A 115,343-nucleotide genomic window follows, 5' to 3' on the forward strand; every position below is an offset into this window, starting at 1 on the left:
AACGTCATGTTGGCGATATAACGCGATCAGTTGCTGTAAGCCTTCTTGTCGATTTTCTGGAAAAGCCGATTGCTCACCAACTAAGCGCCAACGATTTAACTCATCCGCTTCTGCCATCAACGCTTCATTAACGCGATCACGGCAAAAACTAAGCTGAATCGCAGCTGATGATAAAGCCCAATTCGCGGTAGGTAATTGCAGTTGATCAATCGATAGCACATATTGTTCAGCTTCATCGCCGGTTGGCTGAGGCTCACAAGCCATCAACAGCATGATTGCGCTGATGAGAGTCGTTTTATGTAAGGCTTTACGCCATTTGACAGAGGTCATAACAGAATTCCACAGCAACCGAAAAATGGTTCTGCAGTATAAAGGCTAAACGAGGAAGAAAAAAGGAGATAGAACATCCGTGTTCAACGGGATAACGTCATTCCATGAGTGCCATCCCAAATCCATGCAGGCATCTTATCTAATAAAAAAACTCATTTCAATTACAATTTGGTAACAAAAGCATAAGTTTTTCATTTTAAAAACGATTTAATTTAAAAAAATGTTAGTTTTCTTCTGATTCTTGCTCTGGACTTACCAACGCAACAATCTGCCACCCTGCCTTTGGCTCAAAGGTTTGATCACTCGAAAACAAATGACAATGGCCACGTTCATCCAGTGCATACAATGGTAACGCTCGATTACCATAGCGATCCTGATAATCATCATAGTGAAACGACTCGGTTAACGCAGTGGTTTTCACTTGAGCGCCTTGAAAAGTCAGGCTAGCTAACTTCGAGAACGTAACTCCTTTACCGAATAGTTTCAGACGCTTACGGTATACTTCAGGTAACTGATTACGCGCCGGTGCATCATGTTCAGTGCTGTGCAATGCAAAAATCTTCTCGGCATCAAACCAGTCCATAAAATGCATGGCCACGACAGGATTAAGCTGACGATACGGCGATAAAATCAGCACGTTACCAATACCGGTTAAATCCATATTATTCTCGGCATGCTCAGACGTCGGATTACCGAAGTAAACCGGCAGATTTTCCATCCGCGCTTGCTTAATGTGTTCCCAGTTAGTATCCGCCAACATGACAGGGAATTTATTCTCCTTCAGCGATTTAGCAATTAAGCGAGCGGTTGGATTAGCACCAAATATCAAGAATCCACGTGCGGGCGGCTCACGTAACTTTAATGCATGAGCCAACGGCTTAGCGGTCAAGCTCTGCAAAATAACGGTACTTAAAATCACTAAGAATACGAGCGGCACCAGCATTTCTGCTTGTTCCCAACCCGCTTGTTGCATTTTTAAAGCAAACAAAGCTGAGACAGCTGCCGCGACAATACCGCGTGGCGCTATCCAACTCAGCAAGACTTTTTCTTTGAATTCAGTTTGGGTACCAATCGACGACAGCCACACACTCAGTGGGCGTACGGCAAAGATAATAATCGCTAGGAGTATGACCGCTGGTAAACCAAGAGAATTAAAGGCATCCGGTTGCAGTCTTGCGGCCAGAATTATAAAGAGGCCTGAAATGAGCAGAACCGATAAGGTTTCTTTGAACTCAAGAATTTCATCTAAATCAAGGCCACGCATGTTGGCCATCACCATCCCCATGACTGTCACGGTAAGTAGGCCAGACTCATGTTGCATGGCATTGGACACGGCAAACACGCCGAGCACCACAGCCAGTGTCGCAACATTGCGCAAGTAATGTGGGAAGATATTTCGCGTTAGCGCCCAACCTAATAATTTACCGCCCGCAAAGCCGAGCGCGAAGCCAACGCCGATGGTCGTTGCAAAGGCTTGTAATGCCTGCGTCCAGCCAGCCCCTTGGCTAGCAATAATAAATTCATAAACCAATACTGCGAGCAACGCACCGATAGGATCAATAATAATCCCTTCCCAGCGCAGGATATTGCCAAGACGCGCTAAAGGGCGCACCGAGCGCAGCATTGGCATAATCACCGTCGGCCCAGTAACGACTACCAAAGCACCGAATAAAGCGGCCAATTCCCAGCCAAAACCAATCAGGTAGTAGGATGCGATAGCGATACTCACCCAGGTCACTAACATACCGATGCTGACCAGGTTTGTTACCATTCGACCATGGCCACGAATTTCATCAAACTTCAACGTCAGCGAGCCCTCAAACAGGATGATGGCTACCGACAACGATACCAGTGGAAATAAAATATCACCAAACACGGCGTCAGGATCTAACACACCGAATACCGGCCCAATCACAATACCTACAATAAGTAAGGGCAGAATGGCTGGCACTTTCATGCGCCAAGCACCCCACTGGCACAGAATTGAGAGCACACCAATCAATGCAAGTGCAGACATATTCGACATAAATAATCCTTAAATAATTTTTTCCAATCAGTTGTTGATAACAATTCTCATTTGCGTCAAACTATTTGTAGGTACCAAATGCGAATCAATATCGTTCGTTATCTTTTTTCGATATACTTCACCCATCAATACGAGGTATTAAGCTATGAGTTCAACTATGTTGCGCAAAATCTTCACAATGACAGCAGTTGCTGCGAGTTTAACAGCAACCGTAGCACAAGCAGCTACAGTTAACCTGTATTCAGCGCGAAAAGAAGCGCTCATTAAACCAGTATTAGAAAAGTTTACCGCAGAAACCGGTATTGAAGTACGCCTTTTAACCGGTGGTGGCGATGCATTGCTCGCTCGCTTACAGAACGAAGGCCAGAATACGCCGGCTGATTTATTTCTCACTGTAGATGCCGGCAATTTACACCGTGCGGCCGAAGCCGGTGTATTTCAACCGTTAACATCAGCTAAAGCGCTTGAGTCAGTGCCTGCACACTTACACGGAACAGATAATTTATGGGTTGGTCTGAGCTTGCGCGCTCGCCCAATCTTTTATGCCGCAGACCGTGTCGATCCAAGTCAGTTAAGCGGCTATGAAGATTTAGCCAAGCCTGAATGGAACAATAAAGTATGTATTCGCTCATCTGACAATATCTACAACCAATCGCTTACAGCTGCCTTGATTGAGCACTGGGGCGAAGAAAAAACTGAAGCCTGGGCCGAAGGGCTGGTTAATAATCTCGCGAAGCCTCCTGTTGGTGGCGATCGTGATCAGTTAAAAGCAGCTGCGGCCGGTGTCTGCGATCTTGCAGTCGCGAACACGTATTATTTTGGTTTGATGCAAACTGGTGATGATGCGGAGCAACGTGAAGCGGCAAGCAAGTTGAAGATTTTCTGGCCAAATCAAGATAGCTTCGGCACACACGTGAATGTGTCAGGTATCGGTTTAACCAAACATGCGAAAAACAAGGCTGAAGCTCAGCAACTCATTGAGTTCTTATTATCAGCTGAATCACAAGCTTGGTATGCTGCCACAAACAATGAATATCCAGCCGTGGAAGGTGTTGAGTGGAGCGAAACCTTGCAAGCTTGGGGCGAATTTAAAGCCGATGATTTATCGATGACTTTCTTGGGCGAAAATAACGCTGAAGCAGTCAAATTAATGAATCGTGCTGGCTGGCGTTAATGCGCTCTAGTTTGTGGCGCCAACTTTCATTAGTCGTAACGGCCGTCGTTATTGGCGTGCCGTTGCTTGTTATTTGTTGGTCGGTGCTACAACTTGCTTGGAGTGACGACACCTCAACGCTGAGCCATCTATGGGCGACAGTCGTTCCCGAATACATTCGTCATTCACTGCTTTTATTAATCGGCGTCGCTGTTGGCGTCATTGTGTTAGGCGTGAGCACCGCGTGGCTAACCACCGCATGCCGCTTTCCCGGGCAAAGAGTTCTGAGTTGGGCATTGTTACTTCCACTGGCAATGCCTGCTTACATCACTGCCTACACTTATACCGGCATGCTTGATTTCGCCGGCCCGGTACAATCATCATTGCGCGAATGGTTCGATTGGAGTTACGGCGATTATTGGTTTCCTGAGATTCGTAGTCTCGGTGGCGCCATCATTGTGTTAAGCCTAGTTCTGTTCCCTTATGTCTATCTAATTACGCGCGCCACCTTTATTCAACAGTCTGCGACAACCATCGAAGCCGGGCGTAGTTTGGGGCTCAATCCTTGGCAGTGCTTTGTACGTCTCGCATTACCTTTGGCACGGCCTGCCATCGTAACCGGCGCTACGTTGGCATTAATGGAAACCTTGGCGGACTATGGGACTGTCGCCTACTTTGGCGTGACCACGTTTACAACCGGAATCTTCCGCACATGGTATGGCCTTGGTGACCTGCAAGGAGCTCTACAATTAGCCGGGATGCTGCTTATTGCAGTCATTTTACTTATTTTTATCGAACGTTGGTCGCGTCGCCAAGCGCGCTACGATCAACGCAATAATCGCCCTGCACCACCATTTGAGTTACGCGGTTGGAAAGCAATCGCCGCCAGCATTGCCTGTTGGTTACCATTAGTATTTGGCTTTATTTTGCCCGCACTACAACTCACCAGTTGGTCAATTGAACGTGCCGAAGTTTGGCAAGATCCTGACTTTTGGCAACTGACATTTAATAGCTTCGGTCTAGCTGTTCTGGCGGCTATGTTAGTTGTGACAATGGCCTTATGGTTAGCCTATGGCCGGCGCCAAATCCCCACTAAAATAGTACGAACAAGTGTTGCTTTTGCCGGTTTGGGCTACGCCATCCCCGGCCTCGTCATAGCGGTTGGTCTCATGGTGTTTTTGACCTCGATCGATCATCTGATCATTGCGGCAAGCCAAGCATGGTTTGACGTGAATCCAGGATTGCTATTATCGGGTACCATCTTCGCCCTGCTATTTGCCTACAGTGTCCGTTTTCTTAGCGTTTCACTCCAAACTATTCAAGCAGGGCTCGGCGAGATTCGCCCAAGTATGGATGAGGCCGCGCGTATTCAAGGCTATAAACCACTACAAGTATTGCGTAAAATCCATTTGCCGTTGTTACGTCCCAGCGTACTGACCGCACTCATTTTAGTGGGCGTCGATGTATTAAAAGAACTACCGGCAACACTGGTACTGCGTCCGTTCGATTTCAATACGTTAGCAGTACGAGCATACGAAATGGCCGGTGATGAACGCTTGCCAGATGCCGGACCGCCGGCATTGATGATGGTTTTGGTTGGTCTAATCCCTGTTATTTTATTGTCTCGCGCTATGTTAAAGTCACAACAGTCGGCGTTAAAGGAGCAAGAATTTGTCCCGGTTACAGCTTGATAAAATTCAGATTAGCTTCGGCACATCACATATTGTTCGAAGCGTCACGTTTGAATTAAAACAAGGCGAGATTGGTTGTTTACTCGGCCCAAGTGGCTGTGGCAAAACAACCTTGTTACGCGCGATAGCAGGTTTTCAAACCTTACAATCTGGGACTATTCACATTGACGACACCTCTGTGTCCGATGCTAAATACACGCTCGCTCCTGAACAACGTGGCGTTGGGATGGTCTTTCAAGACTTCGCGCTATTTCCGCATTTGAATGTCGCTGACAATATTAGCTTCGGTATGCAAAAAGCTAGTTCAGCAGAGCGCCGCGCGCGTGTTGACGAATTGCTCGATCGCATCGGCCTACCTGGTTACCAAAAGCGTTTTCCGCATGAATTATCAGGCGGGCAGCAGCAACGTATTGCCTTGGCTCGAGCGCTCGCACCAAAACCTCGGTTGTTATTGTTGGATGAACCGTTTTCTAGCTTAGATGCGGAGCTTCGAGAGCGTCTTGCCGTTGAAGTACGTGAACTGCTGAAAAAAGAAGGCATCACTGCACTGTTGGTCACCCACGATCAACAAGAAGCGTTTGCAATGGCGGACAAAGCCGGCGTGATGTATCAAGGCGAATTATTGCAATGGGATACGCCCTATCAGCTTTATCACCAACCGAAACATCAATTAGTTGCCGATTTCATCGGCCATGGTGTGTTGTTGCAAGGTACGGTAAACACAGAGGGTTCACTCGCCTCGCCATTGGGTATGTTGGAACACCCAAGTTTGCTCCAAGTGCCGGCCGGCACACCAGTGAGTTTTTTGGTTCGCCCAGATGACTTGGTGCCTGACCCAACGTCTCGGTTACGCGGGACTATTAAAGCTCGTGGTTTTCGTGGCGCGCATAACTTGTACACCATCGAACTTGCTAGTGGCATCGAAATTCTGACCTTGAGCCCGTCCCACGAAGAGTTCAACGTTGGGGCGAATATTGGTTTGCGGCCTGAATTTGATCACTTAGTTGTGTTTGCGGCTGACCATTGCGAATTGCCAGGCTTTCATGACCAGGCACCAACAGTGCAGCCGCTACCTTCGGTGTTACCAAAAACGCAATCGGCGTAACAGCAAGAATTCGACTACAGCAATAATGAATAGCGCAGCGCTAAATATCCAAAAAGCGTTGCCATGGTCCACGCCTGGCATACCGCCAATATTAATGCCGAATAACCCGGTCAAAAAACTAATCGGCAAAAACACGCCTGCAACCATCGACAACCAGTAAGTATTACGATTCATTTTTTCAGCTAAGTCTTGCTGCAAATGTTCACGTAACATCCATACTTGTTCCAACAACATTTCCATGTTTTCTAGCTCGCGATGGGTATTATCGCGTTCGTTCAAAAGCCATTGTGTCCAATCAGCATCAAACCACTTCGTGCTGTCAGCAGCGAGTTTATCAAGCGCCGTCAACTGAGGGCGCACAAATCGAGTAAGCCGTAACAGGCGGCGGTGTAATTGTGTCAAAGCAGACTGACGTTCACTGGTAGTGCCTTTGGTATCATCCTCAAGCGCTTCCATTTCAGCTTCAATATTGTCTTGCAACTGTTCAATTTTGTTGGTCATTTCATCAACCAAATGCAAAATAAAATCAGGCAAGGTTTGCGGCCCTTGTTCACGTTCTAACGTTTGCTGAATAAGTTGGACAGCTCGTACCGGACGTCGACGGAAGCTATACAAATTACCTTTGAAATAGAGAATTCGTAAACTGACCATATCTTCAGGCTGATCATTTTCGGCTAAATTGACACCACGTAGTATCAACAAGAAGCCATCATTTAAGCGATCAAATCGTGGTCGCGTATCTTCTTCAAGCACCGCATCTATAATCGGTTCTGGAATACCCGCATCGATTAACCATGACGCTAGCCCAGGTATATTGCGCTGGAAATGAAACCAACTTTGTTGCCGGTTATGAAAGTTATCATGAATGGGTTGAGCTGGATGTTGACTAAAGTCCCAGCTATCAATCATAAATTCTGGTCGTGCTAACTGCTTGTCCGCCATAACGAAATCCTCTTCTTTTAGCTACATTCAGTCTAGACTGTTCAAGCCTGCATTCACAAGCACTACTAATTCACGTTAAAATATTGACCAACTAAAAAAACACCAAGGAATTCTATGTTACTCGCTATTGCTGCCATTATTGTTGGTTTAGCTTTATTAGTATGGAGCGCCGACCGCTTTGTCGATGGTGCTGCTGCAACAGCAAATCATTTAGGTATGCCAGCCCTACTCATTGGTATGGTGATTATCGGCTTTGGTACATCAGCACCAGAAATGGTGGTTTCTGCGTTGGCGTCAATGCAAGGCAATCCCGGTTTAGCATTAGGTAATGCCTATGGTTCCAACATCACGAATATTGCACTTATTCTGGGTATTACAGCGCTTTTAGCGCCAATTGCTGTGGCCAGTCAGGTATTAAAACGTGAAGCACCGATGCTGATTGCCATCACATTGCTAGCCGCATGGCCACTCATTGATGGCGTCATCACCACTCTTGAAGCCTGGGTGTTACTTGCAATTTTCGCCAGCTATCTGGGCTGGAGTATTTATCAAGGTATGACCGGTAGCACAGATACCTTAAGTGACGACTTTGATAATGAAATTAAAGAAGCCACGATGCCAATTGGACGCGCCGTCACTTGGTTAATCATTGGATTGATCTTATTAATTATCAGTTCGCGTATTTTAGTCTGGGGCGCTGTAGATATTGCCACCGCACTAGGAGTTAGCGATTTAGTTATCGGTTTAACCGTGGTTGCTGTTGGTACCTCGTTACCAGAGTTAGCATCAGCCATTGCTGCGGTACGCAAAAACGAACACGACCTCGCGTTAGGTAACGTGATTGGCTCAAACATGTTCAATACCTTAGCCGTAGTGGGGATTGCCGGCGCCATCACGCCTATTTCACTCGAACCACTGGTTTTGAGTCGTGATTGGTTAATGATGACAGTGTTAACGTTCATGTTATTGATTTTCGCGTTTCGCCCGAACAGCCGTCCGAACCGAATCAATCGCGTACATGGTGGTATTTTTGTGGCCTGCTATGTTGGTTACACCATTTACGTATTACAAACAGGATTTATCGCATGAATTTGATCTCACAATATACGGCACAACGCCTTGGTTTCGCCGGACTTGTTCCGTTTATTGTGCTAACGCTCATGGCATTGCTCGACTTCAACGGCGAGCTCGCCATCAGCCTATTTATTCTATACAGCGCCATTATCTTCAGTTTCCTCGGTGGCATTCACTGGGGACTCTGTATGGTTGATGCTGACAGCGATCACCGCCGCAGCCTGCAATGGAGCATGGTGCCTTCTGTTACCGGTTTCGCCGTACTAATCGCAACACAGCTACCAATATGCCGCGACTCAACCCTCGCATTTCTTGCCGTCTTGGCCCTACTTCATCTATTTTGGTTAAACTACGAGCGCCGCAAGCTGAACACACATTCGTGGTATTTGGAGTTGCGCGGTCGATTAACGTTCACGGTGGTGGCACTGCACGTCATCCTCCTGATCATCAGCCTCTGAAAAGCGAAAGCGATATTAGATATTGGATATTAGCGCCGATGTATCGGGTATTTATCTTTTCCTAATATCTAATATCCAATAGCAAATATCTTGCCCTTGGTTTTTATTGCGAATCGTTCTTGTTTGCGTTATCATTAGCTTCGTAACAGTACGGAGCCAACTATGTACGTATGTCTATGCAAAGGTGTCACTGATAAAACCATTCGTCGCGCAGTCGACGATGGCTTAAACAGTATGCGTGAACTGCGCCAGCAGTATGGCGTAGGCACTCAGTGTGGCTGTTGTACGCAGTGCGCGAAAGAAGTTGTTAAAGACGCTGTTGCTGATCGTAACGCGCGATTAAAATCAGAAACTTTATTGCCAGTCGAGGTGTGCTACGCTTAAGCTGTTAAAAAAATAACAGCTAGGAGTTGTAGTCATGAAAGGCGACAGTAAGGTTTTACAAGAACTTAATCGCATACTCACCCGCAAGCTTACCGCAATAAACCAATACTTTTTACATGCCCGCATGTACAAAAATTGGGGCTTTGGTGAGCTCAATAGTAAAATCTACAAAGCTTCCATTTACGAAATGAAACACGCTGATGACATTATCGAGCGCATTTTGTTTTTAGGTGGCCTCCCTAACCTTCAAGATCTTGGCAAACTATTCATCGGTGAAGATCCGCATGAAATGCTCCAACTCGACCATAAAGTACAAATGGACGACGTGCTTGCCATTCGCGCTGCTATTGCAGTTTGCGAATCGGCACAAGACTACGTCAGCCGTGACGAGCTGACGGAAATTCTGGAGCAACAAGAAGAACATCTCGATTGGTTAGAAACACAACTCGATTTGGTCGATAAAATTAGTTTGGCGAAATATCTGCAAACCAAGTTGGATAGCGAATAAGGAGTTGTCATGAATCTTGATCACCAAGCTATTGTTGAGCAACTGAATAAATTGCTGGCGTACGAGTTGACTTCGATTGATCAGTACACTGCACACTCGCGCATATATGAAGATATGGGGTTGGACAAACTTTACGAGCGTATCAATCACGAAGTAGATGACGAACGCGGTCATGCTGATTTACTTATACGCCGTATTCTGTTTTTAGGCGGCCAACCCAATATGAACGGGCGCGAGCCGCACACCATTGCCAACGAGGTACCAACCATGCTGGCGAATGATTTAGAGCTTGAGTACGCTAATGCGCGCACTTTACGCAGTGTAATCAAATTCTGCGAGCAAGCGGGTGATTTTGTCACGCGAGATATGCTCATTAGTATTTTAAAAGATACGGAAGAAGACCATGCGTATTGGTTACGTCAGCAACTCGAACTCATTGAGAAACTGGGTTTAGAGCTGTATTTGCAAGCGCAAATGGGATAACAGCGCATGGAGCAAATTCTTGCTGAAGTGCAACACCTTTTTGGTTGGTTGCAAACCGAGCTGTTTAAGGTAGGCGAAACGTCGATAACTTACGGCTCTATCTTCCGCGTGGTGATGATACTAATCGTCACCTACATTTTTTCACGTATACTCCAAAACGGACTACGACGCATTGCCAGTTATCGGAAATCAATGGCGCAATCGTCGGTTTATGCCCTCACCCGTATCACCCATTATGTGGTGATGGTGGTGGGTGCGCTCATTGCCGTGGCATCCATAGGCATTGATCTGACGAAGTTTGCGATTTTCGCCAGCGCATTAGGTGTCGGTGTTGGTTTCGGTTTACAAAATCTAATCAGCAACTTCACAGCTGGGATTATGTTGCTGTTTGAGAAAACACTCAAAGTTGGTGATTTTGTAGAACTCGAATCAGGCGTAACTGGTGAAGTAAAAGAAATTAATATTCGTAGCACCATCATCACCACCAACGACAACATCGATATTATTGTTCCAAACTCCGAGTTTGTTGCTGGTCGAGTCACCAACTGGACCATGCGCGACACCATTCGACGCATTAAAATTGGATTTGGTGTGGCCTATGGCACCGACAAAGAATTGGTGCGTAAAGCGGTATTAGAGGCTGCTGAGCGTGTGCCGCATACACTAGATGATGGGAGCCATCGCCCACCACAGGTTTGGTTAACGGAATTTGGCGATAGCTCACTCAATTTCGAATTGGTGGTATGGCTAAAACCGGAAGCGGTAAATCGGCCAAGTGCCGTTAAAGCGGCGTTTATGTGGGAAATCCATACCTCGCTCGAAGAATATGACATTGAAATTCCATTCCCACAGCGCGATTTGCATATTCGTAGTTGGAATGACGATGCCAAAGTGCACACCGAAGCTGTCAGCAAACCAAAAGCCAAGAAACAGAACTCACCAGCGAAATCAAAACCGCGACCAGAAAACGATGCGGCCGATGAGCTCTAAGTTATTGCTTAGTTTAAATGAGCGCTTAATTCGCTAAGCGCTCACGAATTTCATCTATGCAGGTTGGGTCATCGATAGTCGATGGCACCACAACTTGTTCGCCGTCGGCTAATTGACGCAATACCCGACGCAGAATTTTCCCCGAACGCGTTTTCGGTAAGCGTGGCACAATCAAGATTCGCTTCAAACACGCCACCGCACCAATTTCATCACGCACCAGTTGCACTAGACGAGCACTGAGCTCTTCATCGCTCGTGGTATCGCCATCTTTGGTGATCACCAAGCCAACTGGCACCTGACCTTTTAAAGAATCCTGTACACCAATCACGGCGCATTCAGCCACCGCCTTGTCTTTAGCCAGAATCTCTTCCATTTCGCCCGTTGATAAGCGATGACCGGCCACATTTATCACGTCGTCGGTTCGGCCCATAATAAATACATAGCCATCGTCGTCTTTATAGCCACCGTCGCCCGTTGAATAAAATCCCTCAAACTCACTTAAATAACCACCGACAAAGCGCTCTTCGTCATTCCAGATTGTCGTCAAACACCCTGGTGGTAACGGCAACTTGATGGCAACTGCACCTTGCTCATTGGGGGCCAGCTCTTGGCCTTTATAATCAACAATACGAACATCGTAACCTGGCAATGGGAGCGTCGCTGAACCTGGTTTGATTGGATGCTCGGCGATACCTACAGGATTGGCACAGATCGGCCACCCAGACTCTGTTTGCCACCAATGATCATAGACTGGCTTACCGGTAATTTCTGTGGTCCACTCATAAGTCGGCGGATCGAGTCGTTCGCCCGCCATGTAAATCCGTTCCAGCGCAGTTAAATCATATTGTTCAAGCAATTTCCCCTCTGGATCCTCTTTTTTAACCGCTCTAAATGCGGTGGGCGCACTGAATAATACCGTGACTTTATAATCCGCACAGACCCGCCAGAACGCGCCAGCATCTGGAGTTCTGACTGGTTTTCCTTCATATAAAATCGTCGTCGCGCCCGCCAGTAATGGGCCGTAAACAATATAAGAGTGCCCAACCACCCAGCCGACGTCAGAAGCGGTAAACATCACCTCGCCCGGCTTGATATCGTAAACCGTTTGCATGGAGTAATTCAGCGCTACCGCATAGCCGCCAGTGTCACGCACAACGCCCTTCGGTTTGCCGGTAGTCCCAGAAGTATAGAGAACATATAACGGATGTGTACTCGGCACCACGGTACATTCAGCTGGCGTTACCTTTGCCACTTCAGCTTGCCAATCAAGGTCACCCGGCTGGTTAAGCTCTGCTTGACACTGCTCACGTTGATAAACAATCACATTGCTAGGCTTATGGCTAGCTTCAGCAATCGCTTTATCCACCATCGGTTTATATGGAATGACGCGATTGACCTCAACACCACATGAGGCTGTCACCACAACTTTAGGTTGCGCATCATCAATTCGAACCGCTAATTCATGCGGCGCAAAGCCACCAAATACTACCGAATGAATCGCCCCCAATCGTGCACATGCCAACATCGCGATGGCCGCCTGCGGGATCATCGGCATATAGATAACCACACGGTCACCTTTTTTAACGTGGTGCTTTTTCAACAATCCAGCAAACAATGCTACCTCATCGCGTAACTCGCGATAGGTAAACTGTTGTTTGGTTTCCGTTACCGGCGAATCATAGATGAGTGCCACTTGATCGCCACGGCCATTATCAACGTGGTAATCAAGCGCCATAAACGAAATATTTAGCTCACCATCAGCAAACCAATCGGCGGTGCCGTTACTTTTTAACTGGCATGCTGTGCTGGGCTCTTTGAACCAATGCAACTGTCCAGCCTGCTTCAACCAAAACGCCTCAGTGCGTTGGAGTGATGATTCGTATTCGCGCGGGTAACTCATGGTGAAAATCCTTATCTACTGCCACTGCTGTCTAATGTAGCGTGTTACCAGCTTTTTCCCATACGACTTAGGTCTGAAGAGCCGTTATTCGTTATTCGTACGCTGCGCTGTTCGTCCGCTACGCTATTCGGGAAAAAACTCACGAACAGTGCGAAGCACGCACGAACAGTGAGCGAAGCGAACGTACGAACAACGAATATCGCTTTTGTTTTTCAACGCTGTTGATTTAAACCAGGGTTTTCCCTATCATACCGCCACTTCAGGAGAGGTGTCCGAGTGGTTGAAGGAGCACGCCTGGAAAGTGTGTATACGCTAACCCGTATCGAGGGTTCGAATCCCTCTCTCTCCGCCAGATACAAGAGAACCGCCGCAAGGCGGTTTTTTTGTGTCTGGCGGAGAGTGCCGACTTGATGAGAACGCTTAGGGTTCGACCAAACGGCAGGATTGCCGTTTGGCACAGCCGCAAGGCTGCCCGCAGGGCGAGGGCCATGGATGGCCCGAGTGAATCCCTCTCTCTCCGCCAGATACAAGAGAACCGCCGCAAGGCGGTTTTTTTGTGGTCGTTCGGTAATAGGCAGGTTATCTGCGGTTACAAGCATTGCTCATTTGATGCTCAATTCATATAGTGAAATGATACCTCAAGCCAAACCGGAGTATCATTTTATGAAGTATCTGATTCAAAAATCGAAGTTTGCCGCTGCGAGTTGTTTGCTTGCGTTCGGTTGCGGTGCAGCAAGCATGAATGCCATCGCTGCTGACCGCATTACCGGCAAGCACTTTGCTACCCGTTCCGAGGCAATGGCGCCTCATGCCATGGCAGCTACAAGTCAACCCCTCGCAACCCAAGTTGCACTGGACATTATGCAAGCCGGCGGTAATGCCATTGACGCAGCAATTGCTGCGAACGCCCTGCTCGGCCTAGTGGAGCCTACCGGTAACGGGATTGGTGGTGACCTCTTTGCGATTGTTTGGGATGCTGAGGGTAAGCGTTTGCATGGCTTAAACGCGTCGGGTCGTTCACCAAAGTCTCTCACCTTGGACTATTTTTTAGAGAACGGCTATGAATCCATTCCAGCCCGCGGCGTGTTACCGTTGTCAGTGCCGGGCGCGGTCGACGGTTGGTTTGAGTTACATGAAAAGTTTGGCAAGTTGCCAATGGCGCAGGTACTCGCACCGGCCATTGAATACGCAGAAAACGGTTTCCCAGTCACTGAAGTGATCGCGTATTACTTTGAGCGAAATGCGGATGTCCTTAAAAATCAACCAGGGTTCGCCGAAGTTTTCATGAAAGACGGTGTACCGCCGCAAAAAGGTAAACTGTTCAAAAACCCTGACCTCGCAAACACCTATAAACTCATTGCAAAAGAAGGTCGTGATGCTTTCTACAAAGGTAAAATTGCCAAAACCATTGATGCTTTTGTGAAAAAGCACGGTGGCTTTTTAAGTTACGACGATCTGGCAAGTCACACCTCAACTTGGGTCAACCCAGTTTCAACGAATTATCGTGGTTATGACTTGTGGGAACTCCCACCCAATACGCAAGGTATTGCCGCACAGCAAATTCTTAATATTCTGGAAAACTATGATATCGCCAGCATGGGATTTGATAGCCCAGAGTACGTGCACTTGTTTGTTGAAGCGAAAAAACTAGCATTTGAAGATCGTGCTAAGTACTACTCCGATCCTGATTTTAATGAAGTGCCTGTAGAAGGTTTACTCGACAAAGATTACGCCAAGCAGCGCGCGAAGTTAATCGATATGAATCGTGCAGGTCAATCGTTTGAGCCGGGCAATCCGCCAACCGAAGGCGATACCATTTACCTAACTACCGCAGATGTCGATGGCAATATGGTTTCACTCATTCAAAGTAACTACCGTGGTATGGGATCAGGGATTACCCCAACTGGACTCGGATTCGTGATTCAGAACCGCGGCGAGTTATTTGCTCTGGATAAAAATCATCGTAATGTTTTTGAACCCGGCAAACGTCCTTTCCATACCATCATTCCAGCATTCGTGACCAAAGATGGCAAGCCACTGATGAGTTATGGCGTCATGGGTGGTGCTACTCAGCCACAAATGCACGCACAAATTCTCATCAATATGATTGATTTTGGCATGAACCTGCAAGAAGCTGGTGATGCGCCACGCATTCTGCACACAGGCTCCAGCCAGCCTACGGGAGAAGTCATGACCGATGGTGGCGTGGTTAGTTTAGAGAACGGCTTCTCTGACCACACACGTCGCGAACTCATTAAAATGGGGCATACCTTGCAAGAAGCTGTTGGCCCCTACGGAGGCTATCAAGCCATTTGGCGTAATCATGAAGAAGGCGTATATTACGGAGCATCTGAAAGCCGCAAAGACGGTCATGCGGCAGGCTATTAAGAAAAGGAATTAATTCATGGAACTCGTCCTCACGGCGTTACTCGCCAGCACCATTACCGGTGGTTTAACAGCTGTGGGGGCATTACCAATCCTAATTGGGAAAAAGCCCTCCGAAGAATTTAACGACACGTTACTCGGTTTTGCAGCCGGTGTGATGCTTGCTGCATCTTTTTTCTCGCTGATTATTCCCTCCATTGATATTTCCACACAAATTTATGGCCAAGGTCCCTGGCCTGCGGCGATAGCCGTTGTCGGTATCTTGCTGGGCGCACTGACCATTGCGTTATTTGACCGCTTGGTGCCGCATGAGCATTTTATTAGCGGAGTTGAAGGCCGCAGTAACGCCAAAATTGCTGGCGTTTGGCTATTTATCTTCGCTATCGCCATTCATAACTTCCCTGAAGGTCTCGCCGTGGGCGTTGCGTATGGTAGCGGACAACAGGAAAACGCTTTTTCACTTGCGCTAGGTATTGGGTTGCAGAACCTACCGGAAGGGCTGGCTGTTGCCGTTGGTTTAGTAGCCGTAGGCTACAACCGTTTGAAAGCATTTTTGGTTGCCGCTTTAACTGGACTGATTGAGCCGCTTGGTGGTTTATTCGGCGGCGTATTTGTAAATATTTCGGAGCTATTATTACCCTGGGGACTCGTATTTGCCGCCGGTGCCATGCTATTTGTCATTAGTCATGAGATCATCCCCGAAACGCATCGTCACGGGCATCATAGCCGCGCAACAGCAGGTTTGATGGTTGGCTTAGTCGTGATGCTATTTCTGGATGTTTGGTTAGGAGCTGTTTAAACATGCCAAAAGTACTTTTGTTAGGTTACGGTGATATTGCGCAGCGCACCGCGCCATTGCTCATCAATGCCGGCTGGACGGTTGTTGGCGCGTGTCGTAATCCTTCGACCAAGCCTGTGATTGAAGACGTTCAGTTGGTTAGCGCAGACGCGAATAGCGAACACGACCTACGGCAGCTACTTGAACATGAGTTTGACGCGATTGTAATCACGCTCACGCCGTCAAATTACAGTCGCGACGGCTATCACCAAGGCTATGTGGTGCCATGTCGTCACTTACAGCATTTGTTGCATCAACTAAGTATACAACCACGTGTTTTGTATGTTTCGAGTACTGGTGTATATGGTCAGCGCAATGGTGAATTGGTAGACGAAGCAAGCCCAACCGAGCCGGATTCCGATAGCGGTGAAATGCTCCTACAAGCTGAGCGTGTGATACTCGGGAGCCCTGCTGACGTTTCAGTATTACGTTGCTCGGGTATCTATGGTCCGGGCCGCGAGCGAATGCAACAGCAATTACGTGATGGTACAGCAGTGATTACACCCGCTTGGACAAATCGCATTCATAGTGACGATGTCGCAGGTTTTATTGCCTATTTGCTCACGCATCCAGGGCATCGTGAAGAGATATATATCGTTAGCGACAACGAGCCATTGTTGCAAGAAGAAGCCTATGCTCGTATTGCCCACAAGATCGGCGTGTCAATCGAACAGCTCAAGCGCACGGATAAAGTAGGTCCTCGCGGCAGCAAGCGTCTCAGTAACTCTAGAATGCGGGCCACCGGCTACCACCTGCTTCACCCACACCTTTAAAACGTTATTCGTGATTCGTACGTTCGCTACGCTCTCTGGTCGTCCGTGCTTTGCACTGTTCGAAGAGCGAAGCGGACGAACAGCGGGCGCACGAATAGCGAAGCGTACGAGTAACGCTTTTAGCCTTTAAACTCAAGCATGCGATTCAACGGCTTTAACGCCCGCTCAGCAAGTGCTTCATCCACATGAATTTCGTGCTTGGCGCCGCCATTTTCGAGAGCTTCAGCGATAGCCACAAGGCCATTCATTGCCATCCAAGGGCAATGAGCGCAGCTACGACAAGTGGCGCCGTTACCGGCTGTAGGGGCTTCAATAAAGTGCTTATTCGGCGACAACTGCTGCATTTTATAGAAAATGCCGCGGTCAGTTGCCACAATAAACGTATCATTCGGTAACTCTTGACTGGCTTTAATCAATTGCGACGTTGAACCAACTGCATCAGCCATCTCGACAACCGATTGTGGCGACTCAGGATGCACTAAAATGGCCGCATCTGGATAGACCCGTTTCAAGTCTTCCAGCGCTTTAGTTTTAAATTCGTCGTGAACAATACAAGCACCCTGCCACATAATCATGTCAGCGCCAGTCTGCTTCTCAATATAGGCGCCAAGATGCTTATCTGGGCCCCATAATATCTTCTCGCCGTTAGCATCCAGGTGATCAACAACTTCTAATGCGATACTCGAAGTAACCACCCAGTCTGCACGTGCCTTAACAGCGGCGGATGTATTGGCATACACCACCACCGTGCGATCCGGGTGCTCATCACAGAACTTCGAGAACTCGTCAATTGGGCAGCCTAAATCCAACGAACACGTTGCTTCGAGTGTTGGCATCAATACACGTTTGTTTGGCGTTAAAATTTTGGCGGTTTCGCCCATAAACTTAACCCCAGCCACAATCAGCGTGTCTGCTTCATGTTTCGCACCGAACCGCGCCATTTCGAGCGAGTCTGCAACGCAGCCACCGGTTTCTTCAGCCAGCGCTTGGATTTCAGGATCAGTATAATAATGCGCAACCAGCACAGCATTTTTCTCACGTAATAATTGCTTAATACGTGCGGTGTACTCTGCCTTTTCAGCGCTTGTTAACGTTTTCGGTTTTGGCGGGAAAGGATAATCTAAACTATCAATTACCCGTGCTTGAATTTCTGCCGTAATGCTCATGGTACCACTTCAATGCATTAAAAAAGTTTAATGATTATAAATCAAATTGGGGCACGAAGGGAAAAAATAAAGTGGTGGGTTGTGCAGGATTCGAACCTGCGACCAATTGATTAAAAGTCAACTGCTCTACCAACTGAGCTAACAACCCACTTTAAAACTTTGAAGGGTTGAAGTGATTGGTGGGTTGTGCAGGATTCGAACCTGCGACCAATTGATTAAAAGTCAACTGCTCTACCAACTGAGCTAACAACCCATCACTTCTGTGTTACACACTTATCTGTGGCAACGGCGGCATAGTTTACTTAAAAAGCCGCTCGTTGCAACTGTAAATTGAAGGAATCGGGTGCGTTTGCTCAATTTGCGAACATTTCCCCGAATTTTCTACAGGAATTTTACAAATTATCGAGGCGTTTGCGCGCTAATCCAGCTTCTGTGGAATTCGCATATTCGCTAATTACCTGATTATATAATTCACGTGCTTTGGTCGTATTGTTTTGCTGCTGAGCAATAATACCCAACTTCAAAATACAATCACCACGTTTGTTACTATCAGGAAAGTCTGTTACGACTGTCGAGAAATGGCCTTTGGCCTGATCATATTTGCTTTCCGCAAATAATAACTGACCTAACCAGTAATGGGCATTTGGCACGTAAGTCGAATTCGGATAACTTTGAATAAATGATTCAAATGCAGGCACTGCAGCATCGTAGCGCTTATCACGAAGAACCAATTGAATGGCTTGTTCATACGCTTCGTTTTCCGAAAGATTTGCAGAATAAGTGGCAGAGCTCGCAGTATCAACGGCCGTTGTATTAACTGGCGTTGACTGCGCCTGCGCCTGCGCTGCCGGCTGTGCGGCTAAACGTCGGTCGATCTCTTGATAGATTTCACGTTGACGTTGCAGAATTTGTTCGATTTGGTAAGCGTGTTCTTCGGTTTTACCACGAAGATCGGCAACCTCATCTTGTAATTGAGACATTTGATCTAATAGTGCCATTTGCGCAGCATTACGCGCATCCATAACACGTTCAAGTTGATTCAGGCGTTCTTCTAACGACCCACTGCCTAACTTAGAAACCGGTGCCTGCGCGTGCAGGACACCGGGAATCAGAAAGGCCAATACTAAGATTACTTTTTGCATTGGCTCAACCAGAGTTACTTAGTAAACGAGTACACCGCGGCGGTTTTTCGCGTAGGCGTCTGGGTTTGAAGCATTAATTAAAGGCTTCTCTTCACCGTAAGAAACAGTGGTTACTTGGCTTGAGCTAACACCCAAGTTTTGCAGGTATTGTGCAACGGCTTTCGCACGACGCTCACCCAACGCGATGTTGTACTCAGGTGTACCACGCTCGTCACAGTGACCTTCGATAGTTACTGTCACATTTGGGTTTTGAACTAAGAAATCTGCGTGTGCTGCAAGTACTTGCGCATACTCAGATGAAATGCGTGAATCGTCGAATGCGAAGAAAATCATGTTTTCTTGACGCAATTGAGCGACTTTCTCAGCGCGAATTTCTTCAGGAGTTTTCTCACGCTCTACAGCACCAACATCAACACCTGATTGATCTTGTGTTTGCTCAACTTGCTGGTTCGTTTGCTGGTCAACAGCTTCTTCAGCACCTTGGTTAGAGCTACATGCTGCAAGAGTCAGCATAGGTACTGCAATGAACAGACTTTTTAAGGCTTTGTTTGCGTTCATGTCCGCGTTCCTTTCTTTCATGTAAGTGATTGAACTTGCTTTAATACATTCGTACTAACGTAAAAACGGTGACCACGACGGTGATTTTACTTCACCTTCTCGCGCGGGTAAACGCGCTTTAAATCGTCCATCGACCGATACCAGCGCCAGTACTTGCTGGTTATTATGGGTGGTGCTGTAAATCACCATACTACCATTCGGTGCCAAACTTGGCGACTCATCCAAAGCAGTTTGCGTTAATACCTGCATCGTGCCATTCGGATAATCCTGACGGGCAATATGATAGTTACCTTGTGTACGGTTAACCATAATCACTTGCTTACCGTCTGGCGAATACGTTCCGCCCAAGTTTTGCTCGCCTTCAAATGTTAATCGGCGAACCTGGCCTGAACTTAAATTTACGCTATAAAGTTGTGGTCTGCCACCCCTTTCTGACGTAAAAATCAGCGAGTTACCGTCCGGCGACCACGCTGGTTCAGTATCTATCGCATGATGGTTTGTGACGCGGCGAACACGCTTCGTCGCAATATCCATCACATACAACTCTGGATTACCATCTTTCGATAACACCATCGCTAGGCTCTTACCATCTGGCGAGAACACTGGGCTACTATTAATGCCTGGGAACTGTGTCATCCGCTCTCGACTACGAGTATAGATGTCCTGAATAAAAATCTCAGGTTTTTTGTTCTCAAAGCTGACGTAAGCCAACTTGTTGCCATCCGGCGACCATGATGGTGACATCAACGGCTCGGGGCTACGTAACAATACTCGCTCGTTATAACCGTCGTAATCAGCAACCACTAGCTCATATGGCTTATCTAATTGATGATTAACTGTAACATACGCTATACGCGTCATAAACGCACCGCGCTGACCGGTTAAGGTTTCGTAAAAGATATCTGAGATACGATGTGAATACTGACGGAACTGATCACCAGAAATAACGCTCGAGCGTGCATCTAAAATATGATCTTCTGAAGTTACCAATTGCCCATTACGCAAGACTTGTGTGCCGCTAGTAATTTGGCCACGTAAAATATCAACAATTTCAAAAGAAACGGTATAACGATCTAGCGAATGCGGCGCAATGGTTCCCACTAAAATCGCTTCAACGCCTAAACTTGCCCACTCAGTGTAGTCAATTTCTCCTGAGGTTGACGGTTGCTGTGGCATGCCGTTTACCGGAATTGGATTAAACTTGCCGCTGCGCATTAAGTCAGCCGCGACAACTTCAGTAAGACCTTGTGGCTTTGGTCCATTGCCTAACCACTTAAACGGCACCACCGCAATTGGGCGTGCCGAGTCAATACCGCCGGTAATGACAATTTCAAGTGAGGCTTTGGCCGGCTGGCTGGAAAACAGCAGGCTAGCCGCGGTTACAACACAAATGAGCAGTTTTTTCATCATAAGCTTCTTCATTTAATCCGCGATAAATGGGAATGTAATATTTTTCATCTGTTCGTACACTTCAGGGTCTTGCGACACTGGCAGTGTACCAATTTTCAATATGGCACGACGAGCTGACTCACAAACCGCACGGTCGCCTTCTCCCTCGCTAACAGAGGTAACAAAGCCGCTACGTGCCAATGTAATATCCAAGCGACATTCTTTGCCGCGCATGGAATCATCGACAATCCAATTACGCTGAACGACGTTGGCAATAAGTCCGCGATAGCGCTCTAGTTCAGTTTGTACTTGCTGGCGTCGCGCTGCCGCTCGTGCCTGCGCTTCACGCGCTAACTCTTCTTGCAACTGTCTCTCACGCTCAGCACGCTCACGCGCCTCTTGCTCACGACGTTTACGTTCTTCTTCAGCTTTACGAGCCTCTTCCTCTTTTCGCTTGCGCTCAGCTTCGGCTTTCGCCGCAGCGGCTTCTTCACGTTTGCGACGCTCAGCTGCCGCGGCGGCTGCTTTTTCGGCTTCTTCACGTTCCTTCTTCGCCGCAGCCTTCTCTTGTTCTAAACGACGACGCTCGGCTTCTTGTTGCTTTTGCAACTCACGCAAGCGTTGCTGCTCTGCTGCACGCGCTTTACGCGCTTCTTCAGCACGACGTTCCAACTCTGCTTGACGGCGTTGCTCAGCCAGCTCCGTTTGACGCTCGCGTTCGCGAATCTCGTTCACCCGCTTCTCAACAGCTGCCTGATCAACCGTCACCGCTTGCACAATTTCTTGGTTATCCGGCTGCGGCGCATTTGGCGACGAAAGCTCGACTTGTAGCGGCTTGTCAAACGGCATCTGAAAGTGCATGCCAAAAATCATCAACCCAACGACAGCGACATGCACCAACAATGACAGCACCAAAGGCACTGTCCAATCACTGGGCCATGACCAACTCTTCTTTGCCACTACTCACCACCTGCCGAGTTATCTGTCATCAAACCAACCTGAGGCACACCCGCCTTCTGCAATAGCACCATGAGCTGTACGACTTGATTATACTGCACCGAGCCATCGCCTTTAACCACTACTGGACGTCCAGGGCTCACCTGCAACTCGGCTTGCACTGCAACCGCTAAATCGACAACATCAATCGCCGCATTAGGATCGTTGCTCGTGCTTAAATAATAATTACCATCTTTATCTACCGAGGCAACAATCGGCGGCTTGCTCTCAGGGTCCAATGGTTCCGCAGACGCCTTCGGCAAATCAACCTTCACCCCTTGCGTAATCAGCGGAGCTGTAACCATAAAGATAATGAGCAGTACCAACATGACATCAATGTAGGGTACCACGTTGATTTCCGACACCTGTTTGCGGCGTCGACGTGTCACCGTCATCATGCCGCCGCACCTGCTTTCGCTTGCGAACCTTGGCGCTGTAAAATCGCCATCAATTCGTCCATAAAGTTCACGTACTGATTATCAACCTTTTCAACACGATAACTAAATCGGTTATACGCAATAACGGCCGGGATTGCTGCGAATAGACCCATTGCTGTCGCAATCAAAGCCTCAGCAATACCTGGCGCCACCATGGCTAAGGTAGCTTGCTGAACTGCACCTAAGCCAATAAACGCATTCATAATACCCCATACCGTACCAAACAAACCGACATAAGGGCTAATCGAACCAATCGTTGCTAAAAACGACAAATTGCTTTCCAAACTGTCGAGCTCGCGGGAGTGCACAACTCGCATAGCACGATACGATGCATCGAGCATCTGCTGCTGGCTAAGCGATTCATTTTTGCGAAGTCGCGCAAACTCTTTAAAGCCAGCATGAAAAATCTTTTCCATACCAGAGGCGTTTTGGGCACGCGCAGATACTTCTTGAAACAACCGTGCTAAGTCAACACCCGACCAAAACCGATCTTCAAAACTTAATGCCTGTTGTGTCGCAGTTTTAATGACTTTGGCACGCTGGAATATCATCATCCAGCCGACCACAGAGAACGCCAACAGCAACAACATAACGAGCTGGACAACAATACTTGCTTCTAAAATCAGCGCAGTTATCGACAATTCAGTTTGCACGTTTTAACACCTCAAAAATTTCCGCTGGCATTGGTACCGCTCGCACGGCTTCACCAGGCTCTCCTAAATTCACACAAGCCGCTTTAATTTGCGCCTGACACAACAGCGTTCCGTCAGTTCGCAGGACTTGTTGCGCAAAAATTACTGACGCCTTTCCGAGGCGTTCGACCACAACAGTGACAGTCAGTTCATCATTAAATCGCGCTGGCAACAGCAAATCCAGTTGCACCTGACGCACGACAAAACCAATACGATGTTGCAGCCAAGTATCTTGCTCAATCCCCAACGAGCGTAACCATTCTGTTCGGGCACGCTCAAGGAATTTGAGATAGTTCGCATAATAAACGATACCGCCAGCATCTGTATCTTCGTAATAGACCCGAATCGGCCATTCAAATGTTAAGTTGCTCAATTTTACACCAGACATTTTTTTATCTTAACGATCTGACCAATTTTTACAAAACCCTTAAGATTCGAGCCTTATTTTGGTCTGACCAATTTTAGTTAGCGCATTTTTTAACCAGCTATTTTTGCTTCGCATTAGTAAATTTTATGTGAAACACAATTTTTCTCGTTTGAATGCTGGTCAGTCCTCCGTATAATGCGCTTCAGATATCAGATACGAAGAGACCGGTTGTCACTTCTTCCTGTTATTGTTCCCTGGATTTAACTTCCTTGTTGTTCTGTATTTTGCCCGCTCCCTGAGCGGGCTTTTTTTTACCTAAAATTCGTACGCTTCTCTATTCGTTTTTCGTGCGCTTCGCTGTTCGTGCGCTTCGCTATTCGAAAAGTGCGAAGCACGGACGAACAGAGAGCGAAGCGAACGTACGAATAACGAACAACGCTTTTAGTCCTTACCTAAGCCGAAGTGGGCGTAGGCGTGTGGTGTTGCAATGCGTCCCCGCGGCGTTCGCTGCAAAAAGCCCTGCTGAATCAAATACGGCTCCAACACATCCTCAATCGTATCTTTCTCTTCGCCAATGGCGGCGGCCAAGTTATCTAACCCGACTGGTCCACCCATAAACTTTTCAATAATGGCGAGCAGTAATTTACGATCCATGTAATCGAAACCAGCTTCGTCAACATCAACCATAGCAAGTGCCGCTGCGGCCGTTGGCTGATCAATATGACCGCTATTCTTCACTTCGGCGAAATCTCGTACTCGGCGCAATAAGCGATTCGCAATTCGCGGCGTACCGCGTGAGCGACGAGCGATTTCTAGAGCGCCCTCGGCTTCTAAATCTAAGTTCAGGAATTTAGCAGAGCGGCGAATAATCGTGGTGAGTTCTTCCACGTTATAAAACTCAAGGCGCTGCACAATCCCAAACCGATCGCGAAGCGGTGACGTCAAAGCCCCTGCCCTTGTTGTCGCTCCCACCAGTGTAAATGGCGGTAAATCTAGCTTGATCGAACGGGCAGCAGGACCTTCACCAATCATAATATCCAACTGATAATCTTCCATCGCTGGATACAAAATCTCTTCGACCACCGGACTCAAACGGTGAATCTCATCAATGAACAGCACATCATGCTCTTCTAAATTAGTTAACAATGCCGCAAGATCACCCGCTTTTTCCAGCACTGGCCCTGAAGTTTGCCGGATATTTACGTTTAATTCATTGGCGACAATATTCGCTAAAGTGGTTTTTCCAAGACCCGGCGGACCGAATATTAAGACATGATCAAGCGCCTCAGATCGCTGCTTTGCAGCCTGAATGAAAATTTCCATTTGCTCAACCACATGCTTCTGCCCGGTATAGTCGGCAAGTTGCTTCGGCCGAATAGCACGATCAATAACCTCGTCTTCGCTATTCGCCTGCGGCTGATTAATTCGATCTGGCTCAATCATTGTTCACACCTCGTAGCCCGGCGTTCTACGCCGGGTAGCGCAACGCGCTGTTATTGTCCGCCGCTACACAATGTAACGCCGGGTAGCGCAACGCGCTGTTATTGCCGGCCGTTACACAATGTAACGCCGGGTAGCGCAACGCGCTGTTATTGCCGGCCGTTACACAATGTAACGACACCGCGGAAGCCCATATATTCACGGCGCTACGCGCCACCCGGCGTGAAACGCCGGGCTACATGTTTTTCAAAGCGAAGCGGATGAGGGCTTCACTTGGAGCTTCGGGTTCTGCTTTGAGTGCCGCGGCAACTGCTTTTTCCGCCTGCGCCGGTTTATAGCCAAGAGCCAGCAATGCACTCAATGCATCATCACGTGGCGAATTCGCACTTACCGTTGGATTCATATCGCCAAAATCAATCGGCGCTGCATCAGTGGCTGGTGTTGCCGAACCCCAGTTTTTCAAGCGATCACGCATTTCAACCACCAAGCGCTCAGCGGTTTTACGACCGACGCCTGGAAGCTTCACTAGGGTTGAAACATCATCGTGTGTTACCGCATGCACAAATTGATGTGCGGTCATGCCGGACATGATGGTTAGCGCTAACTTCGGCCCGACGCCCTGCGCTTTAATGAGCTGGCGAAACAACGTGCGCTCGGCAAAAGTATTAAAACCGTACAGCAACTGCGCGTCTTCACGCACGACAAAATGCGTTATGACCTTCACTTGCTCACCAATATCTGGGAGTTCATACAAACATGTCATCGGCATTTGAACTTCGTAACCAACGCCGTGTACATCAATAAGAATTTCAGGTGGCTGCTTAGCGATTAACGTTCCTGTCAATTGACCAATCACGCGCGTCCCCTTGTTGTTTTTAGTATAAGTTGTGTTCGTGTATGAGCATGGCACAAAGCAACGGCTAACGCATCAGCGGCATCGGCTTGCGGTTTATGTTGCAATTTCAACATGGCCATGACCATGTGTTGCACTTGTGTTTTATCAGCTGCCCCAGTGCCAACCACCGCTTGCTTTACCAATCGCGCAGCATATTCTGCGACAGGTAAACCGGCACAGGCCGCCGCCACAATCGCCGCGCCACGAGCCTGACCTAACTTTAGCGCAGAATCTGGGTTGCGTGCCATAAACACTTGTTCAATTGCAAATTCGGTGGGTTGAAACTGTGCGATAAGCTCAGCGATGCCATCATGAATAACTTTGAGCTTATCGGCAAGAGTCGGTTCGGCTTCGCCTTTCAGGCTACGCATCACATTGATGCAACCGCTACCAAGGTAAGTAATTTGATTGCCTGATTGGCGAATCACACCATAGCCAGTAAGGCGTGAACCTGGGTCAATTCCCAGAATAATGGCCATGATTCGCTCCTATCAGTAAAGGTCTTAGTCGTTGTCCTTCGCTACAACAGCAACGTTCAATTCTGCTAGAGCTTCTGGATTTGCGAGCCCCGGTGCATCCGTTAATACACAGGCCGCAGTTGTGGTTTTCGGGAACGCAATCACTTCACGAATCGAGCTCGCGCCGACCATCAACATGACCAAACGATCCAGACCAAAAGCTAAACCAGCATGCGGCGGCGTGCCGTACTTCAACGCTTCGAGTAAGAAGCCAAACTTCTCTTGTGCTTCTTCTTTGCCAATGCCCAAAATTTCAAACGCTGCTTGCTGCATTTCGTTGTTGTGAATACGTACTGAACCACCACCCACTTCAACGCCGTTAAGGACCATATCGTACGCGTTCGACAATGCCCCTTCAGGGTTCGCCTTCAATTCATCTGGCGTCACGCCAACCGGTGCTGTAAACGGGTGATGAATCGCGTGTAAACGGCCCTCGTGTTCTTCGAACATTGGGAAGTCAACAACCCATAACGGGCGCCATTCGTCACTTACTAACTCGAAGTCATTACCCACTTTTAAGCGCAATGCACCCAAAGCTTCTGCAACCACTGTCGCTTTATCGGCGCCAAAGAAAATAATATCGCCATTGGCCGCTTCAGTGCGTGCCAAAATACCTTCTAACGCATCATCTGGAATAAACTTAAGAACTGGTGACTGAATACCTTCACGACCAGCACTCAAATCATTTACTTTCATCCACGCTAAGCCTTTCGCACCATAGATGCCAACAAAATTGGTGTACTCATCAATGTTCTTACGAGAAATCGCTTCCGCTTTGCCTGGCACTTTCAGCGCAGCAACACGGCCTTTCGGGTCGTTTGCTGGGCCAGCGAAGACTTTAAACTCAACATCTTTGAGCAAATCAGCGACATCAACTAATTCAAGCGGATTACGCAGGTCAGGTTTATCGCTACCGAAGCGACGCATCGCTTCATGCCACGTCATACGCGGGAAATCACCCAAGTCTACGTCGAGCATCTCAGCAAAAAGCTTACGCACCATCTGCTCCGTAACCGCCATCACTTGGTCAGAAGTCATGAACGACGTTTCAATATCAATTTGAGTAAATTCAGGCTGACGATCAGCACGCAAATCTTCGTCACGGAAGCATTTGACGATTTGATAGTAACGGTCAAAGCCAGACATCATCAGCAATTGCTTGAACAGCTGTGGTGACTGTGGCAATGCGAAGAACTTGCCTTTGTGCGTTCGGCTTGGTACCAAATAATCACGCGCACCTTCAGGCGTTGCTCGGGTAAGCATTGGTGTTTCAATATCTAAAAAACCGCTGTCATCTAGAAAACGGCGCACTGCGCTGGTCACTTTGGCGCGGAATTGCAGGTTATGGTTCATGTTTGGACGACGCAGATCCAAATACCGGAAGCGCAAACGTTGCTCTTCACTCACCTGCTGGTTGAAATCGATTGGTAGCGGTTCAGCGCGGCTGATAATTTCCAGCTCTGTCGCCATCACTTCGACGGCACCGGTCGCCATGGTTTTATTCACTTGGCTTTCAGGACGCGCACGTACAGTACCCACTAGACGAATACAAAACTCTTGACGTAACTTGTTCGCAGTCTCAAATAGCGCCTGTTGGTCAGGGTCAAATACAACCTGCACCAGACCAGTGCGGTCGCGCATATCAATAAAAATTAAACCGCCCAAATCGCGGCGTTTATTCACCCAACCACATAAAGTTACGGATTGGTTTACAAGACTCGTTTCAAGCTGTCCACAGTAATGGCTACGCATGGGATCATCCCTACCACAAATTAAGAATTTACAAAGCTGCACATTATAACGGACTTACACTGAATGTCAGTAACTGTCGGCGCAATTTAGTAATGATACAGCTTCTAGTGCTACTGTTTATAGCCACGTTACGTTAAAATACATGTACTGTCTGTCAGACAAAGATTATTAAGACGTATGACGAAAAAAGATTCGATATTCGCCGAACCGTTGCCGCAAGTAAGCGACTTTGTGTTTGATCAAACCGTGGTGGAAGTATTTCCCGACATGATCAATCGCTCAGTGCCAGGTTACCAAAGTATTTTGCAAGGTATCGGCCAGCTCACTAAACGCTTCGCGCAGGCTGATTCAAACCTCTATGACTTAGGCTGCTCATTAGGCGCGGCAACTTTAGCGATGCGCCAGAATTGCCAGCACCTCAATAATATTCGAGTGATCGGTATCGATAACTCAGAGGCCATGGTTGAGCGCTGCAAGCTTCACTTGCAAGGCTATCGTAGCGACGTACCTGTGAGTGTGCGCTGCGAAGACATCCAGCAGTCTGACATTCAAAACGCTTCGGTGGTGACGATGAACTTCACCTTGCAATTCGTTCCACCTGAGCAGCGCTATGACTTACTGAAAAAAATATACGACGGTTTAAAGCCCGGCGGCGTGTTGCTACTGAGCGAAAAATTCCGCAGTGCCGATGAGCAAATGAATGAACTGCTAGTAGATATCCACCACGAATTTAAACGTGCAAACGGCTATAGTGAACTCGAAATCGCCCAGAAACGTGCGGCAATTGAAAACGTCATGCGCATCGACACGCTTGAGACACATCACGAACGTCTGCGCGAAATTGGCTTTCAGCACACGCAAGTGTGGTTCCAATGCTACAATTTCGCCGCCTTGCTCGCCGTCAAGTAACTGGAGAACTAATGAATTTATTCGCCCAAGACCTTATCGCTGTTGCCCACTCACCATTGCAACACTGGCTGACAACCTTGCCTGCGCAACTGGAAAACTGGCAAAAGGAACAACAGCACGGCGAATTACCGAAATGGCTCCGATGCGTTGCGCAGTTACCTCACATCGAGCCACAACATGTGTCTCTCGCGGATACGGTAACCATCAACAATGACAGTGTTAGCGACGGTGAGCAAAATCGTATTCGTGGCCTGATGATGCAGCTCACGCCATGGCGTAAAGGCCCTTTTGACCTGCATGGCGTGCACATTGATACCGAATGGCGCTCTGACTTCAAATGGCAACGCGTATTACCGCACCTTAGCAACAACGGCGACCTCAGCGGCCGCCAAGTGCTTGATATCGGGTGTGGTAGTGGTTATCACCTATGGCGCATGCTAGAAGCCGGTGCTGACCAAGTATGGGGCATCGACCCGGGCCAATTATTTATGGCACAGTTCATGGCAATTCGACACTTCATGCCAGCCGAGCTTGCCGCTCGTGCACATTGGTTCCCGCTTGGGGTCGAAGATTTACCTGAATTGCGCGCCTTTGACACCGTGTTCAGCATGGGCGTTTTGTATCACCGCCGCTCCCCAATTGACTTCCTGACACAGCTTCGCGCCCAATTAAAACCAGGCGGCGAGCTCGTGCTGGAAACATTAGTTGTAGAAGGTGACGAACACACCGTACTAGTGCCAGGCGAAACCTACGCCAAAATGCGTAATGTTTGGTTTATTCCAAGTACCAAAGCGCTATTACATTGGATGAGCCGCGTCGGCTTCAAGAACGCCCGTGTCGTTGACGAATCTGTCACCACGCTTGAAGAGCAGCGCGCCACCGAATGGATGCAAGGTCAATCACTCGCTGACTTCCTCGATCCAAATGATCGCAGCCGCACCATCGAAGGCTTCCCAGCCCCTCGCCGCGCCGTGATCATCGCCAACCCGTAGCCCGGCGTTCTACGCCGGGTGATGCGCAGCATCGTTATAGCCACGCTTATCCCCCAAGTCGGGGTTGGGGCTAGAGCCAGAACCAGAGCTAGAGCTAGAGCTAGAGCTAGAGCCAGAGCTAGAGCTAGGGTGCCCTAATTTATTTTCAGTGTTCAGTTGCAGCAATAAAGTTACAAAAAGAGGGGGCTAATTTGTAACTTTATTGCTGCAACTGAACGACTTTATTTTGAGGCGATATACATACGTCAGATAGATCATTTTTGATACTGAAATTCACCGATATGGAGCCATAATCGCGTCGAATCTTCGTTGACGCTCGTCCCGAGCGCGTTTCTCCGGAGGTTCTGCCAGTAAACTATCAATAAGTACGATAAAGTGCTCGGCGAGTTCAAGCTCTACAAGTGAGGCTATTAGTATATCGCTTCGAACATTCCCACCACTCTCCATGCGCGAGATAGAAGCGCGGCTACATATTATCCGATCGGATAGAGCTTCTTGACTCATGTGATATTTGCGTTCAATCCGCAATAATTTGGCAAGTTTTCGAGTGAGTTCATTTTGCGATTCATCGCGATCATGTCCCAATTTGCTTTCCATGGCTGGTTCTCCGTTTCAAAAGTAACAGAGAGTTTAGCTGATTAATTAAGCCTTGAAGCGCGTTGGCGACGGTAAAGCAACAGCCAGCCTGCAACGAAGCCAATAGTGCTACCAAGTGCAATATCCACGACACGAGCTTGCACAAGCTCTTCAAGAGCCAAGTTGCCTAACGCAGATTCAGCTAAGAGTAATGTCATTGGCGTGATAAACACGACGGTTAATCCGTAATGTCGGACAATCAACGTCTCAATAATAAACATCAATACAAACACCGCCAAGGCAACCTGTAGCGGTGACATGTTCCAACTCCACAGCCAATAGGCCAGAGCCATTCCAATAATAGTGCCACTAATGCGATGAATTTTGCGATGACGCATGTCTCGCACGGTGGCGCCTTGCATGATCGCAGCACACGAAATAGGCACCCAGTATGGATTAACCAATCCAATGCCATTGGCTAAGGCAAGACTACCGCCGACAATCATTCCAATCAAAACTGACTCAGTGATAATTTCACGACGAAACACGGGTGCAACAGGCTCTATCGGCTTGGCGTGGTGTGTTACCGGTATCGCTAAGCTATATAGCACCACTAGCACGACAGCAAAAATCGCACCCACCGTTAGCCAACCAATACGCACAGGAAGTAACGCAATATCAAACGGCAGGGTTGCCGCCAAAGCAGCAATCATGATGAAAAAGAAACGGCCCGGTGGCGGGATCTGCCAATAGCGCACCAGTCCATTTGCTAGCATTGTGATCAATGCCACAGCGAAAGCGCCAACATAAGGGTTAAAGCTGAGGCTGTCGACAAAGGAAAAGCTAACAATAAAGCCAAACAGCGCCACAATCACCGTAATTAATCGGCGCATTAGCGGTGCATGTGGCATATAAATGATGACGAGCCCACCAATACTTGCGAGTACCGCCTGACTCATGGTGTCAGTCAGCGCCCCCAAGAACATCGGTAGTGATGCAGCCAATGCCGCGACTAAGGGTAAATGCCACGGCCGAGGATGTTTGTGAATGGTGAGTAGCGCTTTCAAGTCGTTGCCTATACGGCGCCAGCGTGATGGGCTACTCATATTTCGTCTAGCTCAGTTGGCGAAGCCAGTCTTTGAAGTCCGCTCCAAAGGCTGGATGACGCGCCGCATGTTCAACGAAGGCTTGAGCGTAACCGAGCTTATTCCCACAATCATGGCTTTTACCTTTCATGTAGTAAGCATTCACAGGTTGTTGTTCAAGCAACATCGCCATGGCATCGGTCAACTGAATCTCATTGCCAGCGCCCGGTGGTGTTTTCTCTAATAGCGTCCACAACGCAGCTGGGAACACATAACGACCAACAACAGCTAAATCTGACGGTGCTTCAGCTATCGGTGGCTTTTCAACCAAGCGTTTAATTGAAGCCTGCTCGCCCGGCGCTAATTGAACGCCATCAATATCCGCAACACCATATTGGTTAACCAGCTCAGCCGGTACTTTTTCAACCATCACTTGAGCGGCACCTGATGCATTAAAGTTGGCGACCATTTCGGCTAAATTGTCGCGGTTTAAATCGCAGCTAACAGCGTCAACTAGAACATCAGGCAATACCACCGCAAACGGTTGGTCTTCAATCAATGGACGTGCACAAAGCACAGCGTGGCCAAGACCTTTAGCAACATCTTGGCGCACCGCCATCACAGTTACCTCAGGCGGGCAAATTGCCCGCACCTCGGCTAAAAGTTGATCTTTTGCCCGTTTCTCCAGCATATCCTCTAACTCATAATTCGAGTCAAAGTGGTTTTCAATCGCGCTTTTGCTCGAATGGGTTACCAAAATAATATCGGTTAACCCAGCCGCCGCGCACTCGTCGACAATATACTGAATCAACGGCCGGTCAACCAACGGCAGCATTTCCTTTGGAATTGCTTTGGTTGCTGGCAGCATCCGCGTCCCCAGACCTGCCACCGGAATCACAACTTTTTTTACCATGCTTAACAAATCCTATTGTTTAAAGTTTTATTGCTTTTCAGCTTTAGTGCCTAAGCCTTCATGCTCGGCAACCGCATCCAATTCTTGGTCAACACCTTCAGCAACAGTTGCAGGAGCTGCGCGCTCGGCACCATGCATCCAGTTCACCAACATACCTGAGATGAGCCAAAGAATAACCGCAAATACCAACAAACCAACAGCTACACCACCAAATACTACTAGCAGTCCTGAATATTGCGCTTCGAGACCAATGGCGTTAGCAAGATTAATTGAAAACTCGTATTTGTCGGCTTCTTCACTAAACGCTCCAACCATACCAGCAAGATAGCTGGCGATAGCTGGCATTAAGAACCAAATACCCATCACGAGTGAAGCTAAACGCAGCGGTGCTAACTTAGTCATCAATGACAAGCCAACTGGTGAAATGCACAGCTCACCCAAAGTATGGAACATGTAGGCTAAAACCAACCACATCATGTTTGCTTTGCCAGTGACTTGAATTTCGAACAAGCCGAGAATCAAGAACACGAAACCGATTGAGGTCAGAACTAAACCAACAAATACTTTAATTGGCGCATCTGGGCTCTTGTCTTTTTTATGCAACCACATCCACAAAAATGAGAAGACTGGTGCGAATAACAAAATGAACAATGGGTTTAACGACTGGAAATAACCGGCTGGCACTTCCGTATCACCAATCATTCGGTCGGTGAAACGATCAGCGTAGATGTTCATCAAACCGCCGGCTTGCTCAAACGCTAACCAGAACACGGTAACAAACACAAACAAGAACAAGATTACGCGTAGACGATCATGCTCAACTTTAGACAACGGCTTCTTCACACCACCAGCCGCATCACGATCACGTTTTGCACCAGGAATTTTACCAATATCGCCTAAGAAACGTTGGAAAAATAAACCTTGGGTAATCACCGCAAGCGTCATACCAACACCCGCTGCGAAGTAACCCCAGCGCCAGCCGTAATCAGCGCTCTCACCCAAAGTTGAAGTAACCAACGGAGCGATGAACGCACCGAGGTTAATACCCATATAGAAAATTGAGAATGCACTATCACGACGTGCATCGCCCTGTTGATATAAATCACCAACAATCGTTGAAATGTTTGGCTTAAACAAACCGTTACCGGCAATCAAGATACCCAAACCAACATAGAACAGTTCAATACTGTGCGGCGTGGCAGCAAACAATGTGAATTGCGCTACGGCCATCAAAATACCGCCTAACAAAATTGAGCGCCGCTGACCTAAGTAGTTATCTGCTAACCAACCACCAATCAATGGCGTGAAATAAACAAGGCCGGTATATATACCGTAAAGCGACAACGCATCGGCGTCGCTCATACCGAATCCTGGGTTTGCAGCTTCGGTTGCTGCAACCAAAGTAAGTACTAACAATGCGCGCATGCCGTAGTAAGAGAAACGCTCCCACATTTCGGCAGTAAAAAGCACATACAGGCCCTTCGGGTGACCCCAAAGTTCAGACTTCGCAGGCGCCTGGCTCATAAAATATTCCTCAGTAAATGTAATTATAGTTATTCAAGTTATAACAGTGACGGGCTTTTATAACGCAGAAGCCTTGCATGGTGCAAGGCTTCGAGGCTTAAAACTGGTCGTAAAAATCGTCGTCCAGCTCTTCTTCTTGAGGTGGGGCTGGCGGATTTCCATCATAAACTTTGTCCTGCCAACGCTGAAAATAAGACTCTTTCACGAATGAGTATGGATCCAGTGATTCTTCCAACATCGGTTCAAGATCCATCAATTGAATACGTGCTTCTAGACCTTTGATCATCCATCTTGCCACGCTTGCTGGACCATTAATATTATCCAGCGGGAAGTACATACCATCAACTACATCACCACCGCGATCAACCACCACGGTTGGACCTAATCCGGGTAGCATCAAATATGGGCCATCGGCAACACCGTACGACGCTAACACTTCACCAAAGCCTTCCTCGCGACGCTCAATACCCATTTCAGTAGCCACATCAAAGATTCCCAAAACCCCAACGGTACTGTTGATCGCAAAGCGCCAAAAACTCACACCCGCATCAACCGCTTTGCCTTGTAAAGCGTTGTTTACAAGCGAAGATACCTCATCGAGGTTCTCGACCGCGTTTGACAGGCCTTTACGAACCGGTTTCGGCACATGGCTATAGGCTTTCGCTGCAGGACGAATCACTGCATCATCAAGCTCTTCATTGAAATCCCACACATCACGGTTGACCTGCTCGAATGGGTCTCTTTCGTCAGCCCAAGGATCATCCTGCGGGGCACTAGCGCAACCGCTTGCCAGAAGGACAACTGCAGCAATTGCAATAAACTTATTCATAAAAACTCCGTTTAAAAAACCAAAAACGATATTAGCCGTTAGATATTAGATATTGGAGCTGATGTTCTGAGCATTTTCTAATATCTAATATCCAAGAGCTAATATCGCACTTGCTCTTATTTAATCTCTAACCGGACTGTGGTGGTGGCTGGCTCAATAATTACCGGCGTCGCATCCAAATCACCCTCAGCCGCATCGATTTGCTCATCAGCTGATATACGTGCCATCACCTGCCATTGGTTCAGTTGACTCATCCGATAATCTGGGAGCATCGCATTGGCATCTGACAAAGTAACCGTCACCGGAAACTCAGTTACTGGCTGACGAACGACCGCTGCCGGCATACCTGGCCCTTCGGCTGCACGCACATACACAAACAGTGTTGCTCCCTCTGGAATCAGCGCTTTAGATGCCTCGGTTACGTCAACGGTAACGGTTAGCTCTAATTCTGTTGCTTGTAACCGTTGCTTCGCATCGGCGACAGCAGTCGCAACCGGTTCATAACGCTCGTCAGCTTCCGGAATCTGCTGTAATAACAATTCCCAAGCGGTAATTGCTTGCTGCCAATCACCACGCTGGAACGCAACAAAGCCCAACAACGACAAGCCTTCTTGATTACTCGGCTCTTGCTCAAGTACCCGACGTAGCAAGGAAGCAGCCTCTGGCATCATGCTGTCATCACCGGTTTGCAATAACAATTGCGTGTAACTAAGCAAAGTGCCAATGCGATTCGGCTCAATCTGGAGTGACTTCTTGTAAGCTTCTATCGCTTGTTCAAGCTGCCCTAGCGCAGTCATTGAACGAGCATAGACTAGCCATGCTACGGCATCGTTTGGTTCGCGCGCCAAGCGTTGACGCAAACCCAACGCGAACGTTTCAAGTTCTTCGCGTGTCGTTTGTGCGTTGTCGTTGGTTAAAACCTTCTTACCTAATTCAGGTAACGCCTGCACGGCTTCATCCGCTTGGCGTTGCAATGACCAACTACCAAACAAACTGTAAAGAACAATCGTTAACACCACCAACAATACCGCCGGCAACCAAATATTGCGGCCAACTTGCTGATCATGCAACTGCTCTAACTCAGAATTTTCAGTAACAAAACGTTTATCTAACTCTGCATTAGCGCGCTCAAATGCATTATCGGTCAGCAAACCGTCTTCGCGTTCTTGCACCAACTCTAATTTACGCTGTTCGTACAACTCGCGGTTCACGTCCAAGCGCGTGCGTTGTTGATCACGTTGCCGGCGCCCAGTTAACAGTAAAAACAAGCCTCCAGCCAAAGCAACGGCTAAAATCAACGCAATATGTACAATCATGATGATTTATCCTGTTTTGAATCGCTTGACTCTGAGTCACGCAGCGTATCCAGCTGCGCCTGTTCTTGCTCACTCAACTCAACCTCGGCATTATTGCGCGAACGTACCCGCATCAAAATCACACCAGCGCCAACCAATATGACAACAACTGGGCCTAACCATAACACGACTGTGCTTAACTTGACCGGTGGCCGGTAATAGGCAAAATCGCCGTAGCGCGCAACCATGTAATCCACTACTTCTTGTTTACTAGCGCCTTGCTGAATCATCATGTAGGTGCGGTCGCGCAAGTCTTTCGCAAGTGGCGCATCAGAGTCACCAATCGTTTGATTCTGGCATTTCGGGCAGCGCAACTCATCAATCAGTTCACGAAATAGTGCTTCTTTTTTCGGGTCGTCAAATTTGTAGGTTTCAAGATTGGCTGCATAAGCAATGCTCCACGAGCTCACCGCTACACCAATCGCAACCAGCAACATGGTGATTAAGCTTCGTATCATGGTGTCGCTCCTGCGCTCTCATAAGCCTGCATCAATTCGTTGTACTGTGGCCCTAACACGTTATTCCAAACGCGGTCATTAACGTCGCCAACATGGCGATAAACCACCTCGCCTTGCGCATTGATCAAAAATGTCTCCGGCGCGCCATACACGCCAAAATCAAGCGCCACCATGCCGCGTTCATCAAACAAATTAATTTGATACGGGTCACCCAAGGTGTTCAACCAATTCACCGCTTTCGCGCGTGAATCATCTTTATAATTTAAGCCAACAATGTAGACGCCTTGCGCAGCCAATTGATTTAAATATTCATGCTCGGCGCGACAAGTTGGACACCACGTTGCCCATACGTTGAGTAGCATCGGGCGTCCTTGCAACACTTCTTCAGTATGCACGTTGGTGGTGTCGTAAATGTCCGGCAATTCAAACTGCGGAACAGGTTTGCCGACCAACGCTGAACTGAGCTCAGTTGGGTCGGAAAACAAGCCACGTAATAAGAAGATGGTTAGCCATAAAAATGCCAATAGCGGCAGGGCTAAGATCACCCAACGTAATTTGCTACGCTGTGCCATATTCACCTCGCTGTTTGCGCTGCGAACGATACCGTTTATCGCTCATTGCTAAGGCACCACCAAGCGCCATCACCAATGCACCAAGCCATATCCAGCGCACAAATGGTTTAATATAAATGCGCACTGCCCAAGCATCTGGATTCTCATCGTCTTGCAATGGTTCCCCAAGAGCAACATACACATCGCGCAAGAATCCTGAATCTAAACCAACTTCAGTCATACTCATGCGCTGCACAGTATAAAAGCGCTTTTCGGACACTAAATCAGCAATTTTGCGCTCGTCTTTGAAAACACTAAATTCCGCATGGTCAGTGATATAGTTCGGACCTTGCTGCTCACTTAATAAATCAAACTGAATGCGATAGTGCTCAACTTGCACTGATTCACCCGGAGCTAATCGTACATCGCGCTCAACTTCGTATTGACTCACCGCAGCAATACCCACCAAAGTTATCGCAAAACCTAAATGGCCAAGCACCATGCCCCAATGACTACGCCCTAACTTCGTCAAACTTGCTAGCCCTTGACCGCGCTGCTGAATGCGTTGTTTCAACTCAGCAACTAACGTCAGCACAATCCACAACGCCATGACTAAGCCTAAAACCGTCATCGCCAATATTTGATCAGCAAACACATAAGGCAGCGCAAAACCAAGTAATACCGCCAGCGCCAAGGCAAGGAATAAGTCAGTTGCTAGCGGTTTCATGTCTTGTCGACGCCAGCGTAATAGCGGCCCAAGCCCCATCAGTAGAACAAACGGTACAATTAACCACGTGAACATTTGATTAAAGAACGGCACACCAATTGAAATCGAACCTAACCCAAGTTCTTTATGCACCAGCGGTAACAGTGTACCGAGCAACACCACCAAAGTGGCGGCCATTAGCAAGATATTGTTACCGAGCAACATCACTTCTCGAGAAATCGCTTCGTATTTGGTTTGGCTGTTGACCGCGCCCGCACGCAGCGCGAACAACAGTAACGAGCCACCAATAACCACGGCAAGCAAGCCTAAAATAAACAAGCCGCGAGCAGGGTCGGTCGCGAATGCATGCACTGAGACAATGACGCCAGAGCGCACCAAGAAAGTACCGAGTAAGCTTAAGCTAAATGCCGAAATCGCCAACAATACCGTCCATGACTTAAACGCCCCACGTTTTTCGGTCACAGCCAGTGAGTGAATTAACGCGGTGCCAACCAGCCAAGGCATAAAACTTGCGTTTTCAACTGGATCCCAGAACCACCAGCCACCCCAGCCGAGTTCGTAATAAGCCCACCAACTACCAAGTGCAATACCAAGAGTTAGGAAGCACCAAGCGGCCGTTGCCCAAGGACGCGACCAACGCGCCCACGATGCATCCAACTTACCACTCATGAGTGCCGCAATGGCGAACGCAAAGGCCACAGAGAAACCAACATAACCCATGTACAATAGCGGCGGATGAACGATCATGCCGGGGTCTTGCAACAATGGATTCAAATCGCGACCATCGACTGGAATTAACGGCAATGCCCGATCGAATGGATTCGACACACTCAGCATAAATAGATAGAAACCAATACTGATAAGGCCAAGAACCGCTAATACACGAGCCATCATCGTTAACGGCATCCGTCGCGAGAACATTGCCACAGCGGCAATCCAGCCTGCTTGCATCAGCATCCACAACAAGAATGAACCTTCGTGCGAACCCCATACGGCTGTAATTCGGTAAATCAGTGGAAGTGCCGTGTTCGAGTTGTGCGCAACGTAAGCAATACTGAAGTCGTTGACGATAAAACCGTAGGTTAATGCCGCATACGCCAGTGCAGTGAAGAAAAATTGTCCGTAAGCAAATGGTCGTGCCAGCAACATCGCGCCGCTATGGCCGCGCCAAGCACCCCATAATGGATAAATCGCAAGTAATACGGAGAACGCCAGCGCTAGTGCTAACGTTAATTGTCCAAATTCAGCAATCATTGGTTATTTCCAGAGCTGTCTTGTGGTTCAGAATCGTCTGTTTTTGAGCCGGTGTAATCTGGCTGATTCGGATTGACGTGTTTAATGCCCTTCATCGCTTCAGCCAACTCAGGTGGCATATATTCTTCGTCATGTTTTGCCAATACTTCGGTTGCTTTCAGTACTGTCGGCTCAACTAACACACCTTGCGCGACAATACCCTGCCCCTCGCGGAACAAATCGGGCAGAATTCCAGTATAGAGCACCGTGACTTCCGGCCCGGTATCGGTTACTTTAAAACTCACTTCAAGAGTTTTCGGATCGCGTTTGACTGAGCCTTCAACAACCATGCCGCCAACACGAATCCGTTGACCAACTTCTGGACGTACTTTCGCAGCACCCTTACCGTCAATCATTTCTGATGGCGTGTAAAACAAATCGATGTTCTGCGTGAGCGCATACAGAATCAAACTGATTGCGGCTGCGACACCAACCACTAGAGATAAAACCCAAGCGAGGCGCTTTTTACGACGTGGAATCATTGGTCACCATACTCCTATGACGCTCTTGCTGTTTGCGACGCGCGATACGTTGCTGTTGCTGCTGCTTTTTCACAGCTAACTGCGCTAGTTTTTTGCGCGTCAACAACCCGTGCACCACTAATATAGCGATAGCTAAAATTGATACTCCAAAGGCCAGCCAAACATAAAACCCATAGCCGCCCATCCAAATCACTTCTTGCCAACTATCAAACGCCATCGTTGGCCTCCACACCTAGCTTCGCCATCGCCCACGGACGATGTAGTTCTTGTTTTAGTATTTCGTTGCGTAGCCGCTGGGTAATCAATGCTGCTGTTAAAAACAGGAAACCGGCGATACTAATCAGCAATGGAATTAGCATTTCTGGCGGCATCGATGGCTTTTCGAATTTAGTAATCGTGGCGCCTTGATGAAGCGAATTCCACCAATACACCGAAAAATGAATAATCGGCACGTTAATAACACCAACTAATGCCAATATTGCCGCGGCTTTGGCTCCGGTGCGTGCATCGTTAAAGGCGTAGTAAAGCGCCAGCACACCAATATATAGGAACAACAAGATAAGCTGCGAAGTTAAACGCGCATCCCACTCCCACCAAGTACCCCACATGGGCTTACCCCATACGGCTCCGGTAAACAACGCAACAAAGGTCAGCGTTGCCCCCACCGGTGCTATGGCCGCGATCGCCCATTCTGCAGTACGAATTTGCCAGACTAATGCAATTAATGCGGCAATCGCCATGCCGGTATAAGCGCCCATCGAAAACATCGCGCTGGGTACATGAATGAAAATAATGCGGTAGCTATCACCTTGTTGATAATCCGGTGGCGCATAAAACAAGCCCCATACTAAGCCAACGCTAACAAACGCCAACGCTAATCCGGTTAACCACGGTTGCCATAAACCAAGTAATCGGTATGTTGCCTCGCCTTTTGCGTACGGATGTAACCATTTCCACATGTTAATTTACGCTCACTCGAATTGCTGCTGCGACTGCTAGAGGCGCCAAGGTTAAGGTTAAAAGCATCAGTCCCGCTAATAGTAACACTTGCCCATAAGCAGAGGTACCCACCAGCGTACTCTCAACTGCCGCCGCTGCAAATATCAACAAAGGGATAAAAAGCGGCAACAATAATAAACTCAGCAAGGCGCCACCGCGCCCTAAACTCACCGTCAGCGCCGCGCCAACGGCTGTCATTGCGCTCAACATTGGAGTACCCACTAAGAGGGTCAACATTAACGTTCCCCAGGCGGCAAACGGCAGTTTTAATAATAACGCACAAACCGGCGCGAGGATCACTAGCGGTAAGCCACTAAGAAGCCAGTGCACAACGACTTTGCCAAATGCTAATAGCGGTAATGGCGCCGGTGATAGCACCATCTGCTCGAGGTTGCCATCCAGGAAATCATCGCGAAATAGACGCTCAGAACCAAGTAATGACGATAACAACGCGGCTACCCATATCACTCCAGTTGCAATGCGACCCAAAATATCTGGGCCTGGCCCCACCGCGAGTGGGAATAGTGTCACCACAATCACCACAAATAACAGCGGATTGATAACGTCGCTTCGTCGTCGCAAAGCAACCGCTAGGTCGCGCCGCATAATCGTCGTCATTAACTGCCAAGAACTCGCTTTATTCATAAACGAGTTCCTCGTCGTTATGTTCGATACGAATTTTTTGTAATCGTTCACCAGACCAAGAGAGCGGTTGGTGCGAGGTTAAAATAATTGAACCACTTTGTTCAAGGTGGCGTTGAAAGCGTTGATGCAATAACTCAATGCCGTAGGTGTCGAGAGCCGTAAATGGCTCATCTAAAATCCACAACTTTGCTTGGCTATACCATAGTCGTGCTAAGGCAATACGCCGTTGTTGGCCGGCTGAGAGCTGTTGTGCGGGAATATCTTCGAGGCCTAATAAGCCAACGGTTTCCAGCAACTGCCATGCATCAACATGCGCGGCACCATCAAGTTGCGATTGAAAATGGAGGTTTTCGAGTGCGGTCAGTTCGGCTTTTACCGCCGGCTTATGCCCAATGAACAAGGTTTGGCGTTGCCAAAGTTCAGGGTCATCCTGTTGCGGTTGCCCGAATAGCCAAACTTCGCCCTCAAGCGGCTGCAGCAGACCTGCAATGATGCGTAGTAGAGTGGATTTACCCGCGCCGTTTGGCCCTTCAACATGGAGTATTTCACCGCCGCCGAGTTGTAGCGAGAGTGCAGAGAATAACGTGCGTCCTGCACGTACCGACGTGAGTTGTTTGGCTTCGATAACAACAGACATTGGAGTTGAGGCAACCTATCGGGTCAACAAAAGTGACCCGATAGTACCACAGGTTTACAAGGCCATATAAGCCTTACTCATCAATTTTCGTCCATTCGAATGTTATGCACTTCGTTGGTACTCAAATTCGAGATAGTCACACTCGATGGTGTGAAGGTAAAACCTGATTTACTAAAGTTAATCACCGTTGAAGTTCCCGCTGGGATGCCATTACATGCATATGAACCCGTATCAGCATTACCTTGTTTAGAATAAGTACAGGTCACATCCACACCAGCGACATTGACATTACGATAGTGGGTGTTTTTACAAGCATCGCCATTATATTGTAGGCAGTAAATTTCGCCGGTCACTGAGTAGAGTGGCGTAGTACCGTCCGACGCCGTTACCGTCACATTAACGCTACTGCTTAGCTCGCCATCCTCAAGCGGGTGAATCGGTTGGCTACCTAGAACACTGGCATTACCCAATGCCGCGTTCATCGTTACCGTCGCAATGCCGCCGTCAAGCGCGCTGATACGACCGCGGCTGTACGTTCCGTAGTAATTCTGTTCGGGGTCAACAATGGTTTGAATAGGTTCATTGGTGACGTCAGCAACCGCTGTATTGGTGGTTTCCCAAAGGCCCAACAAAGTTAAGTTAACTTCATAAAATGGTACTTTGGCAATCCAATCCGGTTCATTGTTTAAGATCGACTGACGCACTTCTGCAAGGTGCGCATCGGTCATGTCATCTAAATAAATCCCACGACCAATTAGCTGATACGAGCCAGGCGCTACCGAGATATCGCGCCCAGATGGCGCTGTTGGTAACGCTGAGTCCATGACTAACGCTCTCACCACATCGCGCACGTATTGCGTATATGCTTGTGCTCCAACTTCATTGATTAAATAACCGGCCGAAGTTGCCGTCACCGCATGGAATTGCCAATCTGGATACATTGCATACCAACCATCGATGCGGCGCATGCGACAGGATTCTTCATAGACGTTGTTAGAACCTTGGTTAGCTTCTTGTAAGTTACCACTGGCATCACGATAAAAATGACGATGATTCCCGTTCGTTTTGCGGTTGGTGTCGTATTTAAATACGACCTGTTCATTCACCATCGTGTTGTTATCATGATGGTCACGACAACACTGTGTGCACAGATCGGGTTGGTCAGTAACTGCCGGGTTAACAATACCGGTCATTTTACGCGTTGGCTGACCACCATTCGGATCCAGCACTAAGCGTCCATCTTTAAGCGTTAAACGGTGCGGCGTCTGCGCCTCTGACTCAATGCCAGTAAACATGCACGAACAGTTAATCGTGATAAAGTCTTCCACGCGCTGCGTTTGGGTTGCTTCGTCGTAGGTTACCGTATCAAAGCGAACCGTCAGCCGTTCGCCACGTTGCATAACCGTCGGCGTCGGACGCGTAGTTTCTTTCACTTGATACTTCGTAGCCGTGCCATCTTCGGTTAGTTTCACCGCGATAACCTCCGGTGCCGCGCCCGGGTTATAGGTCACACTCGGCTCGTTACGTGGCGGTGGCGTTGTAACTGCTAGACCACCATCACGCATCGCAATACGCCCAATCCATCCCTCTAAACTTAAGGTTTGGTTTTCACCGCCGCGCATTTGCCAGGCCACATCAATTGTCACCGATTTTGCATCAGGAGTTGGCGGCAACGGGTCAGGTAGGTCGGGGTCACCGGTTGTACGCCATAAGCCATTAAAGTATTGCGGTGCGACCGTCCAACTGACCGCGTAGGTTTTGTCATCTAGAGAGACACTATCGGTACCCGCATCAATATCCGCATAGATTTCGAACCTTAATTCTTCGAGACGTTGTTGTGCGATTTTAAGCGCTGTCGCATGTTCCGCAGCTCGTACCGAACTTTGCATGAAAGTTCGCTGTAGGCTCACCAAGCCCGTTACGCCAATCGCGATAATGACCAATGCAACAAGCACTTCAACAAAAGTGAAGCCGCGTTGATACATTAGTTTAGCTGAATTAGAAATCACGCCAGCTTCCTCCTACACGCAATACTCGTTTAAAGGCATCATTACTGATTAAATTCGTCAGCACTTCTTCGTGATAGCGCACTACCAGGGTTCCGTTCGACAGCGTCGGGTCGAAGTTCGCCATCACCGCACCGTTAATCGTCGCGCCACCGTTAAGTTTTAATTCATGGGTTGCCAAATTGCCCGGTGTTCGAAATGAAAACACTAGGCCATTGACTTCGGTGTTACCGTTAATCGCCAAACTACCGTCTTGAATAACCAAGGCGACGGGATTCTCAAGCGAGCCAATATTTACCGACGGCGCACAGTCGCCAACTACCCAAATCAAACCCGTTGAGGCAGGTCCAATGGAATCACAGCCATTCACAATTTGGTTGGCTGAATCTCGTAATTCTTGCCATTGTGCTTCCGGCACACCAAACAGATATTCAAGTAGGTCATCAGGAAAGTTCGGGTCGTTATCCAAAATATCGACACCATGATCGCCACGTTCACTAAACGGCTGCGAGGAGCAGTTACCTTCAGTAAATTCTTGCTGGCCGCAGGTGCTACCACTGCCGTTGATGTCGACATCACCCTCGGTCCAAATCGATAATGGCACACCATCACCGCCACCATTCGGATTTGCTACCACTTTAAAGTTACCAGAAACGTTCATACTACCTTTGATGGCAACTGGCGTGTCGGGCGCCGAACGAAGCATCGGAAGTACCGCCACTTGCTGGCGTAAAGTGCGAGTTGCACGAGTATCGGCTGAAGTAGCCGTCAACACTACATCAACGATATCAACGTCACCACGAATAGTGTCATTGAAACGTGTGCTAGAAAGCGTCGCGGTGTATTGCGCACCACCTATCACGCCCGCAATAGTACGATCTAAATTTGACTTCTCTGCGTTCACTTCCATGACAATCTGCTCAATGGCAGCATCGGCTACCATCATGGCTTCTTGCATACTGGCATGGTTCCGAGTGATACGTTGTTCCTGTACTTTAAAACGCGCGGTATACAACGTAACCAGAATGATTACAGAGAGTAATAGTACGGTGATTGTAATTGTGGCAAAGCCCGATTGTTTAAAACGCATTGCGCAGCACCACCTCTGTTGCAAGTTCTCGTGATACTTCGGCGTCGCTTGGCAGTGAAACAACCATCAACACCTCTACAACCTGTTCGTTCACATCGTCCAGCATGCGCTCGGTTAAAATAAACTCCAGCACATCAACTTGAATTAAATCAGGGCTGGTTAATCCTTCCCAGCCGTCTTGATCGCAAGTAGCTCCGCCTTGTCGGCGCTGTACCTGACCGTTGCGCAAGCGATAACCAAACTGCTCCACCGCGCCATCATGTACAGCATCATTATCAGCATCGTATTCAAACAGCAAACAGCTCGCGCCAACTTCACTAGGATGTTGCGATACGGTAATTGAGTTATTAAATGCAGTGACAGCATTATCTGGGTCAACCACTAATAAATGCGCATCACCGCGATAGCCGGTGCGACGCAGATCTCCCAACAGAAGGTCCATCACCGCAGTCGATTCTTCCTGGAGCTGACTTAACTGTAAACTTCGAGAGTTTGTGCCTAACGTAGCTGAAAAAACCGACGTTAGCGCTGCCATTAAGATCAAACCAAGCGTAATCGTGATCATCAATTCGACGAGTGACAAGCCGCGTTGCTTTAACATGCTGGATAACTCCCTACACCGCCCACTTGGCAATATCTTAAGCGTCCGAGAGTACTGACAATCACGCGCACTTCACGCTCCACAGCGCTACTGCTGTCGCGTAACTGGTAACTCACGGTACCGGCATTGCCTTCGGCTAGGCCACGCAGCGCATCAAAGCGCGTATACTCGCCACTGGAGAACGTAGCTGATGCCATCGTCACACCCGAATATTCAGAACCATTAATCTGTCGCAATACACCGTCGATAGAGCAATCTTCTGTTAAGCAATCACAATCATTATTGTCGGCAACGGCGGCGCACCATTCTCCATTTTCATCATCCCAAACTACGAACCGATTCTCGCCGCTACTCAAAGCATCGGAGCGTGCATACTGCAGCAAGCCATAGGTATCTTGTGCCGCCCCTTGCAAACGCATCGTCCGCGCCATTTCAATGGTCGCAGGCACGCCCCAACCCAGCACAATGCTGAGAATTAACAACGTGATAATAAGTTCGAGTAAAGTAAATCCTTGACGCATTGCGTTTGGTCCAAAATTATCGTACTAATGAACAGATGCACTTAGCATAGTATAAACAGGTGGAATAAATGCAAGTTGAAAAAAAGTTAAGCGGCATGACCTTAATCGAATTAATGATTGTCGTTGCTATCATCGGTATCATCGCAGCCATCGCTTATCCAAACTTTACTGACTACGTTAAACAGAGCCGCAGAGCAGACGCCATGGGCGAATTACTGAAATTACAGATGGCGCAAGAAGAGTATAGATTACGCAATACCAGCTACGCCACTATTGCTGATCTTGGCTTTACATCGTCAAGCGAATTTTACACTTTTAGTACATCTGACATTGCCGCTGAAACATATACGTTAACGGCGACAGCGAAAGGAGCACAGGTTTCAGATACGGAGTGTGCGACGATGAGCATTAATCAAAACGATCAAAAAACCCCCGCCGCCTGTTGGCAGTAGCCACGTTATTCCCGAATCGAACGCACATTGACGGTAGCCCGGCGTTTCACGCCGGGACGTGGCTACGCCACGGTTATTCCCGAATTGAACGCACATTGACGGTAGCCCGGCGTTTCACGCCGGGACGTGGCTACGCCACGGTTATTCCCGAATTGAACGCACATTGAAAAAAGTGCTACATTAACAGCGCGATGCGCTACCCGGCGTGAAACGCCGGGCTACAGTTCAACCACACGGAGTTCTGGTGGGATGGAGAAAGTGATATTTTCCTCGCGGCCGCTGCGTTCTTGCACCGTTTGGCCGCCCCATGCTTGCAGTTTTTTCACCACATCGCGAACCAAGACTTCCGGTGCCGATGCGCCAGCTGTGACACCAACGTTCTCTTTACCTTCAAGCCAAGCCTGATCAATGCAGGTAGCATCATCTATCAAATAGGCCGGCGTGCCCATTTTCTCAGCAAGTTCACGTAAGCGGTTTGAGTTCGAGCTGTTACGCGCTCCCACAACGAGCAATACGTCAACCTCGCCCGCTAAGTCACGCACAGCATCCTGACGATTTTGCGTGGCGTAGCAAATATCATCTTTGCGCGGACCTTGTACTTCCGGAAATTTCTCGCGTAACGCATCAATCACATCAGCTGTATCATCAACCGACAAAGTGGTTTGGCTCATGTAATGCAATTGCATCGGATCTTTAACTTCCAGCTTGGCCACATCATCAACCGATTCCACCAAATAGATGCCGCCTTTTGGATTATTGTACTGACCCATAGTGCCTTCCACTTCAGGGTGTCCAGCATGACCAATCAATACGCATTCATGTCCTTTGCGGCTAGCACGCGTCACTTCCATATGAACTTTCGTTACCAACGGACAAGTCGCATCAAATACGCGCAAACCACGGTCTTTCGCCTCTTGGCGCACCGCCTGCGATACTCCGTGAGCGGAAAATATCACAATACTATCGTCTGGCACTTCATGCAGTTCATCAACAAATACGGCGCCGCGCGCCCGTAGCGAATCCACCACGTATTTGTTGTGCACCACTTCGTGACGCACATAAATAGGCGGCTCAAAAATCTCTAATGCGCGTTCAACAATCGTAATCGCTCGGTCAACACCGGCACAAAAACCACGCGGATTAGCCAAAACAATGTTCATAAAAACTCCAATAGCGTTGTTCGTCATTCGTGCGCTTCGCTGTTCGTGCGCACTTCGTGCTGTTCGGAAATCGAATAGTGAGACAAAGTCGAACGGACGAACAGCGAAGCGTACGAAATACGAATAACGATTTTTTCTAAGGGTTTACCTCAATGATTTCAACCGCGAAACGCACACGCTGTCCCGCCAACGGATGATTGAAATCAATCGTCACAAACTGATCATTAATGGCTCGGACAATGCCCGGCAACTCCGTACCATCAGGTTGCGGAAACGTGAAAATCTGACCAACTTCGGGGCGATCTGCGCCGAATTTGGTGGTATCTACTTGATAATAGTTATCTTTGTTCGGCATACCGAACGCATCTTCTGGCGCTAGCTCAAACTCACGCTCGTCGCCGGCTTTTAAGCCGACTAAACAAGACTCGAAGTTCTCGGTTAACGAGCCGTCGCCCATTCGAAACTTTGCTGGTTTGCCCGACATTTTCGTACTGTCGGCAACCGAGTCGTCGGTTAACTTAATAGTAAAATGCAAAATCACTTCGCGACCGTGTTCGATCGGGAGACGACTGATCATGACTGTGGCTCCTGGCGTTGTTCGAAGAACGCCTCTAACAACATGAGAATGGCACCGATAGTAATCGCCATATCGGCAACGTTAAACGCTGGCCAATGCCATTCATTCACATACACATCAATAAAATCGATAACGTAGCCATACATAATGCGGTCAATAACATTACCAATAGCGCCGGCTAATATCAGCGCAAAGGCAAGGTTTTGGCGCCACATATTGGCCGGATTGCGGCGTAACCAAATCAGTAACACCACGCTTACCGCAATAGCTAAGAATGTGAATAACCAGCGTTGCCAGCCACCTTGATCGCTCAAGAAGCTAAAGGCGGCGCCCATGTTACGCACGTAGGTCAAATTTAAATAGGGCATCACCTCAATGCTTTCGTATAAATCGAAAACACGAATCACCCATTGCTTGGTAAATTGATCCAAAACAATAAGTAATAAGGTTAGCCACAAAAAGCGCAGGCCACTGGCGCGCTTTTGTAAATCAGTTGGCTTATTAAGCAAAATGGCGCTCCTCTCCAGCTCCATCAACGTTTGTCACACAACGTTGGCATAGCGTCGGATGGTTTGCGATAGTGCCAACCTCCGCACGATGATGCCAACAGCGCTCACATTTCTCGTAAGCAGATTTAGTTACTTTTACCCACACGCCATCTAGCTCAGTTGCGACCGCACCTTCAGGCGCATTATCAACAGTAACAACACTGACAGCTGATGTGATAAAGGCAAATCGTAATTCATCTTTCAAACTGCTTAATTGCGCAGCAATATCGGCAACAGCATATACCGTCACTTCGGCTTGCAGGCTACCACCAATCACATCATCACGGCGCGCTTGCTCTAGGGTACGGTTTACTTCATCGCGCACTTCAAGCACTGTCTGCCATAACGCGTTATCGGCTGGACTAACTTTAATCTGTGCCGCTTCACGATACCAACTTTCGGTAAACACATAACGTGCGCGCGCTTCACCATTGGCCAGTTGCTTCGGCAACGCATCCCAAATTTCTTGGGCGGTAAAGCTACAAATTGGTGCCAACCAACGCACCAACATTTCCGCAATATGGTACAACGCAGTCTGACATGAGCGACGCGCCACGCTGTCGCGCTTCGCGGTGTACTGACGGTCTTTAATCACGTCTAAGTAGAAGCTACCTAACTCAATAGAGCAGAAGTGCATGATTTTTTGCACCACGCCGTGGAATTGGTAATCGTCTAAAGCAGTCAGGATTTCTTCTTGCAAGCTCACCGCACGCGCGACAATCCACTTATCGATAGCGACCATATCATCAGCGGCTACGGCGTGTTTGCTCGGCTCAAATTCGTTAATGTTGGCCAATAAAAAGCGTGAGGTATTACGGATACGACGATAGCTATCTGCTGAACGTTTCAAAATTTCGTCAGAAACGGTCATCTCACCGGAGTAATCTGTTGCCGCTACCCACAAACGTAAGATATCGCCACCTAACTTATTCATGACCTCAAGCGGTGCAATCACGTTGCCGATGGATTTCGACATTTTGCGGCCTTGTCCGTCAACGGTAAAACCGTGTGTTAGTACTTGCTTGTATGGCGCTTGTTGATACATTGCCACCCCAGTCAATAACGACGACTGGAACCAACCACGGTGCTGGTCAGAACCTTCAAGATACAAATCCGCTGGCCACTGTAAACCCGGTGTTTTATTCAATACAGCTTCGTGCGTGACACCTGAATCGAACCAAACGTCTAAGGTGTCGGTCACTTTGCGATATTCTGCCGCTTCATCACCTAATAGCTCTTCCGCTTCTAAATCGAACCAAGCTTGGATGCCATCTTTTTCAACGCGTTTAGCGACTTCTTCCATCAGTTCCAGCGTACGTGGGTGTAATTCGTCATTGTCACGGCGCACAAACACGGCAATCGGATTACCCCAAGTACGTTGACGCGAAATACACCAGTCTGGACGACCATCCACCATACTTTCAATACGGCTTTGACCCCATTCCGGAACCCAGCGCACTTGCTTAATTTGCTCTAGTGCTTTGGCGCGCAAACCTTGTTTGTCCATGCTAATAAACCACTGTGGCGTAGCGCGGAAGATAATTGGCGTTTTATGGCGCCAGCAATGTGGGTACGAGTGATTATAAGCTTCGTGGTGAATCAACCGCCCAGCTTCTTGCAGCGCATCGACAATATTCGGATTCGCTTTCATTACGTGCTGACCAGCGAACATTGGCGTGTCATCTTTATACACACCGTTATCGCCTACTGGGTTATACACTTCAATGCCGTAACGTTGTCCAACAATAAAGTCGTCGACACCATGGCCTGGCGCTGTGTGCACACAGCCTGTACCCGAGTCGGTGGTCACGTGCTCTCCGAGAATGAGTGGCACCTGCACCTCAGCAAACAACGGATGGTTTACCTTCACGTTTTCCAGCGCTTGACCTTTGGCGAAGCCAAGTTTGTGGTAGGCATCGATGCCCCAGCGCTCCATGGCTGACTTCACCAGATCATCAGCCAATACCAAACGCATTGCCGGACGTTCATCGGTCGCTTCAACTTGAACCAACGTATAATCAAGACTCGGATGTAATGAAATCGCGCGGTTTGCTGGAATAGTCCATGGCGTCGTGGTCCAAATCACGACCATCACCTCACCTTCGCCCGAGTGACCTTCAGGGTGATCAAATTTACCGACTAACTCGCTTTCATTCACCGGAGTAAAACCAACATCAATTGCCGGTGAACGCTTATCTTGATACTCAACTTCTGCTTCAGCTAATGCCGAGCCGCAATCGGTACACCAATGCACCGGCTTAAAGCCTTGCTGCATATGACCGTTAGCGATGATTTTGGCAAGTGCGCGAATACTGTCAGCTTCTTGCTGTGGGTTCATGGTGAGATATGGATTATCCCAATCCCCAAACACGCCCAAACGTTTAAAATCTTCACGCTGACCGTCGACCTGAGTCAGTGCATATTCGCGACACTTTTGACGAAACTCAGCGACACTGAGTTTTTTACCTGGCTTGCCATGTTTCTTCTCAACTTGCAGCTCAATTGGCAAGCCATGACAATCCCAACCAGGCACATACGGCGCATCGTAATCGCTCAGCGTTTTCGCTTTCACGATCATGTCTTTCAAAATTTTGTTCACCGCATGACCAATGTGAATATCACCGTTCGCATACGGAGGGCCGTCATGCAAAATAAACACCGGCTTACCCGCCTTCGCTTGGCGAATCAGGCCGTACACGTCATCCGCGTACCACTGTTGCAACATCTGCGGCTCGCGCTGCGCCAAATTACCGCGCATCGGAAACTCAGTTTCCGGCAGATTCAGTGTGTGTTTGTAGTCGGTCATCTTTGATTCCTTTTTCGAGGGCCTCGTGTGCCCCATGGCTCATTTCAATTTTCAAATTATAAAAAGCGTTATTCGTTATTCGTTATTCGTGCGTTCACTGCGTTCACTGTTCGTGCGTGCTTCGCACTGTTCGGGGCTGTACTATCGAACAGCGTAGCGCACGAACAGCGCAGCGGACGAAACACGAACAGCAGCGCGTTAGCGTTGCGGACGAAGGTCGCGCGCGGCGCGAGCGTCAGCGGCGATTTGTTGCTGTAGCTGCGCGAAATCGGCGAATTTTTGTTCAGCGCGAATAAAGTGCGTTGGCACCACGCGCAATTGCTGCCCATACAAATCGCCCGCAAAATCGAACAAATGCACCTCGAGCTGCACTCGCTCACCATTTAATGTTGGCCGTCTACCAATATTAGCAACGCCTGCATGCATTTTGCCATCATTGGTTTGCACCTGCACAGCAAAAACCCCTTGTAAGGGTGAACGCAAGCGCTTTAACTGAATATTTGCGGTTGGAAAGCCGATAGTACGACCCTTTTTCTCACCATGCACAACGCGCCCTCCGAAAGCATAAGGTCGCCCTAACATGGCTGCCGCCTGAGTAAAATCACCATCACTTAAACACTGGCGTATTGCGGTGCTACTAACCCGTTGCTGTTGTTGGCGATAACTTTGCGTGTCCACCACTTCAAAGCCAAGCTCAGCGCCCGCGCGTTGCAACATCGCGAAATCGCCTTCGCGACCATGACCGAAGCGGAAATCATCGCCAACCACCAAGAATTGTACGCCGAGCATATCAACCAACACACGTTCAATAAATTCGCGCGCCGGCAGATTAGAAAACTTGCGATTAAATTCAATCACAATATGGCGGTCAATACCCTGCTGACGCAGTGCCATGTGCTTTTCACGAAAATTAGTTAATCGGGCCGGTGCTTTATCCGGTTGAAACAGCTCTTGCGGCTGCGGCTCAAACGTCATCACCGTCGCCGGAACGCCGCGCGCGAGCGCCTGCGCTTTTACCTGCGCCAACACTGCCTGATGGCCCAAATGGACACCATCAAAGTTGCCGATAGTAAGTACACACCCACGGTGCTGAGGTCGAATATTATGAATTCCGCGAATTAACTGCATCAGTGCGTAGCAAGCCTGTCGTTATTTCAGGTGATTAACAAAGCGGCGATTATAACAGGCTCGCCAAACGCTAACCAGACACTAAGGGCTCATTAATACCAGATTCAATAGTTGATCGCGAAGGCTTTGCCGAGTTCGAATGAACAATAAAGCAGTCACCTGATCATTGAAGCGATAAATCACACGGCATTGAGACTTCGCATCAATATATTCGTAGTAATCATCATAACCCAGTATCATTGCTTCATCACATCGCGCGCAGCTCAAAGGGAATGGCTTTACTTTGCTTTCAAAGCGTTTCATGATCTCGGCTAGCCACTCCGACGACGCACGTGAACCAACCTTTTTACGAAGATAATTAAATTCAGCATCGAGTTGAGAGATAAAAGAGTCAGCGTAATTAACTATTTTGGTCATCGAGCGCACCTTTTTCTTCCAGTCCTTTGAATAACTCGTCGCTCGATACAACACGACCAGCCCGAACATCCTTTTCAGCCAGTGCAATCATTTTTAACATCGCCATCTGTTCTTGCATGGCTTCGTATTGGGCAGGATCTTGCACCACATACAAGGGTTCACCGTTCTGGGTCACCAAAACCGGTTCATTCACATCCATGGTCGCAATTTCTTTTTTAAACCCTGACACAGTAGTCACGCGCGGGCGTTTGACGGTATACATGGGAGTTTCTCCTTGTTGGTGGTTACAGGAATAAGAGTAGACGAGATTGGTGAAGAAGTCCAAATAAAGACCAAATAAAGACCTGTTAAAAGCAAAAGCGATATTAGCTATTAGATATTGGATATTGGATATTAGAAGGGCGAGGGGCTACTGGTGGAGTAGCCACTCTAGTGCTTGTTGGATAACTTGTGGTTGTTGCAGCGGCACCATGTGATCACTTTCGCTTAGGGGAATATACTGGCCGTTCGATACTGAAGCTTGTTCGGCACTCCAAGCACTGCCTTCCTGCTGCCATTTTTGCAACGCAGCCAATAGCTCAGCATCATCAGCCGCAGCAGTAATGTCTTTTTGCTCAAAGTCACTGTCAATCACACTAACCGGTATCGCGGTAATCATGGGCAACCTCGCATAACTGTCTAAATCAGAAATGTATGCGGCAATTTCGCGAGCTCTGGCTTGCTGATGCGAAATCAGCAAACGTTGCTGCATGACTTGCTCAAGGTAACGCCAATCGACAGCTGTGCCATATTCATTAGCCCATTGCTTAATCTGTTGATATTCCACATCGAGCTTGTCTTTCGTTCGCTCTGTCCAATTGCCAGCAGCCAAATGCGGTAATAGCGCCGCTAAATTATCTCGATACCAATCAGCTGGATAGCCCTGATACAAGCTTAATGAATGCGCTAATGGAATATCTGGGTCAATATACAACATGGCTTCAATATCAAATTGTTCACCATGCAGCTCATAGAACCAACGCGCGCTAATACTCGCGCTGGCAAAGGCCACCACGGCCAATTGAGGCTCTTTTAGTTGCTGCATCACTTGTGCTAAATCGTCGGCAAAGCGACGGTAGGACAAATCATCACTACTGCTACTAAACGCATTACCAAGGCGATCAACACTGTATACCCGATACTGCTTTGCCAATAGTGGTTGCAGAGCAGCAAACCAAGCGCTATCACTGTGGAAATTGTAATTAGGCCCAGCTAGCAGAACAACTGCTGGACCGCGATTGTTTAGCCCCATGGCGCGTACATGAAATTGCCCTTCGCCGCTAGTGACAAGGCACGAATACTTCGGCAGGTCCGGTTGTTCTGCCGTCGAACACACGTCAGAAATTTGCTTGCTCGCATTCATTGCCACCGCATCGCTATGACGACTTGGCCCCTGACAACCCGCCAGCGTATGCGTCAACGTAAATACCAAGACGATGTTTATGACCAGCCTCATGTCAGTTCCCTCTCACACTTATTTTTCTAATATCCAATATCTAATTGCTAATATCGCTTTTGCTCTTTACAACGCGAAGAAGGATAAGCGAGAGCAAATACGTCCCTGCCCCTGCACCAATCAACATCGCCAATTGCCACGCTCTATCTACAAATTCAGCCGCTAGCCACCAAGAACGTGACGGCACCAGATACAGCACCACCATAACCATGACAGCCACCGCAACAGCAACTTTCGTGAGATAAGTTAAAGTTCCGGGGTACCGTTTCAGCACACCGTCCCGCCAAAGGTTATAACCTAATAGACCGGCATTCACAGCAGCAGATAAAGAAGTTGCAATCGCAAGGCCAACATAGCCGTATGGAATCGCAAAAACGATATTAAACACCATGTTTGAAACCATGGCGATGATGCCGTATTTCACCGGTCGCTTGGTATCTTGGCGTGAGTAGAAACCTGTCGCCAACACTTTCACCAACATAAAACTCAATAAGCCGGAGCCATACGCAAACAAACTATAGGAAGCCAGGCGCGCATCTTCAGGCGTAAACTCGCCCCGCATGAACAACACCATCAGCATCGGTTCCGCGAGCACAATCAAACCGCACATCGCTGGCAAACCCAGCAACACAACCGTACGAATGCCCCAATCAAGAGTGCGACTGAACTCCTCGGCTGACTTGTCGACATGACGTGAGCTTAAAGCCGGCAGAATAACCGTCGCTATCGCAATTCCAAATAATCCAAGCGGAAACTCTAATAATCGGTCGGAGTAATATAACCAACTAATCGAACCACTCATTAGAAACGACGCAATAAACGTATCGAGCAGTAAGTTAATCTGACTCACCGACACCCCAAATAGTGCCGGAATCATCAACGTGCGGATTTTGGTTACCCCAGGATCACGCCATCCCCATCGAGGTCTTACCAACAACCCAGCACGCTTTAAAAACGGAATTTGGAAGATAAACTGAACTGCGCCGCCCGCAAACACGCCCCATGCCAGCGCATATTCAGGCTGTTCAAGCTGCGGCCCAAGCCAAATTGCAAACACAATAATGGCGATATTCAAAAACACCGGCGTAAATGCGGCTACTGCAAACTTACCAATCGTATTTAAAATCGCACCGGCCAGAGCCGTAAACGTAATAAACCACAAGTAAGGAAACGTGATACGCAGCAGATCTGCCGCCAATACAAACTTATGCCCCTGCGGACCATCATGATACCAGTCCAAAAACCAACCGGTACCGAACATCGCCGCAACCACTGGTGACGCAATCACCCCCACCAAAGTCACAATAGTGACTAACGTACCCAATGTTCCCGCAACACGAGCAATCAACAAACGCTGCTCATCCAGCGTCTTACCCTGCTTATACTCCGTCAGTACCGGCACAAAAGCCTGAGCAAACGCCCCTTCCGCAAATAACCGACGCAAAAAATTCGGAATCTTATTCGCAAAAAAGAACACATCAGCCGCCGCCCCAGCCCCCATCAAATTAGCGATCACGACGTCGCGCACAAGCCCGAGCACACGCGAGATGAGGGTCATGAAGCTGACAATGATGCCGGATTTAGCAAGTGACTTTGACAAGAGAACCCCGTTGTTCGTTATTCGTGCGCTTCGCTGTTCGTCCGCTTCGCTATTCGAAGCTTCAGGGAATGAATCAACGCATTTAATAATTGGTATGTGCGTGATAATAATTCATTTTCGTCAGATCTAATATAGCCCAGTCGCACAGCAATTCGTAACTGTGTCTTAAGTTCTGCAAGTGAACCTCGAGCAATATAAAGAAATCTTAAGAAGTCTTTACTGCTTCCCCTGTGCGCTCCCTCTTCAATATTACTTGGAATACTTACTGCGCACCTTTGCATTTGACTTTTTAATCCAAACTTTTCGTAATCAGGAAACTGGCGCGTTAGTTCATAAATCTCGCAACACAGGTCTATAGCTATCATCGTTACAATCAAATCTCTAGCCATCCTCAACACTCCTTGTTTGACGTTTTCACGAACAGTGTAACGGACGAACAGCGAAGCGCACGAATAACGAATAACGCTTTTCACACTTGACTTTAACGGTAAGAAGTGGCATATTCCCCGCCCTACAAAACCATTGCACATAGATAACGAATTTTAGGAGTTCACCTTGGCTAACATTAAGTCTGCTAAAAAGCGTGCGGTTCAAGCGGAAAAAAACCGTCGCCACAACGCGAGCCGTCGCTCAATGATGCGTACCTTGATGAAGAAAGTAACTGCTGCAATTGAAGCAGGCGATAAAGCGACTGCACAGCAGGCATTTACTAGCCTTCAACCGGTACTTGACCGTTACGCGACTAAAGGTCTTATCGGTAAAAACAAAGCGTCTCGTCATAAGAGTCGTTTGAACGCGAAAATCAACGCGCTGTAAGAAGCCGTTTATTGCATTACCGGTTAAAGACGAATAAAAGATTAAAAAGACCAGCTACGGCTGGTTTTTTTATGTCTATGATATCGCTATGTCCTCGTAGCTCAGCTGGATAGAGCAGCCCCCTCCTAAGGGGCAGGTCGCAGGTTCGACTCCTGCCGAGGACGCCAATACGCATTTAATCGCAGAACTTGATCCATTCGTCGCTCAGTGGTACAAAAACTACACAACAATAATAATAAACAGTGTAGTAACTATGACCGATGTCCAAAAATTGTTCCAAGAAGCTGTCATCTCTTTTCGCACAGAGAATTACAGCGAAGCAGAGCATCAATGCCGGCACCTGCTTCGCTACAACGCCAAACACCCCGATGTGTTGCATATTCTTGCTTTATGTCTACAACATCAGCATCAACCGAAAGCCGCTGCCGAAAATCTAAAACAAGCTCTCAAACATAATCCGCATCATTGCCCGTCACGCAAAAGTTTGATCGCACTTTATCTCCAGCATGATCAGTACGAGTTAGCACAGCAAGAAATCGACGCGCTCCTTCAAGACCAACCGCAACATTTTGAGCCGTACTATCTTCAGGCGTTACTTTTTCGTAAGTTAGGATTAGCAAACGAGGCGATGGAAGCTATTTTGCGAGCCAAACAGAATCTGCAGCAGCCCTCTCCTGTCGTCGACTACCTTAAAGCTTGTATTTACTACGACCTTGAAAACTATGAAAAAACAGAACAAATTTTGCAGAATCTCGTTCGTCAGTTACCTGAATATATCGATGCGCATGTCGCACTGAATAAACTATATTGGGAATACGGGCCGCACGAAAAATTTCTGGAGTCCTTTCAGCAGGCGCTCGAGCGATTACCACAGTCTCGTTCATTATTATTCAGTTTCGCAACGCATCAATTAATGGCTGGCAAACTCGAAGAAACGTTAGAGCTTTGTCGTAATGTGGTGGATAAACACCCCAAATGGGTTGAGTTTCATCATTTGTTGGGTGTCGCGTATGCGCGCAATCATCACCCTGATAAAGCATTGGAAGCGTATTTAGTTGCGGTTAAATTGAATCCTAAAAACATCCGCCATCAACTCGATTTAGCGATAAATTTGATGCGTCGCGGAGAGTATAAGACAGCACTTGAGCATGTACAGGCTGTCGCTAAGGAACATCCATATAATCAAGAAATGCTTGCATATAAAGCACTGTGCCTACAAGCACTCGGCGAATCGGACAGTTCTCATTCTCTGAATAACTATCAGCAGTTTGTGAAAATCATCGAGCTGCAACCGCCTGCAGGTTACGAAAGTATCGATGAATTTATGCAGGAACTGGCAGATATTTTAACGGGCATGCACCACAATACTCAGCACCCATTAGACCAAAGCGTCCGCCATGGAACACAGACCATGGGGAATTTATTTGCGAATAAGGCGCCGATCATTAACCAGCTGAAGCTGATGATTGAACAAGCGGCAGGTGACTATATTCGAGGTCTACCCGATGATCCACACCACCCTTTTTTACAGCGCAAGAGTGAACGTATCCGATTTACAGGCGCATGGTCCGTATGCTTGAAAGAGCAGGGTTTCCATACCAACCATGTACATCCGGAAGGCTGGCTATCCTGTTGTACCTACATTCAATTACCGAAACAAATTACTCAAGATGACGCAACGCAGGCGGGGTGGATTCGATTTGGTGATCCCGGCTATGAACTACCTGGACTCACGCCTGTAATCGATGCGAAATGTCCCCAAGTAGGATATTGCGTATTCTTCCCAAGTTACTTCTTTCATGGCACAGTGCCGTTCAGCGGACAGGGAGCCCGCATCACGGCACCATGCGATATATCACCGCAGTGGTAAGTAAGAGGTTACTTACCACTTAAGGCTTCACGCAGTGTGTTTAGATGCTGTTCAACATGCTGCACTTTACCTACCGAAGATTGGTACACTGGCTGACGAACCTGCGCACTACTCGCCGTGGTTGACGCTGTATCTTGCGTATGGAATTCCAATACAGAATCTTGCCAATCCAAACCACAGTATTTAATCAGTGCTTTTGCCTGCTTCTGGGTTTCAGTGACTAAATCTTCATAGTTGACCGTTAAGATGTCCTTTTTGAAGAGTTTATGCCATAGCGCCATGACTTCTTGATACTTCGCATAATAATGTCCGAGTTCACGTTGATCGTAAGAAAAACTATAAACTTGGTAGAACATCGTTTTAAAAATTGCATAGCAAGCATCTAACGGATCTCGCTGCAAGTTAATAAACTTGGCTTGCGGGAGCGCTTTTTTAATAAACCCGATATACAAGTAATTAAACGGTAGTTTATCGACGACATACTGTGCATTGCCTGTGACATCTTTCAGTTGCGACAAATAACGTTGACCAAGCGCCTCAAAATCAACCTGCTTCAGAGCCTCGTCTCGTGATAATTTACCGCCAGATGCTAACTCGATTTCATTAATCGCTGATGCGATTAACCACGGAAAATCTTGAAATTCACCAGCGCTCACGACATCGCTATGAGCCGCAAGCATACGCTCGACTAGCGTTGTGCCTGTTCGTGGCATTCCCACAATAAAAATAGGCGTGACTTTTGATTTTGACGGCTTCGCCGAGTAATCAAAATCTTTTGCGACGTTGATTAAAGAATCAATTGCCGCCAACTCCGTTTCTTCGTTGTACTGAACTGTCGCTCGTTTCAATTCGTTCGCTTTCTGTAACGCTTCGAACGACTTATCATAAAATCCTAAATCTTCGAGTTCCTTCGCGAGCGCAAACCAAATTGGCGCATCAGCTGATTCTGATTTCTCCAAACGCGTTTCTAATTCGGCTACATGATTATTATCGGGAGTTTGTTTACGCAGCTGTGAGCGTAAATGGTAGGCATTTGGCAATTTGCCTTCAGTCGCTTTAATGATCCAATCAAAGTTCTTCTCGGCCTGTGCCATTTTATTGAGAAAAAATTGTTGGCTCGCTTGTTCATACCGCACTTCAACATTCTCGGGATGCTCTTTGGCCAGTCCATCAAGAATTTTTAATGCTAACTTCGGTTGCTCGAGTTGTTGATAAATACGTGCAATATGATGTAAAAATTGGGGGCCTGCTTGAACAGATTTCACCGCGCTCTTCGCAAGTTTTAATGCTTCACTACGCCGACGTAGTTGAACGAGAACTCTTAATTTATCCGCAATTAACACCGCGTGATCGGGTATTTCTTCCAGCGCTTTATTCAAATATTCAAGTGCACTTTCAGCATCTTGCACGTACATGGCTAACTGATGAGCGCGGTGGAGTACCGGCACATCTGCCCCCTCTGTTGCACTGCGAATGAGCTGACTTGCCTGTTTAAATTGTTGCTTTGCGGCGAACGCTTGTACTTGCTGAGTGATCTGCTGAAGCGGATCTTGAACTGTCTTGGACTGCATCTCAGTCACCTGTTCCAAAATACTGTTTTGCAATAAAAAGCGGCGACCAAGGTCGCCGCTTCACTTACTTGTTGTTTACCACATCTAATTGAAATTAGAAGCGGAAAGTAACACTTGCGTGGATGTAACGACCTAAGGTGTCGTAGAAACCAGCGATAGTGTTCGCGTTAGACGCTAAAGTACCGCCAACCAATGGTGGCTCTTTATCCAACACGTTGTTGATACCAACCAACAATGAAGTATTTTCGTTTACTTCGAAAGTACTTACTAAGTCGATGTAGCTCTGTGATGCGATACCACGGCCCAACAACAATTGGTCAGTAGTTCCGTCATAGTCAACACCACCGAAGTAACGCCATTTAACTTGAGCGGTCCAGATATCGTCTGGAGTATAAGTTACCGCTAAAGAGTGACGCCAATCTGGCTGAGGGAAACAGTTTGTGCTGATAGTACCCGCACAATCTACGCCTGCAGCATCAGTGTACTTCTCGAGGTAGTATGAACCGTTCATACGTGCAGTGATAGTACCGCCAAGAACGTCTTCAACGGTGTAGTTAACGTTCATATCAACACCACGATACTTCTCAGTACCAACGTTGATGTTAGTCGCTACTACATAGCCGTCTTCACCACGCCACAAGCTGCCGCCAGCACCACGGGTTACGTTGTCACAGTAAACTGCATCACCAGTTTCAGCACACAAACGAAGGGTGTTTTCAGCACCTAAAGTACCGATAACGTCTTCGATGTCGATTGACCAGTAGTCAACGGTGAAGTTCAAGTTATCCATTGGGTTACCAACAACACCTACGGTGTAAGTGTCAGCAACTTCTGGTTGAAGGTTAACGTTACCACCAAAGATACCGTTGTACTGAGAAGCTGTACTTTCACCAACTTGACCGTACTGGTCAGCAGTTACGCCAGTGTTAGCACACTGTGCAGCTGTATACTCAGGAGTATCGCCAGCACATGGGTCTTCACCGCTCCACAAGCCTAGTGAGCTTGGTGCGAACAATTCAGCAACGTTTGGTGCACGAACTGCGCGGTTATAACTTGCACGAACTTTCCAATCAGCAGTTACGTTGTAATCCAGCGCTGCTTTGTAAGTTGTTTCGTTACCTGAAGTGCTGTAGTCAGAGAAACGTACGCCTAAATCTAAGGTCATGCTGTCGATGCCGTCACGGCCTTCAGCAATTGGTACGCTCAACTCACCGAACAATTCTTTAACGTTGTAGCCACCCATGATGCTGTCAGTTGGACCACCTTGACCAGCCAACGCACCTTCTTGATAGATGGTGTCAGCGATACGTTCGAAGTCAACTTCACGGCTTTCGAAACCAACTACTGCAGCCATTGGCAAGTCAGATGATGGTAAGCTTGCATCGAATTCACCGGTTACGAAACCGTTCAAGATGCGCTGTGAAGTGATACCGTTCATGATTGCAACACCGCCTAAGCCATCAGCAGCTGCAGCAGTCACACCACCTGGAGTGAACACGTTGTAAGGAATACAACCGTCGCCACAAGCGTCATAACCATTTGCACCAAGTGCTTGGCCGATGTAATCAACATAGAAGTCGTTGATGTATGCAGTGCTTGAAGAAGTTGAACCATACTGGAATGACACGTCATATGACCAGTTTGAGTTCAAGTAACCTTCTGCACCGAATACCATACGGTATGCACTGTGCTCAAGAGCGTTCTGACGAGGACCACCTTCAACGTTACGCTTACCAATGTAAGCACCTACAGTGTCAACGTTACCAAATGCGTCTTGCAATTGAGCGCGCTGCGCATCGCTGAAGATTGTGTTGTCGAGATCAAATTCGAAATACTGGAAGAAGATACCTGATTCGGCGATCTGAGCAACAGTGCGGTCATGCATGTAGCTCACTTCCATGTATGGACGGAATGAATCATTCACGTCATAGTTTACGAACGCACCCATTGTGTAACGAGTGTCTGGACGCATGAAGTGGTTGATTGGCGCGTAGTTATATACGTCGCTACCTAACTTGTCACGGAAAGCACCGCTTGGGTCAAGCGCCCAGTAGACTTCCTGAGACAGGTCGTATTCACCGTCAACTATTGGTGCGAAGTAGGTGTTTGGTAATGGAGCAGTTGAAGAACCACCACAAGCTGTACCAGCACCGTTCAATGCACATGATGAATAGTCACGAGATTCTTGACGAAGCTCGTTGATTTGACGCCATGTTGCGTATGCAGTTGCGTGACCTTTACCGTCAGCGAACGTGCTACCCATAGTTACGTCGATATTGTACGACTTACCGTCGATGCCGCTACCGCCAGTAGGATAACCGAAACCACGTGCATCCATCAGACCTTGCATGTAGTCGTTACCGTTGCTGTGCTGATAACCAGAAGCACCAACGTTGATTTCAAGACCTTCGAAATCGTCTTTCATCACGAAGTTAACAACACCGGCTACCGCATCGGCACCGTAAGTTGCAGAACCACCACCAGTCAAGATTTCAACACGCTCAACAAGCGCTGCTGGAACTTGGTTAACGTCAGGTGCTTGTGAATAGATACCACCTGATTGCAGACGGCGACCATTCATCAATACCAACGTACGGTTCGTACCTACACCACGAAGGTCAAGTGTTGCAACACCAGACGCACCGTTAGCGATGTATGAAGTTTGCGCAGCTTCTACCTGTGGCAAGCTGTTCATCAAGTCTTCGATACGAGTAAAACCAGAGTTTTTGATTTCTTCAGAAGAAGTGATTTGTACTGGGCTAGCTGATTCATAGTCAGTACGTTTGATACGTGAACCTGTTACGGTAATACGTTCTTGAGCTTCTTCAGCTGCGTCGTCACCAGACTGATCCTGCGCTGCCGCAGTGCCTGTTAACGCAATTGAAGCGCCACCGAACATAAGTGCTAAGCGGATAGACTTAGCGAGTTTATTATTAGTATACATACTGTGTTCTCCCTGGATCACTTTATACGTGATTTACTAGGTTTAAAGTCGGCACGTGAACGCCCTCGTGCGTCGACGATCAAGGCCTTCAAAGCGAAAACCTTGACCGCTCAGTACTCGATACTAATCAAAAAATTCTATATCGGCAACCTACTTAACGTACAAAAATACTGAAATATGATTTTTTTTTGCACATTTAGGGAACTATTTTTGGTCAATTGGTTATGCCATTTTATTCGCCTATGTACTTATCAAAAAATTCCAGCATCTGTTCCCAACGCTCAATATTATTCTCGGGTTTATAAAAACCGTGGCCTTCGCCATCCTTCATCATCCACTCATACGGATGATTTTGTGCTTTTAATTTGTCGCGTAAACGGAACGCATGTTCTTTTGGCACACGCACATCTCGGCCGCCTTGAATAATAAACACCGGCGCCTTGAGTTTATCGGTATTGTGCACTGGCGATTGGGCTTTGCGCTCTTCAGGCGTTGACGGCAATACTTGGTCTAAGTAGTTACGACCCGCTTGGGCTTCTGAGATATCGCCCTGCTCGTACATTAAATCTAAGTCGTACACACCAACGAAACCGACTGTGCACTTATAGAGGTCCGGTTCCCTAATCGCACTTTGTAACGCGGCATAACCACCGTACGAGGCGCCATACACGCAGACACGATCGGCATCAGCCACTTTCTCTTTAATTAAGTGCTGAACACCATCAGTCATGTCGTTGATCATGGTGGTGCCCCAGTTTTTGTGGCCCAGTTCAAGAAACTCACGACCATAGCCACCTGAACCGCGGAAGTTTGGTTGCAATACGGCATAACCGTGCTCCGCAAATACTTTGGCATCACCATCGATACGCGTAATGGTGTCGCGAATGCCATGTGGACCGCCGTGCGGAATCAGAATTAATGGTAAGTCTTTTGCTTCTTTACCTGGTGGTAATGTCAACAAAGCACGGATGGTTAAGCCATCGCGAGTTTTATAGGTGATGATTTCCGTTTTCGGCATCTCTTTGGCGTTCAACCACGGCGTTGCTGCAGCTAACGGCATCAATTTATTGTTTTCACTGTCGAAAAGATAAAACGTTGTAGGTAAGTTCGTCGAACCGACGCGAATAATCGCCTGATTGTTGTCATGGGTTACAGAGTTAATACTAACCGAGTGATTCGGGAAGCTTTGAATCAAAGCCTGTACGATTTGAACGAATCGTTTATCTTGAATATCTTCAAAAAATACAGCATCAATGCTGTCGTACTCAAATGCCGCACCAACTAACTCTTGTGCCCGACCTTTAGTCAAACTCATGATCGGACTTAAATCAGTTGCCGGATGCTCAGCCACAATTGTTTCTTTTTTAGTTTTTAAATCGAGCGTGGCTATCGCTTGCGTATCTGTTTGACTATTACTTAAGCCAATCACCTTAGTCGCATCTGCGTTGAGCAATAGCGGCGCAAAACCACCTTCATCAGTGTTATAACTTGCAAGCTCATACCACTCTTTATTTGCGCCCTCACGCGCTAGAATAATGGTTCGGTTATCAGCCTGCGGATCGACACCAACCGCAACCCGTGCAATGCCTTCACGATCGACTAATACCTGAACATTAGTGCTGCGATATGCTTTTAACGGAATACGGCCTTCACTGCGCTTACGGCCCGAATTCGTACGCATTCTATAAATATCCAAATACGGCTCCGACGACATCATTGAACGCGTATAAATCAGAATATTATCTTTTTCATCCGGCAACATATCGAGTAACTGGGCGAATTCATATTCACCGCCATCAGAGCGTGGTCCGGTCAAAATAAGTTGGTTGCCACCATCGGCATCCATCGCAAAGATCTCACCCGTTGGCAATGGCATATCAAGCGAGCCGACTTCGCGTGCCATCGTCATAATGAGCCGGTCGTCGTTCACCCAATTAAAACTCGCAACCGATTCGTTGCCTTTACCTTGGGTAACCGAGAGAATTTTGTTGTTTTTAATATCGAGAACGGTCAGCTGCACAGTTCCTTCTGGATTCCGAGAAGTGGCTGCGAGATGTTTACCGTTAGGAGAAATTTTCACATCAAGATATTGAGCGTGTTTCGCATAGTTCTCCAACACCTCTTCTTTAATATCCGCAGCGTATGTAAACGTGGGTGTCAACAAAGCGACAATCACCCATAAATTTGAAATTTTCATCCTAGCCTCGTGTTCTAACTTGCATTGTTATTATTGTTTTGCAAAAAAAAGCCCCACCAAGGTGGGGCTTTGGTCATTCACTTTCTTATCGTTTCCTTAGCAGCTTAGAAGCTGTATGAAACGTTGAAGAACGCACGACGACCTAGGTAGTCGAGCTGTGATGCGAACAATGGCGTGTTACCTACAACAGCTGCAGCTGCAGGGCTTACCATCGGCGGTTGCTTGTCAAAAATATTACCCACACCAACAGTCACATCAATGTTGTCATTGAAAGTGGTGCTAGCTGATAATGAGTGCAACACATAAGTTGGAGTTTCAGCTACGAAACGTACTGACTCACCACGGTAAGTAGTAGAGCTGGTACCATAGTAACGGTAGTCAGAAGTACGGTCGTAGTAGCTCATGTTCCAGTTGAAGCTCCACTCGTCACGCGTCAAGGTAGTGTTCAACGTACCTACGTTACGTGGGTTACCGATGTAACCAATGTTTTGCTCTGGAGTATCACCAGCGAACTGCTGGAACGAACGCTCGATTTGGTTCGTGTGATCTAACTTGATACGCAAATCACCGAAGTCAAACGAGTCTTGGTAAGTCACAACAATGTCAACACCACGTACAACCTGTTGAGCAGTGTTCAAGTAACCACCACGAACTTCTAGGATACTCCAGTCACCGTCAGTTGAACCATCACGACGAGTAATCTGGTTACAGAAAGGCTCGTTTGCAAAGTCATTTGAGTTGTAGCACTGGTTCAATACTGAACCACCAGCAACGCTAGCGATCTGATCGCTGATTACTACGTCATAGTAGTCAACAGACGCTGCGAAACGGCCATCGTCAGTAGAGTAAACTAAACCGATACCTTCAGAGATTGAAGTTTCAGCTTTCAACTGACCTGCACCACCACCGGTGATTGAAGTCATTGAGCCGCTACTTCCAACCGCAGTGGTATAAGACTCAGGAATACCTTCTGCCGCACAGTTTTCGCGTACTTGTGGGTTAGTTGCTTCAACCCAGTTCAAACATGGATCTGAGGTTTGGCCTAAGAAACCAGTTTGGTTCTGCAAGAACAATTCGTACAGAGCTGGAGCACGGAACGAGCTACCACGTGATGCACGTAGACGGAAGCCTGCACCGATTTCCCAGTTAGCGCTTACCTTGAAGGTGGTGTCGCTACCGTAGATATCAACGTCAGTCCAACGACCAGAAGTTGTTAAGTCTAAGCTTTCAACAAATGGCAAGTCGCGTAACAATGGAATCTGGAATTCAGCGTAAGCAGCGGTAGTTTTCGCTTCACCAGCTGTAATACCTGCACCAGAAAGACCCCATGAGTTACCTGCACGAGTGTTTTCACCAGGTACGTCATTGATTTCATCACGCTGCCAGTAAACACCTACCGCAGTACCAACTGGGCCTGCAGGCATTTCGAACAAGTCACCAGTGATGTAAGCATCAATCGTGTCTTGAGTATACTCAGTGTTACCTTTGTCGTAACCGAACAAGAAGTCACGCGCTTCTTGGCTTGGGTTTCCGTAGATGTTTTGCGGATCGAACCAGTCGTACGCATAACATGCTTTACCAGAGATTGAAGTCACACGGCCTTCACATGGTACGCCCAACAAGGTTTCCTGCGCCATCAACATTGAATCACGCAAAATGATGTCTTGCTCGTAAGTACCATCGTTTTCTGAACGCTGATATGAAATATCCCAGTTCCAGAAGCCGATTGAGCCTTCAAGGCCAAGTACTAAACGGGTGTAATCAACCGTAGTTTCGTTACCATAATGGTTGGTGTAGTGAACAGGCATGACAAAGCTGTCGCCATCAAAACCAGGCACTGTGCTAATTGGTACATAACCAACTAAATCTGCAGGCCAGAACTGACGCGCGCTCTGAGATTTCGTTACACGCTGGCTATACAACAACTCACCGTAAGTAGAAATAGTATCAGTTAAGTCATAGTCCGCTTGGAAGTATGCTGAGTTAACTGTGGTTTCTGGAATCATCGTTTGGTCTAAACGGAACGGGTGACCGCCACCGTCCAACAAACCATCAGATTCTTTATCATAACCAGCCCAGTACCAACCGTCTGGTGCTTGAGTCACGTTCGGGTTCGTTTCAGTCACTGGGTCTACGTCGTAGTTGCCATAGTTGTACTGAAGACGACCTGTACCTGCTGAACCAGAGTGCCATAAACCGAAGCCACTTTCGTTACAGTGATATTCACCAGTACGCGGATCGATTGGGTCAGCACGCTCACCAGTTTCGATATCGTTAAACAAGTAGCGAGTTGAACAGTCGAAGTAATCACGATCTGCACGCTTCAAGCCAGTGTTAACGTTGTGGTCAACAACCACACGCCACGAACCACGGTCGAATGCGCTACCGTAAGTAGCGTTTAAACGGTAGGTTTCGCCGCCACCTTCAAAAGGTGCAGAACCAGAAACGTTGACTTGGCCGCCTTCACCTTTCTTGGTGATGATGTTGATTACACCAGCAACCGCATCAGAACCGTAAAGTGATGAAGCGCCGTCTTTCAGGATTTCAACACGCTCGATTACGCTGATTGGCAGTGCGTTCATGTCGAATGCTGAAACCGTACCACGAGTACCCGCAGGACCCGCACGACGACCGTTTAGAAGTACAAGCGTACGGCCTGCACCTAAACCACGCATAGAGATTGATTCTGCACCGCTACCACCGTTGGTAACATAACCAACAGAGTACGCAGATACCAACTGGTCCGAACCTGAAGCAACTGTTGACGTACGCAACAATTCACCCAAAGTGTTCAAACCTTGGTCTTCAGCAAGTTCAGTGGTGATAATTTCGATTGGCGTTGGGCTATCCAAGCCATCAGTACGGATACGAGAACCGGTTACCTGAATTTTCTCAACCGATTTTTCGGCTTCTTGTTCATCGTCGGTTTGGTCTTGTGCCATTGCAGGAGCTGCAATTAGCGCAGAACCAAAACCCGCCATCATGATGGCGCGGATTGAATCTGACAAAAATGACTTTTGAGCCATGTTAAGTCTCCCTGATATTTTTTTATTGTAATTGCTTCAGTACAAAGCATTTTTTTATATTTAACGTTCGTACCGAAATCTGAGTGTTCTAAGAAGTTACGGCTAACTGACATAGAATCCCGCTTAGATAACCACAGTCCCCAAATCTTTTCAATGGATTTTCAACATAAATAAAACGTCATTCGTCGAAATTTGAGCAAAGTTGTCTAGAAAAGCTTCAAATAATTGAACTTTTTTCACTGCCCGCATATTTGTATGCTTGTGCCAACATCAATTCGGCGCAACCAACCGCGTCACTAAATGCATGATGAGCGTCATACTCAGGTAAGCCATAGCGCGCTCGACAAGCTGAAAGGGTTAACGAGCCACGTTCAATATGATGTTGTTGGCGTTTTAATCGTTTCGCTTCAAACCCTAACGTATCAAATAATGCGAGAGGGGCGAGTTGAATATCACAGCTTTTTGCTGCCTGTTTGAGGAATCGCCAGTCAAGTTGTATATGATGGCAAATTAATATTTTGTTACACATTGTTACAGATAAAGCCTGCATGACGTCACACAGTTCTGACGTCTCGATGAAGTCCTTCTTGACCAGACCATGAATAACAGGTGACTGCTTCAAATCGGTTTTGTCATGCTTTATGAGGTAGTAGCGACCGCTTGTATAATTGATAACGGGCGGGGTCACTTCAACCCACGCAATCGCCAAAATTTGATCGTTTGCAGGGTCTAACCCGCTCGTTTCAATGTCTAACGCAATGTAAGAATGTTCCGTCCACGGTTTACGACGAACTTGGATTTTGTGCCACCAGCGTTTTATTAATGACCACATCAGCCAATACGCCCGAACTTCAAGCCAACGCCCTGCTGGCAATCTTTAATAATTCGAAATGCTGTTTTCAACTGGCGCCGCGTCAAAGTACTTAATTCGTCAGGATCTAACGCATTTTTAGGTTTATCCGTACCCCAAATATCCAGTTGATGTTGCAACCTCAGTTGGGTTAGGAACTGCCAAGCCTCCGCAAGCGATTGGTTATCTTTACGATTTAATAAATTACTGCCTCGCAATTGCTCTAAACGCTGCAACGTTTGCGGAACCGTTAAGCCGGCCTGCAACGAATAAATGCGCACAATATCGTTAATCAGCGCAATGCCGTAGCGCTTAATGTTAATCAAATCGCTGTCTTTACCCGACTCTGTCCCGCGGAATCGGTTAAATAAGCCAAGCGGAACTTGTACGCTCACTTGCAAGCGCGCCAAATTACCTAAGAAGAATTCGTTTTTGCCCAACCGTGCCACTTCGTTGCGATAACGTTGATACAGCCGCTTGTTGCCATGCACCATGCGCGAGTCGAAAAATATCTGGCAATACATAAGTGCTTTCGGGGTTGGGCTCGCGGTCCAGGTTTGGAAGCGATCGAGCCAACCGTCTAACGTACGACGACAATCTGGATTAGAAGCCATAATGTCGCCGGGACATAACGGAATGCCGCACTCGTTTAAGCCAGTGCAAACGTATTCACCTAAACCTTTAAACCAGTCGAGTTGTTGTTCGTTTAACCCGTTGCCAAGCAATAAACCGTTATCCTGGTCAGAGCTCAACACTTGGTCTTCACGACCTTGCGAGCCAAACGCAATCCAACAATACGTTCCCGGTGCCACACCGTGATCTTGTTCATACAAGCTGATCAGTTTGCGCGTCATGCTGTCAGTCAGCGAAGCTAGGAGCCGGCCAACCATGGTGGTGTCGTGCACGCGGGCAGCAAAGGTTTGCATGTATGCAGGAATATGCCGAGCCTCGGTAATCAGCTGCTCGCGCGTTTCAGCTTTGTTAATGGCGCTAATCAACATCACCGGCTCGCTGCGTTGTTGTCGCATCAAATCGGTATTGGTGATCATGCCGATCGGTTGGTCGTTATCATCCAGTACCGGTAAGTGATGGATATTGTGCTGCGTCATTAACGTCAGCGCGTCCATCAGGGTTTGACGTCCGTAAACCGTTGCCGGAGCTTGGGTCATGACAGCATTGACTTGGATATCGTAGCTTAAGCCTTGCGCAATCACGCGATTGCGTAGATCGCGATCGGTTAGAATGCCGAAAAGTTTGGAGGCGGAGGTGGGGTGCAGTCCAAGGTCCGCACCCTCTTCGGGGTGCCGACCTTGGACTGCACCCGTCACCATCACTGACGAGACCTTTTCGTCACGCATTACCTGTGCTGCGTCACGGATAGATGCTGTGCTGGACACCGTTACTGGCTCGCGGTTAATCACTTCAGAAATGGTGAGTTCGAGAGTATCGTAGCCCGGCGACTTTTCTGAAACTGCAGGCCGGGACGCTGATGCGGCGGTTATATCAGTCAAGTCGTCAGAGTTGCGATTATTGGAAGCGTCGATATTAACAGCGGCTTTGCCGTTAACCGTAGCGTCGGCATTAACCGTGGCTTCGCCACGTCCCGGCGTGGAACGCCGGGCTACCTCGCTTAACAACCGTTGGCCGTGGGCGCGGATGAAGTATTGCTCGAAAGCGCGCACGTTTTGACGAAGCTTGTCGAACATGTCGGCTGAAACGATATAAATAATGCCGTCTTCAATCACCTTCAACTTATTGACCACCGGCCGACCACTCAGCAGCGACGGAAAGCCAAATAAATCGTGTGACTCCAAACGCTCAATCAAATGACCATCAGGCGCCAGCAAATCAAAACCACCCGAGCGCACAATATACAACGCCGGACTGTGCTGCTTAAACAGCGCATCCACATTGTGCTCATTCACATAAGCGGCTTTAATATTTTGCGCCACCCACTGGCGTTGCTCACCAGTTAATTCATCAAATGGCGGGCAATCGAGTAAAAAGCGCTGAACCTCAGTAAATTCCGGCTGCATTGAAAACCTTAAAAGCGTGATTCGTTATTCGTACGCTTCGCTGTTAGTACGCGCTTCGCGCTGTTCGAAAAGTCATCGAACAGTGAGGCGAAGCCGAACGGACGAACAGCGAAGCGCACGAGTAACGAACAGCGTAGCATACGAAAAAGCCCGGCGTGAAGCCGGGCTTTTATTCTTAGTGCGTCGCACCACCCGCACCGCGCGGATAGCGAATCGACTCCACCAAATCTTGCGTATCTTGCGGCGCATCACCCGTCATCTTATGTACCACATAAGACACGATGAAGTTTAGCAACATACCAATCGTACCAATACCTTCTGGCGAGATACCGAACAACCAGTTGTCGGCTGAGTTCGCGGCAGGATTCACAAACTTGAAGTAAATAATGTACGCCAAGGTGAACACAATACCGACAATCATACCAGCGATAGCACCTGTGCTATTCATACGTTTGTAGAAGATACCCAGAATAATGGCAGGGAAGAAGCTCGCTGCGGCTAAGCCGAACGCGAAGGCGACCACCTGCGCCACGAAGCCGGGCGGATTGATACCAAACCAAGTAGACAAGGCAATCGCTACAGCAGCCGCGACCCGCGCCCACATCAGCTCTTGCTTATCGGTAATATTTGGTGTCAATGTTCGTTTCAGCAAGTCATGCGAAACCGACGTTGAAATAACCAACAGCAGGCCTGCAGAAGTTGACAGTGCGGCAGCAACACCACCGGCAGCAACCAATGCCACTACCCAAGCTGGTAAATTTGCAATCTCAGGGTTTGCCAATACCATGATGTCACGGTCAACAGACATTTCGTTGCGCGCATCACCCGAGTAGAACATCTTGCCGTCTTCGTTCTTGTCTTCCCACGTGATCAAACCGGTTTTTTCCCAGTTTTTCACCCAGTCTGGTGCAGCGTCATACTCAACGCCTTGCAAATCAGGACCATTCACGGTGTTGATCAAGTTCACTTTTGCGAAACCAGCAATTGAAGGTGCAGTTAGGTAAACCACAGAGATGAATACCAATGCCCAACCAGCTGAACGACGCGCATCACGTACTTTCGGTACAGTGAAGAAGCGAACGATAACGTGTGGCAAACCAGCGGTACCAACCATCAACGCACAGGTAATTGCGAATACGTCGATTTTTGACTTAATACCGGATGTATACGCCGCCAATCCTAGCTCAGCGGACAAGCCATCGAGCCGATCCAGCAAGTAGGTGCCCTCGCCCGCAACACCTTCAGCAATGGTTGCACCAAAGCCAGTTTGTGGCAGTACGTGACCGGTCATGTAAATTGAGATGAACACGGCAGGAACAATGTACGCAAACGCGAGTACACAGTACTGAGCAACCTGGGTGTAAGTAATGCCTTTCATACCGCCAAGTACGGTGTAGAAGAACACGATAACCGCACCGATGAATACGCCCGTTGCGATATCAACTTCTAAGAAGCGCGAGAATACCACGCCCACACCGCGCATCTGACCCGCAATATAAGTGAACGAGATCAAAATTGCGCAGATAACTGCGATAGTACGTGCGGTTTGTGAATAGTAACGGTCACCGATGAAGTCTGGTACGGTGAACTTACCGAATTTACGCAAGTATGGCGCCAAACATAGTGCCAACAATACGTAACCACCAGTCCAACCCATTAGGTACACGCTGCCGTCATAACCAGCAAACGCAATGATACCCGCCATTGAAATAAACGATGCAGCAGACATCCAGTCGGCGGCTGTTGCCATACCGTTCATCACTGGGTGTACGCCACCACTTGCAACATAGAAGTCAGAAGTCGAGCCCGCGCGTGACCAAATTGCAATCGCAATATAGAGAGCGAACGTCAGGCCGACGATAATAAACGTGAGAGTTTGAATATCCATGATTCGGCCCCTTACTCTTCGTGAACTTCGTATTTGTTATCTAACGCCGCCATACGCTTCACGTACACGAAAATTAGAATCACAAAGGTGATAATTGACCCTTGTTGAGCAAACCAAAAGCCCAACTTGAAGCCGAAGAAAGTAAACTGATTTAGCCAGTCGACTAAGATGATGCCAAACCCGTATGAAACGATAAACCACACCGCCAGCAACTTCAGTACTAGGCTGATATTATCGCGCCAGTAGGCTTTTGCGAGTTCTTCGCTTTTGAAAGCCATACGCCCTCCAGATTGTTCTGTTATTGTTTATGTTGTTATGAGTGATTTATTCACTTATAGAATCACATATGCAATCTAGACGGGATATGGCAATAGGGGAAATAAGACATTGGTCTAAGGTGAAAAAAGCTTGAGCGGCAGCTCAGCGCAAAGCGCCGAGCTACAACTGCCGCCAAGCATCCAGGAAGTCTTTATATTGTGCCGATAAACCAATACGCTTTTGATGAATCGGTTCATGCACCTGCCCAACACTCGAGGTAAATACAGGGCCATTGTCCTTATAAAAATGCAGCATGTTCGGTTCGAACGTCATACCTAAGTGAGCGCACACCTGCTTCAAGGTTTGCTCTGGCTGCTGACACAAATCTTCGTAACGAATACTTAGAATCCGGTCACCAAACACATCCAACCAATGCTTCATTAAGCGCTCTTCATGGCGCATATAACTAGCGATATCGCTCGGGCTCCAACTCCAGTCGGCACGACTGCGGAAGTTACTTTTGAAGCACGACCACGCGACGTCTTCGGGGCTACGCTGTATATAAATAGCTTTACCTTGCGGAAAAGCTTGCGCCCAAATGGCAAAATGCCGGCTCAGCTGAATGGTTTTATCAATTACTAAGTTACTGCCACCAAACTGTTGATTCACCGAATGCGCATAGACATCTGCAATATGATCAATTGCGCCTTGTGGATCACCATGCTGTTTTATAAAGCTTGGGAAGTTCGCAAAATTGTCGTTGCGCAAATGCATACTGGCATGACCAATGGCGCTCGTTTCTGCAGCACCTTTGACTTTCGAGTGTGCCGCCAAAATCTGTCCCAACAGGGTTGTTCCACTTCGCGGCAGACCCAATAGCGCTACCGAACGGTTATAATTCGTGCGGCTCTTCGGCAATTTCGCCACGGCTTCGGCACTGTGATTAGCAATAATGTCATTGATAAATTGTTCGTCAGCGCTCACCGAATAACGGCTTGCCTGCTGCATAATCGCAGCGCCAGCCGAATAAGCTTGATAGGCGTCATCAAAGCGACCCATATCGCCATAAGCTTTACCTAAGCTGTAATAAAACTGCTGACGATTCTTGGCATCAGCTTCAGGAATTGTCGCGAACGCTTGCTCAAGTTTGTTGAGCAACTCAGGATATTTTTTATAATCCGTAATACTGCTTAATGTGAACCACGTAATGCCTGACTGTGGCATTTTACGTAGCGCATGAATCAGATAATTTCGAGCACGGTCTAATTCACCGAGCTGAGCTTGGGCGGTTCCCGCAAAGTGATAAACACTGGGGTCGTCCAAGTCTTTTTTAATCAACGGTTCAATCAGTTTCAGGCCCCGTTGAATGTCGCTAGTTTCAGCATAAACACCGGCGTAGTTAATTAAATGGCGCAATGTTTGCGGCATCTCTGCGCGATAGATATCCGCAGCTTGCTTCGCTTTGTCTAACTCGCCAATACGAATAGCTAACCCTGCAATCTTTAACCAATCACCGCCTATTTTCGGCTTCCGCTCCAAAAAGTCATTCAAAATGGCAACGGTTTCCGAACGGTGTCCTTGACGCACAGCCGTTAAGGCATCATTCAGTGTGTACTGCTTTTGCAAGTGACTATCCTCATTATTATTATCGTGTTTTGAGTCAGAAAACTTGGGGAAATAAAGCCGGAAACCCAAACAGGTTTCCGGCTACTTCAGTTACTTTATTCAGTTAGTAAACGTGGCTTAGAAGCGAACGTCTACGCTGAAACGGAAATAACGTGGCGTTTGATACGCATCTGGCAAGTTATACAAATAACTTTCAGCTGCACTATCTGTACCGTTCGGGTTGGCACCGCCGTCCCAGTATTCTGCAACTTCGTTACGCTCGGTAACAGCATCGTTGTTGAATACATTGAACACGTCAGCACGCAACACTACTGGAATGTCGTTAACGTTCAACTCGTAACGAGCTGTTAAGTCAAGCGACCAGTTATTGTCGGTACGACCAACAGAACCACGTGGAACTAACTCACCGCCTTTGTAGAACGACTCTGCGCCGTACCAAGAAGCGAATACGTCAGTACCGTGAAGACCAAATGCACTCAACGGACGACCAGTTTCCCAACGGAAGTTAGCACCAAGCGTTAACGCTTCAGTGAACTGGTAAGCCGATTGTACTTTCAGCATGTGACGACGGTCGTTCGGAAGGTTACCGTAAGCGCCATCAGTCAATCCTGGTTGGTCAAAGTTAGTGGTTAAGCCTGCGTCGGTTTGGCCGTTATCTGAACGTACGAAACCTTCGTTGTTACCCCAGCTGTGTGACCAAGTATAAGTTGCATCAACCATCCAGTTGTCGGCGAAAGCACGACGGATGTTGAAATCAACAGCAGCATACTGACGCTTAGCTTCTGGGTAACCTAAGTAAGAACCAGGAATAGTGTACTGGCCGTACTCTAATGGACCATCGTAATCAGGGTCAGTTGTAACCGTTACATCATCACCTGGATTAGTTAGTACATAGTAATGGAAGCCAGAACAAGCAGTACAGCTTGAACCGAATTCAGCTTCTAAGTACTCGTTAAAGCCGTAGTCAATCGCGATATCTTCAAGCGAGCTCTTCAGATCACGATACGTTGCTTTAACACCCATGCTCCAGTTGTCAGACAATACTTGCTCAAAGCCTAAGATGAATTCATCTTGGTACATTGGGTCAAAGTCTGCATCAACGGTTTCGCCAGTACCTTTCAAAGTACCATCAGCATATACCGCACCGCCAAGAATCGCGTCTTCGTCAACGATTGGCGATAAATCATCATTAATACCTAATACGTCATAGATATAAATGGTGTATAGCTCATCACCGGCAAGACGGATGTTGGTGTTGGTCGCAACAGGTAAGAAATAACGACCGTAGTTAGCAAACGCTTTCGTTTCGCCATCGCCGAATACGTCCCATGCCAAACCAATACGTGGTGCCCACTGATCCGTTACGTCAACGAATTTCTCGCCAGCTTTGTTGTAGTTTTCGAACGTTTCGTTACGCAAACCAATACGTGCAGTAATGGTGTCGGTCACATTCCAAGTATCTTGCACGTAGAACGCGCTTGATTTGGTTTGGAAAGAACCGCTGTTCACGTAAGTATTGAAACGAACTCGAGCACAGTCAGCATTCAGCAAGTCGCCTTCAGTTACTGCGTCCATGTTCGCACAATCTTGGTATTGATAAAGTGTGTTACCAACACGTGCAGTTTCTTCAATCGCACTCATGTCTTCGTAATCGATACCGAAGCGCAAGGTGTGATCCATGCTCACATACCAGTCAACGTCGAAACGATAAGCTTTACGCTCATCTTCCATCACTGATGGCGTGTTCAAACCGAACTGGGTGAACTGACGACCAGATGGGTAGTGCACTGCACCTACTGGCGTATTTGCAGCGTTCACGTTGCTGTAAGTTGCTTTGTTCACGCCGTATAACGCGCTGATAGTAATATCATCAGAAACGATACCGGTGTATTGAACCGCATACGATTGACCACCACGCTCAAGCACGTAGTCGCCGAACAACTCACCGCGTGTTTCAGTGCGGCTATCAAAGCCATACTTCGACGTATCGAGGTCGCTTGAGTTATCCCAACCGGTAAATTCAAGAATATGATCTGGCGTGATGTACCAGTCTAACTTCAATGCATACAACACATCGCTACCATCGCGGTCATACGCAAGGGTATTACCGGTGTAGTCGCTGGTGCGATCTTTGAAGTTAACCAAACCAAAGAAGAACAATTTATCTTGAACCAACGCACCACTTGCCCACAAGTTGTAGTTAGTTTCAGAAATCTTGTCGTTATGGTTTAAACCGTAGTACTCGTAACCACCCAATTCAGCGATTGCGTTTGGATCAGTGACGATAGTGTCTGGTGCATTTTCACGCAGTGAATCCGGTTCAAAGTAAGCACTAAAGCCAGCTTCAAACTCGTTCGAACCAGATTTAGTGGTTGCATTCACAACACCACCGGTTGAACGACCGTACTCAGCTGAGTAACCACCTGTTTTCACTTCAAACGTTTCGTACATTTCGAATGGCAACTCTGCGCCACCCAAGCCGTTACGGAAGTTGGTTACGTTCAAACCGTTCACGTAGTAAACGTTTTCACCAACCGAAGCACCACCAAAAGAGGTCAAATTACCAAACGATGAATCACCTTTGGTTGTACCTGGCGCTAATAGTGCTACCGATGCGATGTCACGAGGAACTGGAACCTTCTCAAGGAAGTCTTGAGTAACAACCAGTTGCGACTCTGATGACGTCGTGTCGATCATTGATACGCTTGAACCACGCACAGTCAATGTTTCCATTGCATCTGCAGTAGCCATCGTTAGGTTGATAGTCGTTGTACCAGCAACACCAACGTTAACACGTTCTTCAGCAACGGTGCCGTAGCCAGACTTCTCAGCTTTCAGTGAGTAAGCGCCCGGTGGCAACAATGGGAAACGGAAGTTACCGCTCTCATTGGTGGTTGAGCTACGAGTCAAACCAGTTTCAAGGTTGGTGATTGTTACCGTAACTTCGCTAACCACTTGACCAGATTGGTCAGTTGATTGGCCTTGTAAATAACCTTTTGAGTTATCCTGCGCCATGGCAGGAGCGGCAACACCAAGTGCAGAAGCAACTGCTGCAGCAGCCAACGTACTTCTAAAGAAAGTACTCTTCATTCTGTTATTCTCCATGGGTTGTTTTTATTGTTCTAAAAAAGATGTGAAGCGGGGAATCCCGTTTTAAGACGCACATCCAATTTGTGACAAAGTGTAACGAATTATTACACCTCTCTTTTTGTAGCAACATTTGACCAAAAATAAAACCCCATATAAGAAAAACATCATATGACAACCAACTGCGTTATTCGTTACTCGTGCGCTTCGCTGTTCGTCCGTTCGGCTATGCCTCACTATTCGAAACACGAACAGCGCGAAGCGCGCACGAACAGCGAAGCGTACGAACAACGCTCTTGCAGTATCAGTTACTTTCCGTTTAACTAATCCAATCTATCGAAATATGAACAACGCGCACCCACATGACACTACTACTCATCTTAGCCTCATTGGCCTACATCGCCCTGCTCTTTGCCGTTGCGCACTGGGGTGACAAACCCAACTCGTTGGCCAATAAAATTAGCTATAAACCAATCATTTACAGTATGTCGCTTGCAATTTATTGCACCAGCTGGACGTACTATGGTGCGGTGGGTAATGCGGCAACTGACGGCTGGGCATATATTCCGATTTTGCTCGGGCCGTTCTTATTATTTATCTTTGCGTTGCCATTGCTGGAAAAGCTGGTAAGCGTGTCGAAACAGCAGAACATCACCTCGATTGCTGACTTCATCGCCAGTCGTTATGGCAAGCGTCAGCGCCTTGCCTTGTTTGTCACGCTGATTGCGGCACTGGCAACAATTCCTTACATCGCGCTGCAATTAAAAGCTGTTGGTCTGACCTTTGTAGTGCTGACCGAAAACACCTCAGCGTTGACCCAATTTTCGATTAATGAGCTCGTCGCCGCCGGAATTATGGCGGTATTTGCCATGTTGTTCGGTACTCGTCACATTGAGGTCACCGAATATCGTAACGGGATGATTCTAGCGATTGCGTTTGAATCCGCAGTGAAGTTGCTTGCGCTATTAGCCGCTGCGGTGTTTGCATACTTCTTATTTAATGATGTCTCACCCGTTAGCATGTGGGAGCAAGTCACCACACCAAGTTCAAAAGCTTGGAGTTGGGAGGCGCTAACCGAGTTTGATTTCATTGTTCAAACTTTTATGGCAGCCGGCGTTATTCTATGTCTACCGCGCCAATTTCACGTGGCGGTAGTGGATAACGTGAATGTAAACCACCTCAAAACCGCACGTTGGGGCTTTCCGCTGTATTTAGTTTTAGTTGCCGTCGCTATTGTGCCAATTGCGCTCAGTGGCGGTCTATTCTTCGGTAACGGCATTGATGGCGATACCTATGCCCTGCGCTTGCCGTTGCTACATGACCAGACTTGGCTAGCGGTATTTATCTTTATCGGTGGATTTTCTGCAGCAACCGCGATGGTCATTATCGCCTCGGTCACTCTCAGCACCATGGTCACCAACGACGTGATTATGCCGGTGATTTTGCAACGTCGTAGCCGCTTCCCCACAAGCTTTCAAAAGCGCCTCTTGTTTATTCGGCGCGTTGCCATCGCCATCATCTTATTATTGAGCTACTTATGTTATTACTTCTGGGCAGCCGGCACGGGGCTCGTAAGTATTGGCTTATTAGCATTCTCGGTGGTGTTACAACTGCTACCGGCGGTATTGGGTGGCTTGTATTGGCGTCGCGGTCACGCGCGTGGTGTGTATGTTGGCTTAGGTACCGGTCTGATAGCTTGGCTATTCGCTGTAGCGGTACCGATGTATTTACCGCACGACAGCACCGACACCAGCATTATTACACAAGGTACTGTGATCAGTTTGGCAGTGAACACCGCTTTCTACTTTGTGTTTTCACTGCTGGCACAGCCGCGTTTGATTGACCGTATTCAGGCGACGGCCTTTGTGAAACCGCGCACTCGAGTGCAAGAACACACCGTCGGTCGTCATCATCAAGCCACCAATGGCGATATGATGTTATTGCTACAAACCTTTGTGGGCGAGCAACGCACCGCACAATTACTCGATTACTTTGCCGAAGCACAAGGCAATGACAGCAGCCATACCAATAAAGAAGATGTCGCATCGCGTGAATTCATCGATTACGTGGAGCGCGTGCTCACTGGCGTACTCGGTGCCGCAACAGCGCGTTCACTGGTTGAGGCCGCGCTGCGCGATCGTCGCTTGCACCTTGAAGAAGTGGTGCACTTTTTTGATGACACCACCCAAGCGCTACAAACGCAACAAGCTATTCTGTTCAGCTCACTCGAAAACTTGGCGCAAGGTATTTCAGTAGTCGATGCCGACTTACGTTTGGTGGCGTGGAACAAGCGTTATCTTGATCTATTTGATTATCCCGACGGCATGGTGAAACCGGGCCAACCTATTGCCACACTGATTCGCTACAACGCCGAGCGCGGTGAATGTGGCCCTGGTGAAATTGACGAGCTGGTCGCGAAACGTCTGAAACACATGCAAGTGGGTTCACCACACCGCTTCATTCGTCGCCGTGGCGATGGTCGGGTCATTGAAATGGTGGGCAACCCGCTACCCAATGGCGGTTTTGTAACCTCGTTCACGGATATTACCGAACACGTTGAAACACAACAGGCGCTCGAAGAAGCGAATATCGATCTTGAGCAGCGCATTAACGTGCGCCAGAAAAAAATCCGCGAAATCAACAATGAGCTCACTGAAGAAATTGAACGTCGCCGCAAAGTGGAAGTAGAGCTGAAAAAGGCCACGCAACAAGCTGAAGAGGCCAACGCCTCAAAAACGCGATTCTTGGCATTAGCGAGTCACGATATTCTACAGCCATTAAACGCCGCTCGACTGTATTTGTCAGCCATGGACGAAAACAACCTCAACCACAATAACCTGCAACTGGTGAGTAAACTCGATACCGCGTTAGCTTCTACCGAGCATTTGCTGAGTACCTTGCTACAAATTGCGAAAATGGACCAAGGCGCGCTGCAGCCAAGCTTTCGCCATGTGCGCTTAAGTACCATTTTAGAGCCGCTGATTCATGAATACGGTGTGTTAGCCGAGCAACGTGGTATTACTTTAAAAACCCACTTGCACGACGGCGTGGTGTATACCGACCCGACCTATTTGCGTCGCATTATTCAAAACTTCTTGTCCAACGCGGTGAAATACAACCGCGACCAAGGCAAAGTATTACTTGCGGTGCGCAAACGTGGTGAGCACTTACTTATCGCCGTTTACGACACCGGCCCAGGTATTACCGCGCAGCAGCGCCACCGCATTTTTGATGCTTTCTACCGTGGCTCGCAAACCCGTGTTGAAGGGGTCGGTTTAGGCTTGAGTGTGGCGAAACGTATGAGCGAACAGTTGCACTGTGAACTGCGGCTTAAAACAGTTGAAGGCTCAGGTAGTTGTTTCTCAGTACAAGTACCGCTTGGCAACCCTTCGCAGGTTTACGAAAAGCCACAACAAGCCAATACAGCAGACGTGAACCGTGGCATGCAGGTGGTTTGCGTTGATGACGACCAAGAAAACTTAAGCGCCTTACGCGCACTTTTAGAGAAGTGGGGCTGTACTGTCGAAACCTTCACCAGCAGCGCAACCGCGCTTGAATACGCCAGCACCCATGAACGCCCCGATGGCATCTTGTTAGATTATCAATTAGGTGATGACGAACATGACGGCTTAAGTCTAGCGCGAGCGCTACGGCATTACTGGGGTGACACGTTATCCGGTGCGTTAGTAACCGCCATGCGCGATGACTCGGTGCGTAAACAAGCGCGTGAACAAAACTTGCACTTTCTGGCCAAGCCAGTCAAACCAGCCGCTCTCAAATCACTACTGAAATATTTGGAGCGGCAATAAGTTACATGCGCGCGAGTGGCGTCGCGCGACAAATACCATTTTCAAGCGATAATTGAGGCTCAGGAATCACCTCACAAGTACTCATTTCCCGAGTCGCTTGAATATGCTCAATACGCAATTGCGTATACTCGTCTATCAATTGCTGCAGCGTCTTCTCATCCGTCTCTTGGGTTGAGTATGCAATGTAATACTCAGGCCCACCGCAGGCGCGTTTGCCAACAGCCGCCATACGGCACTGATCAAACGAATCGGCGCGAGCAATCCCCACCATCGTACGAATCTGATTATCAAGCTCGGCAATGCGCGCATCGCGGCTCGCATCAGCAGCAGGATCGACACTCTGTTCTTGCTCAGTTTCATGGGTCATGGACACAATCCCATCGCTATTGGCTTGTTCGGCATCAACACAGCCAGTTATTGCAACAGCGAAAACTAACATGCCCAGTGCTTGAGTTAATCCTTTAGTCATAGCAACACCTCGTTGAATTACGGCGACAGAATCATCCTATCGCCGTTTTATTATGAATTATAGCAACTTAACATTCTAAGCATGGCGGCGGCGTAACCACACTAAGGGCAGTGCTAACAACACCATTAACCAGCCTAACGCGCCTGAGCTTTTCTTCGGTGGCGTAATACTCACCGACACCGTTTGCTGAGCGGTTGCTAGGCCGTCTGAGACAATAACCCGCACCTGCACCGTGGTTGCAGTCTCAACCGTTGGTGCAGTAAAGCTTGCTGTGGCTGAAGTTGCACCAGAGAGTGAAACACCAGAGCCACTGACAACCGCCCATTCGTAAGTCAACGCATCGCCATCGGCATCGCTACTTGCAGAAGCATCAAGCCGAACCGTGTCACCTGACGTGGCGGAACTTGGTGCATCCACGCTCACGACTGGTGCCGTATTGGTAATTTCGACCGTCACCGTCGCTGTTGCAGTAGGCGAGCCAGCTTCATCAACCAAACGCACGTTGAAACTATCACTGCCCGTATAATCGGCATCCGGTGTATAGCTCAGCGTCGCGCCAGTGAATGTCGCTGAACCATGCGCAGGCTGACTCACTAACACGCCAGTCAACGCGCCTTGCGGCTGAACCGAAATTGGTAACTGGGCAGCATACTCCACCGGCGAACCCGCATCGGTGCTGGTAATATTCATCAACACCACGTATTCACGACCTAACTCCGCCGTTGCTGTCGCGAAATCAACTTCAGCAGTCTGGTTGGCGGTGCCGGTTACTGTCAGGTCCGCGAGTGGGCCAATGTTACTTACCGTCACCGGCACGTTCATTAATACTTCGGCGCGCTCACCATAGGTAAAGCTAGCCGCCAGTGTCGCACCATCGGCTGGATAACTGCCGATACTTGTCGCAGAAGCGTAATGCGTTGCACCGACGTCACCGCGCAAGTTCTCTAGGCCAATCGCAAGCTTGTATGTCGGTGCGCCGCTATTCACATCCACGTAGTTATAAATCACTTCATTGGTGCCCAACTTGAACCACACGTTGAAAGTAAAACGTACGCCACTGTCGGTGCTGCCTGAGGCAACCCAACTGCGCGCATTTTGCCATTCCAGCACCAAATAGGTATCCGACCCTTCAGTGACAATGGCGTAATTCATCTCACCATCACCGTTCACGAACTCAAGGTCAGTCCAAAACGGTGCAATGATGCCATTCGGCTCACTCTCATTTGGGAACGAATCAGCGGCAACCGCAGTAAACAGTGCGCGGCTTGCCCCAAGCTCGACCACACCGTTACTCCACATGGAGAACACGTTATGGTCAATGCCATCAAAGCTCCAAATCGCCCCGTCGCCTTCAAGCTCAACTTCCGCTACCAGATCATCACAGCCTTCGCTACAAACACTGGAGATACTAATGTCGTTGCTGAGCGCTACATCGGCTAATGACATACCGGCAAAAGCAAAACCCGACGTGGTCGCAATATTGGCCGCATCCGGCGCATCATTTTGATCGCCCTGCCAAATCACTGAGCCAATCGTTTCTTCAACCGTTAACGCCGTTTGCGTGCTGCGTTTTAGCTGTAAATCGATATTGTCGTAATCAACTGCAATACCGCTGCTGGTCGGTAGCGCCACCGAAAAGGTGGTCGCGCCATCGGTAAAGCCCAAGCCACCGCGCAATTGCAACTGCATTGCCTCGCCAGCTACCGCCGCACCCGAGGCAATCGCACCAGAAATGATCCGTGGGTCATCTGACGTTGAGGTATATACAGCAACCGGCAAACGCGCTGGCGAATAACCGCCCGAGTTCGCGGTAAAGGTTACCCCACCATATTGCCAACCTGCTTCTGCAAACGCCGTATTCACAGTAATCGTAAAGGCCTTGGTTTCATTCGCTGCCAGCGTAAACGTGGCTGGGAAAGTCGCCGACATATCTGGGTCATCAAACGTTGCAGTGACATTCCACGTTTGCGCGCTGTTGGTTAAGTTGGTCACACTGCGTGTAAATTCGCACATGCCTATACATGCATTGTTATTCAAATAGGCACGATCAAAGCTGATTCCTGAATCGGCCGCAGCAGCCAGATCAATGCGTCCAGCACCCACTTGATGCGGTGTCGCTTGATTGTCGTTGTCACTTTGCTTAATCGCAGGATTTGCCGCAGTCATCAACACCGACTTAATTTGCTGATGCGTCCAGCTTGGTTTGAGATCACGTAATAACGCTGCCGCGCCGGCCACATGCGGGCTCGCCATTGAAGTTCCGCTCAATAACGCCACTTGGCCGCCCGGATAAGCCGACAAAATTCCGGTTCCTGGCGCCGCTACTTCTGGTTTCAAGATCGTACTATCGCGATTTGGTCCCCGCGAACTAGAAGCGGCCAAACGGTCTTGAGCTGATTCATTGATCGTGCGCTCAGGCGGATTAATCGTCACCTGCTCACCTGCGGTCCAGTCGGTTTCAAGTTGGTCGCCGGTAACTTTATCAATCGAAACGCTAGGAAGTGTCGCCGCCCCCATATCCATGCTAATTGAACCGTCAACATTGTTATAAAGCACCATGGCGCGGGCGCCAGCGGCTTGTAAATTATTCGCCTTTTGCTCGAAGGTACAGGTACCGCGCTCTACCAACACAATCTCATTGGTGAACAATCCCGAACTAAAACTACTACAAGCTAGTGGATTCGACGGCGCATCGTTCTTAACAGTGCGAAAAGCACCACTAATCGGGCTTGAAATAGTGAAATCCCCTTGCCCAATTAGCACAGGAATCGCATTACTATAATCACTGTGTTCCATCGTGACCGCAAAGCTGCGACCGGTTTGGGTATTGGCTACCGCAAACATTTCATCCAGACACGCAGGGCATCCCATGCTGCTCTCAGTCGGGCCATCGTTACCGGCAGCCGCGACATTAATAATGCCCATTTCGTCAATAGCGCGCACAATATCGGCTTCGTATGGCGCCACGCCATTATCTAAGCTACCCCATGAGTTGTTAATCACATCAGCGCCGTCATCCGCGGCTGCTTCAAGCGCCTGAGCTAAACTGATCGACGAGCCCGTGGTGGTGCCATCAGCATTCACCCACAGCGCTTTGTAAACCATCAAATTAGCGCCTGGCGCAACACCTGAAAAGTTAACGGCAACGCCATTGAAGGTCGTACTCACTGGGTTACCAGCGGCGGTACCCGCCACGTGCGTGCCGTGACCATCTAAATCTTCCGGTGAATTTAAGAATTCATCTGGGTGCAAGTCAGCACCGGTTGGTGCGAAATAGCGCGCAACCACTAATTTGTCATTACAGAATGACGGTGTGGTCGCACAATAATCATCGGTCACGCCCAAATCTGGTCGGGTATGTCCGTTATCTTCAAACATGATGTGATCTGGGTCGATACCGGTATCTAAAATAGCAATGTTCACCCCAGCACCAGCTTGTGCTTGGCCACCTAAGCGTTGCCATAATTCTGGCGATTCAATAATGCCGTTCGATGTATCTGTTTGCACAAAAACTTCACGGTCGGCATACACACCTTTCACACCTGGCATACCCGCCAACCGCTGCGCTAAATCATCACCGTCATATTCCACCACCATGGCGTTCAACAACAGTTTCATTTGCTGCTTCATCGCCACCGCTGGTACTTTCTGCGCTATCGCCGCAAACACGTCTTTCTGGCGCTTCTGCACATAATTTGAATAATCAGCAACCGCTTGGCTACCAACCTTTAAGCGCTCGTTACCGGTTACACTGGCTGAAGTTGCCGCATAACCAGCAATACCACCTTTGTAAGTCGCCACGCTTGGCTCATCGAGTTGAATTAAGTAGCGTTTAGGCGCGGTAACGCGCACCTTGGCCTCGCTTGCTTGCGGAAGTTTACGCTGTGGTGCTGGCACGGTGCGCTCGTTCACTTTCACCTGAATATCGGTGGTGAGAGCCGCAGCCGAAGCGCCGCCAGTCAGCAGAGTCGCAATGGTTAGTGCAAGGGTTGTCTGTAGTGTTTTCATAGTTCTTTTTATACTCATAAAAAACGGCGATAGTTCATACTATCGCCGTTTTAGACCAAATTACAAAAGAATAAATTTTGTAATAATTTATTTTAACTTAACCTTTACTACGGCGTAGCCATACCAACGGCAGAGCTAGCAATACGAACAACCAACCCATTGAACCGCTTGATTTTTCTTCTGGCTCAATCGTAATGGTGATCATTTGCTGGCTGCTCGCACGACCATCAGAAACCGTCAGCACAAAGTTCGCTTGAGCTTCTTCAAAGACACGCGGTGCCGTGAAGGTCGCAACCGCAGTATTTGCGTTATTCAACGATACCGTTGCACCGCCAGCGAACTGCCAATTGAAGGTTAAGGTGTCATCCTCGGCATCAGTGGTACCAGATGCATCCAGACGCACAATTTCATCGGCTGAAACTGAACTTGGCGCATTGATATTGATTACCGGCGCGGTGTTTGGATCAGCTAACACAGTCATCACCACATCGCTCGTCGCAGAAGCAAGACCATCGCTCACGGTTACCGTGAATCCAAAGTCAGTGTCCTCTTCTTCAAACAATGGTGCGGTGAAACTAGCCTGCGCTGTATCTGCACCGCTCAGCTCAAGTTCAGGACCAGCAGTTTGCACCCAGCTGTAGGTTAACGCATCGCCGTCAGCATCCGCTGCCGATGATGCATTTAACACCACGGTATCGCCGTTTTCAGCGGTTTCCGGTGCCGTTGCAGTCACGGTTGGTGTTGCGTTGGTAACCGTCATTGAAACCGTATTTTCCGTTGACGTTGCGCCTGAAGCATCGACCACACGATAACTGAAGCTATCGGTACCCACATAACCTGCATCCGGTGTGTAGGTTGCGGTCATGCCATCAAGGCTGACGCTACCGTGCTCTGGTTGCACCGTCACTTCAACGGTTAAACCGCCGTCTGGTTTAATCAGCAACGGTAATACGGCGTCGTAAGACACGGTGCCGCTGGTGATATTTAACAACGTGGTTAAATCGCGTTGTGGCGCGCCAACAGCGGTAGTTAGGTCAACAGACATAGCTCGACTATGAGCACCTTCGCCTGCTGCACTCGCAACATCACCGAAAGTCGCCACGCTGGCATCCATGTCAATTTGCACCGATGCCAACTCACCTTTGGTCATACCGGCGACAATCACATCGCTATCGGCTGGGTAATAACCACTACCATTATAGAAGGCCATCGTGCCAGCAGTACCGTCAATATTCTCCAGGCCAATCACACCTAAAGCTAACGGCGTTGCTTGGTTAATATCGACATAGTTGAAGAAGGCTTCATTTGAGTTTAACCGGAACCACACGTTAAACGTATACGTTGTACCAGAAGTACTGCCGTATTCCTGAACGTTGTACCATTCAAACAACAACCAATCATCAACACCGTCATTAACTAAACCGTAACGAAGTTCACCTGTACCTGCTGCCACTTCAAAGTCAGTCCAAAGTGGCGCTAACACGTTATTCGGTGGTGCAACGTTCGGTAAAGTTTGGTGACTCCAAGTTGAACCAACCGTGCTTCCACCGATTTCAATCACACCATTTTCCCAGAAGGTCATAAGGGTGTGTTCGACACCAGCGTATTCCCACGTTGCGAAACCATCGATATTGAGACTTAGAGCATACTCATCACAGCCTGCATCACAGCGAACAACTGGAGTGATACCGAAACCAGCAAGGTCATCAAAGCCCCATCCCGGGAATGGGAAGCTGCCAGAAAGCGCCAGCGTTGGTGTTGGTGGTTCATCTGTTTGGGTACCCACCCACGTGTAGGTTCCAGCGGTGGTGTCAACTGTTGAACTAGTGGTGGTACTGAGCGTTTCAGTCACCGTTACCGAATCGGCATCTAACACGAAGTTTTCATCAGCTGGGAACTGCGCAGTGATTGTCACATCTTCACCGGTGTCACCCAACGCAGACATCAATGTCATGGTGAGTGGTGCTCCTGCAACCAAGTCACCTGCAGTAATGCCGCCACTGAATACGCCAGAATCTTCTGACAATGCGGTGTATACAGCAATCGGTAAACGCGCGTCAGCGAACGTGCCGCTAGCATCGGTTAACGTGAGCGTACCGAATTGCCAGTTTTCATCCGCTTGGCGCCCATTCACTTCAAGCGTCAATTCAGCTGTGCCACTTGCATCGATGCTAATAGTTTCTGGGTAAGTTGCGGTAACATTCGGGTTATTAAAGTCAACCGCAACATGCCATTCACCGGCAGCATCGTCCAAATTCGTAATTTCACGGGTGAAGCTACAAATGTTCAAACACATTGGGTGAGCGAACGAAGCGACATCGAAAGTGATGCCCGTATTGAAGGCACGTGGCAATTCGAGACGTCCTGCACCGACGTCAAACGGATCAGCTGGCGTTTCGCCATCATCTTTCAACACACCGTCAACCGATGAGGTCATTAAGATAGACTTCACTTGTTGAGGTAACAAGTCAGGTTTATGCGCGAGCAATAACGCCGCTGCGCCTGCCACATGTGGGCTTGCCATAGAGGTACCGCTAATCGCCATGTAACTTTGCCCAGGCGCGGCCGACAAAATATCATGACCCGGTGCCGCGATTTCTGGCTTCAACATATTCGGATCGCCGTTCGGACCACGTGAACTGAAGTCAGAGAGCACATCAACGTTCGCGTCATCAATAATCGCCGCAGCTGGATTGATCGTTGCCGATAAGCCAGCAGTCCATGCCGCTAGTACCGCTTCACCATCAGCTTGCCCAATCATCACGCTCGGTAAGGTGGCAGCGCCCATGTTCATACCGGCCGCAGCACCGGCATTGTTATAAACAATCAAGGCAGTAGCGCCAGCCGCTTGTGCGTTATTGGCTTTAATTTCAAAGCTACAGGTTCCGCGCGAGATCATCGCGATATGGCCAGCAAATGCATCCGCTGGGAAAGCATTACAACCTTCGAAGTTTGCCGCGTCGATTTCTAACGCCGGCATTAACGGCCCAGTGATTGCCGAATCAATCGTGAAATTGCCACTTCCAGCAATCGCGACAAAATCATCGAAACCTTCAACGGCAACTGGGTTGCCAAAGATTCGACCGGTGCGCGTGCTCGCGACCGTAATCGTTTCTTCAATACAACCTGGGCAACCAACGGTCATTTCACCTGGGCCTGAGTTACCTGCAGAAGTTACCGTTACGACGCCCATTTCATCTAGCGCCTGCATAATTGGCGTGTAATAACTACCCGCAGGTGTCCCACCGGCACCACCACCCCATGAGTTGTTGATTACATCGGCGCCATCAGCAGCGGCGTCTTCAAGTGCATCCGCAAGGCTTAGCGTTAAACCAGAACCACGTCCATCAACTGTGTTCCACAAACCTTTATAAACAAAAAGGCTAGCGCCTGGTGCAACACCAGAGAAGTTCAACGCAACGCCATTAAACGTGGTGCTAACTGGGTTACCCGCAGCAGTACCCGCCACATGTGAACCATGACCATTCATATCTTGCGGCGAATCCATGAACTCATTCGGATGCACAGAACCGGGTGCTGGATAATAACGAGCCACAGCAATCTTGTCGTTACAAACGCCCGGGTTCAGTGCGCAGTAGTCATCGGTTGCTGATGTGGTTGCTGGATCATGACCATTGTCGGCAAACATTGGATGCGCAAAATCAATCCCGGTATCGATAATCGCGACATTGACACCTTTACCCGCAACATCTTGACCACCAAGTATCTGCCATACTTCAGGTGAATTGATAAGGTTGTTGGAGGCATCCATATCAGTGTAAACAACATGGTCTTCATGCACCGCTTTTACACCCGGAATACCGCGTAACTTGTCTTTTAAATCAGAACCTTTGTATTCAACAATGGCGCCGTTGAAGGTTAAGGTTAAATGCGATTGGGTTTTCAATTCAGGAATACGCTTGCGCACCTCGCTTAAAACCGTTTCTTGACGGCGCTGTAGGTACTGCGCGTAGCTTTGTACTTTGTGTGATTTAACATCCAGTTTGTCAACACCAAGCGCTTTCGCTGATGTTGCTTCGAATCCAGCAATGCCGCCTTTATAAACAGCAACCGCTGGTTCAACAAATTCGATAAGGTAACGGCTTGATTGCTGTGCTTCCGCGAATTCTTCAATAGTCATTTTGTGCTTTTCGCCAACCTGTTGCGCTTGGCGTTCAGTCACTTTAATGGCTGCATCTACTTTATGAAACTCTTGAGCCGTCAATGTCGATACCGACGTTGCCGCAGCAACCGCTATCGCTAATGTCGACCAACGAGCAGTTCTTGTTGTTGTCATTGCTCTTCCCTTTTTGTTCGTCAAATATGTACGACATTGACAGTCGCAAAGGAAGAAATTACCTACAAACTGTTAACAAATGAATCAATTTTTATTCAAATTTGTAACAGAATGTAACAAATTAGGTGGGATTGGGTTCTAGTTGCAGACGCTCAGCCAAGAGGACGGCTTGCGTACGGCTGTATACACCTAGCTTACGGAAAATCGCAGTGATGTGAGCTTTCACTGTGGCTTCGGTGATGTTGAGTTGATAGGCAATTTGCTTATTCAGCAAACCTTCATGCAACAAGTACAACACGCGATATTGTTGGGGGGTGAGATCAGCGACTTTTTTCGCTAATTCTTGGTCTTCATCGGAGATGTTATCTAAGCGCCCACGCATTTCTTCAGGCACCCAAGTGTCGCCTTGCAGAATCACGTCGATGGCTTCGGCAATCTTCGCTGACGATAACGATTTAGGAATAAAGCCCAGCGCGCCAAAACCAATACATTTGGCCACTACCGCTGGGTCTTCAGAGCCGGAGATGATGGCAACGGGAAGTAATGGGAAATCTTCGCGAATACGAATCAACCCATACAAATCGCCGCTGCCCGGCATGTGCAAATCTAATAACAACAAATCAAGATCATCGTCCTCAGCAAGCGCCGCCAGCGTCGCGTCTAAATCGCCCGCCTCGCGCAGCTCAAGCTCAGGATAATGATTCGCGAGCGCCCCCTGCAGGGCCTCGCGAAACAAAGGATGATCATCTGCAATTAAAAATTTGGCCATAAGATTCCCGTAGCCCGGCGTTTCACGCCGGGTGACGCGCAGCGTCGTTAATGCCCAACCATCGATTAAACGTTGAGAACTACCCAACCATCGATTAAACGTTGAGAATAACCGTGCTGCGCACGACCCGTCGTGAAACGACGGGCTACTTGTTCAATCGATTTTCGATTAACGAATCTACCACAGACGGATCGGCAAGCGTAGAGGTATCGCCTAAATTTTCAAACTCATTAGCGGCGATTTTACGCAGAATACGGCGCATGATTTTTCCTGAACGCGTTTTCGGTAAATCTGGCGTCCAATGAATAAAATCAGGTGTCGCAATGGGGCTTAATTCTTTGCGTACCCAATCGCGCACTTCTTTGGTCAGCTCGTCGGTAATTTCGGTACCTGCCATCGCTGACACATACACATAAATGCCCTGACCTTTCACATCATGCGGATAACCCACCACCGCGGCTTCAGAAATCTTCGCATGTTCAACCAACACCGACTCAATCTCAGCCGTACCTAATCGGTGACCTGACACGTTCAATACGTCATCCACACGACCGGTAATCCAGAAGTAACCATCTTCATCGCGACGCGCACCATCACCCGTGAAGTACACGTTTTTGTACGCCGAGAAATAGGTTTGCTCAAAACGTTCATGGTCGCCCCACAGCGTACGCGCTTGGCCTGGCCATGAATCTTTGATCACCAAGTTCCCATCAACCGCGCCGTCAAGTTCTTGACCGTCAGCATCCACCAACGCAGGCTGCACCCCAAAGAACGGACGGGTTGCCGAACCTGGTTTCAAATCAGTTGCACCAGGTAATGGCGTGATCATGATGCCGCCAGTTTCGGTTTGCCACCAGGTATCGACAATCGGACAACGCTTCTCACCGATAACTTTGTAATACCACTCCCACGCCTCAGGGTTAATTGGCTCACCGACTGAACCCAACGTGCGCAATGACTTACGCGTTGAGGTTTCAGCCGCAGCGGTACCTTTCGCCATCAAAGCACGAATCGCTGTCGGTGCAGTGTAAAGAATATTAACGCCGTGCTTATCGACAACTTCACCAATACGACCCACGCCAGGATACGTTGGCAAGCCTTCAAAAATTAATGTGGTCGCGCCATTCGCAAGCGGACCGTACACAATATAACTGTGACCCGTAATCCAGCCCACGTCGGCTGCACACCAGTACACATCATCTTCGTGGTAATCGAACACCAACTCGTGCGTCATTGACGCATACACCATGTAGCCGCCGGTAGTATGCAACACGCCTTTCGGCTTACCCGTTGAGCCCGAGGTATACAAAATGAACAGCGGGTCTTCTGCATTCATGACTTCCGGCTGACATTCAGACGGCACGTCTTTAACCAGTTGATCCCACGCCACATCGCGACTGTCATCCCACTCGGTTTCGCCATGCGTGACTTTCGCTACCACAACCTTCTCAACGGTCGCACAACGACCGCCGCGCAATGCTTCATCCACATTCGCTTTCAATGGCGTCGTTTTACCACCGCGACGACCTTCGTCGGCAGTCACAATCACTTTCACGCCGCAGTCATTCACACGGTCAGCAATCGCATTTGGCGAGAAACCACCAAAAATAACCGTATGCACCGCACCGATGCGCGCACAGGCCAACATCGCATAAGCAGCTTCAGGCACCATCGGCATATAAATCGCCACACGGTCACCTTTTTGCACGCCGAGCTTCTTCAAGCCATTGGCAAAGCGTGATACCTCATGGTGCAACTGCTTATAGCTAATCTCTTCACTAACACTTGGGTCATCACCTTCCCAAATAATCGCCGTTTTATCACCACGCTCCGCCAGATGGCGGTCCACGCAGTTGTAGCACGCATTCAAGGTGCCATCTTCAAACCATTTTATGCTCACATTACCCGGCGCAAAGCTCGTATTTTTCACTTTTGAGTAAGGGCTGAACCAGCTAATCCGTTGCCCCTGCTCACGCCAAAATCCTTCCGGATCTTTCACGCTTTGCTCATACATCGCTAAGTAATCGTCATTCGTGACAAGCGCCCGCGCTTTCGCATCCGCCGGCACTTTATAAACGTCATGTTGCATAAAACCTCCTAATGAACTGCAAATTCGTTGTTCGTGCGCTTCGCTGGTTGTACGCTTCGCTGTTCGTCGGCGCTTCGCGCTGTTCGAAGTTTCCTTCCAAACAGTGAGGCATAGCCGAGCGGACGAATAGCGAAGCGGACGAGTAACGAATAACGCATTTTTCTTTGCTCTATACCTTCAGTTATTGCGCGCGATCAAGCCATTAGACCATAGTCTAGATTGATAATTACGCCCGCATGTTAAAAGCTTATCAAATACGTGCTTCGTCATTCGTACGTTCGCTTTGCTCACTGTTCGTCCGCGCTTCGCGCTGTTCGACGAATAGCGAAGCGGACGAAGAGCGAAGCGGACGAATAACGAAAAACGCTTTCAATCCAAAGGAGCACAGCAATGTTGCAAAAAACTCTAACCAAATCGCTAGTTGCCAGTGCAGTATTTGCCAGCTTAGCAGGCGGCTTAGCCACCAATGCTCACGCTGCAGAAGGCCCAGAGTGGTCATTCAGTGGCTATGTAAAACTCGATGCCATGATCTCTGACTATGGTGACGGTTCAGCCGGTTCGGGTACCGACAAAAACATCGGTCGCCAGTTCTATATTCCTAGCTTAACGCCAGTGGGCGGTCAAGGTGACGACGCCGTAACCGATTTCCATGCGCGTCAATCGCGTTTCTTTTTCGACGTAAAGCAAAAGCTCGATAATGGCGAAGACATCAGCGGTCGTATCGAAATCGACTTCTTGACCGTGCCAAGTGGCGATGAGCGTATCACTAACTCATACGCGCCACGCTTGCGTCAAGCCTACCTGCAATACAAAAACTGGTTGATTGGTCAAGCTTGGTCAAACTTCCAAGACCTCAGCATCTTGCCAGAATCTGTTGATTTCGTAGGTGCAACCGACGGTATGGTGTTCATGCGTCAACCGCAAGTTCGCTACACCAGCGGCGCTTGGAGCTTCTCAATTGAAAACCCAGAAACCACAGTAAGCTTGGTGAACCCAGACACAGGCGCCGTATCACGTGCGGCCACCAGTGAAGGCATCATGCCAGACTTCACCGCGAAATATAAAGGCAAGAGTGGTAACTTCAGCTACAGCGTGGCCGGTTTAGTGCGTCAATTAGCGTACGACATCGACAGCGATGGTAGCGACGAAACCGCAACCGGCTACGGCGTTACCTTGGGTGGTAAATTAGCGTTTGATAACGGCAACGACATTCGTGCTAGCTTCACCGCAGGCTCCGGTATCGGCCGTTACATGGGCTTAAACACCTTCAACGGTGGTTACGTTGACCCGAACAACAGCCTCGAATCACTCGACGTGATGGGCGTGACCTTTGCGTACCGTCATCACTGGAGCGACAAAACGCGCTCAAACATTGTCTACAGCCGCGGCTGGGCCGATAACACCGACAACCTCGAAGGTTCACTGGCAACTGAATTCACCCAACGCGTTGGTTTCAACGTGATGCACTCAGTTGACAAGAAACTCACCTTCGGCGGCGAAGTATCGTTGGCACAACGTGAAAATGACGCAGGCGTCGATGGCGACCTAACCCGCGTCCAGTTCATGGCGATGTACACGTTCTAAGAGCAAGTACGATATTAGCTATTGGATATTAGATATTCGGAATAGCACTTCGCAAAAAAGGCTAGTCATCTAATTGGCTAGCCTTTTTATTATGTACAAATATGCCAGAAACCTAATTGACTGACATACGACTAATGCTCCACGATTACGCGACGGACACCTGACTGATACCTCACTGAACCAACTAATACGCCAGACGATATCAAGAGATATTCAGAGAGATTGGGAAATTTCAGTGGGGGTTGAAGCTGTGCATACCTCTAAAAATTTTAGTGTTCAGTTGCAGCAGATTTGTTACAAATCGGGTGCCCCAAAATGCTACTTTTTTGCTGCAACTGAACAGTCTTTTTTCAGAGGCCCCACACACCTACTGCGGGCTCCACTAATATCTAACGGCTAATATCGCTTTTGCAGTTCATCAAACCATCGGTTTGGTGATTTTGCCGTGGCCGCCGGCGCGATTGAAGATGCTGGTGATGCGGGCTGAACGCACAATCAACCAAGTCATGCCAAATAGGCCTAAGCCAAGCGCGATTGCTAGCCAGCGGTTGTACACGGTAGCTGAATAAATGCCGCCGTTGCCAACCGGTACGGGCTCAATTGGCGCAATTGGTAAGCCGTAGCGATTCGCTAAGTTTTTGATACCGATAAAATGAATGCCTGGAATCTCTTCTTGCAAGAAATATCCCATTACCGTGTCGACTGCGAACGCACGTGCCGGTGCATCTTTCTGTAAACCGGATTTGAACATATCGTCAATACCCGGTGGGCCAACAATTGTCGCGCCACCACCAACGTTCACAAATGCTTTGTAGCTGCGTTCTGCGGAATACTCACGGAAAATCGCAATCCGATCGGCTACCGCTTCTTGGTAGTTCGCGGGATCAATAAACTCAATGTCGGCGCGATCAATTGAACGTTTTAACGCGTCAATACCGTCATCCGAAATACCAATACCACGGTCTTCGATACCACCTAACGAGGCATAAATGGGCTTCATCGAAATTACCCCAGCGTTGCGTAGCTCGCGCTCCATATCCAGCCACGCAAAGCCTGGCACGTTAGCGCCCCACTGTGACGATGAAGCAGAAGCAATAATGATCGCATCGGCACCGAGCGCCTCAAGTGCTGAATACACCGCGAGGTTCATCGCAGGGAATGAGCCCGACACGGTCACAGCAACCAAATCACCCTCACCGACGCCAGCGTCCGCTAACAGCTTTACCGCCACCGCAGCCCAGTTCGGATTCACTGTGGTCTGTTTGGATTCGCGCCCACCTTGGTTGGTGGTAATAATCGAATTCTCTAAGCCCACTAAGCCGGAACGCTGCGGATCAAACTCCGGATTAATCGGTGCGAGTTGCGCCCGCAATGGTTTCAGTACATCCATGCCTTCACGCATAATTTTGGCGGCGTTCACCATAGTGGCATAGTTTTTATCCACCACGGGGTCTCGTTGGCGCAAATTCTCGGCTAGCAAAAATGCCAGTACCGCTAGCGCAATCAAAAACACTTGGCCCCAAAGTGGCACTCCCGACGAGCGCCAATAGATCTTGGTAAATTTACTCATGTGAATAATTCTCCTGTTGGCGCGTCAATTACCAGCCTGGCATCTGAAATGCGCGGCTCGCTTCGTACATGTGCAGTGACTCTGGCATAATCGCAATCAGTGCGAGACGCACCAGTACTGCGGTAACCGCCAAGCCACACAGCGTTTGCAACGCGCCTTGGCGCTCAAACCAAATCGCAATCAATCCGGGAATGATGTAACCGATGATGCTGCTTTCCATCACCGCCATCATAAAACTCGACTCAAGCGGCTGCACTTGCGCCTGCGCCTCATCGACTCCAGCAATCATTTGTAGATCGGTCCAATTGACTAAATTACCGATGAATAAATCAAACAAACCCGCAATGATGTAGCCGGTCAGAATCATAATGATGGTTTGACGGCGGCCGTACACAATCACAAAACTCGAGACGATTTTGACAATCAGAAAAGTCACGAAAGCGGCTAATAGGGTTAGCGCTAAACTTAGTGGGTCGGTTAACTGCAACGCCACATAGCCAGGGACCACCAAACCACCAGCTGCTAAGCCCAACGTTTGGGTCAGCAGAAGCGTGAAAAACAAACCAATGCCGATAGCTACGGCAAGAATATTGAGCGCTATCATACGTCTTCCTCATCAATTGCACGGTTTTGGAAAAAGCGTGCGACTTCTTCGCCGCCACCATGAATGTTACACATGCCCACAATCAAAGCGTGGCCCTGCGATTGCTCCAGCAATACTTCGGTAATTTCGGTCATATGCGCACCTTCCATGACTAATAATTTGTCGGGATCGAGGCCAAATTTCATGGCCTCGCGAACGAAAATGAATGAGCCCGAGCCCATCAACACAATCTTGCTCGCAGGCGACCATTGCACCACAGCTTCCGCCATTTGCTGCGAACGATGCGGGCGGTCGGCACGGCAGTTAATGAGCATGATGGAATGACGCCCTTGGCCATGCTTTTCTAGCATGTTTTCCCAGATGCGCCCGGTCGATTCGGGGTCATTGGCAGCAAACGCGTTCACGAATACCAGGTCGCGCTCAAAGTAGCGCACATGCAATACCTGCATGGCACCTGCTTCGGGCTCTAGGGCCAGCATGCCTTGCAACGCGTCTTCGCGTTTCACGCCCAAGTGTTCACACACTTTGAGCGCTAACGCGACGTTTTCAGCATGTTCGGCGTATTTGAACTGAGCGAGTGTGTCTTCAGGAATCGCGGTTACTTCGTCTTCGGTGACGCCGTGAAGTTGGCTACGACGGTCTTGGCAGGACTCTTCAAATACATCAAGTAAATCACGTTCGGCGGTGAACAGGTTGCCACGCACCGGCGTGCTACCAGCTAATGCTAAAGCGACATCACGCTCGCCAGGCCCCATTACATCGAGATGGTCAGCGCGGGCATTGGTGATGACACCCACAGTGGAGCGCACCATGCGTAACTCACTTAAGCTTTGGTAGTGGGGTTGCAATGCCATGCACTCGACAACGACAATTTCCGGCTTCAGTGCTGCCATGCGTTTGAGCATGCGCATCTGCTCGATAATATTCGCACCGCTAATGCGATAAATCGGAAATTCACGTCCGTCGGGGTCCGTCATCGCCGCCGCGGAACCGGTGGTTTTCGCGCACACGCGCTTGCCACCGCCACGCAGGCCAGCAGCAATCAGTCGGGTCACGCTGGTTTTGCCGCGCGTGCCGTTCACATGCACCCGCACCGGGATATTACGCAGTAGAATTCTATGGCGAAGCGCCTCGAAGGCGCCTGCTGCGACCAATGCCAGCCACAGCAACACCACAATGCTTAATAACAAAGGAAATGACATGTTTTGGCCTTTAGATTGTAAATTACATTCATAAGTGTATGTAATTAATAGACCAAAAGATCGGAATTAACGAATGTTTTACGTAGCCCGGCTTCGGCATCGAAGAAGCCCGAACAATAACAGCGCTGCGCGCTACCCGGCGTGGAACGCCGGGCTACAGTTCCTCGAATGGGACTGGGCGTCCGAAGTAGAAGCCTTGCATGTAGTTGCAGCCAAGTTCGGTGACAAATTCCGCTTGCTGTGGCGTTTCGACGCCCTCCGCGACCACTGCGAAATCAAGGCTCTGAGCAATCTTAATCACCGAGCCAATCAACACTCGGTCAGAGCGATGGGTACGAATACCTGCCACAAAGCTACGGTCGATTTTGACTTTATCAACCGGCAAGCGCTTCAAGTAACTCAGTGACGAGAAGCCTGTCCCAAAATCATCCAATGAAATCGTGATGTTCTTATTGCGCAGATTCTGCAGTACTTCCACCGCATAATCGGTGTTTTCCATCAAAATACTCTCGGTAAGCTCAAGCTCCAGCCACTCTGGCTTACAGCCGGTTTCTTCCAAAGTTTGCTCCAAGAACGGCGTAAACTCGGTCCGATTAAAGTGCAGCGTCGAGAGGTTAATTGCCATTTTACATGGCCCCTGTTCTTGTAGCTTCACCGCGGTTTCACAGGCGCGGCGGAACACCCACTCGCTGAGCGGAATAATCTGTCCGGTCATTTCTGCCAGCGGAATAAACTCCGTTGGCGAAATAAATTTACCCGGCTCACGTTCCCAACGCAGCAACGCTTCGTAACCAATCGTGGCGCCGTCGTTACAACGCACAATTGGCTGATAATGCAGCGTCAGTTGATTCTTCTCAATCGCCTCTTGCAGGCTCGAGCGCATCGCTGCCGACGACTTAAACTGCAAGCTCATGCTGTCTTGATAAATCTGAACGTGGTTATGGCCCTGCCGTTTGGCTTGATGCATGGCCATATCGGCACGCTGAATCAGCTCCAGCGGCGCATATTGGTCTTCAGTTTGATGCGCCACACCAATACTCGCAGTGAGATAAATCTTGTGATGCATGATGCGATACGGCTGTGCCACAGCACTCAAAATCTTCGCCGTCAGCTCCGCCACCACTTCTTCATTTTCATGCATATTCTGCGTGACAATTAAGAACTCATCGCCACCGAAGCGTGCCAACATGCCGCGATTACCGACAATATTACTCAACCGTTGCGCAAGTACCTGAAGTAAGCGGTCACCCACTTGCAAGCCCAAGCTATCATTAATGAGCGTAAAGCCATCGAGATCGATAAACAATGCGGTTAGGTCGCGTTGCTTATGGAATCGATCAGCAATCATGCGCTCAATGGTGGTGCGGTTATAAAGGCCCGTAAGCGCATCGTGTTCAGCTTGGAAGCGAAGCTGCCGACCTTGCACCACCAGTTCACGGTTACGCTCAATGGTAAGCGCCAAGAACAAAACAATCGCAATACCGGCAAAACTCACCAAAGTTTGCAAGTTGGCGCGGGCTTGCATGTCCTTCAAATCATACATGTACGAATAAATAGGCGTACCGGTGGTGAAGTCAGTATCAAGCGAGCTTTCGTACAAAAACAGGGCTTTTTTCTGCAAATATGTCAGCGTGGTATCAGATACCCAGTGCCCGTATTCATCCAGCAACATGCCGTTGGAGATGGCGGTGTAGGTATAAATTGGCGAACGATAAGTCAGTGTTTGATTGGCCAACATTTTCGGCACATTCACAACCGCCAAAATGCCCCAGTAGCCTTTTTCGTAGTTATCGTCTTTAAAATCGAGAGGCACATGAATAAACAGCCGTGCGCCAGACTCAGTACGAGTGCGCGAAGCAACCAACATTTGCACCTGCCCTTTGCGAGTTGGGTCAAATTGCTGCTGCAAATAGCCGTCTTCCGAATAAAGCGATTTGTAAGTCGTGTTTTGATCGCGCGAACGCTCCCAAATTAGCTCATTGCCACGGCGTAAAATCAGGCTTTCAAGAAAATCGACGTCGCGTAAAAAAGCCGTCATATCCAGCGACATCAACTGGTCGTGAATGGTATCCGGATAATTCTCCCAGCGCTCTGCTAGTCGCAACAAGGTACTGACATGCTCTTTACCAGCCGCGCGCCGGCTGACATTCAAACTCACCGCCGCTTCGCGCCCCTTATCACGCAATTCATTCATTTCGTTGTGAAATAACGTCACGCCAATCGCCGAAGAGAGCAACAGACCGACAACCGCAATCGTTGACGTGAGCACGCTAACACAAGGGAGTTCGCTCTCGCTGGCAGTGCCTTGATTCCACAAACCGATCAATGCCAGTAACACCAAGGCACCGGCAACTAGGCTTCCAGTTGGATGACGAGCGAGTATTGGCGCTTCAAAGATGAAGTGCATAAACAGTAAAATGGCCAGCGCCAGTGCTGCTAGGCCAGCCAAAATCCGCTGCGCGCGAACTGCCAGTGGGTGGCGCAGGCGCAAAGTCATCCACAAACCAATCACACCGGTAGTGATGTATAAGCCGTTGTGTACTTGTGAATCGAAGCTATCGAACAAACTGCCCATGAAGCCATCGGCCGAAGCAATAACCGCTAGCACAGAGAATAGTCGGGAGGTGCCTGACTTCCACTCGCGCTGACTATTCAAATCATAAGTGAAGAGCGCTATGCCGAGTGAACCCGCGGCAACTAAAATTGATGAGCTAAGAGAGTGGTAGAGTTGCAGTTGCGTGGGCTCTAAAAACCGATACACCAAGATCACAAAAGCAGCCATAAACAAAGCGATACCAATCACTAAGTTCACGACCGCCTTGGCCTGCTGATCGACTTGAATAATGCGCATTCCCCCGCCTCTGTTTTCTTATTATTGTTATATGCTCAATATAACCATAATCAAAACAGAATGACTAGCGCCGAATTGTAAATTTTGCTAGCTAGCGAAAAACCTTATTTTTAGCCGCTTCACAACAGATATCGCCCGAGGAATGACCCACTGCTTGCCTTTGCGATCACGAAATACCGCATGCGTTAGAATCGGCGAGCGCTGTAACTCGGCCAGTGCGCGTTTAATTGCGGCACCATTTGATTCTGCCAACGGCACACCTAAATCCGATAATTTCTCGGTACCGTTATACAGCGATATTTTGCGCCGTGCTCGCTGCGCGCCCTTTATCTCGTTAGCTTCTTCTGCTTGCGCTGTTTTTTGGTCACTCACGATGTTCCAACTCCCTGTGACAATTTATCGTGGTTTTTTACGTTTAAAAGCACAAAACGTAAATACATTGTAAACAATAACGTATTTTAATGAAAACAAAACTTAGCAAAGCGAATACACATATGTTAATTTTTAAATAAAATCAGGTTGATAACACATTAATGGAGATGACATGGACGTGCTAGAAAGCTTAATTACCCGTGTTGAGCATCACGGCGCGCATCAAGGCGTGACCGGTTCTTGCCACGAATTCCAGCTGGCCCACGGTGCGTCGATGCTGATTGATTGCGGTCAATTTCAAGGTGGTGACGTCGCGGCTTTTGAAGCTAGTGGCGGAAGTGCTGAACGGATTCAAAACATTGATTTTGATATCGATAACCTGATGGGTTTAGTGATCACCCACTGCCATATTGACCATGTTGGGCGCTTACCCAGCTTGATGGCCGCTGGCTTTCGTCGGCCGATATATTGCACGCCGGCAACCGCCGTGCTGTTGCCGATAGTTCTGGCTGATGCGATGAAGCTTACCCGTTTTCCGCACGCCGCTCGCGTGTTAGGTGGGGTGCAGTCCTTACTCCGACCCCTCCCTCTTGATCGCTGGCACGCACTCGAGCACGGTTGGCGCATGCGCCTACGCAACGCTGGTCATATTATGGGCTCGGCTTATGTCGAGTTCGAGCAAATGGTCGCCGCCGGTATACAAGAGAACCCGCTGCGGGTTGTCTTTTCGGGTGACTTAGGTTGCAAGAATACGCCGCTACTGCCAGACCCCACGCCACTGGAGTTTGCTGATTTGCTGGTGCTAGAAAGCACCTACGGAGATAGATTGCACGAAGACCGTGAAACACGGCAAACGCGCTTGAAAGAAGTGATTGAACGCGCCTATGCCGACGGCGGCACCGTATTGATACCAGCGTTTAGTATCGGTCGCACGCAAGAGTTGCTGTATGAAATTGAAGACCTCATCCATAGCGATCCAGACTGGCGGCAGATGACCGTTATTCTGGATTCGCCACTGGCCAGCCAATACACCAAGCAATATCGCCGGCTGAAAGCATTGTGGGATGAAGAAGCTCGTTCGCGTTTAGCCGACGACAGACACCCGCTAAATTTTGAACGCCTGCATGTGGTCGAAAGCCACGATCAACACCTCGAGATTATTGATCTACTGCGTGAATCTGGAGAGCCAGCGATTGTATTGGCCGCCAGCGGCATGTGTAGCGGCGGGCGTATCGTCAATTACTTGAAGGCGTTGATTGATGATTCGCGCACCGACATTGTATTCGTCGGCTACCAAGCCGAAGGCACGCCAGGCCGGCAAATTCAAGATTACGGCCCGCGCGGCGGCTACGTCGTGTTAGATCACGAGCGCTACGACATTCGCGCACAAGTACATACGTTAGGTGGCTATAGCGCCCATGCCGATCAGCGCGAATTGCTGGAGTTTTTGCATACTACCGTAGGTTCGGTGCACGATGTGCGGCTGGTGCATGGTGAAGCCGGTGCGAAAGCGGCGCTGGCTGCCGCGATTGAACGGTCGGGGTTGATAACTGGGGCTGTGGTTTAGCGGAGTAAGTCGGGAGTAAGTGGGGTGCAGTCCAAGGACTGCACCTCTTTGAGGAGCAGTCCTTAAACTGCACCCTTATAACCATTCGGGTTTTGCGACTGCCAACGCCAGGAGTCAGTCATCATGGTGGCGAGGTCGCGCTGCGCGGTCCAACCAAGCGATTCACGCGCGTAGGCTGGGTCGGCATAACACACGGCGATATCGCCCGGGCGTCGAGGCACGATTTGATAAGGTACCGGACGGCCTGAAGCCTGCTCGAACGCCCGCACCATTTCCAACACCGAGTAACCGTTGCCAGTGCCAAGATTTACTGCTTCAAAACCCGTAGCGGCTTCCAGTTTTTCTAGCGCCGCTAAATGCCCAAGTGCGAGGTCGACCACATGAATGTAATCGCGCACGCCGGTGCCATCGTTGGTCGGGTAGTCATCACCGTACACCCTCAACTGCGGCAGGCGGCCAACGGCAACCTGCGCAATGTATGGGAGTAAGTTATTCGGAATGTCATTCGGATCTTCACCAATCAGCCCCGATTCATGCGCACCCACTGGATTAAAATAACGCAGCACAATTGCCGACCATTCTGGGTCGGCGACGCACAAATCCGCGAGCATACGCTCAACCATATACTTCGATGTACCGTAGGGGTTAGTGGTGGCACCCGTTGGGAAATCCTCGCGAATTGGCACACTCGCGGGGTCACCATAAACCGTCGCCGACGAACTAAACACGATGCGTTTCACGTTATGTTCAGCCATCACCTGGAGCAAAATCATGGTGCCTGCGAAATTGTTTTCGTAGTATTCAAGGGGTTTCGCCACACTCTCGCCAACAGCCTTTAAGCCCGCAAAGTGCACCACCGCCGAGATATCATTCTCAGCAAATACACGCTGTAATAATTCGCCATCGCGAACATCGCCCTCAACGCACACCACTTCTTTGCCAGTTATCTTTGTGACGCGCTTGAGGCTCTCTACCGAGCTATTGCAGAAATTGTCATATACCAAAACATCGTGGCCCGCTTGCAGCAGCTCAACCACCGTATGCGAGCCAATATAACCCGCACCACCAGTCACCAGAATCATCCCCAACTCCTATGTAAGTGGGGTGCAGTCCAAGGACTGCACCCCTCCTTTTCAATCACAGCGGAAGTATACAGGTGCAGTCCTTGGACTGCACCCCTCTTAACTTATAAAAGAGGGCGGGCGAGTAAGTCGTTGACGTACTCTTCGGTAGGTTTGTAGCCGCATGGCGCTTGTAACAGAAGCTTACGGAGGGTGTCGTACAAGGCATGTTCACAAGCATTATCGAGCAGTTGCAGCAAATCATGCATGGCCGACCAGTCGAGGTAGTCTTCGCGCGCTTGCATGATTCGTGGATGAGCGCAGGGCACCACGTTATCGCCAATCAGTAACTCTTCATAGAGCTTTTCACCGGGCCGCAGACCGGTGAAACTTATTTCGATATCACCGTCTGGGTTGTCACTCGAACGTAATTCAAGTCCTGACAGGTTTATCATCTTCTTTGCCATATCGACAATACGCACAGGCTCACCCATATCCAGCACGAACACGGCGCCGGTTGAACCCATGGTTCCCGCCTGAATCACCAACTGTGCGGCTTCAGGAATGGTCATAAAGTAGCGGGTAATATCAGGGTGCGTCACCGTCACCGGCCCGCCGTTCTCAATTTGTTGCTTAAACAGCGGCACCACTGAGCCCGATGACCCCAGCACATTACCAAAGCGCACCATACAAAAACGCGTGGCCACGTCTTCACGCTCGGCCAGCGACTGCAACACCAACTCAGCTAAACGTTTGGTGGTCCCCATCACATTGGTGGGGCGCACCGCTTTGTCGGTTGAAATCAGGACAAACTGCTCAACCCGTGCATTGATCGCCGCTTCAGCCGTTGCCCACGTACCGAACACGTTATTGCGAACGCCCTCAACCATATTGAATTCAACTAGCGGGACATGTTTATAGGCGGCAGCGTGATACACCGTCTGCACCTTGAACGCTTTCATCACTCCCTCAACACGCGACTGGTTTTGTACCGAGCCCATCATCGGGAAGATATCGAGACTGATGCCCTGACGGTCGCATAAATGACGTAACTCACGGTCGATGGCATACAAACTGTATTCGCTCAATTCGTACAACACCAAAGCCCGTGGCTTTTGCAAAATAATCTGACGACACAGCTCCGAGCCAATCGAACCGCCCGCACCGGTCACCATCACCACCTTGTCGCGAATATGCTTCTGCATTAGCGTTACATCGGGCGCTACCGGATCACGCCCCAACAAATCTTCAATGTTTACGTCTTGCAGACTATCAATTGATATATCGCCATTAACCATATCAGCCATGCCCGGAATGGTTTGTACGCGAATATTTAAAGGCTGCAGAGATTCAAGGATTTGCTTACGGGTTGAGCGCGACGCGGATGGTAACGCCAGTAAAATACGTTCGATTTGACCGCTCGTGACTGCATCTTCCACTTGCGATGGATCAATGACCGGAACACCCATGATGGTGGTCTTTTGTAGCGTTTTGTCATCATCAACAAACACCACCGGATGAAACTGCTCACCATTTAACAACGCTTGCGCCAGCTGACGCCCTGCCGAGCCGGCTCCATAAATAAGCACGCGGCGCTTCCGACGACTCACCATCCGTTGATAAATCTCGCGCATAATCAGGCGGCTACCGCCAATCATCAGCAAGGCCATTAAGCCGTAATTAGCAACCGCGTGCCCAGGGAAATCGAGTTGCAGTGCCGTTTTAAGTGCCCATAGCCACAACGTTGAAATAAACACACCAATCAGCACCGAGCCAAGCGCACGAAAGCTCACATAGCGCACCACCGCGCGATACAAACCGAGCTTGGTGAATACCGCCAACGAGCCGATTGTCAAAGCGACATAAAGCCCAGCCCAACTCAGTAAATGCGCAGGAGGCTGGTACAAATACGACAAAATATGCGCGACTATCAGCGCAGCCAGAATAGCTGTTGCGTCAGCGAGGAGACTCACCAAGCGCTTCATCGAGCGCGGGAGCTGCAGTATGGGAAGCAAAAATTTCACGCGAAAACAACAACCTTGTACAGAAAATTCCGTTTCGTTAGATTTTTTTTAAAATCAAAGTAACAGAATTATAACCGTGTTAAGGAATTGTAGCAATACTCGAAGAGAGGGGTGGGAAGGAGGGGTGCAGTCCTTGGACTGCACCCCTCCTCTTATTTAAAAAACAGTGATGTTGCGAGGCAACTCGTCTGCGGTCACTAACGTCTTGTTTAGGGCGGCGAGTTCAATGGTGCGTAAGTCTTTTTCTAATTCCGCGCGCTCATCATCGGTCACCGGATATAGCAGCGCCAACAACATTGCATTGCGGGCGTAACCCCAACTTTTCGCATCAATCGCCACTTTTGCGGCGCGCAAGGCACCGGGTAGATAGCCGCCCTGACCAGATTCCAAATAAAACGCATAAGCGTTATTCAAATCTTTCTCGGTGTACTTGCCATGTTGGCGCAGTTGGGCGTAGCCAAAAGCGCCAAGTGGATGTTTGTACAAGGTGGCAATATTCAGGTACTTAAATGCATAATCGCCAGCTTTGGCATCATTCGTTGCATCGGCAAGCTGCAGGTAATAAGCGCCCAGCAAGTACTGCACGGTTATGAAGTCGGCCATGTCGTTGCTGATCGGCGCAAATGCATTCTCCGGTGTTGGGCATGCTTCCATCGAGGGGCAACGCTGCAATATCTGACGCAAGCGCGCGTCAGAATCTTTATCGCCCTGCGTCGCTTGTCTGACGAGGTCATAGGTTCTTAACCATGCGTCTGTCCAGTGTTGCGCCACCAAATTTCCCATGGGAGTTTTCACTTCTTCGGGTGTTGGCGGTATCGGTTTGTTCGCCTCTGCAGCCTGCGCATGCCATGGTGCACGTTCGGGCAGAATGCCTGCATCTAGCAAAACGCCGGCCACAAACAACAACGTCAATGCGCCCAAAGGTACGCCAACGAAACCCCAAACTAGCCACTTGCGTACTTTGCTCATAGGTCATACCCCTTACAGAACGAGTTCGAGGTGTTGCCCTGACAAACCAAATCATACTCGCTGCGGTACAACGATAAGTTGCACTCACTTTGGCGGGATTGGGCATAGCGAATCAAATCACGCAACTCGCGATCGACATAGCCGCGTTCACGAATAAGTTCGCGTCGCTCTTGTTCTAACTGGCTAAATTGGCCGCTACGCGCATAACTTTCTAACTGGCCTGAGTAGGTGCCGCTCACCGTGCTGCGGGTATTGCGAAGTACATTGATATCGCCCTCGACGTCATTCAGTGATGCATCTAAAGAGCTTAGCTGGCGACGCAACTGGCTATCTCGGCGCGTTATCGACTCGGCATCGGCATAACACTGACGCGCTTGCTCAACGCGATCTTGTCGCACAGCCGCCTGCGTTTGCTGCTGTACGACTTTGCTCTCAGGTGTTGCGACGCTTGACTTACGAGCGGCGACTACATCGTCCAGTGGATAACCCAACTGGCGTAGGTTGGTATGAATTACCTCAACGAAGGAATCGGGCGTGGCCGCAGATTGATTGATGAGATTAAAGGCGACTTCGAAGGTATTGCGTGCTGGGTCGCGCAAACCCATCGAACGATAATAAAGAGCGAGTTCAATGGCAGACTCCATGTGACCACGTTCATAGGCGCTTTTGAGCAACCTCACGCCTTGCTCAGTATTTTGACTAATCCCACCTGCAGCAAAGCCATGCAAATAAAGTCGCCCGAGTGCATAGGTGCTGGGCGCATACAGCAAGTTGTTGGCAAATGTATGCAAGCGGATGTACCGCACGGCGTCGCGTTGCAATCCTGCGGCCTCAGCTTTATCCCAAAACAACTCGGCTAAATGCGCCGCCGCGACAGCGGCTTCGCGCTGTTTCCCGGTGGGTTGTGAACTGCGATTGGCTAACGGCCCTTTGCAGTCAGCGTTTGCAAGGCAATCTTTCACCAATTGATTTAACTTCGAAATAGCAAACGGTTCGCCATTTTCGGCAGGGTCGATCAGTTGCCACAACAAGACTTCTTCGAGCTTCCAATATCCCTGCTCGCCTTCTGGCATTTGGTAAGACTGCGCAGACACGGTGCTACTGAACACCAGCGTTGCGAGAAAGACGATGATTCGCATGGGCAATATCTCAACAAGGTAACGTTTGAAAATTATGCCCCACCGCCGACAAAGTCAAGAAAAGGAGGGGTGCAGTCCAAGGACTGCACCCCTCCTATTGCTAAACATGGGCACCATGCGCTACGGTTAAGTGTCTGTACCGAGTGAGCGTCTGTATGATCACCATTCGCCGAATTTATATATTTTGCGCCAGCCTATTGTTTATCAGCATGCAAGGCTGCGCCAGCCTGCCCGATCTATCAGAACGCGAAACCAGCCAAGCCATCTCCGCCGAAGCAACCACCGCAACCGCTCTCGGTAAGATCATCCGTGCCAAAGCGCAGGACTCGTCAGATTCAGACCAACATAACGCCGGCATCGTTGTTTTAGGCGAAGCCAAGCAAGCGCTTGACACCCGTCTCATGCTCATCAATAACGCCGAACAAAGTATCGACATTCAATACTACATCTGGCGCAACGATATCTCCGGCCAGCTAACAGCAGAGGCTCTGCAACAAGCAGCGGAAAAAGGCGTGCGCATTCGACTACTCCTCGACGACTTTCACACCAAGCCAATCACCCCATTACTGCATCAGCTGAATGCGCATCAAAATATTGACGTCCGTCTGGTGAATCCATTTATGCCACGCGGCGCGGTGGTGCTTGGTTTTATCACCGATTTTGACCGCGCCAACCGGCGCATGCACAACAAGTCGCTCACAGCAGACAATCAAGCCTCAATTGTGGGTGGGCGTAACATTGGTGATGATTATTTTCTCCGAGGGGAAAGTGATATTTTGTTCTCCGACCTTGACCTACTGGCGGTCGGCGAAATCGTCAGCACCATTTCTAACGAGTTTGATAGTTACTGGAATAGCGACTCGGCCTATCCACTGGAATTGCTCGAGCCTGACATGGCAAAAAAAACTCGTCCCAACATGACTCAAGCAACCTATCAACCGCCTCATGAACTAGAAAGCTTTTTCAAGAACAACAACATCACCTGGGCCAATGCCACCGTGGTCAGTGACTCACCTAACAAAGTTCTTGGGAATATTGAAGAAGAGGAGCGCATCACCTACAAACTGAAAGAAGTTCTCGGTGTGCCTGAACAAGAAGTATTGATTATTTCACCGTACTTTATTCCGACCAAAGCTGGGGTGAAATCACTGCAAAATATCATCAGCAATGGCGTACAACTGAGCGTACTCACCAATGCGTTTGCCACCAACGACGTCGCCATTGTGCACTCGGGCTACGCCAAATATCGTAAGCGCTTACTCAACGCCGGTGTCAGATTATTTGAGCTACGCCCCGCCGCCATTCCGAATCCGCCCGTAAAAGATGATGAAAATCCAACGTTTTCGAGCTCGTCGGCCAGTAGCCTTCACGCAAAAACCTTCATCGTTGATCGGCACCGTGTGTTTGTTGGGTCATTTAACTTTGATCCGCGCTCAGCGAATCTCAACACCGAGCTCGGATTAGTCGTCGAAAGTGAAGCGCTCGGCGAGCGTATGGCGAACAAGTTCCTGCAAGAAACCCCACAGCAAGCCTACGAAGTGATTCTCGACCAACACGGCGATCTGGTTTGGTTAGAGCGAGACAAAGACGGCATCATCAGCAAACGCCACACCACCGAACCCGGCACCACCTGGTTCAACCGCCTCGCCATCCGCTTCTTCTCACTCCTACCCATCGATTCGTTGTTGTAGCCCGGCGTTCCATGTCAGGTAAATGCCGGATGGCGCGAAGCGCCGTTATCCTACACGCTTCCGTAATACCCTCGCACAGCAGCAACAAACGCATCCAACTCCCCAACCGGCAGCGCATTCACCCCACCAGCGCCAGCACGCCCGCCCCCGGTCGCAAACCCAGCACAAATATCTCCAGCGCCCTCAAGACGAACCTTCGGCGCCCGCAAGCTCACGGTCAACGTGGCACCATCTGCATTCGGCGTCGCTATCACAATCGCTTGCGACGGATTCGCATGCGCCAAATCATTGCCTAAAGTACCGCTTATACGGCGCGCCCACGCCTCAGCAGGCAACATCACCGCACGCACCACATCATCACATGCCACCACATCGGCCGCTGCAGCCGCTGCCATATCTTCAGCAAAACCACGACGCAGCACAGCAAATGGTGCATCTGCCGCTGTATCCGCCACCGCCGCCAACGGCGAATCGTAACGCATCAACGCCGCATACAAATCTTCCGGCGCAAAATGCAAATCGTCCACCGAGGCACCATAGCCGTTATAATTCACCAGCACGCCCAGTTCGCGTAACACCGAAGCCTCTGCATCAGACAAGCCCAACTCAGCGCACTTCGCCAACGCCACGCTATTCAAACTATCCCCAAACGCCGCCGCCACAGCCCACAACTGCTGACGCCCTTCAAGATATGAATTCATTAGCAATCCGGTACAAACCGTCGGCGCAAAATCAATCAAGCACTGCAAACGCTCATGCTCGAACAACGTGCGCGCCTGATGATGATCACAATAAAACACCGAAGCCCCAAGCGACAGGATACGTCGCAGGTCATCGGTGTTTTTATCAAAGGAAATATCTAACGCATGCACCACCGCGTCAGCGGCTTGTTCGTCACTCACGCGCCCCAACAGCGCGTTATCACGCTTCACACCGCTCACCAACAACTGCTCAGACGGAGCCACCGGAAACACTTTACGCAACTGAATCAGCGAAAAAATACCATCGGCATCGCCATTAAATACATCAATGTACATCAGCCACGCTCCAATCCAGAACCCGCAGAAATCACCCCACGCGCTACCAGCGCATCGACAACCTGCGACGCCGCCTCTTCCACGCTCATCGACGCCGTATGCAAATGCACCTCCGGCGCGACCGGCGGCTCATACGGTGAACTAATCCCGGTAAAGTGCGGAATCTCGCCTGCTCGAGCCTTTTGATACAAACCTTTCGGGTCGCGCTGCTCGCACACCTCCAGCGGCGTATCCACAAACACTTCAATAAAGTCAGCAGTAGCCAAAGAACGCGCTTGCGCTCTATCAGCCACAAACGGCGAGATAAATGCGGTGCCGACAATCAACCCAGCGTCGGTCATCAAGTTCGCAACTTCGGTAATGCGACGGATATTTTCCACCCGCGAGGCATCATCAAAGCCGAGATCCTTGTTCAGACCATGACGCACATTGTCGCCGTCGAGCATATAGCTATGACAGCCGCGCTCAAATAGCATTCTATCGACCGCATTGGCAATGGTGCTTTTGCCCGAGCCCGACAGCCCGGTATACCAAAGCACGCAGGGCTTGTGACCTTTTTGCGCAGTGCGCTCAGACGCCGAAACCGAGGCTTCATGCCAAACAATATTTGTACTCATCTTTAACATCCGATTTTTTAAAGATTGAAAATAGCGAAAAGCATATCACGGAACTTAAACATAAAAACTAGCTGGTTTAGGGTGCAGTCCTTACTCCGCACCCAGGAGGGGTGCGGAGTAAGGACTGCACCCCACCTCTTCCCCACACCAGCCACATGCGATAAACTCAAGCGCATGAACCCAATCACCCACTTACAACAGCTCGAAGCCGAAGCCATTCACGTGATGCGTGAGGTGGTCGCTGAACTGCGCAATCCAGTTATGCTGTATTCCGTGGGGAAAGACAGCTCAGTGCTCCTGCATATTGCCCGCAAAGCCTTTGCGCCGGGTAAAATTCCATTTCCGTTGCTGCATGTCGATACCACGTGGAAATTCAAAGAAATGATTGAATTTCGCGACCGTATGGCAGCGAAGCACGGCTTTGAACTCATCACACATACAAACCCCGACGGCATCCAACAAGGCATTGGCCCCTTCAGCCACGGTAGCGCGGTGCACACTGATGTGATGAAAACCCAAGCACTCAAGCAAGCGCTGAACAAATATCAGTTCGACGCAGCCTTTGGCGGCGCACGTAGAGACGAAGAAAAATCACGCGCCAAAGAGCGCATTTTCAGCTTCCGCGACAAGAACCATCGTTGGGATCCGAAAAATCAGCGCCCTGAACTGTGGAATATCTACAACACCAAAGTGCATCCGCAAGAGAGTATTCGTGTATTCCCGCTCAGCAATTGGACCGAGTTGGATATTTGGCAATACATCTATCTCGAGAATATCGAAATCCCGCAGCTGTATTTCGCTAAACCCCGTCCGGTAGTCCAAAGAAACGGGACACTAATCATGGTCGATGATGAGCGCATGCCGCTTGAGCCCAACGAACAACCTCAAATGAAAACCGTGCGTTTTCGCACACTCGGCTGCTACCCGCTCACCGGCGCGATTGAATCAACCGCATCAACGCTACCAGAAATTATCCAAGAAATGCTGCTCACCACAACCTCGGAGCGTCAGGGGCGGGTCATTGATCACGATGCCAATGGGTCAATGGAGAAGAAGAAAATGGAAGGGTATTTCTAGCCATGAGCCATGCGTCGCCACTGATTGAGAAAGATATCCTGCAATACCTCGAGCAGCACGAGAATAAAGAGCTGTTGCGATTTATTACCTGTGGCAGTGTGGATGATGGAAAAAGCACGCTGATTGGCCGCATGCTGCACGATAGCAAAATGATTTACGATGACCAACTCGCCGCCATCAGTAAAAGTCGTACCAGCGCCAACGAACCGCTCGATCTGTCATTACTCGTTGATGGCCTGCAATCAGAGCGCGAGCAAGGCATTACCATTGATGTGGCGTATCGGTATTTCAGCACCGACAAGCGCAAGTTCATCATCGCCGACACCCCAGGCCACGAGCAATATACGCGCAACATGGCAACCGGCGCCAGCACCAGCGATCTCGCAATTATTTTGATTGATGCCAGCAAAGGCGTGCAAACGCAAACCAAGCGCCATAGTTACATTGTCAGTTTACTGGGTATCAAGCACGCCATTGTTGCCATCAATAAAATTGACCTAATCAATTACGACCAAGCGCGCTACAAAGCCATTCAAGATGATTACTTAAAGCTTGCCGGTCAGCTCGATATTCCCGATATCCACTTTGTGCCGATCAGTGCGCTCAATGGCGACAACGTGGTCCATAAAAGTATCAACACGCCGTGGTTCCGTGGCCGCACGCTCATGGAATATCTGGAAACGTTAGAGATTAACCGCGACGGTGACCATCGCGACTTTCGATTTGCGGTACAATATGTGAACCGCGTGAACAACGCTGAAACACCTAATTTTCGTGGTTATGCCGGTACGATTGCGTCTGGCACCGTGAAGCAAGGCGACACCATTCGGGTCTTGCCGTCTGGTAAAATCTCGACCATCAAAAGCATTTACACCTTCGACGGTGAATTAGAATCAGCGCAAGCACCGCAAGCCGTCACGCTCACGCTCAATGACGAAATTGATATTAGTCGTGGGGATATGATTGTTGAGAAGAACGCCATGCCGCATATGTCCAGCCGACTACGCGCAAAAATGGTGTGGTTAAATGAAGACGGCCTCGTGCCGTATAAAGAATACTACTTGAAGATGGGTAGCAAGCTGACTACCTGTGTGGTGGAAAACGTGCGCTACCGGATAGATGTGAACAGCCTCGAAGAGAACGATGCCGAAACGCTGGTACTCAATGAAATTGGCTTAGTGGATGTGAATGTGCACGAGCGCGTGGTATTCGACAAGTATCGCATCAACCGCAGCACCGGCGCATTCATACTCATCGACAAACTCACCAACGCCACCGTCGGCGCCGGCATGGTGTATCAGCCACTGACTGATGAAACCGTCGCACCCGGCGAAGTCAGCGAATTCGAGAAAAACCTGAATGCGTACGTACGCAAACACTTCCCGCACTGGGGCGCGAAGGAAGTATAGCCCGGCCCAACGTAGCCCGGCGTTCTATCCTTAAGGGAAGGCGGGTGGCGCGAAGCGCCGTCAATCCTCCAGCGCCCGACCAAGGTTATTCGTATGATCAAACGTAAACCGATGTTCCGTCGGGTGGCGGTTACAAGCGCCTATTACACGATAACGCGAGTGTGTGTCTTCGCGTAAATACACCGTACCAT

The 115,343-nt window shown here is 48.8% G+C and carries 94 protein-coding genes and 4 tRNA genes (2 of these 98 only partly in view); 25 read left to right on the top strand and 73 right to left on the bottom strand.

The window, feature by feature from the left end:
• On the bottom strand, window positions 1-330 hold the 5' portion of the coding sequence (locus BM292_RS05100) for a hypothetical protein (protein ID WP_092855966.1). It extends 147 nt beyond the left edge of the window; 330 of the gene's 477 nt are visible here — the first part of the coding sequence; its start codon is at window positions 328-330; its stop codon lies off the left edge, out of view.
• 223 nt (window positions 331-553) lie between these two features.
• Window positions 554-2,356: a cation:proton antiporter gene (locus BM292_RS05105; RefSeq protein ID WP_092855968.1), complete on the bottom strand. Its 1,803-nt coding sequence runs from the start codon at window positions 2,354-2,356 to the stop codon at window positions 554-556.
• A gap of 145 nt (window positions 2,357-2,501) precedes the next feature.
• On the opposite strand from BM292_RS05105, the gene BM292_RS05110 reads away from it, so the two are divergent.
• Genes BM292_RS05110 through BM292_RS05120 form a run of 3 tightly spaced genes read left to right on the top strand, consistent with a single transcriptional unit; the run spans window position 2,502 to window position 6,305 of the window.
• The gene (locus BM292_RS05110; protein WP_245751814.1) at window positions 2,502-3,530 is read left to right on the top strand and encodes a Fe(3+) ABC transporter substrate-binding protein; all 1,029 of its coding nucleotides are present in this window, start codon (window positions 2,502-2,504) and stop codon (window positions 3,528-3,530) included.
• Window positions 3,530-5,200 (top strand): ABC transporter permease, encoded by a 1,671-nt coding sequence (locus tag BM292_RS05115; RefSeq protein ID WP_092855970.1) that lies wholly within the window; start codon window positions 3,530-3,532, stop codon window positions 5,198-5,200. Before BM292_RS05110 ends, BM292_RS05115 begins: the two co-directional genes overlap by 1 nt.
• Window positions 5,181-6,305, top strand: a complete 1,125-nt coding sequence (locus BM292_RS05120; RefSeq protein WP_092855972.1) for an ABC transporter ATP-binding protein — start codon at window positions 5,181-5,183, stop codon at window positions 6,303-6,305. Before BM292_RS05115 ends, BM292_RS05120 begins: the two co-directional genes overlap by 20 nt.
• On the opposite strand, the gene BM292_RS05125 is transcribed toward BM292_RS05120, so the two are convergent.
• Window positions 6,282-7,247, bottom strand: coding sequence for a CorA family divalent cation transporter (locus tag BM292_RS05125; RefSeq protein ID WP_092855974.1), 966 nt, complete (start codon window positions 7,245-7,247; stop codon window positions 6,282-6,284). The two genes, BM292_RS05120 and BM292_RS05125, sit on opposite strands and share 24 nt — an antisense overlap.
• Before the next feature lie 114 nt (window positions 7,248-7,361).
• Here BM292_RS05125 and BM292_RS05130 point away from each other — a divergent pair, with 114 nt between their 5' ends.
• From BM292_RS05130 to BM292_RS05155, 6 genes are all read left to right on the top strand, one after another.
• Complete coding sequence (locus tag BM292_RS05130) at window positions 7,362-8,336, top strand: calcium/sodium antiporter (protein ID WP_092855976.1); 975 nt, start codon at window positions 7,362-7,364, stop codon at window positions 8,334-8,336.
• The gene (locus tag BM292_RS05135; RefSeq protein WP_092855978.1) at window positions 8,333-8,779 is read left to right on the top strand and encodes a DUF3429 domain-containing protein; all 447 of its coding nucleotides are present in this window, start codon (window positions 8,333-8,335) and stop codon (window positions 8,777-8,779) included. The genes BM292_RS05130 and BM292_RS05135 overlap by 4 nt, the downstream gene beginning before the upstream one ends.
• Before the next feature lie 162 nt (window positions 8,780-8,941).
• The gene (locus tag BM292_RS05140; protein ID WP_092855980.1) at window positions 8,942-9,163 is read left to right on the top strand and encodes a bacterioferritin-associated ferredoxin; all 222 of its coding nucleotides are present in this window, start codon (window positions 8,942-8,944) and stop codon (window positions 9,161-9,163) included.
• 34 nt (window positions 9,164-9,197) lie between these two features.
• A complete protein-coding gene (bfr, locus tag BM292_RS05145) occupies window positions 9,198-9,671 on the top strand; it encodes a bacterioferritin (RefSeq protein ID WP_092855982.1) in 474 nt (157 codons plus the stop codon).
• 9 nt (window positions 9,672-9,680) lie between these two features.
• Window positions 9,681-10,154: a bacterioferritin gene (gene bfr / locus BM292_RS05150; RefSeq protein ID WP_092855984.1), complete on the top strand. Its 474-nt coding sequence runs from the start codon at window positions 9,681-9,683 to the stop codon at window positions 10,152-10,154.
• Window positions 10,155-10,160: 6 nt separating this feature from the next.
• Window positions 10,161-11,144 carry a mechanosensitive ion channel family protein gene (locus BM292_RS05155; RefSeq protein ID WP_092855986.1) on the top strand — a complete coding sequence of 328 codons (984 nt, stop codon included), beginning with the start codon at window positions 10,161-10,163 and terminating at the stop codon, window positions 11,142-11,144.
• A 25-nt stretch (window positions 11,145-11,169) separates the two neighbouring features.
• On the opposite strand, the gene BM292_RS05160 is transcribed toward BM292_RS05155, so the two are convergent.
• Entirely contained in the window at window positions 11,170-13,044 is a 1,875-nt protein-coding gene (locus BM292_RS05160; RefSeq protein WP_092855988.1) for a propionyl-CoA synthetase, read from the bottom strand.
• Window positions 13,045-13,306: 262 nt separating this feature from the next.
• Here BM292_RS05160 and BM292_RS05165 point away from each other — a divergent pair.
• The 4 genes from BM292_RS05165 to BM292_RS05180 all read left to right on the top strand — a co-directional run bounded on the left by BM292_RS05165 (window position 13,307) and on the right by BM292_RS05180 (window position 17,040).
• Window positions 13,307-13,396 (top strand) — tRNA-Ser (locus BM292_RS05165).
• 386 nt (window positions 13,397-13,782) lie between these two features.
• On the top strand, window positions 13,783-15,432 hold the full coding sequence (gene ggt / locus BM292_RS05170) for a gamma-glutamyltransferase (protein WP_245751844.1): 1,650 nt from the start codon (window positions 13,783-13,785) through the stop codon (window positions 15,430-15,432).
• Between the two features lie 16 nt (window positions 15,433-15,448).
• The gene (locus BM292_RS05175) at window positions 15,449-16,228 is read left to right on the top strand and encodes a ZIP family metal transporter (RefSeq protein ID WP_092855992.1); all 780 of its coding nucleotides are present in this window, start codon (window positions 15,449-15,451) and stop codon (window positions 16,226-16,228) included.
• Window positions 16,229-16,230: 2 nt separating this feature from the next.
• Window positions 16,231-17,040 carry an SDR family oxidoreductase gene (locus tag BM292_RS05180; RefSeq protein ID WP_092855994.1) on the top strand — a complete coding sequence of 270 codons (810 nt, stop codon included), beginning with the start codon at window positions 16,231-16,233 and terminating at the stop codon, window positions 17,038-17,040.
• 119 nt (window positions 17,041-17,159) lie between these two features.
• Here the strand turns inward: BM292_RS05180 and nadA are convergent, their stop codons facing one another.
• The 14 genes from nadA to aspS all read right to left on the bottom strand — a co-directional run bounded on the left by nadA (window position 17,160) and on the right by aspS (window position 28,392).
• Window positions 17,160-18,206 carry a quinolinate synthase NadA gene (nadA, locus tag BM292_RS05185; RefSeq protein WP_165383870.1) on the bottom strand — a complete coding sequence of 349 codons (1,047 nt, stop codon included), beginning with the start codon at window positions 18,204-18,206 and terminating at the stop codon, window positions 17,160-17,162.
• A gap of 72 nt (window positions 18,207-18,278) precedes the next feature.
• Window positions 18,279-18,354 (bottom strand) — tRNA-Lys (locus BM292_RS05190).
• 29 nt (window positions 18,355-18,383) lie between these two features.
• Window positions 18,384-18,459, bottom strand: a tRNA-Lys gene (locus BM292_RS05195).
• 139 nt (window positions 18,460-18,598) lie between these two features.
• Complete coding sequence (gene ybgF, locus BM292_RS05200) at window positions 18,599-19,348, bottom strand: tol-pal system protein YbgF (RefSeq protein ID WP_092855996.1); 750 nt, start codon at window positions 19,346-19,348, stop codon at window positions 18,599-18,601.
• A gap of 18 nt (window positions 19,349-19,366) precedes the next feature.
• A complete protein-coding gene (gene pal, locus BM292_RS05205; protein ID WP_092855998.1) occupies window positions 19,367-19,906 on the bottom strand; it encodes a peptidoglycan-associated lipoprotein Pal in 540 nt (179 codons plus the stop codon).
• Window positions 19,907-19,960: 54 nt separating this feature from the next.
• Window positions 19,961-21,313 (bottom strand): Tol-Pal system beta propeller repeat protein TolB, encoded by a 1,353-nt coding sequence (gene tolB, locus BM292_RS05210; protein WP_425439081.1) that lies wholly within the window; start codon window positions 21,311-21,313, stop codon window positions 19,961-19,963.
• A gap of 15 nt (window positions 21,314-21,328) precedes the next feature.
• Window positions 21,329-22,255, bottom strand: coding sequence for a cell envelope integrity protein TolA (gene tolA / locus BM292_RS05215; protein ID WP_245751816.1), 927 nt, complete (start codon window positions 22,253-22,255; stop codon window positions 21,329-21,331).
• Window positions 22,255-22,689 carry a protein TolR gene (gene tolR / locus BM292_RS05220; RefSeq protein WP_092856002.1) on the bottom strand — a complete coding sequence of 145 codons (435 nt, stop codon included), beginning with the start codon at window positions 22,687-22,689 and terminating at the stop codon, window positions 22,255-22,257. The genes tolA and tolR overlap by 1 nt, the downstream gene beginning before the upstream one ends.
• Window positions 22,686-23,381, bottom strand: a complete 696-nt coding sequence (tolQ, locus tag BM292_RS05225) for a protein TolQ (protein WP_092856004.1) — start codon at window positions 23,379-23,381, stop codon at window positions 22,686-22,688. The genes tolR and tolQ overlap by 4 nt, the downstream gene beginning before the upstream one ends.
• The gene (gene ybgC / locus BM292_RS05230; RefSeq protein WP_143434072.1) at window positions 23,371-23,808 is read right to left on the bottom strand and encodes a tol-pal system-associated acyl-CoA thioesterase; all 438 of its coding nucleotides are present in this window, start codon (window positions 23,806-23,808) and stop codon (window positions 23,371-23,373) included. Before ybgC ends, tolQ begins: the two co-directional genes overlap by 11 nt.
• A gap of 420 nt (window positions 23,809-24,228) precedes the next feature.
• Window positions 24,229-25,230: a Holliday junction branch migration DNA helicase RuvB gene (ruvB, locus tag BM292_RS05235; RefSeq protein WP_092856006.1), complete on the bottom strand. Its 1,002-nt coding sequence runs from the start codon at window positions 25,228-25,230 to the stop codon at window positions 24,229-24,231.
• Between the two features lie 232 nt (window positions 25,231-25,462).
• Entirely contained in the window at window positions 25,463-26,083 is a 621-nt protein-coding gene (ruvA, locus tag BM292_RS05245; protein ID WP_092856010.1) for a Holliday junction branch migration protein RuvA, read from the bottom strand.
• Window positions 26,080-26,601: a crossover junction endodeoxyribonuclease RuvC gene (ruvC, locus tag BM292_RS05250; protein WP_092856020.1), complete on the bottom strand. Its 522-nt coding sequence runs from the start codon at window positions 26,599-26,601 to the stop codon at window positions 26,080-26,082. The genes ruvA and ruvC overlap by 4 nt, the downstream gene beginning before the upstream one ends.
• Window positions 26,602-26,625: 24 nt before the next feature.
• Window positions 26,626-28,392, bottom strand: coding sequence for an aspartate--tRNA ligase (gene aspS, locus BM292_RS05255; RefSeq protein WP_092856022.1), 1,767 nt, complete (start codon window positions 28,390-28,392; stop codon window positions 26,626-26,628).
• A 177-nt stretch (window positions 28,393-28,569) separates the two neighbouring features.
• Between aspS and cmoA the strand changes: the two genes are divergently transcribed.
• A complete protein-coding gene (gene cmoA / locus BM292_RS05260) occupies window positions 28,570-29,301 on the top strand; it encodes a carboxy-S-adenosyl-L-methionine synthase CmoA (RefSeq protein WP_092856024.1) in 732 nt (243 codons plus the stop codon).
• A gap of 11 nt (window positions 29,302-29,312) precedes the next feature.
• Window positions 29,313-30,293: a tRNA 5-methoxyuridine(34)/uridine 5-oxyacetic acid(34) synthase CmoB gene (cmoB, locus tag BM292_RS05265; protein ID WP_092856026.1), complete on the top strand. Its 981-nt coding sequence runs from the start codon at window positions 29,313-29,315 to the stop codon at window positions 30,291-30,293.
• A gap of 273 nt (window positions 30,294-30,566) precedes the next feature.
• On the opposite strand, the gene BM292_RS05270 is transcribed toward cmoB, so the two are convergent.
• The 18 genes from BM292_RS05270 to BM292_RS05355 form a co-directional block, all read right to left on the bottom strand.
• Window positions 30,567-30,890, bottom strand: coding sequence for a helix-turn-helix domain-containing protein (locus BM292_RS05270; RefSeq protein WP_092856028.1), 324 nt, complete (start codon window positions 30,888-30,890; stop codon window positions 30,567-30,569).
• Window positions 30,891-30,931: 41 nt separating this feature from the next.
• Window positions 30,932-31,975, bottom strand: coding sequence for an FUSC family protein (locus tag BM292_RS05275; protein ID WP_092856030.1), 1,044 nt, complete (start codon window positions 31,973-31,975; stop codon window positions 30,932-30,934).
• A 7-nt stretch (window positions 31,976-31,982) separates the two neighbouring features.
• Window positions 31,983-32,867, bottom strand: coding sequence for a UTP--glucose-1-phosphate uridylyltransferase GalU (galU, locus tag BM292_RS05280; protein ID WP_092856032.1), 885 nt, complete (start codon window positions 32,865-32,867; stop codon window positions 31,983-31,985).
• 27 nt (window positions 32,868-32,894) lie between these two features.
• The gene (locus BM292_RS05285) at window positions 32,895-34,391 is read right to left on the bottom strand and encodes a peptide MFS transporter (protein ID WP_092856034.1); all 1,497 of its coding nucleotides are present in this window, start codon (window positions 34,389-34,391) and stop codon (window positions 32,895-32,897) included.
• A gap of 97 nt (window positions 34,392-34,488) precedes the next feature.
• Window positions 34,489-35,220: an MlaA family lipoprotein gene (locus BM292_RS05290; RefSeq protein WP_092856036.1), complete on the bottom strand. Its 732-nt coding sequence runs from the start codon at window positions 35,218-35,220 to the stop codon at window positions 34,489-34,491.
• A 116-nt stretch (window positions 35,221-35,336) separates the two neighbouring features.
• Window positions 35,337-36,536, bottom strand: a complete 1,200-nt coding sequence (ccmI, locus tag BM292_RS05295) for a c-type cytochrome biogenesis protein CcmI (RefSeq protein ID WP_092856038.1) — start codon at window positions 36,534-36,536, stop codon at window positions 35,337-35,339.
• The gene (locus tag BM292_RS05300; RefSeq protein ID WP_218151669.1) at window positions 36,533-37,033 is read right to left on the bottom strand and encodes a cytochrome c-type biogenesis protein; all 501 of its coding nucleotides are present in this window, start codon (window positions 37,031-37,033) and stop codon (window positions 36,533-36,535) included. Before BM292_RS05300 ends, ccmI begins: the two co-directional genes overlap by 4 nt.
• Window positions 37,030-37,605 carry a DsbE family thiol:disulfide interchange protein gene (locus BM292_RS05305; protein WP_092856040.1) on the bottom strand — a complete coding sequence of 192 codons (576 nt, stop codon included), beginning with the start codon at window positions 37,603-37,605 and terminating at the stop codon, window positions 37,030-37,032. The genes BM292_RS05300 and BM292_RS05305 overlap by 4 nt, the downstream gene beginning before the upstream one ends.
• Window positions 37,592-39,565: a heme lyase CcmF/NrfE family subunit gene (locus BM292_RS05310; RefSeq protein ID WP_092856042.1), complete on the bottom strand. Its 1,974-nt coding sequence runs from the start codon at window positions 39,563-39,565 to the stop codon at window positions 37,592-37,594. The genes BM292_RS05305 and BM292_RS05310 overlap by 14 nt, the downstream gene beginning before the upstream one ends.
• Window positions 39,562-40,086, bottom strand: coding sequence for a cytochrome c maturation protein CcmE (gene ccmE, locus BM292_RS05315; RefSeq protein ID WP_092856044.1), 525 nt, complete (start codon window positions 40,084-40,086; stop codon window positions 39,562-39,564). The genes BM292_RS05310 and ccmE overlap by 4 nt, the downstream gene beginning before the upstream one ends.
• Window positions 40,070-40,303, bottom strand: a complete 234-nt coding sequence (ccmD, locus tag BM292_RS05320; protein ID WP_092856046.1) for a heme exporter protein CcmD — start codon at window positions 40,301-40,303, stop codon at window positions 40,070-40,072. The genes ccmE and ccmD overlap by 17 nt, the downstream gene beginning before the upstream one ends.
• Window positions 40,293-41,045, bottom strand: a complete 753-nt coding sequence (locus BM292_RS05325) for a heme ABC transporter permease (protein ID WP_092856048.1) — start codon at window positions 41,043-41,045, stop codon at window positions 40,293-40,295. The genes ccmD and BM292_RS05325 overlap by 11 nt, the downstream gene beginning before the upstream one ends.
• 1 nt (window position 41,046) lies before the next feature.
• Complete coding sequence (gene ccmB / locus BM292_RS05330; RefSeq protein ID WP_092856050.1) at window positions 41,047-41,730, bottom strand: heme exporter protein CcmB; 684 nt, start codon at window positions 41,728-41,730, stop codon at window positions 41,047-41,049.
• Window positions 41,723-42,367, bottom strand: a complete 645-nt coding sequence (gene ccmA / locus BM292_RS05335) for a cytochrome c biogenesis heme-transporting ATPase CcmA (protein WP_092856052.1) — start codon at window positions 42,365-42,367, stop codon at window positions 41,723-41,725. The genes ccmB and ccmA overlap by 8 nt, the downstream gene beginning before the upstream one ends.
• A gap of 80 nt (window positions 42,368-42,447) precedes the next feature.
• A complete protein-coding gene (locus tag BM292_RS05340) occupies window positions 42,448-44,376 on the bottom strand; it encodes a type IV pilus modification PilV family protein (protein ID WP_143434073.1) in 1,929 nt (642 codons plus the stop codon).
• Window positions 44,366-45,463, bottom strand: coding sequence for a pilus assembly PilX N-terminal domain-containing protein (locus BM292_RS05345; protein WP_092856056.1), 1,098 nt, complete (start codon window positions 45,461-45,463; stop codon window positions 44,366-44,368). Before BM292_RS05345 ends, BM292_RS05340 begins: the two co-directional genes overlap by 11 nt.
• The gene (locus BM292_RS05350; protein WP_092856058.1) at window positions 45,453-46,064 is read right to left on the bottom strand and encodes a prepilin-type N-terminal cleavage/methylation domain-containing protein; all 612 of its coding nucleotides are present in this window, start codon (window positions 46,062-46,064) and stop codon (window positions 45,453-45,455) included. Before BM292_RS05350 ends, BM292_RS05345 begins: the two co-directional genes overlap by 11 nt.
• A complete protein-coding gene (locus BM292_RS05355) occupies window positions 46,058-46,585 on the bottom strand; it encodes a GspH/FimT family protein (protein ID WP_092856060.1) in 528 nt (175 codons plus the stop codon). Before BM292_RS05355 ends, BM292_RS05350 begins: the two co-directional genes overlap by 7 nt.
• Window positions 46,586-46,653: 68 nt before the next feature.
• On the opposite strand from BM292_RS05355, the gene BM292_RS11830 reads away from it, so the two are divergent.
• On the top strand, window positions 46,654-47,037 hold the full coding sequence (locus BM292_RS11830; RefSeq protein WP_092856062.1) for a type IV pilin protein: 384 nt from the start codon (window positions 46,654-46,656) through the stop codon (window positions 47,035-47,037).
• Between the two features lie 218 nt (window positions 47,038-47,255).
• On the opposite strand, the gene ispH is transcribed toward BM292_RS11830, so the two are convergent.
• The 10 genes from ispH to BM292_RS05410 all read right to left on the bottom strand — a co-directional run bounded on the left by ispH (window position 47,256) and on the right by BM292_RS05410 (window position 57,157).
• Window positions 47,256-48,197 (bottom strand): 4-hydroxy-3-methylbut-2-enyl diphosphate reductase, encoded by a 942-nt coding sequence (ispH, locus tag BM292_RS05365; RefSeq protein WP_092856064.1) that lies wholly within the window; start codon window positions 48,195-48,197, stop codon window positions 47,256-47,258.
• Window positions 48,198-48,333: 136 nt separating this feature from the next.
• On the bottom strand, window positions 48,334-48,774 hold the full coding sequence (gene fkpB / locus BM292_RS05370; RefSeq protein WP_092856066.1) for an FKBP-type peptidyl-prolyl cis-trans isomerase: 441 nt from the start codon (window positions 48,772-48,774) through the stop codon (window positions 48,334-48,336).
• Complete coding sequence (gene lspA / locus BM292_RS05375) at window positions 48,771-49,283, bottom strand: signal peptidase II (protein WP_233340182.1); 513 nt, start codon at window positions 49,281-49,283, stop codon at window positions 48,771-48,773. Before lspA ends, fkpB begins: the two co-directional genes overlap by 4 nt.
• Entirely contained in the window at window positions 49,276-52,128 is a 2,853-nt protein-coding gene (gene ileS, locus BM292_RS05380; protein ID WP_092856070.1) for an isoleucine--tRNA ligase, read from the bottom strand. Before ileS ends, lspA begins: the two co-directional genes overlap by 8 nt.
• Before the next feature lie 198 nt (window positions 52,129-52,326).
• Entirely contained in the window at window positions 52,327-53,256 is a 930-nt protein-coding gene (gene ribF, locus BM292_RS05385; protein WP_092856072.1) for a bifunctional riboflavin kinase/FAD synthetase, read from the bottom strand.
• An 81-nt stretch (window positions 53,257-53,337) separates the two neighbouring features.
• Entirely contained in the window at window positions 53,338-53,673 is a 336-nt protein-coding gene (locus tag BM292_RS05390; protein WP_092856074.1) for a hypothetical protein, read from the bottom strand.
• Entirely contained in the window at window positions 53,657-53,935 is a 279-nt protein-coding gene (locus tag BM292_RS05395; protein WP_092856076.1) for a type II toxin-antitoxin system prevent-host-death family antitoxin, read from the bottom strand. The genes BM292_RS05390 and BM292_RS05395 overlap by 17 nt, the downstream gene beginning before the upstream one ends.
• A 147-nt stretch (window positions 53,936-54,082) precedes the next feature.
• Window positions 54,083-55,168: an alpha/beta fold hydrolase gene (locus BM292_RS05400; RefSeq protein WP_092856078.1), complete on the bottom strand. Its 1,086-nt coding sequence runs from the start codon at window positions 55,166-55,168 to the stop codon at window positions 54,083-54,085.
• 40 nt (window positions 55,169-55,208) lie between these two features.
• On the bottom strand, window positions 55,209-56,768 hold the full coding sequence (gene murJ / locus BM292_RS05405) for a murein biosynthesis integral membrane protein MurJ (protein ID WP_092856080.1): 1,560 nt from the start codon (window positions 56,766-56,768) through the stop codon (window positions 55,209-55,211).
• A 17-nt stretch (window positions 56,769-56,785) separates the two neighbouring features.
• Complete coding sequence (locus BM292_RS05410) at window positions 56,786-57,157, bottom strand: four helix bundle protein (RefSeq protein ID WP_092856082.1); 372 nt, start codon at window positions 57,155-57,157, stop codon at window positions 56,786-56,788.
• 166 nt (window positions 57,158-57,323) lie between these two features.
• Between BM292_RS05410 and rpsT the strand changes: the two genes are divergently transcribed.
• The 3 genes from rpsT (at window position 57,324) to BM292_RS05425 (ending at window position 59,454) form a co-directional block, all read left to right on the top strand.
• Complete coding sequence (rpsT, locus tag BM292_RS05415) at window positions 57,324-57,584, top strand: 30S ribosomal protein S20 (RefSeq protein WP_092856084.1); 261 nt, start codon at window positions 57,324-57,326, stop codon at window positions 57,582-57,584.
• A gap of 90 nt (window positions 57,585-57,674) precedes the next feature.
• Window positions 57,675-57,751 (top strand) — tRNA-Arg (locus BM292_RS05420).
• A gap of 86 nt (window positions 57,752-57,837) precedes the next feature.
• Entirely contained in the window at window positions 57,838-59,454 is a 1,617-nt protein-coding gene (locus tag BM292_RS05425) for a tetratricopeptide repeat protein (protein WP_092856086.1), read from the top strand.
• An 8-nt stretch (window positions 59,455-59,462) separates the two neighbouring features.
• Here the strand turns inward: BM292_RS05425 and BM292_RS05430 are convergent, their stop codons facing one another.
• The 10 genes from BM292_RS05430 to BM292_RS05475 all read right to left on the bottom strand — a co-directional run bounded on the left by BM292_RS05430 (window position 59,463) and on the right by BM292_RS05475 (window position 78,940).
• Window positions 59,463-61,025: a tetratricopeptide repeat-containing sulfotransferase family protein gene (locus tag BM292_RS05430; RefSeq protein WP_092856088.1), complete on the bottom strand. Its 1,563-nt coding sequence runs from the start codon at window positions 61,023-61,025 to the stop codon at window positions 59,463-59,465.
• Between the two features lie 94 nt (window positions 61,026-61,119).
• A complete protein-coding gene (locus BM292_RS05435) occupies window positions 61,120-63,969 on the bottom strand; it encodes a TonB-dependent receptor domain-containing protein (protein WP_092856090.1) in 2,850 nt (949 codons plus the stop codon).
• A gap of 232 nt (window positions 63,970-64,201) precedes the next feature.
• Window positions 64,202-66,166, bottom strand: a complete 1,965-nt coding sequence (locus BM292_RS05440; protein WP_092856092.1) for a S9 family peptidase — start codon at window positions 66,164-66,166, stop codon at window positions 64,202-64,204.
• 104 nt (window positions 66,167-66,270) lie between these two features.
• Window positions 66,271-69,192, bottom strand: coding sequence for a TonB-dependent receptor plug domain-containing protein (locus tag BM292_RS05445; RefSeq protein WP_092856094.1), 2,922 nt, complete (start codon window positions 69,190-69,192; stop codon window positions 66,271-66,273).
• A 217-nt stretch (window positions 69,193-69,409) separates the two neighbouring features.
• Window positions 69,410-70,024 (bottom strand): 3'-5' exonuclease, encoded by a 615-nt coding sequence (locus BM292_RS05450; RefSeq protein ID WP_092856096.1) that lies wholly within the window; start codon window positions 70,022-70,024, stop codon window positions 69,410-69,412.
• On the bottom strand, window positions 70,024-72,078 hold the full coding sequence (locus BM292_RS05455) for a DUF294 nucleotidyltransferase-like domain-containing protein (protein WP_245751819.1): 2,055 nt from the start codon (window positions 72,076-72,078) through the stop codon (window positions 70,024-70,026). The genes BM292_RS05450 and BM292_RS05455 overlap by 1 nt, the downstream gene beginning before the upstream one ends.
• Before the next feature lie 175 nt (window positions 72,079-72,253).
• Complete coding sequence (locus BM292_RS05460) at window positions 72,254-73,966, bottom strand: sodium:solute symporter family protein (RefSeq protein ID WP_092856098.1); 1,713 nt, start codon at window positions 73,964-73,966, stop codon at window positions 72,254-72,256.
• Window positions 73,967-73,977: 11 nt separating this feature from the next.
• Window positions 73,978-74,244: a DUF4212 domain-containing protein gene (locus tag BM292_RS05465; RefSeq protein ID WP_092856100.1), complete on the bottom strand. Its 267-nt coding sequence runs from the start codon at window positions 74,242-74,244 to the stop codon at window positions 73,978-73,980.
• Between the two features lie 160 nt (window positions 74,245-74,404).
• Window positions 74,405-75,850: a tetratricopeptide repeat-containing sulfotransferase family protein gene (locus BM292_RS05470; protein ID WP_092856102.1), complete on the bottom strand. Its 1,446-nt coding sequence runs from the start codon at window positions 75,848-75,850 to the stop codon at window positions 74,405-74,407.
• 117 nt (window positions 75,851-75,967) lie between these two features.
• A complete protein-coding gene (locus tag BM292_RS05475; protein WP_092856104.1) occupies window positions 75,968-78,940 on the bottom strand; it encodes a TonB-dependent receptor in 2,973 nt (990 codons plus the stop codon).
• 359 nt (window positions 78,941-79,299) lie between these two features.
• On the opposite strand from BM292_RS05475, the gene BM292_RS05480 reads away from it, so the two are divergent.
• Window positions 79,300-82,746, top strand: a complete 3,447-nt coding sequence (locus BM292_RS05480) for a PAS domain-containing hybrid sensor histidine kinase/response regulator (protein WP_092856106.1) — start codon at window positions 79,300-79,302, stop codon at window positions 82,744-82,746.
• Window position 82,747: 1 nt separating this feature from the next.
• Here the strand turns inward: BM292_RS05480 and BM292_RS05485 are convergent, their stop codons facing one another.
• From BM292_RS05485 to acs, 5 genes are all read right to left on the bottom strand, one after another.
• A complete protein-coding gene (locus tag BM292_RS05485) occupies window positions 82,748-83,215 on the bottom strand; it encodes a hypothetical protein (RefSeq protein ID WP_092856108.1) in 468 nt (155 codons plus the stop codon).
• Between the two features lie 75 nt (window positions 83,216-83,290).
• Window positions 83,291-87,223, bottom strand: a complete 3,933-nt coding sequence (locus BM292_RS11835; RefSeq protein WP_177203785.1) for a S8 family serine peptidase — start codon at window positions 87,221-87,223, stop codon at window positions 83,291-83,293.
• Window positions 87,224-87,320: 97 nt separating this feature from the next.
• Entirely contained in the window at window positions 87,321-91,520 is a 4,200-nt protein-coding gene (locus BM292_RS11840; protein ID WP_092856112.1) for a S8 family serine peptidase, read from the bottom strand.
• Window positions 91,521-91,641: 121 nt separating this feature from the next.
• Window positions 91,642-92,289: a response regulator transcription factor gene (locus BM292_RS05500; RefSeq protein WP_092856931.1), complete on the bottom strand. Its 648-nt coding sequence runs from the start codon at window positions 92,287-92,289 to the stop codon at window positions 91,642-91,644.
• Window positions 92,290-92,434: 145 nt separating this feature from the next.
• Window positions 92,435-94,378: an acetate--CoA ligase gene (acs, locus tag BM292_RS05505; RefSeq protein ID WP_092856114.1), complete on the bottom strand. Its 1,944-nt coding sequence runs from the start codon at window positions 94,376-94,378 to the stop codon at window positions 92,435-92,437.
• Between the two features lie 390 nt (window positions 94,379-94,768).
• On the opposite strand from acs, the gene BM292_RS05510 reads away from it, so the two are divergent.
• Window positions 94,769-95,962: a DcaP family trimeric outer membrane transporter gene (locus tag BM292_RS05510; protein WP_092856116.1), complete on the top strand. Its 1,194-nt coding sequence runs from the start codon at window positions 94,769-94,771 to the stop codon at window positions 95,960-95,962.
• Between the two features lie 418 nt (window positions 95,963-96,380).
• Here BM292_RS05510 and pgsW read toward each other — a convergent pair whose 3' ends face one another.
• The 5 genes from pgsW to BM292_RS05535 form a co-directional block, all read right to left on the bottom strand.
• On the bottom strand, window positions 96,381-97,532 hold the full coding sequence (gene pgsW, locus BM292_RS05515; RefSeq protein ID WP_092856118.1) for a poly-gamma-glutamate system protein: 1,152 nt from the start codon (window positions 97,530-97,532) through the stop codon (window positions 96,381-96,383).
• Between the two features lie 28 nt (window positions 97,533-97,560).
• The gene (gene pgsC / locus BM292_RS05520; RefSeq protein ID WP_092856120.1) at window positions 97,561-98,136 is read right to left on the bottom strand and encodes a poly-gamma-glutamate biosynthesis protein PgsC; all 576 of its coding nucleotides are present in this window, start codon (window positions 98,134-98,136) and stop codon (window positions 97,561-97,563) included.
• Entirely contained in the window at window positions 98,133-99,338 is a 1,206-nt protein-coding gene (pgsB, locus tag BM292_RS05525; RefSeq protein ID WP_092856122.1) for a poly-gamma-glutamate synthase PgsB, read from the bottom strand. Before pgsB ends, pgsC begins: the two co-directional genes overlap by 4 nt.
• A gap of 154 nt (window positions 99,339-99,492) precedes the next feature.
• Window positions 99,493-102,189 (bottom strand): putative bifunctional diguanylate cyclase/phosphodiesterase, encoded by a 2,697-nt coding sequence (locus BM292_RS05530; RefSeq protein ID WP_092856124.1) that lies wholly within the window; start codon window positions 102,187-102,189, stop codon window positions 99,493-99,495.
• Between the two features lie 87 nt (window positions 102,190-102,276).
• The gene (locus BM292_RS05535) at window positions 102,277-102,561 is read right to left on the bottom strand and encodes a hypothetical protein (protein WP_092856127.1); all 285 of its coding nucleotides are present in this window, start codon (window positions 102,559-102,561) and stop codon (window positions 102,277-102,279) included.
• A 172-nt stretch (window positions 102,562-102,733) separates the two neighbouring features.
• Between BM292_RS05535 and BM292_RS05540 the strand changes: the two genes are divergently transcribed.
• Entirely contained in the window at window positions 102,734-104,128 is a 1,395-nt protein-coding gene (locus BM292_RS05540; RefSeq protein ID WP_092856129.1) for an MBL fold metallo-hydrolase RNA specificity domain-containing protein, read from the top strand.
• A 62-nt stretch (window positions 104,129-104,190) separates the two neighbouring features.
• Here the strand turns inward: BM292_RS05540 and galE are convergent, their stop codons facing one another.
• The 4 genes from galE to BM292_RS05560 all read right to left on the bottom strand — a co-directional run bounded on the left by galE (window position 104,191) and on the right by BM292_RS05560 (window position 109,321).
• A complete protein-coding gene (galE, locus tag BM292_RS05545) occupies window positions 104,191-105,210 on the bottom strand; it encodes a UDP-glucose 4-epimerase GalE (protein WP_092856131.1) in 1,020 nt (339 codons plus the stop codon).
• A 104-nt stretch (window positions 105,211-105,314) separates the two neighbouring features.
• Window positions 105,315-107,213 (bottom strand): nucleoside-diphosphate sugar epimerase/dehydratase, encoded by a 1,899-nt coding sequence (locus BM292_RS05550; protein WP_245751821.1) that lies wholly within the window; start codon window positions 107,211-107,213, stop codon window positions 105,315-105,317.
• Window positions 107,214-107,369: 156 nt separating this feature from the next.
• On the bottom strand, window positions 107,370-108,182 hold the full coding sequence (locus BM292_RS05555; RefSeq protein ID WP_092856134.1) for a sel1 repeat family protein: 813 nt from the start codon (window positions 108,180-108,182) through the stop codon (window positions 107,370-107,372).
• On the bottom strand, window positions 108,179-109,321 hold the full coding sequence (locus BM292_RS05560) for an SEL1-like repeat protein (protein WP_092856136.1): 1,143 nt from the start codon (window positions 109,319-109,321) through the stop codon (window positions 108,179-108,181). The genes BM292_RS05555 and BM292_RS05560 overlap by 4 nt, the downstream gene beginning before the upstream one ends.
• A gap of 155 nt (window positions 109,322-109,476) precedes the next feature.
• Here BM292_RS05560 and BM292_RS05565 point away from each other — a divergent pair, with 155 nt between their 5' ends.
• The gene (locus tag BM292_RS05565; RefSeq protein WP_092856138.1) at window positions 109,477-111,012 is read left to right on the top strand and encodes a phospholipase D family protein; all 1,536 of its coding nucleotides are present in this window, start codon (window positions 109,477-109,479) and stop codon (window positions 111,010-111,012) included.
• A gap of 50 nt (window positions 111,013-111,062) precedes the next feature.
• Here BM292_RS05565 and BM292_RS05570 read toward each other — a convergent pair whose 3' ends face one another.
• Window positions 111,063-112,049 carry a hypothetical protein gene (locus tag BM292_RS05570; RefSeq protein ID WP_092856140.1) on the bottom strand — a complete coding sequence of 329 codons (987 nt, stop codon included), beginning with the start codon at window positions 112,047-112,049 and terminating at the stop codon, window positions 111,063-111,065.
• On the bottom strand, window positions 112,049-112,666 hold the full coding sequence (gene cysC / locus BM292_RS05575) for an adenylyl-sulfate kinase (RefSeq protein WP_092856142.1): 618 nt from the start codon (window positions 112,664-112,666) through the stop codon (window positions 112,049-112,051). The genes BM292_RS05570 and cysC overlap by 1 nt, the downstream gene beginning before the upstream one ends.
• A gap of 174 nt (window positions 112,667-112,840) precedes the next feature.
• On the opposite strand from cysC, the gene cysD reads away from it, so the two are divergent.
• Both cysD and cysN read left to right on the top strand, forming a co-directional pair.
• The gene (gene cysD, locus BM292_RS05580; RefSeq protein WP_092856144.1) at window positions 112,841-113,743 is read left to right on the top strand and encodes a sulfate adenylyltransferase subunit CysD; all 903 of its coding nucleotides are present in this window, start codon (window positions 112,841-112,843) and stop codon (window positions 113,741-113,743) included.
• Between the two features lie 2 nt (window positions 113,744-113,745).
• Entirely contained in the window at window positions 113,746-115,152 is a 1,407-nt protein-coding gene (gene cysN / locus BM292_RS05585) for a sulfate adenylyltransferase subunit CysN (protein WP_092856146.1), read from the top strand.
• A gap of 60 nt (window positions 115,153-115,212) precedes the next feature.
• Here the strand turns inward: cysN and BM292_RS05590 are convergent, their stop codons facing one another.
• A protein-coding gene (locus BM292_RS05590; RefSeq protein ID WP_092856148.1) for a hypothetical protein crosses the window boundary here: on the bottom strand, window positions 115,213-115,343 show its 3' portion. Its footprint extends 808 nt past the window's final position; only the last 131 of its 939 coding nucleotides appear in the window; its start codon lies beyond the right edge, outside the window; its stop codon occupies window positions 115,213-115,215.

Source organism: Pseudidiomarina tainanensis (assembly GCF_900115255.1).
GTDB lineage: Bacteria > Pseudomonadota > Gammaproteobacteria > Enterobacterales > Alteromonadaceae > Pseudidiomarina > Pseudidiomarina tainanensis.

Coding starts and splice junctions, on each gene's coding strand:
- cysD (WP_092856144.1), top strand. CDS start 112,841: ATGAACCCAATCACCCACTTACAACAGCTCGAAGCCGAAGCCATTCAC.
- BM292_RS05485 (WP_092856108.1), bottom strand. CDS start 83,215: ATGACTAAAGGATTAACTCAAGCACTGGGCATGTTAGTTTTCGCTGTT.
- ggt (WP_245751844.1), top strand. CDS start 13,783: ATGAATGCCATCGCTGCTGACCGCATTACCGGCAAGCACTTTGCTACC.
- BM292_RS05130 (WP_092855976.1), top strand. CDS start 7,362: ATGTTACTCGCTATTGCTGCCATTATTGTTGGTTTAGCTTTATTAGTA.
- BM292_RS05110 (WP_245751814.1), top strand. CDS start 2,502: ATGAGTTCAACTATGTTGCGCAAAATCTTCACAATGACAGCAGTTGCT.
- BM292_RS05450 (WP_092856096.1), bottom strand. CDS start 70,024: ATGTGGTCATTAATAAAACGCTGGTGGCACAAAATCCAAGTTCGTCGT.
- ispH (WP_092856064.1), bottom strand. CDS start 48,197: ATGAACATTGTTTTGGCTAATCCGCGTGGTTTTTGTGCCGGTGTTGAC.
- BM292_RS11830 (WP_092856062.1), top strand. CDS start 46,654: ATGCAAGTTGAAAAAAAGTTAAGCGGCATGACCTTAATCGAATTAATG.
- BM292_RS05560 (WP_092856136.1), bottom strand. CDS start 109,321: ATGCGAATCATCGTCTTTCTCGCAACGCTGGTGTTCAGTAGCACCGTG.
- BM292_RS11835 (WP_177203785.1), bottom strand. CDS start 87,223: ATGAAAACACTACAGACAACCCTTGCACTAACCATTGCGACTCTGCTG.
- BM292_RS05355 (WP_092856060.1), bottom strand. CDS start 46,585: ATGCGTCAAGGATTTACTTTACTCGAACTTATTATCACGTTGTTAATT.
- BM292_RS05410 (WP_092856082.1), bottom strand. CDS start 57,157: ATGGCTAGAGATTTGATTGTAACGATGATAGCTATAGACCTGTGTTGC.
- galU (WP_092856032.1), bottom strand. CDS start 32,867: ATGGTAAAAAAAGTTGTGATTCCGGTGGCAGGTCTGGGGACGCGGATG.
- BM292_RS05345 (WP_092856056.1), bottom strand. CDS start 45,463: ATGCGTTTTAAACAATCGGGCTTTGCCACAATTACAATCACCGTACTA.
- BM292_RS05305 (WP_092856040.1), bottom strand. CDS start 37,605: ATGGCACAGCGTAGCAAATTACGTTGGGTGATCTTAGCCCTGCCGCTA.
- BM292_RS05180 (WP_092855994.1), top strand. CDS start 16,231: ATGCCAAAAGTACTTTTGTTAGGTTACGGTGATATTGCGCAGCGCACC.
- ileS (WP_092856070.1), bottom strand. CDS start 52,128: ATGACCGACTACAAACACACACTGAATCTGCCGGAAACTGAGTTTCCG.
- BM292_RS05105 (WP_092855968.1), bottom strand. CDS start 2,356: ATGTCGAATATGTCTGCACTTGCATTGATTGGTGTGCTCTCAATTCTG.
- BM292_RS05475 (WP_092856104.1), bottom strand. CDS start 78,940: ATGAAGAGTACTTTCTTTAGAAGTACGTTGGCTGCTGCAGCAGTTGCT.
- BM292_RS05425 (WP_092856086.1), top strand. CDS start 57,838: ATGACCGATGTCCAAAAATTGTTCCAAGAAGCTGTCATCTCTTTTCGC.
- BM292_RS11840 (WP_092856112.1), bottom strand. CDS start 91,520: ATGACAACAACAAGAACTGCTCGTTGGTCGACATTAGCGATAGCGGTT.
- bfr (WP_092855984.1), top strand. CDS start 9,681: ATGAATCTTGATCACCAAGCTATTGTTGAGCAACTGAATAAATTGCTG.
- BM292_RS05435 (WP_092856090.1), bottom strand. CDS start 63,969: ATGTATACTAATAATAAACTCGCTAAGTCTATCCGCTTAGCACTTATG.
- BM292_RS05530 (WP_092856124.1), bottom strand. CDS start 102,189: ATGCGCATTATTCAAGTCGATCAGCAGGCCAAGGCGGTCGTGAACTTA.
- BM292_RS05325 (WP_092856048.1), bottom strand. CDS start 41,045: ATGTGGAAATGGTTACATCCGTACGCAAAAGGCGAGGCAACATACCGA.
- BM292_RS05445 (WP_092856094.1), bottom strand. CDS start 69,192: ATGGCTCAAAAGTCATTTTTGTCAGATTCAATCCGCGCCATCATGATG.
- cysN (WP_092856146.1), top strand. CDS start 113,746: ATGAGCCATGCGTCGCCACTGATTGAGAAAGATATCCTGCAATACCTC.
- ccmA (WP_092856052.1), bottom strand. CDS start 42,367: ATGTCTGTTGTTATCGAAGCCAAACAACTCACGTCGGTACGTGCAGGA.
- BM292_RS05270 (WP_092856028.1), bottom strand. CDS start 30,890: ATGGAAAGCAAATTGGGACATGATCGCGATGAATCGCAAAATGAACTC.
- BM292_RS05395 (WP_092856076.1), bottom strand. CDS start 53,935: ATGTATACCGTCAAACGCCCGCGCGTGACTACTGTGTCAGGGTTTAAA.
- BM292_RS05480 (WP_092856106.1), top strand. CDS start 79,300: ATGACACTACTACTCATCTTAGCCTCATTGGCCTACATCGCCCTGCTC.
- BM292_RS05455 (WP_245751819.1), bottom strand. CDS start 72,078: ATGCAGCCGGAATTTACTGAGGTTCAGCGCTTTTTACTCGATTGCCCG.
- BM292_RS05285 (WP_092856034.1), bottom strand. CDS start 34,391: ATGAGCCAGGCGCCTGCGAAGTCTGAACTTTGGGGTCACCCGAAGGGC.
- BM292_RS05390 (WP_092856074.1), bottom strand. CDS start 53,673: ATGACCAAAATAGTTAATTACGCTGACTCTTTTATCTCTCAACTCGAT.
- BM292_RS05500 (WP_092856931.1), bottom strand. CDS start 92,289: ATGGCCAAATTTTTAATTGCAGATGATCATCCTTTGTTTCGCGAGGCC.
- nadA (WP_165383870.1), bottom strand. CDS start 18,206: ATGAGCATTACGGCAGAAATTCAAGCACGGGTAATTGATAGTTTAGAT.
- tolR (WP_092856002.1), bottom strand. CDS start 22,689: ATGATGACGGTGACACGTCGACGCCGCAAACAGGTGTCGGAAATCAAC.
- BM292_RS05290 (WP_092856036.1), bottom strand. CDS start 35,220: ATGAATAAGTTTATTGCAATTGCTGCAGTTGTCCTTCTGGCAAGCGGT.
- acs (WP_092856114.1), bottom strand. CDS start 94,378: ATGCAACATGACGTTTATAAAGTGCCGGCGGATGCGAAAGCGCGGGCG.
- ruvB (WP_092856006.1), bottom strand. CDS start 25,230: ATGATTGAGCCAGATCGAATTAATCAGCCGCAGGCGAATAGCGAAGAC.
- BM292_RS05440 (WP_092856092.1), bottom strand. CDS start 66,166: ATGAAAATTTCAAATTTATGGGTGATTGTCGCTTTGTTGACACCCACG.
- ruvC (WP_092856020.1), bottom strand. CDS start 26,601: ATGGCCATTATTCTGGGAATTGACCCAGGTTCACGCCTTACTGGCTAT.
- pgsW (WP_092856118.1), bottom strand. CDS start 97,532: ATGAGTAAATTTACCAAGATCTATTGGCGCTCGTCGGGAGTGCCACTT.
- ccmB (WP_092856050.1), bottom strand. CDS start 41,730: ATGAATAAAGCGAGTTCTTGGCAGTTAATGACGACGATTATGCGGCGC.
- BM292_RS05555 (WP_092856134.1), bottom strand. CDS start 108,182: ATGAGCAAAGTACGCAAGTGGCTAGTTTGGGGTTTCGTTGGCGTACCT.
- ccmI (WP_092856038.1), bottom strand. CDS start 36,536: ATGATTGTACATATTGCGTTGATTTTAGCCGTTGCTTTGGCTGGAGGC.
- ybgC (WP_143434072.1), bottom strand. CDS start 23,808: ATGTCTGGTGTAAAATTGAGCAACTTAACATTTGAATGGCCGATTCGG.
- pgsC (WP_092856120.1), bottom strand. CDS start 98,136: ATGATAGCGCTCAATATTCTTGCCGTAGCTATCGGCATTGGTTTGTTT.
- BM292_RS05465 (WP_092856100.1), bottom strand. CDS start 74,244: ATGGCTTTCAAAAGCGAAGAACTCGCAAAAGCCTACTGGCGCGATAAT.
- BM292_RS05125 (WP_092855974.1), bottom strand. CDS start 7,247: ATGGCGGACAAGCAGTTAGCACGACCAGAATTTATGATTGATAGCTGG.
- BM292_RS05400 (WP_092856078.1), bottom strand. CDS start 55,168: ATGAGGCTGGTCATAAACATCGTCTTGGTATTTACGTTGACGCATACG.
- ybgF (WP_092855996.1), bottom strand. CDS start 19,348: ATGCAAAAAGTAATCTTAGTATTGGCCTTTCTGATTCCCGGTGTCCTG.
- BM292_RS05115 (WP_092855970.1), top strand. CDS start 3,530: ATGCGCTCTAGTTTGTGGCGCCAACTTTCATTAGTCGTAACGGCCGTC.
- ribF (WP_092856072.1), bottom strand. CDS start 53,256: ATGCAGTTAATTCGCGGAATTCATAATATTCGACCTCAGCACCGTGGG.
- ccmE (WP_092856044.1), bottom strand. CDS start 40,086: ATGATTCCACGTCGTAAAAAGCGCCTCGCTTGGGTTTTATCTCTAGTG.
- galE (WP_092856131.1), bottom strand. CDS start 105,210: ATGATTCTGGTGACTGGTGGTGCGGGTTATATTGGCTCGCATACGGTG.
- BM292_RS05140 (WP_092855980.1), top strand. CDS start 8,942: ATGTACGTATGTCTATGCAAAGGTGTCACTGATAAAACCATTCGTCGC.
- BM292_RS05460 (WP_092856098.1), bottom strand. CDS start 73,966: ATGGATATTCAAACTCTCACGTTTATTATCGTCGGCCTGACGTTCGCT.
- BM292_RS05430 (WP_092856088.1), bottom strand. CDS start 61,025: ATGCAGTCCAAGACAGTTCAAGATCCGCTTCAGCAGATCACTCAGCAA.
- BM292_RS05350 (WP_092856058.1), bottom strand. CDS start 46,064: ATGTTAAAGCAACGCGGCTTGTCACTCGTCGAATTGATGATCACGATT.
- BM292_RS05570 (WP_092856140.1), bottom strand. CDS start 112,049: ATGTACATTGATGTATTTAATGGCGATGCCGATGGTATTTTTTCGCTG.
- BM292_RS05135 (WP_092855978.1), top strand. CDS start 8,333: ATGAATTTGATCTCACAATATACGGCACAACGCCTTGGTTTCGCCGGA.
- fkpB (WP_092856066.1), bottom strand. CDS start 48,774: ATGATCAGTCGTCTCCCGATCGAACACGGTCGCGAAGTGATTTTGCAT.
- aspS (WP_092856022.1), bottom strand. CDS start 28,392: ATGCGTAGCCATTACTGTGGACAGCTTGAAACGAGTCTTGTAAACCAA.
- cysC (WP_092856142.1), bottom strand. CDS start 112,666: ATGAGTACAAATATTGTTTGGCATGAAGCCTCGGTTTCGGCGTCTGAG.
- BM292_RS05155 (WP_092855986.1), top strand. CDS start 10,161: ATGGAGCAAATTCTTGCTGAAGTGCAACACCTTTTTGGTTGGTTGCAA.
- BM292_RS05300 (WP_218151669.1), bottom strand. CDS start 37,033: ATGATACGAAGCTTAATCACCATGTTGCTGGTTGCGATTGGTGTAGCG.
- BM292_RS05540 (WP_092856129.1), top strand. CDS start 102,734: ATGGACGTGCTAGAAAGCTTAATTACCCGTGTTGAGCATCACGGCGCG.
- BM292_RS05565 (WP_092856138.1), top strand. CDS start 109,477: ATGATCACCATTCGCCGAATTTATATATTTTGCGCCAGCCTATTGTTT.
- BM292_RS05510 (WP_092856116.1), top strand. CDS start 94,769: ATGTTGCAAAAAACTCTAACCAAATCGCTAGTTGCCAGTGCAGTATTT.
- BM292_RS05175 (WP_092855992.1), top strand. CDS start 15,449: ATGGAACTCGTCCTCACGGCGTTACTCGCCAGCACCATTACCGGTGGT.
- bfr (WP_092855982.1), top strand. CDS start 9,198: ATGAAAGGCGACAGTAAGGTTTTACAAGAACTTAATCGCATACTCACC.
- BM292_RS05160 (WP_092855988.1), bottom strand. CDS start 13,044: ATGAGTTACCCGCGCGAATACGAATCATCACTCCAACGCACTGAGGCG.
- cmoB (WP_092856026.1), top strand. CDS start 29,313: ATGAATTTATTCGCCCAAGACCTTATCGCTGTTGCCCACTCACCATTG.
- BM292_RS05275 (WP_092856030.1), bottom strand. CDS start 31,975: ATGAGTAGCCCATCACGCTGGCGCCGTATAGGCAACGACTTGAAAGCG.
- pgsB (WP_092856122.1), bottom strand. CDS start 99,338: ATGTCATTTCCTTTGTTATTAAGCATTGTGGTGTTGCTGTGGCTGGCA.
- cmoA (WP_092856024.1), top strand. CDS start 28,570: ATGACGAAAAAAGATTCGATATTCGCCGAACCGTTGCCGCAAGTAAGC.
- pal (WP_092855998.1), bottom strand. CDS start 19,906: ATGAACGCAAACAAAGCCTTAAAAAGTCTGTTCATTGCAGTACCTATG.
- BM292_RS05310 (WP_092856042.1), bottom strand. CDS start 39,565: ATGATTGCTGAATTTGGACAATTAACGTTAGCACTAGCGCTGGCGTTC.
- ccmD (WP_092856046.1), bottom strand. CDS start 40,303: ATGGCGTTTGATAGTTGGCAAGAAGTGATTTGGATGGGCGGCTATGGG.
- tolB (WP_425439081.1), bottom strand. CDS start 21,313: ATGAAAAAACTGCTCATTTGTGTTGTAACCGCGGCTAGCCTGCTGTTT.